The organism is Sulfitobacter dubius, assembly GCF_900113435.1.
GTDB classification, from domain to species: Bacteria; Pseudomonadota; Alphaproteobacteria; order Rhodobacterales; family Rhodobacteraceae; genus Sulfitobacter; species Sulfitobacter dubius.
This window is the reverse complement of the sequence record NZ_FOPG01000001.1, coordinates 1,382,996-1,496,447: the sequence shown is the minus strand read 5'-3', so window position 1 is coordinate 1,496,447 and position 113,452 is coordinate 1,382,996. Positions and strand designations below refer to the sequence as shown.

The window sequence follows — 113,452 nt, the reverse complement described above, 5'->3', positions numbered from 1 at the left end:
ACGCAGTCCGCCGCCGATTCCGCTGCCATCTCGGGCGAGGTCCAGAAATCCGCCATGCTGTGATGCGGCAGCGGGTAGAGGTAGGTATAGCCGCGCACCCGGTCATTGGTGCGCCCGCCGATCAACGCATGCACCGGACGGTCGCGGTCTTTGCCAAGGATGTCCCAACAGGCGATCTCTAGCCCCGAAAATGCGCCCATGACGGTCAGGTCTGGCCGCTGGGTGAAGCCCGCGGAATAGGCGCGGCGGAACATCAGCTCGATGTTCTCGGGGTTTTCGCCCTGCATGTGACGGGCGAAGACATCCTCGATCACCGCGCGCATCGCATCGGGCCCGACGCTGGCGGCATAGCATTCGCCCCAGCCGGTTATGCCGGTGTCGGTGGTCACCTTGACCAATATCCAATAGCGCCCGCCCCAGCCGGGGGCGGGCGGGGCCGTCACGATGATGTCGAGGTCTTGCAGTTTCATGACGGTCCCTTTCGTCTGGTCGCTTAGGTCTCTTTTTTGTCGTCGACGATGGTCATCTGCGCGATGCCGCTTTCGCCCAGATCGACCTTGGCGAAGGGGCCGCCGTGGCACATTTGGCCGGGGTCGGTGATGTCGACGGGGCCTTCTTCGGCCAGCACTTTTTCGGCGAATTGCTCGGCGTTGTCCTTGGGCCGGTAACCGAGGAAGGCGGCCTTGGCATTGTCCACCGGGGCGCGGTCGTTGTTCGATACACCGTAGATGACCGAGAAACCGACCGAGGGGGTGTCGACTGCGCGGGTCACCAGTTGGATCAGATCGTCATAGCTGAGCCACGAGCCAAGCGCGCGAGAGTTGTTGACCTGCGCGGCGCTGAGGATGCGTAGGTGCACGGATTCCAACTGGCGCTTGTCCCAATACATGCTGCCGAGGTCTTCGGTGAAGCATTTGGCGAGGCCGTAGAAAGTGTCGGGTTTGTGGGGGGCGTCAATGCCGATGAAATCGGATTTCTTGTGCATCCCCACGGCGTGGATCGAGGAGGCATAGACGACGCGGCGTGCGCCTGCCTGATAGGCCGCTTCCCACACGTTGTAAGAACCGACGAAGTTCGGGCCGAGCAGTTCCATGAAGGGTTTTTCGTCCACGATGGCACCGAAATGCACGACCATGTCGGCGCCCTCCATCAGCGCCGCGACCTGATCGTATTCCGCCAGATCGGCCTTCTGATAGCGTTCGCCGTCATAGAGTTTGCCGATGTCCTCGGCGATGTCAGAGCTGACCAGTTCTTCGCACATCGCGGCCAGCGGCTCGCGCAGGTATGAGCCAAGCCGACCGGCAGCACCCGTCAGGACCAGTTTCTTAAATTTCATAACATCTTCCTTTCACGTCTCAGAAATCTTGTCGCGCACTTGGGCGCGCAGGGCATCGGCCCCTTTGGCCAAAAGTCCCACATCCGTGCCGCAGGCAACAAAGGTGAAGCCTTCGTTCAGCAGTTCGGCGGCGAAGTCGGGGTCGGTGACCAGAGTGCCCACGGGAATGCCCTTGTCCATCAAGAGTTTGGCGGCGGGGCGGATCACCTCCCAGACCTCGGGGTGCAGGGTCTGACCCAGATGGCCCATATCAGCGGCGATATCAGCGGGGCCAAAGAAGATGCCGTCGATCCCCTCAACCTCGGCAAAGGCGGCGGCGTTTTCAACGGCGGCGCGGGTTTCAAGCTGGATCAGGATGGCGGTCTGGTTCTCGACCTCGGTGTTGTAATCCTCGACCCGGCCAAACTGGTTGGCGCGGTTCAGCCCGGCCACCCCCCGGATACCGCGCGGCGGGTAGCGGCAGGCGGCCACGGCGGCGCGGGCCTCGTCAGGCGTCTGTACCATCGGAAACAGCAGCCCCGGCGCGCCGAGATCCATCAGGCGTTTGACCTTGACCGCGTCGTTCCAATCAGGCCGCACCATCGCCGTGGTGTCACTGCCCGAGAACGCCTGAAGCTGCCCCAGCACCGATTTCATATCGCTCGGCGCGTGCTCCATATCCAGCATCACCCAGTCATAGCCTGCATGGGCAACCACCTCGGCGGCATAGCCATCCGAGAGGGAGACCCAGAGGCCCAACTGCTTTTTCCCGGCGCGGATGGCCGTGAGGAAGGTGTTCTCGGGGTGCTTCATATCACGGCCTTTTCGATGAATTTCTCGGAACGTACGATCCGCGCGTAATCCAGTGGGGTCAGGTCAAGCGAACGATAGGCCCCATGGGTGATCAACTCAGCCGTGCCGCGCCCGATGGCGGGGGCCTGCTGCAACCCGTGGCCGGAAAACCCGTTCATAAAGACGAAGTTTTCGACCTTGTCGTGCCGTCCGACAATTGCGTTTTGATCCACAGTGTTAAAGGCGTAATGCCCGACCCATTCGTTGATCACCTTGACCCGTTCAAAGGCCGGAACGCGCGTGGCGATGATGGGCCAGACTTTTTCCTCCCAGATCGAATGGTCAAAGGTGAAATCATCATAGGCCGCGTCATAGTCATCTTCGGGCGGGCAGCCGGCCATATAATACTTACCCTCTTGGCGCATATGCACGCCGCTGGGGTCGATGGTCAGCGGCAGGTCCATCTCAAGCGGCTCCGCGGCATCAAAGATGAAGGTGTAGCGTTTGCGCGGCACCACGGGCAGGGTGATGCCCGCCATCTGCGCCGTCGCCGCCGCGCGGGGGCCAGAGGCGTTGACCACCGTGCCGCAAGCGACTTTTGCGCCGGACTTCAGCGTTACCGCATCCACCGCGCTGCCTGCGGGGTTCAGGGTCATGCCCGTCACCTCATCATGGATAAAGGTCACGCCCCGACGCTTGGCCATACGTTTGAACCAGTCGAACATCGTGCCGCCGTCGAAGTAGCCCTCGTTCACCGTGTTGTGGTTGCCCGCGATCACATCGTCGAGCATGTAAAATGGATAGCGCGCGGCGATCTCGTCCTTGGTCATATGCTGGGTATGTGCCCCCATGGAGGCCTGAATGCTCTGCGCTTCCCGCAGGGTCTCGGCAAACTCCGGCGTGTCGGCAAGGTAGAGGTAGCCAAAGCTTTGCAGCGCCAGGTCAGGCACCTCGGGATCGTCGTGCATGAAGTGGCGGAAGTTGCGGATGAACTCGGCCCCGAACTGCGAAATCTGGATGTTTACCGGGGCGCTGAACTGCTGGCGGATGCAGGAATTCGTATGGCTGGTTGAGGCGAACTCATAGGTGGGGTCACGCTCCACCACCAGCACTTCGCCGTCAAACCCCGGCGTGTTGGTCAACCACCAAGCCAAGGCCGAGCCGTAGATGGCCCCACCCACAATCACCACGTCATATGACGTCTCAAGCGCGTTTTGCATGCACAGTCTCCCTTTGCGCATTCCCCTCTGAAACTTGGGTAGCCTAAGCATCCAGAGCCTGCAATCTCTGTGAACAGCGTGACGAATTTTCCTTTTCCCGCGATGGGTTGCGCGGATGCCTTAGGATAGGGCAAGGTGCCGTAGAAAGCGTCTGGTGGTAATGCGCCGTTGACTTTTATGGCGGCTGTCGCACCATGAGCGATGTGCCGCGTCCGCGCCGCCAAAGACATGACCGCCCAAAGGAGTGACCCTTGAACAGCGACCGTGAAGAGATCGAGCGTCTGATTGGACAGGTCGCTCTGGGGGACCGTGCGGCATTCGAGACACTTTATGATCGGGTGTCCGCGAAACTATTCGGGGTCTGCCTGCGTGTGTTGGATACACGGGCCGCAGCAGAGGACGCCATGCAGGACAGTTTCGTCAAAATCTGGAATAATTCCGACCGCTATCAGGCCAATGGTCTGTCGCCGATGACGTGGCTGATTACCATTGCGCGCAATACCGCGATTGATCGGCTGCGTGCGACCCGCAAGGGGCATCAGGATATCGACACGCCGGGGCTGGAGCTGGCCGCGCCGGGGCCGAACCCCGAACAGTCCGCCGTTGCCGCATCAGAAGCGAAGCGCCTGACCGGCTGCCTCGACGATTTAGAGGCCGACCGGGGCGCTGCCGTGCGCGGTGCTTATCTTGATGGCGACAGTTACGCCGACCTTGCCCAGCGTTTTAATGTGCCTCTTAATACGATGCGCACATGGCTGCGGCGCGGGTTGATGAGCCTACGGGAGTGTATGAGCGCATGAGTGACACGCCTATCACCCCCCCTGAAGACGACAATCTGCTGGCCGCCGAAGTGGCGTTGGGTCTGCTCGAAGGCGAAGATCGCGTGGCCGCACGCGCCCGCCTTTTGCAAGACCGCGATTTTGCCCGGACCGTGGCCGATTGGCAGGAGCGTTTCGTCGCGCTGACTGATGATATCGCACCTGTCGCCCCGTCCACCAAGACGCGCAAGGCGCTGATGTCGCGGCTCTTCCCCACGCGCCATGTGCCGTTGATGCAGCGCCTCTGGCTCTGGCAGGGCATTTCGGTTGCAGCACTTGCGACCGTGGCCTTCCTTGCTCTGCCCATGTTGCGCGAGGCGCCTACCCAAGTGCCGGGCGAAGTCTATGCCACCCGCATGGCTGCCGAAGACAGTGCGCTGGAAATGCTGGCCGTTATGGATATGTCACGCGGCGATATCGCGCTGCGTCGGGTTTCGGGTAATGCACCTGAGGGCCGTGTGCTGGAGCTTTGGGCCATTCTTCCCGACCGCGCGCCGATCTCTTTGGGCGTTCTGCCTGAAGGCGACGTGAACCGCGTGGCCTTGCCTGCCGAGCTGGCACCCGAAGCGGCGCAGATCACGCTGGCCATCACCGATGAGCCGCCGGGCGGCGCGCCGGAGGGCGCGCCCACTGGCGGCATCATGGCCCTCGGCGCCGTTGCAGAACTGTAAAAAGGTTGAACGCCCTCCCCAGATCGGGGCGGGCGTTTTTCTTTGTTCATATAGAAACAGTATCTTGAAGCTTATTCAGAATTTTTTGAACGTTTCTGAAACTCCTTCACCTCTTGGCCCGTGGGTTCAGCATCGCCGCCCACAACGGGAGGCATCTGAGGAGGACTACCAATGATCAACTTCAAATCTTTCGCCGCCGCCACCGCCACTGCCGCTCTGTTGGCAACCGGTGCCATGGCTGCCAACCCCGAAGTGGGTGGCGCGCCAATGTTTGAAAACAAAAACATCGTCGAGAACGCTGTGAACTCTGCCGATCACACCACGCTGGTCGCCGCTGTGAAAGCTGCCGGTCTGGTCGACACGCTGGCTTCCGAAGGCCCGTTCACCGTTTTCGCCCCGGTCAACTCCGCCTTTGACGCGCTGCCCGCTGGCACCGTCGAGACGCTGCTGAAGCCCGAAAACAAAGAGATGCTGACCAAAGTGCTGACAGCCCACGTTGTTGCAGGCAAATGGTCTGCCGCTGACATCGCCGCCAAAGCGCGCGCTTCCAGCGATGGCTTCTACCACTTTGAAGCGGTATCGGGCGACGCTTTGTCGGCTCAGGTAAAGGGCAAAAACGTCTATATCCTTGACGAAAACGGCAATGCATCGCGTGTAACTATCGCAGATGTGAACCAGTCCAACGGCGTGATCCACGTTGTAAACAGCGTGTTGGTTCCCAAATAATAGGCAACCTACACTGAGATGCCGGGCCAGTACCCCCATGCTGGCCCGGTGCGATCCCAACCCACCGCGAGGAGTAACACCATGAACAGACGTCATTTTCTGACATCGACCTTTCTGGGCGCCACCGCCATCGGGCTGGGCACACGCGGTGCATCGGCAGCCTATGTCGAGGGCGATTTTGAGATTACGCGCAGCGAGGCCGAATGGCGCGCCATGCTGAGCGATACCGAATATGCCGTGATGCGCGAAGGCGATACGGAGCGTGCCTTTACCAGCCCGCTCAACGATGAGACGCGTCCCGGCACCTTTATCTGCAAGGGCTGTGACCAGCCGCTTTATGACGCTGCGACCAAGTTCAAAAGCGGTACCGGCTGGCCGAGCTTCTATCAACCGCTTGAAGATGCGGTCGAGACGATGCCGGACAACAGTTTCTTCATGCGCAGGACTGAGGTGCACTGCGACCGCTGTGGCAGCCACTTGGGCCATATTTTTGACGACGGGCCTGAGCCGACGGGCAAGCGGCATTGCCTGAATGGCGTCTCGCTGAAGTTCGTCGCGGCCTAATCACTACGGTATAACCGACCTGACCGCGCGCCGTTTTCGGCGCGCGTTGCCGTTTTAAGTGCCGCGCGGTTTGGCGCGCAGGGTCGGGTCTGCCACCGTGGGGTCTTCGGGCCAAGGGTGGCGCGGGTAGCGCCCCCGCATGTCTTTGCGCACATCGGCGTAGGAGCTGGCCCAGAACCCCGGAATATCCATCGTGACCTGCACGGGGCGCTGAGCGGGGGAGAGCAGGGTGACCTGTAGCGGTTGCCCGCCCACGGTCGGATGCCGAGTCACGCCGAACATCTCTTGCAGGCGCAGCGAAATGCCGGGCTGTTCGCCGCTATAATCAATCGCCACGCGCCGCCCCAGCGGGGTTTCGAAATGCGCAGGCGCGGCGCGGTCCAACTCTTGCTGCTGTTCCCAAGTCAGCCGCGCTTTCAGCGCCGGGGTGATGTCAAACCCCTTCCAATCGCCGGTGCTGCGTACATCCGTCAGATGCGGTAGCAGCCAATCATCAAGCGTTTCCATCAGATGCGCTTCGCTGAAATCGGGGAAAGGCGCGGACATCAGCCGCGCACGGGCCAGAAACAGCGTTGCGGCCTTGCCGGGTTTCAACCCCAACTGTCGCACACCGTCGAGCATCGCCACGGCCACCGCATCGGCAGGGGCATCGGGCCAAGTGCGGTCTTCCAGAACCAATGCGCCAAAGACTTCTTGCCGCCGGGTCAGCACGCGCCCCTCGCGCCGCGACCAGAGGCAGACGTCCTGCCAGTGGATTTGATCGGCGAATGTGGCGCGTAATTCGGCATCCGTGATCAGCGCCGCCTGCCGGATCCGGGCCTCGCGTGGGTCGCCGTCCAGATCGGTCGCCACAAGCAGCCGTGCGCCCGCCATTGGGTCAGCCTCAGGCAGAACCGCGCCTTTACCGCCCGACAGAACATAGCGCGGCGCGTCACCTTTGCGGCGCAGGCCGACGCGGTCAGGATAGGCGAGCGCGGCGAGAACGCCCAAAGCGTCCGGCCCGTCGCCCTTTGTCATCCGGCCCAGCCGCTTGGCCTCGGCCTTGATCCGCGCCAGCGTCGGGGCATGGGGCGCGGCGGCGGTGCATTTCCCGGCCAGCGCACCCATCCGCAGTGACAGGTCCGCCGGCGCACCGCGCATCGGGTCGCGCTCGGCCAAAAGTGCGGCGAGCAGCGGCGCACGCGGACCGCCACGCGCGACCATATGCGCCAGACGGGGGTGCAGGGGCAGCTTGGCCAATTTGCGGCCATGGTCGGTGATGCGGCCTGTGTCGTCCAACGCACCGAGCATGCGCAAGACCGCCTGTGCTTCGGCCAAACGGCCCGCATGGGGTGGGGTGACAAAGCTTAATTCTTCGGCCTGTGCGCCCCAGAGCGCCAGTTCCAGCGCGAAGCCGGTGAGGTCGCCCGCCTCAATCTCGGCTGGGGGGAAGGCGGCCAGCGCGCCTTCTTCGCCGCGCGTCCAGAGTTTGTAGGCCACGCCCGCCTCAACCCGCCCGGCCCGGCCCGCGCGTTGCGTGGCCTCGGCGCGGGTGACACGTTCGGTCACCAGTCGCGACATGCCCGAGGCGAGATCGAACAGCGCGCGGCGCGAGCGGCCAGCGTCGATGACGATGCGGATGCCTTCGATGGTGAGCGAGGTTTCGGCAATGGAGGTCGCCAGCACGACCTTCCGCCCCGACTGTACAGGCGCGATGGCGGCCTGCTGCGCTTTGAAATCCAGCGCTCCGAAGAGCGGGGTCAAGGTGCAGTCGCTTGGCAGGGCGGAGCTCAGAAGCGCTTCCACCCGCCTGATTTCGCCTTCGCCGGGCAAGAAGACCAGCGCCGAACCGGGGGACTCCGCAAGCGCCTTGAGCGTCAGGTCGGCCACCGCATTCTCCAGCCGCTGCTTGCCCATCGGCTTGTCGAGCCAGCGCGGCACCACCTCAAAACTGCGGCCCTCGGAGGTGACGATGGGGGCCTCCATCAACTCTGCCACCGGCGCGGCATCAAGCGTGGCGGACATGGCGACGAGCAGCAGATCGTCCCGCAAGGCACCCGCGACTTCGAGGCAAAGTGCGAGGCCAAGATCGGCGTTGAGGGAGCGTTCGTGGAATTCGTCGAAGATCACCGCGCCGATGCCGGGCAGGTCGGGGTTGTCCTGCAACATGCGGGTCAAGATTCCCTCGGTGACGACCTCGATGCGGGTATTTTTCGACACCGCCGAAGCGCCGCGCACGCGAAAACCGACGGTTTGTCCGGTTTCCTCGCCAAGGCTTTCGGCCATGCGCGCAGCGGCGGCGCGGGCGGCGAGGCGGCGCGGCTCCAGCATCAGGATGCGGCCATGGGGCAGGCGAGCGTCGAGCATCGCAAGCGGCACCCGCGTCGTCTTGCCCGCGCCCGGCGGCGCTTGCAGCACGACGCGGCCCGTCTCGCGCAGGGCAGAGATGACCTCAGGCAAAACGGCGTCGATGGGCAGGGCGAAATCAGCGTTGGACATAGCGCGGTTATCGGGCATCGCGCGCGCCGCGCCAAGGGTGGGGATGGACAATTCCGCGCCGCCCCCGCAAAAGTTGGTGCATGAATATCGACGATCTGGCCAAGGGCATCATAGCAGGCGAGCGTCGCGCATTGGCGCGGGCGATTACGCTGGTGGAATCGGGCCGTGCGGACCATCGTGCGGCGGCGGCGGACCTGCTGGCGAAGCTGCCCTCCGACCGGCAGGCGCTGCGCATCGGGCTCTCAGGCACGCCGGGGGTGGGTAAATCCACCTTCATCGAAAGCTTTGGCATGATGCTGACCGCGCAGGGCATGCGCGTGGCGGTGCTGGCGGTGGACCCCAGTTCGGCGCGTTCGGGCGGGTCGATCCTGGGTGACAAGACGCGGATGGACCGCCTCAGCCGGGAGCCGCGCGCTTTCATCCGTCCTTCGCCCAGCCAGACCCACCTCGGCGGGGTGGCGCGGCGCTCGCGTGAGGCGGTGCGGCTCTGTGAGGCGGCGGGTTTCGACGTGGTGCTGATTGAGACTGTGGGCGTCGGCCAATCTGAAACCGTGGTGGCCGAGATGTCGGACGCTTTCGTACTGTTGCTGGCTCCGGCGGGCGGCGACGAATTGCAGGGCGTGAAACGCGGTATCATGGAGATTGCCGACCTCATCGTCATTAACAAGGCAGATGGCGATTTGAAATCTACCGCCGCGCGCACCCGCGCCGACTATGCCGGGGCGCTGCGTTTGCTGCGCAAACGCCCGCAAGACCCCGGAGGTTACCCCCGCGCCACCGCTGTGTCGGCGCTTGAGGAAGACGGGCTGGACGAGACTTGGGCCGCGCTGCAGGAGTTAATCGAATGGCGGCGCGCAAAGGGCTTTTGGGACCATACGCGCGCCGCGCAGGCGCGGTATTGGTTCGAGCAGGACGTGAAACAGCGGCTTTTGGCGCAGTTGGAGACACCACAGGCGAAGGACGATCTGGCACGGCTCAGTGACGCCGTGGCCGAGGGCGCGCGCGATCCGGCAGAGGCGGCGGCCGAGTTCGTGAGCCGCCTCCGGGCCGATTAGGACTGGCGGACAGGCTCCGGCACCGGGAAGATCACGTCGTAGACCCAGTTAAAGACGAAGGCGTAGATCAGGTAGAACAGCGCAAAGCTCACGTCGATCAGGAAGGCCTCCATCAGCGAAATACTTAGGTACCACGCGATAAAGGGCATCAGCACAAAAAGCAGGCCGATCTCGAAGGTCACGGCATGGAGCACGCGGATCGGCACAGTCTTGCGGACCGTGCCGCGCAGACGGCGTAGGGCGTGGTCAAACCCGAGGTTGTAGAGGTAGTTCCATCCCGTCGCGATGCTGGCGCTGACGATGGTGACAACGCCGATCTCATGCAATGGCTTGTCAAAAAGCCATGCGCCCATGGGCGTGACGATCAAAAGGGCGAGAACTTCAAAGCTGATGGCGTGGCGGATGCGGTCTGCAGTACTGCGCATGGGGTCGGTCCCGGTATTGGTCGGGTCGTCCCGAGTGTGTTCCCATATGGGGGAGGTCGTCCTCGCTTGGCTCCAATATGGCGATTGGCCCGCAGGGTGCAATAGGGTCAGCGGCCCGCCTTGGGATGGGCGTTGTTATAGACTTCCATCAGCCGCGCGGTATCCACGGCAGTATAGGCCTGCGTGGTCGACAGCGACGCATGGCCCAGCAGTTCCTGAATCGCGCGCAGATCGCCGCCCGCGTCGAGCAGATGCGTGGCAAAGCTGTGGCGCATGGCATGAGGTGTGGCGGTGGCGGGCAGGCCCAATTGCATCCGCGCATCGGCCATCACCTGCGCCACGGCGCGCGCGCCCAAGCCACCGCCGCGAATGGCACGGAACAGCGGCGCATGTGGCTCTTGCGGGTAGGGGCAGAGGGCGAGGTAACCTTCGACGGCAGCGCGGGCAGCGGGCAGCACCGGTACGACCCGTTCCTTGCCGCCTTTGCCGATGATGCGCAGACTATTTGGCAGGGGCGCATCGCCGCCTTTAAGGGCGAGCGCCTCGGAAATCCGCAAGCCGCAGCCCCACAGCATCGTCAGCACAGCGACATCGCGCGCCGCGACCCATGGGGCGCGGGCTTGGGTCTCGACGCAGTCGATCAGCGCGCGGGCAGCGTCTTCGGCCAGCGGGCGGGGCAGCTTCTTTTGGAACTTGGGCGACCGGGCAAGCAGAACGGCAGTGGGCTCGAACCCCTCCCGCTCGGCAAGCCAGCGGTAGAAGGCTTTCACCGCCGAGAGTTTGCGCGCCACGGAGCGCGAGCCGACACCGCCGCTGCGCGTGCTGGCCATCCACGCGCGCATGTCGCTGATGGTGATTTTCGCCAGCGCGCCAAGGCCTTGGGTGTCGCCCTTGTGCAGCGTCATAAAGGTGAGAAACTCGGTCACATCGCCCCTATAGGCGATGATCGTATTCTCAGCCGCGTCCTTCAAGGCGCTCTGGTGCTCCAGCCATGTCTGAAGCGCGTCCCGCGCGGCGGGACTGACCAGCAGCGGATTTGCCTTCTCGCTCAAGACAGCCAGCGGCGCATGGTGCGTTCCAGCACGCCGGTAAAGAAGGTGAGCAGATCAGTGCCTTGCTGCGGGCCAAACATATGCGGGTCTTCGGCCCCCATGACCAGCAAGCCCGGCAGGCGGCCCGCGCCGAAATCGAGTTTTAGGCAGGCCTCAGAACGGATCCAGCCCGCCTTGGTGCCATACAGCGCCTCAGAACCGTCTTGAAGTGCGCGCAGGGTCACTTGCCGCACCAGACCACCGCGGCCCTGGCTGAGGTAATCGTCGATGAAGCCGGGCTCGGCCACGGTCAGCACATCGCCCAAACGTTGTACAGCCGGATCATTGTCGTTCTGGACCGACTCGAGCACCAGTTTCACCGCATCAACGCGCAGGATGTCGGCCACTTCGCCGCCTAGATTGCGCAGAAAGGTCTCAAACTCCACGGGGTCCAGCATTTGCAGGATCGCGCGGTGGATCTGATTGGTCCCGGCGAGGTTCTCATAAGCCGCCGCGATAACGCTGCGGTGGGTATCTTCCAGCCGATCAAGCCGGGTTTCCAAACGCTCCATCGCGATGCCGCGCAGATCGACGATATTGCCGCCCATGGCCTTTTCATTGGCCGCAATCAGCGCCTGCATCACATCGCTGTCGTCAAGGATGACATCGGGCGCGGAGATGATCGCCTCACGCAGGGCGTCGTCAATTTTGGGGCTGCTGCTCATGGGCGTCTCTTTTTGATTTGCGGTGTCATAGCATGGTGGGGCGTCAAGATCTGCCCCCAATTGGTCACGGGTCTTGCCGCCTGCGGTCTTTGTTGCCGCCTTGCGTCAGGCCGGGATGTAGAGCGAAGCCCACGGGAACAAAAGCGGCGCGGGTGTGTTGGCCCCGGTCGACGCGCGGATTTCAGCCGCAAGGCACGCGCGCCTGATCGAAGCCCGCTGCATATCCCCGGATGTGGCGAAATGGCCCTTGCCGGGAGAGGAAATCTTACATGGAACATGTCTCTGTCGATCTTTGGGCCGCCAACCTTCAGGTCACGCCGGATTCGCTGCAAAGCTGGCTTGCCAGTGTGGAACTGCGTCTGCAACAGGCCGCCGCGCGCGAGGCGCAGCTTTTGGTGATGCCAGAGTTTTGCTGCGCACAGTGGCTGAGCTTTGCCCCGGCGGACCTGCCCGCAGAGCAGCAACTGGGCTGGCTCGCGCAGACCGCCGCGCTGGCGCTTGACCCGATGCGCCGCATGGTCGAGCAAACAGGCGTCGCCCTGCTGCCCGGCACATTTCCTGTGGCCTTTCCATCGGTCGACGCGCCCGAGGGGTATCTTAATCAGGCGTGGTTCCTGACCCCGGATGGCGGAATGCAAGTGCAAAACAAACTGAGCCTGACGCCGCTGGAAGCCAATGGCGCCAGCGGTGTGACCATCGCAGGCACCGGGATCAACCTGTTCGATTGGAACGGGCTGCGCTGTGTTATCGCGATCTGCCTTGATGCGGAATATACCGCGCTTTGGTCGAAACTGGGGGAGCTGGACCTTGATCTGGTGATTATCCCCGCAAAGACTGACATGATCACTGGCTACAACCGTGTATTCAGCTGTGCACGGGCGCGGGCGATCGAATTGCAAACCGCAGTGTGCTGTGTCGGCGCAGTGGGCGCGCCGTTGACCCCGTGGCAAGAGGATACCGGCGTGGGCGGGGCGAGCGTCTATCTGCCCTGCGATGTGTCGGTGGCCTTGGACGGGATGCACGCGGCCTTGCCGCCCCAGACGGCGGCGCAGGGCATGGACCTGGTGTTGCAGGCTCCGGCGATTCCCGTGGGGCAGTGCCGTCGCATCCGCGCAGGCGCGGCCGAGGCCGAGGTGCGCCCCGGCCTGTGGTCGGGCGATCACCTGACAGTTGAAGGCAACGCCGCATAGGGCAAAGAAAAACCCCCTCCGCCAAGGGCGGAAGGGGTTTGATGTCTTGGCGCACAGGCCGGATCAGAGGATGTTCTGACCGGTCTTTTTCCAATCGGCCATGAACTGCTCCAGACCTTTGTCGGTCAGCGGGTGGGAGGCCAGTTTCTTGATCACTTCTGGCGGCGCGGTCATCACGTCGGCACCGATGCGCGCGGCGTCGAGGACGTGGTTCACGCTGCGGATGGAGGCCGCGAGGATCTGCGTCTCGAACCCGTAGTTGTCATAGATGGTGCGGATGTCTTGGATCAGGTCCATGCCATCGAGGTTGATGTCGTCCAGACGACCAATGAAGGGCGAGATGAAGGTCGCGCCCGCTTTGGCCGCAATCAGCGCTTGGTTCGCCGAGAAGCAGAGCGTCACGTTGATCATGTGACCCTCGCCCGACAGAACCTTACAGGCTTTCAGCCCGTCCCATGTCAGCGGCAGCTTGATGGTGATGTTGTCGGCGATCTCGGCCAGTTTGCGGCCTTCGGCGATCATCGCGTCGGCTTCCAGCGCCACCACTTCGGCGGAAACGGGGCCGTCGACGAGGTCACAAATCTCTTTGGTGACCTCAAGGATGTTGCGGCCTGATTTCAGGATCAGGGAGGGGTTGGTTGTCACGCCGTCGACCATGCCAAGGTCATTGAGTTCGGCAATGGCGTCGATCTCGGCGGTATCTACGAAGAATTTCATGGGCTTTCCTTCCGGGTTGGAATGTGATCGCTAACAGGTCTATTGCTTGCCTTGGCTTTACCGCATGATCTGCGATGCTTAAAGCCTCAATTCCCCCAAGCGACACGGAGCATGCGGCAGACATGGCTGAATTCTACCATCATGGCGAGTTGCTCTCGGTGATGACCACCCAGCCTTTGGGCCGGGCGTTGGACTATCGTGCGCCCGAGGGCGGCTGCCATGCGGGAGCGTTTGTCGAGGTGCCATTGGGCCCGCGCAAGGTGATGGGTGTGGTCTGGGGGCCGGGGGCCGGGGACTATGACATCAACAAGGTGCGCCATGTGATTCGCGTGCTGGACGCCCCGCCGATGCGCGACGAGATGCGCGAGTTTTTGCTGCGTTCCGCCGCCTACACGCTGACCCCACTGCCCGCAATGCTGCGGCTCGCCACCCGCGCGCCGGGTTTGGGCGATCCGCCGTCGATGCGCAAGATTTACCGGGCGGGCGAGGGCCTGCCGACCCGCATGACCGACGCGCGCCAGCGGGTCATGGCGGTGCTAGAGGAATACGGCGATCTGGCGTTTACCCTGAAGGAACTGTCGGAGATGGCCGGGGTCACGTCTTCGGTGGTGAAGGGGCTGGTGGAGCAGGGGGCCGTGCGCGAAGAGGAAAGCCCCCGCGACCTGCCGTTTCGGCGGCTCGATCCGTCACTGCCCGGCAAGGCGCTCACCGAGGATCAGGCGACAGCGGCGGCGGTTTTGCGCGACGGGATCAAGGCCGAGACCTATGGTACGACCCTTCTGCGTGGCGTTACCGGATCGGGCAAGACCGAGGTTTATCTCGAAGCTGTGGCGGCGGCGATTGAGGCCGGGCGGCAGGCATTGGTGCTGCTGCCTGAGATCGCCCTGACCGAACAGTTCTTGGACCGCGTTGAGGAGCGCTTTGGCGCCAAGCCCGCCGAGTGGCATTCCGGCGTCACCATGACCGAGCGCCGCCGCATCTGGCGCATGGTGGGCGAGGGCAATGCGCAACTGGTGATCGGCGCGCGCTCGGCGCTGTTCCTGCCGTTCCAGAACCTCGGGCTCATCGTTGTCGATGAGGAGCATGACACCTCCTACAAGCAGGAAGACGGTGTCCTGTATAACGCCCGCGACATGGCCGTGCTGCGGGCCTCGATCTGCGGCGCGCAAGTGGTGCTGGCCAGTGCCACGCCCAGCCTTGAGACTTGGGCCAATGCCGAGGCGGGCAAGTATCGGCGGTTGGAGCTGACATCGCGCTTTGGTCCGGCGGTGATGCCGCAGATGGGCGCAATTGACATGCGGCAGGCAGGTTTGCCGGGGGACAAGTGGATTTCGGGCGAGATGAAGCGCGAAGTCGATGCGCGGTTGGAACGCGGCGAGCAGGCGATGCTGTTCATCAACCGTCGCGGCTATGCGCCGATTACGCTTTGTCGTGCCTGTGGCGAGCAGATTGGCTGTGATCAATGTGACGCGCGGATGGTGGAGCATCGGTTTCTCAAGCGCCTCGTCTGCCACCAGTGCGGTGAGACCAAGCCGATGCCCGAAGCCTGTCCGTCTTGTCAGGTCGAAGGCAAGCTTGCGCCCATCGGCCCTGGGGTGGAGCGGTTGGGCGAGGAGGCCACGGCGCTCTGGCCCGAGGCGCGGATCGCGACCTTGAGTTCGGATATGTACGGCTCGGCGCGGGCGCTCAAGGCCGAGATCGCGGGAATTGCCGAAGGGGCGGCGGATATCATCATCGGCACGCAACTGGTCGCCAAGGGACACAACTTTCCAAAGCTGACGCTGGTGGGGGTGATTGATGCTGATCTCGGCCTCACCGGGTCGGATCTGCGCGCGGCGGAGCGGACGTTTCAACTGATGCGGCAGGTGGCAGGGCGTGCGGGGCGGGCCGAAGCGCCGGGGGCGGCGCTTTTGCAGACCTATCAGCCCGAGCATCCGGTGATCCGGGCGATCTTGGCGGGTGAGGAGGAGAAATTCTGGGCCGCCGAGGCAGGCGAGCGGCGGCAGGCCGGGGTGCCGCCTTACGGGCGTATGGCAGGGATCATCCTCAGCGGCAGCGATGCGGCGGCGGTGTTTGATCTGGGCAACCATCTGGCGCGGAATGACGGGCCGTTGCGGGCGGTGGGGGCGCAGGTTTTTGGCCCCGCGCCCGCGCCGATCGCCCGGGTGCGCGGGCGGCATCGGGTGCGATTGTTGGTCAAGGCGGATAAGAGTGTCGCCTTGCAAGAGGCGCTGAGCCGTTGGGTCGGATCGGTGCGGCTGAAAGGCGATTTGCGGCTGGCGGTGGATATCGATCCGCAGAGTTTTTATTGAACTTGGCTTTCACATATCGAGGCCAACGACTGCCCGCGGGTCGGCGATCCGAAGGCGTTCTGTGCCACTTTATGGATCAATCATGATATACGCTCGCGAGGTCGCACTTAACCTCACCAAATCGCCTACCCGGGGGGCGGGCAGGCGATGACCCGGCGCCTGCGGCTTGATTCCGGGCCCGGTGGCAGTTAGCCGCGTTGCGAGCTTGCCTTTTCTCTCGCCATTCCCGCATGCCGGGCGTAATAAATCCGCATGACCCGCTATATCACCCTCGAAGAAGCCAAAGGCCTGCCGTTCTGGCGTCGCCCCGTGGCTCTGCTGTTCCTCATGGCGCTGGCCATGCCCATCGCTTTCAACACATGGTCGGCGCTGCTGAATAATTTCGTCATCGAGGTGGCCGACTTCGACGGGTCCGACATCGGCCTGCTGCACACCGTGCGCGAAATCCCCGGCTTTCTGGCGATCGGCGTCATCGCCATTCTGCTGTTCGTGCGTGAACAAGTGCTGGGATTGGTGTCACTGACCCTTCTGGGGGCAGCCACGGCGATCACCGCCTATTTCCCCTCCATGGGCGGCATCCTTACAATCACCATGCTCAGCTCAATCGGCTTTCACTACTACGAGACGGTGAACCAGTCGCTGCAACTGCAATGGCTGAAAATCGAAGACGCGCCGCGCATGATCGGTTGGCTTATGGCGGCTGGATCGCTGGCGACGCTGGTGGCCTACCTGGCAATCATGGCGCTGTGGGAGACGCTGAACCTCAGCTATAACATCGTCTATATGATTGGCGGCGGGGTGACCGTGCTGGTCGCAATCATCGCCATGCTGGCCTATCCGCAGTTCGAAGCCCCCACGGTGCAGAACAAAAAGATGATCCTGCGTAAACGCTACTGGCTCTATTACGCGCTGCAATTCATGTCAGGCGCGCGGCGGCAGATTTTTGTGGTTTTCGCGGGCTTTATGATGGTCGAACGCTTCGGTTTTGAAGTGCATGAGATCACCATGCTCTACCTCATCAACCTTGTCGCCAATATGCTGTTCGCCCCGCTGATGGGCCGCGCGGTGGGTCATTTCGGCGAACGCCGGACGCTGACGGTCGAATATGTCGGGCTGATCCTCGTCTTCCTTGCCTACGGCGGCGTCTATTACCTCGGCTGGGGCGTGGTGATCGCGGCCACGCTTTATGTGCTGGATCACATGTTCTTTGCCCTCGCATTGGCGCTAAAGACCTATTTCCAAAAGATCGCAGACCCCGCAGATATCGCACCCACGGCGGCGGTGGCCTTTACCATCAACCATATCGCGGCGGTGTTCTTGCCGGTCGGGCTGGGCCTGCTCTGGCTCGTCTCGCCTGCGGCGGTGTTCTTCCTTGCCGCGGGGATGGCAGCAGTCTCGCTGATGCTGTCGCTGCTGATCCCGCGCCACCCGGCACCGGGGCATGAGACGATCTTTCAAACTGCCGTGCCCCAAGCCGCCGAATAGGCCGCGAAACCCAGCATGGCTTGACCCGACACGCGCGCGGCCCTAGGCGAAGCGCAACCGCACCGCAGCAAAGGACCGCGCCATGCCCACTTTCACCGCTCTGACGACTCTCACAGGCCGCGACCCCGCCTATGCCTTGGGCGAGGCGATGGAGCGGCTGACTCCCGAACCCACGGGCGTTGGCGTTTTTGAAATGGAAGACGGCTCGGGCCTGTGGGAAGTCGGCGGTTATTTCGAGGAAAAGCCTGACGCCGCCGCACTGGCGGTGCTGGCCAAGGCGATGGGCGCGAAGGATTTCACCGTCTCTGAACTGCCGGAAACAGATTGGGTCGCCCATGTGCGCCGTGAATTGGCCCCGGTCGAAGCGGGGCGCTTTTTCGTCTACGGCAGCCATGACGCCGACAAGGTGCCCGACGATTGCGAACCGCTATTGATCGAAGCCGCCATGGCCTTCGGCACCGGCCACCACGGCACAACGCTGGGCTGCCTGCGCGCCTTGGACCGTCTGGCTGGCGAGGGGTTCCATGGCAAGAAGGTTGCCGACATCGGCTGCGGCACCGCCGTGCTGGCCATGGCCGCCGCGCGCATCTGGCCCGAGCCGGTATTGGCCAGTGACATTGATGAAGTCGCGGTCGAAGTGGCACAGGCCAATGTCGATGCCAACAATCTGTCGGGCCGCGTGACCTGCGTCGAGGCCGCAGGCTTTGATCATCCCCAATTGGCCGAGGCTGCGCCCTTTGATCTGGTCTTTGCCAATATCCTCAAAGGTCCGCTGGTCGCCTTGGCACCTGACATGGCCGAAGCGTTGCAGCCTGCGGGCTATGCGATTCTCTCCGGTATCCTGAATGAGCAGGCTGACGAGGTGATCGACGTTTATGCACGATCCGGCATCAATCTGATGCATCGTGAGAGCATTGGTGACTGGACGACATTAACGCTGCAAACTAACGCATAATTCGCGCCTCATTTTCGTTGCATTTGGCCTTCTTGCCCCTTTGTTGCCACAATTTGTCTTTATTCAAATTGGCAGCAAACGGTGGGGGCCGAATTGCTACGGAGGCTGTGATGGCTGAAGGACACGCTCAATTCGCGAAACGTATTGAACTTCTGGGGCGCAAGCATCGGAAGATGCAACACGGATATGTCACCCGCGTCGGGCGCGACGGGTTGATCACCGTTTTGCCAAAGCGGGGCAAACGGGGCTTCCCGATGAGGGGGCTTTACCTGATCGTTCTGGTGTTTTTTGGCTTCAAAGCCTTCACCCTCGCCGCGATCGGCCCGGTGACCTACAACGAGCGGCTGTCGCGGATGAACAATGGGTCAAGCCTAGAGCAGGTTGGTGCCAAGATGATGGCCATCGATCCCGTAACAGAGGCTTTGGCAGGGCTGACCGGCCCAATGATGCGCTAAGCACAGCGCCCTATTTCTGAAATAGAAAAAAGCCGTAGCGGGTATATCCGGCTACGGCTTTTGCATTCGGGCAGGGCGCTGCGTCGCGGGGCGCGCGTGCGGCAATCAGCGTACGAAATGGTTTTGCGCCACAAGGTCGATATCGCCGCGGATCAGGCCAATATCCTGCAACTCAAGATCGGTCAGATCCGACAGCGCCTTGCGGGTGGCGCAGCTGTCCTGCCACGCTTCGACTGCTGCAAAGAACGCGTCGAAAAAGCTGAAAATGCGAGAGACGGCCGATGTAGAGCCGTAAGCGGTGCGGGTGGTGTCGAAAGCTGCCATGGTGCCGTCCTATGTCTGATCGTCGGTTGCGTCCTGGGCGGCGCACCGAAAGGCGCCATGTTCAAAACGGGATTTTTGGCAATTATGCCCGAATACAGGATCGCGCAATCCCTCAAAAACGACATGGAGGTCTGCATTTTTTGCATGGGTCAAAATTGGCTCTAACCCTTTGCCTATAAGTGATAAATCTCCTTTATGAGGTGTCGGTTTTGTATCACGAACAGGCGTAATTCGACGCTGCGGTTCAAATGCGACGGCGCGGGTGTCGCAAAGCGCTTGTGACGCATCAGGGCTTTGCGATGTTCGCGTTTCGTGCTAGTGCACCAAAAAAGCAACAAATTTATCGAGGGCAGAGATGATACGGGTGATCGGCATAGATCCGGGGCTGCGCAATTTGGGGTGGGGGGTCATCGACGTCTCTGGCAGCCGAATCGCACATGTCGCCAATGGCATCTGCCACTCCGAAGGTGACGACCTTGCGGCGCGGCTGCTTTCCTTGCACGGGCAGTTAACGCGGGTGCTGGCCACCTACCGCCCCGGTGCTGCAGCGGTTGAGCAGACCTTTGTAAACAAAGACGGGGCTGGCACACTGAAACTGGGGCAGGCGCGGGGCATTGCGATGTTGGTGCCTGCGCAATTTGGCCTCGCGGTGGGTGAATATGCGCCCAACAAGGTCAAGAAAACCGTCGTCGGTGTTGGCCACGCGGATAAAGGACAGGTGGCGCATATGGTGCGGATGCAGATGCCGGGGATCGAGATTGCGGGGCCGGATGCTGCCGACGCCTTGGCCATTGCCATTTGTCACGCACATCACGGCGGGGCCAGCACGCTGGCGCAGGCCGTAGCGAGGGCGCAGGCATGATTGGTAAGCTTTCTGGCCGTATCGATTACCGTGCTGCCGATCATATTTTGATCGACGTACGCGGTGTTGGATACCTCGTTTATGTCTCTGACCGCACCATGGCGGCGCTGCCGGGCGTCGGTGAGGTTGTGGCGCTTTATACCGATTTGGTGGTGCGCGAAGACCTGATGCAATTGTTCGGTTTTCAGACGCTGGTGGAGAAGGAATGGCACCGTTTGCTGACCTCCGTTCAGGGGGTGGGGGCCAAGGCGTCTCTGGCAATCCTCGGAACCCTCGGGCCAGATGGCGTGAGCCGCGCAATCGCGCTTGGTGATTGGAATGCGGTGAAGGCCGCCAAGGGCATTGGCCCCAAAATCGCGCAGCGTGTGGTGCTTGATCTCAAGGATAAGGCCCCCGGCGTGATGGCGATGACCGGCACCGTGGCGGACGCTCTGGGCGAAGCGCAGGCCGCTGCCGATGAGACCGTGATCGAAGCCGCGACCCCACGCCCCGCGCCAAAACCCGCAGCGCCGAATGCAGCGGCTCAGTCCGAGGCGCTTTCGGCGCTTGGCAACCTTGGCTACGGCCCCGGTGATGCGGCGGGCGCCGTGGCGCAGGCGGCGGGCGAGATGTCTGAGGCGGACACGCCGACGCTGATCCGCGCGGCGCTCAAGCTGTTGGCGCCCAAGGGGTGACGCCCCCTCTGGCAGAACCCTCCGCCCTGCGCCATAACGAGGCCCTATGACCGACATTGACCCCACCGTGCGGCCCGAGCCGATGCCCGAAGACTTTGACCGCGCTTTGCGGCCTCAGATGCTGGCGGAATTTGTCGGCCAAGCCGAGGCGCGGGCGAACCTCGCCGTCTTCATTCAATCCGCCCGCCAGCGTGGCGAGGCGATGGATCACACGTTGTTTCACGGGCCTCCGGGTCTGGGCAAGACGACTTTGGCGCAGATCATGGCGCGGGAGTTGGGCGTGGGCTTTCGCATGACCTCTGGCCCGGTGTTGGCCAAGGCGGGCGATCTGGCGGCGATCCTGACCAACCTCGAAGCGCGTGACGTGTTGTTTATCGACGAGATCCACCGTCTGAACCCGGCGGTGGAAGAGGTGCTTTATCCTGCGTTGGAGGATTTTGAGCTTGATCTGGTGATCGGCGAAGGCCCCGCCGCGCGGACCGTTCGGATCGAGTTGCAGCCCTTCACGCTCGTTGGGGCCACCACCCGCATGGGTCTGCTGACCACGCCTCTGCGCGACCGTTTTGGCATCCCGACGCGGTTGCAATTCTATACCGAAGACGAGCTTTACATCATCGTCGACCGCAATGCTCGCAAACTGGGTGCGCCCGCCGACGAAGGCGGTGCGCGCGAGATCGCGAAACGCGCCCGCGGCACGCCGCGCATCGCGGGCCGCTTGCTGCGCCGGGTGGTGGATTTCGCGGTGGTTGAGGGCGATGGCCGGGTGACCCGCGATTTGGCCGACATGGCCCTGACGCGGCTCGGGGTCGATCATCTGGGCCTTGATGGCGCTGACCGCCGTTACCTCAAGTTGATCGCGGAGAACTATCAGGGCGGGCCGGTGGGGATCGAAACCCTCTCCGCCGCGCTGTCGGAAAGCCGTGACGCACTGGAGGAGGTGATCGAGCCGTTCCTGTTGCAGCAAGGGCTGATCCAGCGTACCCCGCGCGGCAGAATGTTGGCGGCCAAGGCTTGGACCCATCTCGGCATGGCCGCGCCCAAAGGGCAGAGCGACCTTTTCGGCTGACGCCCCCGGAGCGAAGGTAAGACAGATGACAATGACCGCAGAGCAAATCGAGACCCTTTTTACCCGGCGCGACGGGCAGTTCGCCTTTGCCCGCTGGGGCCGCCCCATCGCGCCGGTGGCCTTTGGGATCGAAGAGGCGGCGCTGCCGGTGGTGAAAGGCGCGCTTGAGGCTGTCGCCAAACTCGCCGGTCACCACATGGTCGAGACCGATCCCGAACTGGGCAGCAATCTGATGATGTTCTTCTTCGCGGATTGGGCGGAGTTGCTAGACGTGCCGGGGATGGACGGGCTGGTGCCCGATCTAGCCCAACAGGTCGAACGCTTGCAGGCCGCTGGGGCCAATCAGTACCGCTTCTTCCGCTTTGAGGAGAACGGCGCGATCAAGGCGGCTTTCGTGTTCCTGCGCATGGACGACAGCTTGCGCGATATGTCAGCGCAAGTCTTGGCGCTGAGCCAAGCGGTACAGGTCATCCTGCTCTGGTCTGAGGACGCCTTTCAAGAGCAATCGCCGCTGGCACTGGCAGATGAGGCGCTGGTGCTGCGCCCCGAGGTCGCCGATGTGATCCGCGCGGCCTATGACCCCGTGATGCCACCTGCCGCCAATGACCCCAGCCATGCGCTGCGCCTTGCCGCGCGGGTGCAGGTGCCGTCATGAGCCATAGCTTTCCGGTCCGCATCTTTTACGAAGACACCGACATGGCGGGCGTGGTCTATTACGCCAACTACCTGCGCTATATCGAACGGGCGCGGTCGGATATCGTCGAACAGATCGGTCTCGACCAACGGGCCATGCGCGACGAAGGGCTGGTCTTTGTCGTCACGCGAGTTGAGGCAGACTACATCAGCGCTGCGCGGTTCGGGGATCGGCTGGAGGTGCAGACCACCCATCAGGCCGTAGGGCCGGTGCGTTGGGTCTTTGACCAAGACGTGCTGCGCGATGGCAAGGTCATCTTTCGCGCCAAAGTCACCGCCGTTTGCATGACCACGGCCGGGAAACCCACCCGTTTGCCAGCGAAACTCCGCCTGTCAGAAGGGGATCCTGCGGCCTGATACCATAATTCTGGCAATCTCTGTTGCAGTTCGTTAGCTTTGCTCCAAATAGAGGCCGGAAAATAGGGCCCAGAGGCAGAATGCCCCAAAGGGGCGGCAGTAAAAGAGCATAGTTAAATGGAAGCAGAGACGCTGGCATTGGCACAGGGGATTGATTTCTCCCTGTGGGGTCTGTTCGCGAAGGCGACAGTCACGGTCAAACTTGTAATGATCATGCTGATCGGGGCCTCTTTCTGGTCTTGGTCGATCATCGTTCAAAAGACCATCCAGTATCGCAAAGCCCGCGCCGAGGCGGCGCAGTTTGATCAGGCTTTCTGGTCGGGCGAGCCGCTGGACGGGCTCTTTGACACCATCGGCGCGGACCCGGATGGACCGTCGGAAAAGATCTTTGCCGCTGGCATGTCCGAATGGCGCCGCTCGCACCGCGAAGATGGCGCGCTGATCCCCGGCGCCACCGCACGGATTGACCGCTCCATGGATGTGGCAATTTCCAAAGAGGCCGAACGCCTGCAAAAGGGCCTGCCGGTGCTGGCGACCGTGGGCTCCACCGCGCCCTTCGTCGGCCTGTTCGGGACGGTTTTCGGCATCATGAACTCGTTCATCGAGATTGCGGCCCAGCAGAACACCAACCTCGCGGTTGTGGCGCCGGGCATCGCTGAGGCGCTTTTGGCGACCGGCATCGGCCTTCTGGCCGCGATCCCGGCGGTTGTGTTCTATAATAAGCTCAGTGCCGACAGTGACCGCATCCTTGGCAATTACGAGGCCTTCTCGGACGAATTCGCCACCATCCTCAGCCGCCAGTTGGACAGCTAAGCCATGGGCGCAGGTGTCATGAAAAAACAGGGCGGCAAGGGGCGGCGTCGCGGTCGCGCGCAGCCGATGGCCGAGATCAACGTCACGCCCTTCGTCGACGTGATGCTGGTGCTGCTGATCATCTTCATGGTCGCGGCCCCGCTCTTGACTGTTGGCGTGCCGGTGGAGCTGCCCAAGACCGCCGCCACGGCCCTGCCATCCGAGCAGGAGGAGCCGCTGACCGTTACGCTCACCGCCGAGGGGGCGGTGCAGATCCAAACCACCGAGACGCCCCGCGACCAACTCATTACCAAACTGCGGGCGATTGCCTCAGAACGGGCCAGCGACCGGGTGTTCCTGCGCGCGGATGGCAAAGTGTCTTATGCGCAGGTCATGGAAGTCATGGGCGCGCTCAACGCAGGCGGCTTTTCCAACATCGGTCTGGTGACCGACATCGGTGGCCCGGCGTTGGACGGCAGCGACACGTCGGGTGGCTGAGCCGTGCATACCGGGCATTACATATCAGGTGCCGGGCATCTGGGTCTTATTGGTTGGCTTCTCTTTGGTGGGATGTTCACCCCCGAGCCTGACCCCGTTGAGATGACCGAAGTCTCCGTGATCTCTGGCGCTGAATATGACGCGCTGGTGGCCGCGCAGCAGCCGCCGTCTTCGTCTACCGAAGTGGCGCAGCCAGCCCCGCCAGAAGTGAGCGAGCAAACCCCCGAGGTAACAGCAGAGCCCGATACCCAGATAGAACAACCCGAGCCGGTGCAGACCGAGACCCCGCCCGAGGACCTCCCCCCCGAGGTGACGGAGTTGGAGTTGCCACCGCAGACCCAAGTGGATGACACGCCGCCCGAAATGAACGAGCCGGTGGGTGATACCGCCGTGCTGGTGCCTGAGATCGCGCCAGAGGCCCGCCCGCGCGAAGCGCCGCGTGTGGCCCCAGAACCGGTTGAGCAGCCCGACCCCGAACTGCGCCCCGATCTGGATGAGCAACCCGCCGTAGCACCAGATGCCGAGGCCGAAGCCGAAACCGTCGTGGAAGAGCCGCAGGAGGCCCAAACGCCCGAGGACAGCACGACCGAAATCGTGACCGAAGCCGATAAAGCTCCGGCTGCCTCCGCGCGCCCACCCGGCCGCCGTCCAACACCGCCGCCCCCGGCACCTGTCGAAGTGGCCGAAGCACCGGAAGAACCGGCTGAAACGCCGGCGCCTGAGCCTACACCTGAACCAACGCCAGAGCCTGATCCAACACCTGAACCCGCTGAGGAACCAGCGACTTCAAGCTCGACCGAGGACGCCATCGCCGATGCGCTGAGCGAAGTCTTGGGGCAGCCCGAGGCAACCGCGCCCGCGCCAAGCGGCCCGCCGCTGTCCTCGGGTGAGCGCGAATCTCTGCGCGTGGCGGTCTCTGCCTGCTGGAACATCGGCGCGCTCTCGACAGAGGCGTCGCGCACGACGGTCGTGGTGGGCATGCAGATGAACACCGACGGCACGCCAGTGGCCAGTTCGATCCGCTTGCTGAGTTCAAGCGGCGGCAGCGACACCGCTGCGCGACAAGCCTTTGAAGCCGCAAAACGTGCGGTCATTCGTTGCGGCAGCAGTGGTTACAAACTGCCGCAGGAAAAATACAGTCAATGGCAAGACATCGAGATGACATTCGACCCAATGAGGAGCCGATAACATGCTGACTAGACTTCTGGGACTACTGGCGCTCTGCGCCATGGCGGCCACGCTCGCGCTGGCCCCCAACCAGTCGCACGCCCAACCGCTGCGCATCGTAATCGACGATCCCACAATCGAACCCTTGCCCTTTGCCGTGCCTAGCTTTCAGCCGGAGAGCGGCGAAGCAGGGCAGATGGCCGTTGACCTAGCACGTGTGGTGTCCGAAGACCTGACCGGCACAGGCCTTTTCCGTGAGATCCCAGCCAGCGCCTATATCTCGACCGTCAGCGATTTTAACGCACCAGTGGAATATGCCGATTGGAAAGCCATCAACGCCCAAGCGCTGATCACCGGGGCGGTCAATGTCAGCGGCAACAGCGTCAATGTAAAATTCCGCGTCTATGATGTCTTTTCCGGTGAAGAACTGCTTGATGGAAATGGGCAGGGCGGTCTGCACTTTTCCGGCACCGTCGATGGCTGGCGGCGCATGGCGCATAAGGTGGCCGATGCGGTCTACAGCCGGATCACCGGCGAAGGCGGCTATTTCGACAGCCGCGTCGTCTATGTCTCGGAGACCGGTCCCAAGGACGACCGCCAAAAGCGGCTTGCGATCATGGATTACGACGGGGCGAACCTGAAGTACCTGACCGAATCCGGCTCTATCGTATTGGCGCCGCGCTTTTCGCCTGACGGCAATCGGGTGCTTTATACCAGCTATGAGAGCGGTTTTCCGCGCATCTATGTGCTTGATATCGGGTCGGTGCAGCGCCGTGCCTTGGAAAGCGCCGAGGGCAGCATGGCTTTCGCGCCGCGCTTCTCGCCCAGCGGTCAGACGGTTGTCTATTCGCTGAGCCAAGGCGGCAATACCGACATCTTCTCGATGGATATCAACAGCGGCCAATCGGTGCGCCTGACCAACACCCCCGCGATTGAGACCGCGCCCAGCTTCTCTCCCGATGGCAGCAAAATCGTCTTTGAGAGCGACCGCTCGGGCAGTCCGCAGCTTTACGTCATGCCCGCCACCGGCGGAGAGGCGACGCGGATTTCCTTTGGCGAAGGGCGTTATGGCACGCCTGTTTGGTCGCCGCGCGGGGATTTGGTGGCTTTCACCAAACAGAACAAAGGCCGTTTCCACATCGGCGTGATGCGCCTTGATGGCTCCGAAGAGCGTCTGTTGACTGCCTCTTTCCTTGATGAGGGGCCGACTTGGGCCCCCAATGGTCGGGTGATCATGTTCGCCCGTGAGACCCAAGGGGCAGGCGGGTCGTCGTCGCTCTATTCCGTCGATATTTCCGGTCGCAACCTCAAACCGGTGCGCACACCTGAAGGCGGGTCTGACCCATCGTGGTCTCCATTGCAGAAGTAACGTTTACCACACCTACCAAACGGGCGCGGGCAATTCCAATGATGCCGCGCCTGTGTTAACACCAGCAACAACAACGCCACCACAGAGAAGGCAGACCCCGATGAAACGCATTTTGACCAGCACGCTTTTGATTTCCGCATTGGCCGTGTCGGCCTGTACTAACCCCGACCGTTTTGGTGCCGATGGCATGGGCGGCGCCGGGGCGAATGCAGGCGCAGGCGTCAATTCTGGCGTAGTGACGGGCAGCGCGAATGATCCGACCTCGACCGCCTACTTTCAGCAGGCCGTGGGCGATCGGGTGCTGTTCCTTGTCGACCAATCGTCGCTGACGGATGTGGGTCGCGCCACCCTTGATGGGCAGGTTGCTTGGTTGCAGACCAATACAGATTATCAGGCCGTGATCGAAGGTCACGCGGATGAGCAGGGCACCCGTGAGTACAACATCGCGCTTGGCGGTCGTCGTGCCAATGCGGTGCGCGAATATATGATCTCGCGCGGGATCGCGGCTTCGCGTCTTAAGACAATCAGCTACGGCAAAGAGCGCCCGATCGAGATCTGCTCGGAAGAGGCCTGCTATGCCAAGAACCGCCGCGCGGTGACCGTGCTGGCAGGCGGCGCGCTGACCAGCTGATCACGGCTCCCGTGACTCAATGACTCATCCAAGGAGGCCGATGTGCTGAAGCGATATATCTTCGTGGCGGTAATGGGGCTGATGACATTCCCTGCCGCGCTTATGGCGCAGGACAACGATCAAACGCTGGCGGACATCCGCCAGCAGTTGACCGTGCTGAGCGTCGAGGTGCAAAAGCTGCGCCGCGAGTTGTCCACCACGGGCGGCGGCTCGGTCGAGACGGGCGGCAACTCTGTGCTGGAACGTGTCGGCACGATGGAAAGCGAATTGCAGCGCCTGACATCGAAAACCGAGGAGATGGAGAACCGCATCAACCGGGTCGTTTCCGATGGTACGAACCGGATCGGTGATCTGGAATATCGTCTGGTTGAGCTTGAAGGCGGCGATCTGGGCGCGCTTGGTGAGACATCCACCCTGGGTGGCGGCGAAACGCCCGCCGTGGCAGCGCCCGGAACGGACCCGGCCCGCGAAGTGGTCGAGGTGGCCCCCGGTAGCGGTGGCGCGGACACTTCCGGCGGTATCATCACCCCCATCAACGAAGCGGAGCTTGCGGTCAGCGAAAAGACCGATTTCGAGCGGGCGCAGGGGGCGCTCGCATCCGGTGACTTTCGCAGCGCCGCCGATCTCTTTGCGACCTTCAATCAGACCTATCCCGGTGGTCCGCTAGCCGCCGAATCCGAATTGCGCCGCGGCGAGGCGCTGACCGGGCTGGGTGACAACCGCGAAGCAGCGCGTGCCTATCTGGCGGCCTTCAGCACCGATCCCGAAGGGCCAGTGGCCCCGCAATCGCTGTTTGAATTGGGCCGTGCGCTTGGCGTTTTGGAGCAGACCCAAGAGGCCTGCGTGACCCTATCCGAGGTCGCGGTGCGCTTTCCCAATGCGCCGCAGGTGTCCCAAGCCGAAGCGCAGCGTCAGACGCTGGGTTGCTCTTAAATTGCAATGACTGCCCCCGCCGCTTTAGCTGATGCAGCATTGGCCGAGGGGCTGCTGGCAGGGCTGGGCGGCGCGCTGCCGCCTCGCCTTGGCGTTGCCGTTTCGGGTGGGGGCGATTCCATGGCGTTGCTTTCCCTTCTGCACGGGCTCTGCAAGGTTGCGGGCACACATCTCGAAGTTGTGACGGTCGATCATGGACTGCGACCCGAAGCAGCGGCAGAGGCAGATCTTGTCGCACGCTGCGCGGGCGATTTGGGGCTGCACCACGAGACGTTGCAATGGCGCGGGTGGGACGGGCAGGGCAATCTGCAAAACGCCGCGCGTCACGCGCGCTATGCGCTGATGGCCGATTGGGCGGCGCGGCGTGATTTGCCTTGCATTGCCCTTGGCCATACGGCGGATGATCAGGCCGAGACTGTCTTGATGCGATTGGCCCGCCGGGCGGGCGTGGATGGGCTGGCCGCGATGGCCCCGCAAAGCCAGCGGCAGGGTGTCACATGGCTGCGCCCCCTGCTGTCTGCCCGGCGCGAGGCTTTGCGCGATTATCTGCGTCGCGCGGGGCTTGAATGGGTTGATGACCCCAGCAACGATGACCCGCGTTATACACGCATTCAGACCCGCCAAACCCTAGCTGCCCTCGCCCCACTCGGCCTTGATGTTGAAACGCTGGCCGAGGTGGCAAGCAACATGGCCCGCGCCCGTGACGCACTCGACCAGCAAGCCGACCACGCCGCTGGCAATATTCTGCGCATGGAGGCAGGGGCCTGGGTGATCAGGGCCGATGCCTTTTTCGCCGAGCCGGAAGAAATCCGCCGTCGTTTGATGATCCGCGCGCTTGGGCAGATTAGTGGCGGTGCCTATCCTCCGCGTCGCGGGCCGGTGGCGGCGCTGATTGCTGGGCTGGCAAACGGGCAGGGCGCGACTCTGGATGGGTGCCAAACCCTGCTCCGGCGCGGTGAAATCTGGGTGTTTCGCGAATATAACGCGGTACGCAATCTTCATGTGCCTGCGGATCATCTGTGGGACGGGCGTTGGCGCGCGGTGCCGTCAACGGTGTTTCCGATGGGGGCCGAATTGCGTGCATTGGGGCCAGAGGGTCTTGCATATTGTCCTGATTGGCGCAGCTTCGGGCGGCCCCGTGCGATGCTTTTGTCGACCCCGGCGGTCTGGCAGGGGGGGCGGCTGCTTGCAGCGCCCCTTGCTGGTCTGGACGAGAAATGGCATGTGCTGCTGGAACGCGATGCCGGTTGGCCTAAAACCACGCCATTATCGCATTGAACATGAGCGCATCATGTCTATCTTAGTGTGGTGGTTGCCCGGACGGGCGCCCCTTGGGCCGCAGGACTTGCCTGCGGTCGTGTGAATTTAGGAGAATTCCCTTGGGAAATGTTCGTAACCTCGCTTTCTGGGTTGTCCTGATGTTGCTGGTCTTGGCGCTGTTCAACCTGTTCAGCGGGTCCAGGGGATCGTTGCAAAATAACGAGGTCAGCTATTCCGAGTTTGTCACTTCTGTAGAACAGGGTGATGTCCGTAATGTGACATTGGATGGCGAGCAGGTTCGGTTCCGTAAAGCGGACGGGGCCGATTATCTGACGATCAAGCCCGAGGATGCAGAGCTGACACAGCTGTTGATCAACAGCGACATCCCCGTAAAAGCGCGTCCGCAGCAACAATCTGGCTTTCAGACATTCCTGATGTCGCTTCTGCCTATCGCTTTGCTGATCGGTGTGTGGATTTACTTCATGAACCGGATGCAGGGTGGCGGCAAAGGTGGCGCCATGGGCTTTGGTAAATCCAAAGCCAAGATGCTGACCGAGAAGCAAGGCCGCGTGACCTTTGACGATGTTGCGGGCATTGATGAGGCCAAGGAAGAGCTTGAAGAGATCGTCGAGTTCCTGCGCAACCCACAGAAATTCTCCCGCCTTGGCGGTAAAATTCCCAAAGGCGCGCTGCTTGTGGGCCCTCCGGGTACTGGTAAAACGCTGCTGGCCCGTGCGATTGCGGGAGAGGCGGGCGTTCCGTTCTTCACCATCTCCGGCTCCGACTTTGTCGAGATGTTCGTGGGGGTGGGTGCGAGCCGCGTGCGCGACATGTTCGAACAAGCCAAGAAAAACGCGCCTTGTATCGTCTTTATCGACGAGATCGACGCCGTGGGTCGCCACCGTGGCGCAGGCTATGGCGGTGGCAACGACGAGCGTGAGCAAACCCTGAACCAGCTTCTGGTCGAGATGGACGGTTTTGAGAGCAACGAAGGTGTCATCATCCTCGCCGCGACCAACCGCCGTGACGTGCTTGACCCCGCGCTGCTGCGTCCGGGCCGCTTTGACCGTCAGGTCACGGTGCCCAACCCCGACATCAAAGGTCGCGAAAAGATCCTCTCCGTCCACGCCCGCAAGACCCCGCTGGGACCGGACGTCGACCTGCGCATCATCGCTCGCGGCACGCCGGGCTTCTCGGGTGCTGATCTGGCGAACCTGGTGAACGAGGCCGCCCTCATGGCTGCCCGTGTCGGTCGCCGTTTCGTCACCATGGTCGATTTTGAACAGGCCAAGGACAAGGTGATGATGGGGCCAGAGCGCCGCTCGATGGTGATGACCGCCGAGCAGAAGGAGATGACCGCCTATCACGAAGCCGGTCACGCGCTGGTCGGCATGACGTTGCCCAAGTGTGACCCGGTCTACAAGGCCACGATCATCCCGCGTGGCGGTGCGCTTGGCATGGTGATGAGCCTGCCTGAAATTGACCGCCTGAACATGTTCAAGGACGAATGCCACCAACGCCTAGCCATGGCCATGGCGGGCAAGGCGGCTGAAATCCACAAATACGGCCCCGATTCCGTGTCCAACGGCCCTGCTGGCGACATCCAGCAGGCCAGCGCTCTGGCCCGTGCGATGGTGCTGCAATGGGGCATGTCGGATAAGGTCGGCAACATCGACTATTCCGAAGCCGCACAGGGCTATCAGGGCAATACCGGTGGTTTCTCAGTCTCGGCCAATACCAAGGAATTGGTTGAGAAAGAGGTCCAGAAATTCATCCAAGACGGATATGACCGCGCGATGACGATCATCACCGAGAAAGAAGTCGAGTTTGAGCGTCTGGCCCAAGGTCTGCTGGAATATGAAACCCTGACCGGGGATGAGATCAAACGTGTCATGGAGGGCCTGCCGCCTGCGGAAGATTCCGACGACGACAACTCCGACGCGGGCAGTGCGCCCAGCGTCACCGCGATCCCAAAGGCAAAGGGCAAGAAGACCCCGCCGAAGGATGGCGGAATGGAGCCTGAACCCTCGGTCTGATCTGACCCTTCTTAAAAAGTTTCAAAGACCCCGCTTCGGCGGGGTTTTTCTTTGTTGGGCACCATTGGTTCAGGGCCGCCGTGCACAAGGTACGGTCCGGGAATCCACGGTCGCTTATGGGGCCGAGAGCAGATAGACATGGCCACAGGTCTCAACCGACGGATTTTTTATGCTGCGTATACTTTTCTCTATTGCCGCTTTCCTCGCCTTGATCGCAGGTCCGACATGGGCCGAACCGCAAAATTACGCCGTGTCATTGGGCGGGCGTCAATTGGGCACACTGCAGTTCAACGGCCAAAGCCGGAATGCGGCGTTCCTTTTGACTCTGAACAATGCGCCCTTTGGCATTAAAAACGGTACCTTCAATGCAGTAACCGAGACGGAGGGCAACACGACTGACTATCTGGGAACGAACCGGGGCAGTGAGACCCGTGATATCGCGATCACGCGGCGCGCGGATCAGGTGGCCTCGGTTACGATCGCACCGGCTTCTGAAATGACAGAAATGTCGGATGCCGGTATGGTACCTGCGGGTACTGTCTTCCCGCCCGAACTGTTTGCGGCCCTTGCCAAGGCCGAAACATGCCCATCGCCGCTCGCCGTCTATGATGGCCGGCGTGTGGTTCAGATCGCGACCGAAGCTGTGAAACAGGAGGGCGAGACAGTGGTTTGCGATATGTCTTACCGCGTCGTGATGGGACCGGGGTATGTCTCTCCTTTCTATTTCAAGTCGTTCGGGATGCAGTTGATGTATACGGACCGCAAGCTCGCCCGCGCTTCAATGAGCGGCGGTGGCTTCAAGGTACATCTGACCCGTTAGTAAAATTCACGCCTTTCAAACTGCATGTCAAAGGACAGCACCATGCCCGAGCTTCGCACTACAGATTATACTGGTCGCATTACTTGGCTGGGCATGGTCCCGCAGGATCGCAAAAACATCCGTTCAACGCCGCTCAAAGAGGCCTTCGCCAGCTACGCGGGGTTCAAAGGGGACTTCCACGCCGGGCTGACCCGCCCCGCTTGCGTGCGGGTGCGCAATCTACATGCCAAAGGCACGGAAATTCGCAATACGCGGCAACTCTCTATTCTCTCAGCCGAAGAGGTGGCCCAGATCGCCGCGGCCATTGACCTGTCCGAGTTGGACCCGGCACTGCTGGGCACCTCAATCATTATTGAGGGCATCCCCGACTTCACCCTCATCCCACCGGGATCACGGTTGCAGAACGCGCAGGGCACCACGTTGGTGGTGGATATTGAAAACGGCCCCTGCAACCTACCCGCGCGTGAAATCGAAAGTGAAGCCCCCGGCCACGGCAAAGGGTTCAAAACCGCCGCGCAGGGCAAGCGCGGGGTGACTGCTTGGGTAGAGCGGGAAGGACCGCTGGCCTTGGGCGATGAAATGCGGCTGTTTGTGCCAAACCAGCCTGTCTGGCCGCATCTGGGCTGACCACGCGCCGTTTCGCGCCCTTTGAGTGTCGGAAACACGGCCTCCGGTTGAGGGCTTGTGGCTGTATGGCTGGAGGATAATGATCGCCACCAACGGCAACAGGGGATTCTCATGGCTTTTAAAACCGACATTCAAATCGCCCGCGAAGCGGCGAAACGCCCTATTCAGGAAATCGGTGAGAAGCTGGGCATCTCCAGCGATGACCTGCTGCCCTACGGCCATGACAAGGCGAAGGTAAGCCAGAGCTTTATCGACAGCGTCCAAGACCGGCCCGATGGCAAGTTGATCCTTGTCACTGCGATCAATCCCACGCCAGCGGGGGAGGGGAAGACCACCACCACCGTAGGGCTGGGCGACGGGCTTAACCGTATCGGCAAGAAGGCGGCGGTCTGCATCCGCGAAGCCTCGCTCGGGCCGAACTTTGGGATGAAGGGCGGGGCTGCGGGCGGCGGTTATGCGCAGATCGTGCCAATGGAAGAGATGAACCTCCATTTCACCGGAGATTTCCACGCCATCACCAGCGCGCATAACCTGCTGGCCGCGATGATCGACAACCATATCTACTGGGGCAATGAGCTTGAGATCGACACCCGCCGCGTTGTTTGGCGTCGGGTGGTTGATATGAACGACCGCGCCCTTCGGCAAATCACCGCGTCTCTTGGTGGCGTGCCCAACGGTTTCCCGCGTGAGACGGGGTTCGACATCACCGTCGCCTCCGAGGTCATGGCGATCCTCTGCCTCGCCAAAAACCTCAGCGATCTGCAAGAGCGCCTTGGCGCGATGATCGTGGCCTACCGCCGCGACCGCAGCCCGGTCTATGCCCGCGACATCAAGGCGGATGGGGCCATGACGGTGCTTTTGAAAGACGCGATGCAGCCCAACCTCGTCCAAACGCTGGAGAATAACCCGGCCTTCGTACATGGCGGCCCATTTGCCAATATCGCGCACGGCTGCAACTCGGTCATCGCCACGACCACAGCGCTGAAACTGGCGGATTATGTGGTGACGGAGGCGGGCTTTGGCGCCGACCTCGGGGCTGAAAAATTCTTGAACATCAAGTGCCGCAAGGCGGGGCTCGCGCCATCGCTTGTCGTGGTGGTGGCCACGGTGCGCGCGATGAAGATGAACGGCGGCGTTGCGAAAGCGGACCTTGGGGCGGAAAACGTAGAGGCGGTGCAAAAGGGCTGCGCCAACCTTGGCCGCCATATCGAGAACATAAAATCCTTTGGCGTGCCCGTCGTCGTGGCGATTAACCATTTCGTGACCGACACCAACGCCGAAGTCGCCGCGGTTAAGGACTATGTCGCTGCCCAAGGGGCCGAGGCGATCCTGTCGCGCCATTGGGAATTGGGGTCAGAAGGCTCTGCCGATCTAGCAACCCGCGTGGCAGAAATCGCCGATGGTGATCACGCGAATTTCGCCCCCCTTTATGCCGACGAGATGCCACTCCTTCAAAAGATCGAAACCATCGCCAAACGCATCTACCGCGCCGACGAGGTATTGGCCGACCAAAAGGTACGCAATCAGTTGAAAGACTGGGAGGCACAGGGCTATGGAGATCTGCCGGTCTGTATGGCCAAAACCCAGTACAGTTTCTCGACCGATCCCGACCTGCGCGGCGCGCCCACAGGCTTCAGCGTACCCATCCGCGAGGTGCGGCTCTCGGCGGGGGCCGGGTTCGTCGTCGTGATCTGCGGTGAGATCATGACCATGCCGGGCCTGCCTCGGGTGCCTTCTGCGGAGGCAATCAAGCTCAACGCCGACGGCGATGTGGAGGGATTGTTCTAAGGCGGGTTGCAATGCCCCGCCGTCGCGGTGATGTAGAGCGTGTTCAACCTGCAGCGAGCGAAAGTGAGACGGATATGGCAGCGACAATCATCGACGGCAAAGCCTTTGCGGCAACGGTACGCGACAAGGTGGCAGGCCATGTCGACCGGCTGAAGACGGATCACAGCGTCACCCCCGGCCTCGCCGTGGTGCTGGTCGGCGAAGACCCGGCAAGCCAAGTCTATGTCCGCTCCAAGGGCAAGATGACCCGCGAGGTCGGCATGAAGTCGGTCGAACACAAGCTGCCCGCGACCGTCGATCAGGACGACCTGCTCAAACTGATCGACGCGTTGAACAACGACCCCGAGATCCACGGCATCCTCGTGCAACTGCCGCTGCCGGATCATCTGGACGAAAGCCGGGTGGTCAATGCCGTCTCGCCCGCCAAGGACGTGGACGGTTTCCACATCTCCAACGTCGGGCTGCTGGGCACGGGGCAGAAAAGCATGGTGCCCTGCACCCCGCTTGGCTGCCTGATGATGCTGCGGGACCACCATGGGGATCTAACGGGCTTGAACGCGGTGGTTATCGGCCGCTCCAACATCGTCGGCAAACCGATGGCGCAGCTGCTCTTGGGCGATAGCTGCACCGTGACCATCGCGCATAGCCGCACCCGCGATCTGCCCGAAGTGGTGCGCCGCGCCGATATCGTGGTCGCCGCCGTTGGCCGCCCCGAGATGGTGCCGGGCGATTGGATCAAAGAGGGTGCCACGGTGATCGACGTGGGCATCAACCGGATTGAGACTGGCGAAAAGACCAAACTGGTCGGCGACGTGGATTTCGACAGTGCCAGCCAACGCGCCGGGGCCATCACACCCGTGCCGGGCGGCGTCGGGCCAATGACCATCGCTTGCCTGCTGGCCAATACGGTCACCGCCTGCTGCCGCGCCAATGGGTTGGAAGAACCCGAAGGGCTGACCGCTTAAGAGGCAGGCACAGGCACGATGGTGCCCTGCAGGATGGCGATGAGCTTGGCTTCGCCATCCGTTTCCGCATGCACCTCTGCCGTGACCACACAAAGCCGCCGGCCCGGTTTCACAACCCGGCCCGTGGCAATCAGCCGATCCCCGCGGGCGGGGGCCAGCAGGTTGATCTTGATCTCCGAAGTCACGACATCGACCTCCGGCGGCAACATGCTCAAGGCCGCATAGCCCGCCGCGGAATCGCCGATGGAAAAGGTCAGCCCCGCATGGCCAAAACCCTGCTGCTGCATCGCACCGGGCAGGACCGGCGCAGAAACCCTGACCAAACCGGGCTGGACGTCGATGATCTCCGCCCCCAAGGTTTGCATCATGGTCTGCTTGGCAAAGCTCTCCCGCACGCGGCATTCAATCTGATCGTCCATCATCGCTTCTTTCCAGGCATGGGGATCGCCACTGGTTGCGGCCCAGTCAGCACCGCGCGGGCCTCCGGCCCCATCAAATCACAAAGCACCCGCGACTGGCTGCGCAGCCCGCCGGTGTAGGTGCCATATGCAGGCAGGATCAGCCGCTTGCTGTCAAACAGAAAGGCCGGACGCGAGATGCTGCGGCCCCGCGCACGGATTGATGCCTTAGGATGATAATGTCCCGACACCTCGCCCCGGCCCTCGCTCGCGGCGATATGCCGAAAGGTCAGCGGGCCGAGCGTAATCTCTCCTAAATGCGTGCCGCCCAAGCCTACGGGTCCGGGATCGTGATTGCCCTCAATCCAATCCCACCGCCGCCCGGCTTGCAGGCCCAGTATCCACAACCGCTCTTCCTCCGGCAGCGCCTGCGCCGCCCCGAGGTCATCGAAACTATCGCCAAGGCAGATCACATGCCGCGCCTGCGTCGAGGACAGGTCCGCCGCCAGACGGTTCAACGTATCGCGGGTCTCATAAGGCGGCAATGCCGACCCGCCGCGCCGCGCGATCCTTTCCGACTTGCCCAAATGAAGGTCGCTCACGCAAAGCAAATCTCTTTCGCGCCACCAAAGCGCGCCAGAACCAAGCGCAGTCAGCCCCGCCCCGGCGAATGAAAACTCAAGTCCGTTCATCCTTTGTTCATCTGAGATCGTTGCTGATTTGGCAAGGGGTCAAACGCGATTGTCAGAAGACCGGAAACGGCAGCGCAGCGGTATTTAAGAAAGGATGAAAGGTAGAAAACGCGCCCCGCAGCCGGGCGTTAACCTGACCGGAGACGCGCCTTCATCCTTTGCGGTCATCGGCTCCGCAGCCTGTACCGCGGGATCAAGATGCGCGGCCTGGGTTAAAGAACACTTAGTATCTTCATCCTTTTTCAAATACCTTGCAGAACCTCTCGGCCTGCGACACCTCGGTGTTCAACGCCCATCTCGCCAAGGCGGCTGATCCGAGGGCGGCGGGGTGAGCTGCGCGAGGCCGGAGGCTTCCATCAGTCTTTCGGCCTCTTCCGCCAGCATGCGTTCCTGTCCGGCGCCTTCGACAGGCACACGGCCCATTTCCAGAAACAGCGGTGCAGCGAGAGGGCTGACACGGGACAGTTTGCGGTGGGTGATCCGCCCGGCGATCCGTCCCAGCATCTCTTCGATTCTGCCGAAATCCACCAGTCCGCTGAGCGCTTCTTCGCGAGTGATATCGAGCATCAGATGGTCCGGTTCATAGCGGTGCAGCGTGTCATAAAGGATATCGCTGGAAAAGGTCGTTTGTCGTCCGGATTTGCGGGCCTGCAGGGTGTTGCGTTCAATGAGCCCGGCAATGGTCGCAGCGGCGCGGAAGGTGCGTTTCATCACGGCATTGCCCGCAAGCCAACTGTCGAGACCCTCGTGCAGCACGCTGGGGTCGAGCAGCGGCGCGGGGTCGTCGACGGGGGAGAGGCCCCAGATGAGCGTGGCATAGTCTGTTGCTACGAAGCCCAAGGGGCGCAGGCCGAGGTCTTCCATGCGTTTGGTCAGCAATAGGCCCAGCGTTTGCTGGCCGTTGCGACCGGCAAAACCGTAGAAGACCGTTTGTTCGGCCATGTCATGGGGGAAGCTTTCGACCAGCAGGGTGCCGGGCTGCGGCAATTGGCTGACTTCACGTTGTAGGCTGAGCCATTCGGCGGTGTGGCGCGGCAGTTCGGGCCAGCTGTCTTGAGTGAACATCTGTTGGACGCGGGCGGAAAGCTGTGTGGAGGTGGCAAATTTGGTGCCGCCGAAGGTCGCCACTTTGGGCTTTTTGGCGGCGTTGCGGCTGACTTCGACAACGGTTTCGCGCAGCCCTTCGTAGCTTACGATTTGGCCGCCGATCAGAAAGGTGTCGCCTTTGGTGAGCGTAGCGGCAAAGCCTTCTTCGATCTCGCCCAGCGGTTTGCCCCCGCGGTTGCGTTTCATACGGACCTTTAGCTTATCGGTATCTTGGATCGTGCCGATGTTCATGCGGATGCGTTGGGCGGCGCGCGGATCACGCAATTGCCATTGGCCGTCAGGGCGCTGCAGCAGGCGCTGCCAGCGGTCATAGGCGCGCAGGGCGTAGCCGCCGGTGGCGCAGAAGTCGAGGCAGGCGTCGAAGTCGACGCGGGACAGGGCGGCGTAGGCCCCGGCGGAGCGGACCTGCGTGAAGAGGTCGTCAGCATCGAAGGGACCAGCGCAGGCGGTGATGAGTATGTGCTGGCAAAGCACGTCGCGCGGGCCGGGACCGCGCGGATCGCCGTCGAGTGCGCCTTCGAGCACGGCCTCTAGGGCGGCCACGCATTCGACCACCTCAAAGCGGTTCGCTGGTACGAGAAGCGCCTTGGAAGGTGCGTTGTAGCGGTGGTTGGCGCGGCCGATGCGTTGGACCAGCCGCTTTACATTTTTGGGGGCGCCGATCTGAATGATCAGGTCCACATCGCCCCAGTCAATGCCCAGATCCAGCGTGCCGGTGCAAACGATGGCACGCAGATCGCCGCGGACCATGGCGGCTTCGACCTTTTCGCGTTGGGCGTGATCCAAGCTCCCGTGGTGGATGGCGATCGGCAGGGCGTCTTCATTGGCGAGCCAGAGGTTGTGAAAGAAGATTTCGGCCTGCGCGCGGGTGTTGTGGAAGATCAGCGTGGTTTTGTGCCGACGCACCTGTTCCAGCACCGCTGGGATCGAATAGGCCGCGCCGCCTCCGGCCCAAGGCGGGGGCACTTCAGTGTGTAGCATCTGGATATCAGGGGCCGGGCCGGGGTCGGCCAGCAGCACTTCGCAAGGGTCCGGGTGGCGGGCCATGAGGTGGGCGATGGCCGAAGGGTCTTCGACCGTGGCCGAGAGGCCCACCCGTTTGAGGCCGGGGCAGAGGGCTTGAAGACGGGTCAGCGCCAGCATCAACTGGTCGCCGCGTTTGCTTTCGGCGAGGGCATGGATTTCGTCGATCACCACCCGCTTGAGCCCGCGAAAGGTGCGGGCAGCGTCCTCGTAGGAGGTCAGCAGAGCGAGGCTTTCCGGCGTGGTCAGCAGGATATGCGGCGGGTCGGCGCGTTGGCGGCGGCGGCGCGATTGCGAGGTGTCGCCGGTGCGGTCCTCGATGCGAATTGGCAGGCGCATTTCCTCGACCGGGCGGGTGAGGTTGCGCTTGATGTCTGCCGCGAGCGCCTTCAGCGGCGAGATGTAGAGCGTGTGCATCCCCTCGTGATCATGCTCGGCCAGATCGACGAGGGTGGGCAGGAAACCGGCCAGCGTTTTACCCCCGCCCGTGGGGGCGATGAGGAGCAGGGCGGGAGCCTCGGCACGGTCCAGCATCTCTTGCTGGTGCGGGTGCAGGGACCAGCCGTTCTGGGCGAACCAATCGGCGAATTTGGGTGGTAGGGCGCGCATGACACCCAATGTAGTATCGGCAGGGCGCGGTGCCAGCGGCTAGGGCTATTTTACGATCACCTCATCGCGGACGAACATATTGGCCCAAGCGCGGTCCACTAGATCGGGGTTCATTTGATAGGGGATCCCTTCGAAATCGCAGATGGCGATCATCTGGTCGATCAGGAAATTCGGCTGATAGTTCGCATAGACGTTGTCGATCGTTGGATATTTCACCTTCAGCAGATGAATCAGCGTCGCCTCGTCCAGTGGCATGCCGCGTTTGCGGGCGACCATGGCAAAGATCTTGAGGAAGTTCTCTTGGTCCGGGCCGTCGATCTTAATCTTGAAGAAGATACGCCGCAGGGCCGCTTGGTCGAAAATCTCATTTGGGTGGAAGTTGGTGGAGAAGATCACCAGCGTGTCGAAGGGCACCTCGAATTTTTCGCCCGATTGCAGGGCGAGGATGTCTTTGCTTTCCTCAAGCGGCACGATCCAGCGGTTGATGATGCTCTGCGGTGGTTCTTTCTGGCGGCCAAGGTCGTCGACGATGAAAATGCCGCCTGTGGCTTTGAGCTGCAGCGGCGCCTGATAGGTCCGCGCCGTGGGGTTGTACACCAGATCGAGCATGTCGAGCGTCAGCTCGCCGCCGGTGATGACCGTCGGGCGTTCGCAGCAGACATAGCGGGCGTCATAGCGGGTGATCCGGCGCAGGGAGGTGGGGTCTTGCACCTCGGCCTCGGCGGCGGAATGAACGATCGGGTCATAGACGGTGATGACTTGACCTGCGTATTCGATGGCGCGGGGGACATAGACCCGATCGCCGAGGGCATCTCGTATCCCATTGGAAATGCTTGATTTCCCGTTTCCCGGCGGGCCGTACATCAGGATTGACCGCCCGGCAGAGACGGCGGGGCCGAGGTGGTCCAGCAGGCTGTCGGGCAGCACCAGATGGCCCATGGCCCCGGTGAGTTGATCGCGGGTGATTTGCAGATTGCGTACGGATTGGCGTTTGACCTGCTCGCGGTAGACCTCAAGCGGGACGGGCATGGCGCCGAAATATTCGGACTGAGCCAGCGCGTCCAGCGCCCGGGCCTTACCAGCATCGGTGAGTTGATAGCCCATTTCATTGCCGCTGGTTGCGCTGAGCGTGCCTGTCGCCTCTAGCAGGCGCTGGCCGCGGGCTTGATCGACCATTTCTTGCGTGACTTGGATCGGCAGGCAGAGCGCTTGGGCCAGATCGCTGACCATTTCTACGTTCTTGCGGAAGATCGTTTTCAGAAGGATGTCGCGCATCATCACGATGGGCAGTTTCATATCCTCCAGCCGCTTGGGGGGCGGCGGGGCAAGCACTGTGCTGGTCGGGGCGTTCATCAATGGCTTCCTAGAAAGGGCGGCGCGCTGCGGTTCAATTACTGTGCAACGTAATTATTGAATATGGCGTGAATGTGGACGGCCGAAGCGACAATTGGGGCAGCATATCTGGCCCATGTCATCGTTAGACGCCGTAAACAGCCCCTAAGATTAGATAAAGCCCCAGCGTGGTGCCGAGGGCGAGGCCCATGGGGAATTTCTTGGTTTCTTGCCAGCTTTGCCAATCGGGGGCGAGGCGGCGCAGGGGGGTGTATTTCACCCCTCGGTGCGTGGCAGCGGCGGCCAGAAGGGTGGCCATGAAAAGCATCATCAGCAGGCGCAGATCACCCATGGCGATAAAGGGCGCGGCAGCGGCGGCGAATTTGGCGTCTCCGGCCCCCATAACGCCGGCGGCGTTCAGCACGATGCCAATGACCAAGATAATCACGAGGCTCAGCAAGCGCCAGAGGTAGGTCTCAAACGGCAGCAGAAACAGACCCAACACCACGAAGATCGCGGTGAGTACCAAGACCGCCTGATTTGTAATGCGCATCTGCTTCATGTCGGTGAAAGCGACATAGAGGCAGATCGGCAGGACGAAGGGCAGAAACCACAGGGCCGCCGTGGCAGAGATCGCCATGGCTCAGCCGTTTTCCAACGCGCGCAGAGAGCGGACGGCGGCTTCGAAGTGCTGAGGATGTGTGTCGATCGCTTCGCGCAGCAGGCCCTTGCCGGTTTCCACATCGCCGCGTTTGATCGCCGACAGCGCCATCGTGTGCAAAAGCTGTGCGCGCTCGGACTGCTCCATCGGCATGACGGGTAGGGTGTAGTCGCGCTGCGCGGCGCGGGCCATGATGAGGTTGTTCTTGGCGGTGAAAAGCGTGTTGTCCTGACGGATCGCCTCGCCAAAAAGCCTCTCGGCTTCGGGGTAATCACCGCGGGTCAGTTTGGAGTAGCCCCAGTTGTTCATCACGGCGGCGGGGGTGGTGGTGAGCCCAACGGCGATTTCATAGAAACTGTCGGCGCGGCTCCACTGTTCTTTGCTGTCGGCGACCATAGCTTCGAGCCGGTAGCGGGCGAATGTCTCATGGGTGGGGGGGATGCCGTTCAGAACCGTTTCGGCCCGCGCCCAGTTGCCGGAGCGGATCAGCGCATCGGCCAATTGCACGCTATCTTCGGGCGTGGCGCCCTCCATTTTGATGACTTTATCCCATTCGCCCACGGCTTCGGTGGTGCGTTTGGCCCGCACGAGTGATGCGGCAAGCCCGCGCTGGTGGTCGATCCGGTCGGGGCTTTCCTTGACTGACCGCGCGAAGTAACTCACCGCCTCATTGGGATCGGCCACGGTCAGCATCACGTCGGAGAGGTTGGTTTCATCCACCACATTGACGTCCTTGAAGGCCCGCTCAACGGTGGCGTTCGCATCTTTTTCACCGCAGCCAGAAAGGGCGGTGACGCCTGCCATGCAGACGGCCAGAATGATTGGATGGCGCATTTTGCGTCCTTTTACTGCTCTGCCGGATCATGGTGTCGGACGGATCAGGTAATCCCCGCTGCCGCGCCGCACCAATTTGTAATTATCTTCATTGACTTCTGTTATAACATATTTTTCCGTTTTTGCGAGCGCCAAGCGCAGATTGTCCCGGATTGCGTCACTTTCGCCATTATCGAGGGCATAGGCTTTGCGGAAAATCTGCTCGGCCTCGGCGGTTTGACCGCTTTCCATCAGTACGACGCCAAGGTTGTTCCAGACTTCCGGCTCGGCGGCGTCCTTCTCAACCGCGCGGCGCAGCAGGGTCTCGGCTTGCCCCAACCGTCCCAGCCCAAGGTTGGCGCTGCCCAACGCTGAGAGGATTTCGCCTGTCAGCCCGTGATCCAGTGCGGCGCGGTTGAAGGATTTGATGGCCAGTTCATACTGTCCTGCCGCGATAAGCCGATGACCCACTTCGATCCCGTCGACAGCTTCTGCGCGCGGGTTCACGCCGGGGGCATAAAGATCATCGGGTTTCTTTGGCCCGCCGAACGCGGAAAAGCCGCCTGTCGAACAGGCGGCCAAAGCAAGGGCCAAGATCGGCCCGATGAAAACGGCGCGGGCGAGGCTGCGCCGAATTTTCTCCGTCATTAATTTCCTATCTGACCCAGTTTCGAGATGCCATGTGCCGACGGGCCGACCAGAATGATCAACAGCGGCGGTACGGTCAGCCCCATAGTGGCAAGGGTCATCTTGGTTGGCAACTTATTTGCCGCTTCTTCGGCGCGCATCACGCGCTTGTCGCGCATCTCTTCGGCATAGACGCGCAGGGCGTCGGCGACGGATGTACCGAAAGCTGCTGATTGGATCAGCACGGTCACAAAGGAGGACACATCCTGCACACCGCAACGCTCCGCCATATCGTTAAGCACGGTGACCTTGTCCTTACCGGCCTTCATCTCATAGGCGACCATCTCGAACTCTTCGGCCAACGCGAGGTAGGAGGCACGCAACTCCCGGCCGACGCGGACGATACATTGATCCAGCGATTGCCCCGCCTCGACACAGACCAGCATCATATCAAGCGCATCAGGAAAGCCGCGGGTGATCTCTTCTTTGCGGGAATCGACGCGGCGTCTGACCCAATACTTGGGCAAATAGTACCCGATCGCACCGGGACCGATGGCCCACATCATGGTCTGCTGGGTGGTCAGCCCTTCGCCGCCGCCCAAGACATTGGTATAGACCAGACCGCCCACCAGCCCGAGCATCCCAAGGGCAAACTGCGCAAAGTAGTAAAGCCGCACCGCATCGCGCGAGCGATAACCGGCCTGGCGCAACATCAATTGTTTGGCGCTGAGTTCGGCCACGTCCTCGGGCTCAAGAAACTTGGCGAATTTCTGCAACTGTGCGTTCTGGTCGGACTGGCGCAACTTCTCGCGCGCGCTATCGCCCAACGGGGCCGTGCTGGTGCGTTTGAGCTTGGTCAGCGGGTCTTCGGGCTGGCGCAACATCAGCACCAGTGTAATCGCCACCAACGCGACGCCCAATGTGCCGATGATGATAATCAAACCCATCGGCCCCAAGGCTTGGTTGATCTGATCGCTAAGCTGATTGAATGATTCCATCATCGGCCTCTCAGACTTTGATATTGGTAAGGATGCGCATCACGAAAAGGTTCAGCACAAGGAAGATCCCCACAAGAAAACAGGCGGGAATGAAATAGGGATGATCGCGCACCTCGTCATAGTAATGCGGATCGCCGAGGTTGATCACCACCAGCGCGACCAGCGGGAAGGCCGACAGGAACTTGCCCGACCATTTCGCCTCCGCCGTGATCGCTTTGACACGGCGGAACAGGCGGAAGCGGGCGCGGATCACCTTGGCCAGACCAGCGAGGATCTCGGCCAGATTGCCGCCCGATTGTTGCTGGATGGTCACGGCCACGGCGAGGAAGCGCAAATCCTGCATGTCGAGACGCTCGGCCATGTCTTTTAGCGCTTCACCCAGATCGCGGCCATAGGCGGCCTCATCGGCGATCACCCCAAATTCCGAGGCAAGCGGGTCTTGGATTTCTTTGGACACGATCGAGATCGCGTTGGAAAACGGGTGCCCCACACGCAGGCTGCGCACCATCAGCTCCACCGCGTCGGGAAGCTGTTCTTCGATCATCGCCATACGTTTGCCCGCTTTGTGCGAGACCCAAAAGAACACCGCGCCGACACCCATCGCGATGGCCATAAGCGCCCGAACCGACACAGATGCATCGGTGCCAATCGTCAGCCCCAGAAAGGCCAAGGCGGCAAGACCTGCCATAATCATCAAAAGTTGCTGCGGCGTGAAGGCAATCGCGGCCTTCTGCGCACGTTCTGACAGCAGGGAATAGAGCGGGATCGACTTGGCGTTCATATGCTGCTGCATTTCCTTGCGCAGCTTGTCCAAGACTTCCTCACGGCGGGCGCCTTTTTCCAGCATCTCAAGACGGCGGTTCACGCGGCTGTTGAGGCTGATCGATTTGCCGAATGCGACAAGGTATAGGCCTTCGACCAGCACCAGGACGCCGATGAAGATCAGACCATAGATGATTGGTTCGGCACTCATTGCATCAATCCTTACTGGGCCGCCACGGGTTCGTAGATAGAGGCGGGCAGGTCATAGCCCCACATGCGGAACCGCTCAGAGAAGTGACTGCGCACGCCGGTGGCGGTGAAATGGCCGATGATCTTGTTCTCGGGCGTCAGGCCGACACGCTGGAACCGGAAGATTTCCTGCATCGAAATCACCTCGCCTTCCATGCCCGTGATCTCGGTGATCGAGGTCATCCGGCGCGAGCCGTCTTGCAGGCGGCTGGCCTGCACGATCAGATTCACAGCCGAGGAAATCTGGCTGCGCATCGCCTTGAGCGGCATTTCAATCCCGGCCATGGCAATCATGTTTTCCAGACGGCTGATGCCATCACGGGCCGAGTTGGCGTGGATCGTGGTCATGGAACCGTCGTGACCGGTGTTCATCGCCTGCAACATGTCGATCACTTCCTCGCCGCGGGTCTCACCCACGATGATCCGGTCCGGGCGCATCCGCAGGGCGTTTTTCAGACAGTCGCGGGGAGAGACTTCGCCTTTGCCTTCGACGTTTGGCGGGCGGCTTTCCATCCGGCCCACATGGGTCTGCTGGAGCTGAAGTTCGGCGGTGTCTTCGATGGTCAGGATGCGTTCATCATTGGCAATGAACGACGACAGGGCGTTGAGCGTGGTCGTCTTACCCGAGCCCGTACCGCCGGACACGATGATGTTCAGACGCGTCGCCACGGCGGCCTGCAAATAGGCGGCCATCTCCTCCGAGAAAGCCCCGAAATTCACCAGATCGTCGATGCCCAACTTGTCTTTCTTGAACTTACGAATGGACACCAAGGAGCCGTCCACCGCAACGGGGGGCACCATGGCGTTGAAACGCGAGCCGTCTTTGAGCCGCGCATCGACGTAGGGGTTGCTTTCATCCACGCGCCGACCCACGGCCGAAACGATCTTGTCGATGATCCGCAGCAGGTGCTTTTCATCCTTGAACGTCACGTCGGTCAACTGCAGTTTGCCATCTCGCTCGACGAAAATCTGCTGCGGGCCGTTTACCAGAATATCGTTGACCGTGTCGTCTTTCAGCAGCGTCTCCAACGGGCCAAGGCCGGTCACCTCGTCATAGAGTTCGGAGTTCAGCGTCATGCGGTCTTCGCGGTTAAGCACGATGCTTTTTTCCGACAGAATTTCGACGGCAATGTCGTTGATTTCTTGGCGCAAATCAGTTTCGGATGCATGTTCCAGCGCGGCAAGGTTGAGGTTGTCCAACAGTGCGCGGTGCAACTCGAGTTTGATTTCGCTCATCCGCTGCTTGCGCTTGACCTCACGGTCTTCGGGTGCTGCGGCGGCGGGCTTGAGGGCGCGACGCATCGAAGCCGATTTGGCAGCCTCAGCAGGTGCCGGGGCGGCCACTGGAGCAGCTTCGACAACCTTGGCAGGCTTGGCCTGTTTGGCCGGGGCAGGGGCCGCTTTTGGGGCGCCGGGGGCTGGTTTCTTATACTTGGAAAACATCGATACGCTCTTTCGCTAGGGGGCTCAGGCCGCTTTGGCCTGCTCGCCCTTGAGATCGTGGATGGAGCTTGCCAGCTTGGCGATTTCGCGCCGCAGCGGGCTTTTTGGGGCAGAATTAGCAAGGGGGAAACCGTGGTCATTGGCCTGTGTCACCGCTTTGCCGCCATCGGGCATGTGCACGTCAATTGAGATGCTAAGCGATTCGGCCATACGCTTGACCCGGCTTTTGCCACTGAGATCAGTAAACTTTGGGGCGCGGTTCATGACATAGCGCAGCTTCTCAAAGGGGAGCTCTTCGGATTGCAGTGCGCGTTTGAACCGCAGGGCGTTCTGGGCTGAGCGCATGTCGAGTTCCAGCATCGCGAAATAGACATGGGCACTGGTCAACACAGTTTCCGACCATTGCACCAGCGTCGAAGGCATATCGACAATGACATAGTCAAATTGGTTGCGTGCCATGCTGAGGATGCGCTCGACGTCCTCGTTGGTGATGATGTCGAGCGGTAGCATTTCTGCCGGGGCGGTCAACACATGCAGTTTATCGTCGAAGGTTTGCAGGGCTTGGCCAAAGATCTCTTCGTCCATGGATTCTGTGTCGGACATCATCTCATAGACCGCCTCGCGGCGTTGCAGATCAAGGAACGTCGCGACCGAGCCGTATTGCAGATCGAAATCCAACAAGCAGACTGAGGGGGCATTCTTTTTATCAGCGTTGGCAAGTTCCCACGCGAGGTTCACGGCAAGGGTCGTGGCACCTGTGCCGCCGGCCAGCCCGTGTACCACGATCAATGCGCCATCCTTTTGCGCACCAGCTTTAAGCTGCGGTGCGGCTGCTTCTGCGGCGGGGGCAGGGGCGCTGTTCTCTCCGGCGCGCACCCGGGCAATGGCCTGGGCCAACTCACCTTCGGGCAGCGGATAGGGGACGAATTCGTCAGCACCCTGACGCAGCAGTGAATGCAGCGCGGCGGGGGTCATATCTTCGGCGATCAGGATCACGCTGATGTCGCGGGCCTTGGCCTGTGTGATGATTTCGCTCATCAGCACAAGGTTGTCTTCGTCGGTTTCATCCATGGCGAGCGCCACAAATTCCATCGCTTCGGCTTCGGGCTGACCAAAGAATGCCAGCGCTTCAGCGAATCCCAGATCGCCCCAGCTTTCGCCTAGGGTGGCCTCCATGTCTTCGATCAAGAGATCGAAGTTCTGCACATCACGGCTGATTGTGCAGGCAACAATCGGCGCTGCTTCGGGTTGGGGCATACTGCTGCTCATGACCTTTTGTCCTTTACATCAACGGGTTGGCCGGAGATCGGCGATATTCTGTCGCTGCGACCGCTCTGGCGTCTGCCTCATGCGCGGCCTCTAAGCCGGGCACATTTATCCTTCTTGGTCGAATATCACTCCCAACTGGGGCGAGATTGGGGCCAAAAAGCCTCCATTGTTGGGTATCTTGAAACGATCCGCGTTTTAGCGCCCGATTGGACATCTATTAGCGGGTCACGAAAAACCCCCGCGGCCCAAAAGGCGCGGGGGTGAAATTGCGTTGCAAGAGAGGCCCTTGGCCTTACTCTCCGCCGCTGTCGCCGCCACCTGTCGCGGTAGCGCCGGAGCTTAACTGCGAGGGGGGCACTGCGCTGGCCACATACTCGCGGTAAATGATCTGCGCATATTTGCCATCCAGAAGCATTGGATGACCTTTCACAAAGCCGCTCACCTCGGTCACCGTGCGCCGATTCCGACGCTCACGGCCTTGAGTGACGATTAGGGGCTGTGTTTCGCCATAGGAAACAACGGCTTCCAAACGGCTTCGGCTGATTCCAAGGGTGGAAAGATATCCGACCACCGCCTGCGCACGCCGCAATCCGAGTGCCCGGTTATAGCTCTGAGAGCCGACCAGATCGGTGTGGCCATAGACGCGGAAGCGAATCTCGGGGAACTGACGAATCCATCCGGCCTGTTGGCGCAAGACAGCCTGTGCGTTGGCGTCTAGTTGGGCCGAATTAAAGGCGAATGTCACGGTAGAGCCAACTTCGCTGGCGAAACGATTGGCTAAATCAAAAGTGACCTGTTTTTCGCCTGTCATGACCTGCCGATTGTGCAGCGTGGCATTGCCGAACTGTCCGGTATCCACAACCGAACCTGCTTCGCGGTAGAATTGAGTATAAACCGGATCGTTGCTGGGGGCGCAGGCCGTCAGCGCAGTGAGGGCCGCAGTGCCAGCGATCAACGTGATATCTCTGCGTGTCATCGGATCAATCCAGTACATAACCGTAGGAGCCGCGGAAATCCTGCTTGGCCACTTCGCCCGCTGCACCCCGGCTGGGGGTGCGGGTGCCATCAGCAGTGCGCCCGTGCAAGAATAGGTCTTTCTCGGAGGGCGGCTTGATGCGGTCCGTCGGCAGCGCGAGAGCTTCGCCGCGGGTTGGTGTCACCAGATGCGCGGTGACGATGATGACCAATTCAGTCTGGCTGCGCTGATAATCCGCCGACCGGAACAGCGCGCCCAGAACCGGCACATCGCCGATCCACGGCAATTGCCGCGTGCTGTCGGTGAAATCATCGGTCAGCAACCCAGCAATGGCAAAGCTTTCGCCATCGCGCATCTCGACCGTGGTCGATGTCTCGCGGCGGGTGAACGCGGAAATTTCGATGCCGTTGCCCAAGGCAATGCTGTTGCTTGCATCAATGGCTGACACAGCGGCGTTCATTTCGAGGTTGATGATATCCTTGTCGACGACACGCGGGATAAAGGCGAGTTCAACGCCGAAGGGTTTGAATTCAACCGCGATGGTGTCACCTGTTTGGGCGACGGGGACGGGATATTCGCCCCCGGCAAGGAACTTGGCCTCTTGCCCCGAAAGCGCCACGAGGTTTGGCTCTGCCAAGAACCGCACGACGCCTTTTTCCTCAAGTGCTTCCAGCAAGATGCCCACTTGAGTAGAGCCTGCGTTAAAGCCGAATAGAACCGCGCCTGCGTTCTGGTTGGACGAGGGGATCGTGCCGCCAAGCGAAGAAGTAACCCCGCCCGAAGTATTGGTGGTGCCGGTGCCCGCATTAATGCCCGTGCCGCCGATTGCGCCATTAATTGCAAGCGATGACCCAAGCGATTTCGACACGTTGCGCTGCATTTCGGCAAAGCGGACCTTCATCATCACCTGCTGGATGCCGCCAACGCTCATCAGGTTGCTGACCCGTTCGGGGGCATAGCGTTCGGCCAGATCAAGGGCGCGTTGCAAGCGCTGCGTCGAGGACACAATGCCCGAAAGCACGATGCCGTCATTGGCGGTGCGCACCTCAATCTTTTCACCGGGAAGGATTTGGCGCAGCCGTTCTTTAAATTCTGACACATCCGCCGCGACGCGGACATTGACATTGGTAATCAATTGTCCGCCAGCGTCCAGCAGCGTCAGCGTGGTCAGACCAGGCGATTTGCCGAGCACGTAAATCGTGCGGTCCGAAAGGGATGAGATATCTGCGATGCCGGGATTGGCGATGCTGAGTTCCGCGAAGGGGATGTCGCTTTCCACCACCACAGCGCGGTTCATCGGGACATCGAGACTGGAATTGGTGCCACGTTTGACAACGCGCAATGTGTCGGCGCCAGCTGAACTGGGCAGGGTTAATGCCATTGGCATCGCGCCCAGTGTCAGCCCCAGCAGGGCCGCTTTTAGAAATCTATCGATTTTCATGTGACCTGCCTTTTTGATCACGCCTCGGGATGGGTCTTTTCGCCCTCGTTTGGCTGCACTCTGCGGCAATTAGAATTTTATTGCAAGAATCAAGCTCTTCGCGGACGCGCTGCATGTGGGCTATTCGCAACATAACCCAAAATGGAAAAGACGCCGCAGGGGGCTGCGACGTCTTTGCTTAGTATGGCAAGAGGTTGTTATCGGGTCAGTTTGTGCAGGGGATCGGCAGTTCGACGACCTCGGCACCGCGACGCGTGCGGATGGTGCACACTTTCTCTTTGGCGACCTCTGCGATGGTCTCTTGTGCTTCGATGCCGAGAAGCGAACGTTGGTCGACCTCGATGGCTTCGGCGACGGTATCGTCATCGGCTCCCACTAGCGATAGGGACAGGTTGCCGGTCGATTGCGCTTGGGCAAGGGCGGCGACCTGCTGGGGTTTTACAGCCACGGTCACCGTCTTCGCGATAGAGGCTTCCTCCATCACCAACGCATCGGCACTTTGGTCAATAGCGATCAACTGCACCGCCGATTCGATCAGCTTGGTCACATCGCCGTTGCTGGATTGGCTGCCCATGTTCACGCGGCCCGTCCAATAGACATCCACCTTGTCGCCGGGACGCAGGAAGCCCGAGACGCCGCTGGAAACGTCGACTTTGATGGTGAAGGCACGCATGCCGCGCGCAAGGCGAGAGGTCAAACCGGAATCTTCGCCCGGCTCAGTCACCTTCACAGCCATAATCGCTTCATCTTTTTCGATGTTGCGCAGCACGATGCGTTGATCTTTTGTGTTCTCGGGAAACAGGACCGTTTCCTCAAAGAATGTCCCCTCTGGAATGGCGTTCTCAGGCCATTTCACGGCGCGGACGTCTTCGCGGGTGAGGGGCTGCCCGTACTTCAAGGGCTTGTCGGCCACCCAAACGGTTTTGGTTGGCACCACCTGCGCCAGCGCGGCTTGGGCCTGCGCATTGGCGGCTTGATACTGTGAAATCCGGTCTTTCGCCAGATAAACGGCCCCACCGGCAAGTGCGATACCTACCAAAAGAACCAATCCGAATACGGCTCGCATGTCATTACCTCTTTGCTATGGAAGCGAGTCTGAGCCCGCTTTGTCACCTAGGCAGACTAGCTGCCGAATATGGCGAGATTTGGTCTGCACGGCGGCGATGCGGTGAAGCTTGCCGTTGCTCGATTTGCGAAGGTAAAATGATGGCCTTCAGGCAGTCATCTTGACCAAGATATATTCCACCAACCCATCTAGGCTGTCTGAGAAGACGCCCAGCACTAGGATCGCTAAGCCAACCAGCCCTGCAGTCAACACAACCCATTCAACGCTGACCGCGCCACTTTGGTCGTTTGAAAAATTCTTTAAGAAGCTGCGCATTGGTGTCTCCGTTAGAAAGCGGCGTTTGGGCGCGAAAAAGGGCCGCACCCCAGATAGAGAAGCGGCCCCAAGACAGTCGTGTTTTACCACGAATACGGTTGTTAGCGCGTTGCCGAAACGCCATCGATGGCGGTGCCAATCTCGGTGGTCAGATCGGCAGTGTTGTCACCAATCGTGTTGAAAGCAACAACAGCCAGACCAACGATCGCAGCGGTCAGAACGACCCAGTCAACTGTCACGGCACCGTCTTCGTCTTTGCGGAAGTTTTTGATAAAGTTCATCATGTCATGTCCCTCCAAGGATCACTGAGTAAAAGGTTTTAACCTCGCCGTCCGGTTTGCCTCGTTCTCTCATTGAGGCTGTCCGACTTGGTATGACCCTATATAGCCGTCAGATTGGGGCGCGAATTTGGCAGCAAATGTGACTTTTGCAGTTCTGCTAATTTTTTCTTTCGAAATTCTCTTAAGCATCTGAAATTAAATGGTTTAACTCGGCCTAAAGCTCGGGAATCGCGCTATTTCCGAGGATTTTCGCGCCAATTAGGGCGAAAATGCCATGATCCGCGTCTCAATCGCTGGCCCGATTCCCCGATTCATGAGATATTGCCAGCCAAAGGCGCGTCAGACGCAAGGTAGAGCAGGCATGTATCGCATATTGGCATTATCGCTGGTAACAGCCCTTATCGCCCCTGCCACGTCGGCAGAGGGGCCAAAGCCCTTCCCTGAATTCTCGGCCAAACGGATCGCCCCTCCAAAGAAAGGGGCAAAGCGGATCACTGTGCAGATCGATCCCGCGGCCCGCGCTGCCGCGGCTGCCAAGGTTGAGACTGGTCCGGCGGTGGCTGCTACGCCCTCAGGGGCGATAGCACCCTTAAGGGCAGGGCAGTTCGACTGGTTCTGGGATAAGGTCTCTCCCGCAGCTGAAGTCGGTGGGGCGGGGCGGTTGGCCCCGGCAATGGCGGCGCTTTCTACGGGCAAGGTGCCCGCGCCGCGCCTTCAACACTTGCAAGACATCGCCCGCAGCAATGGTGTGGATATCTTGCGCGCCACAGTTGGCACCAAGGTCTCTCCGGCGTTGGTGCTGGCGGTCATCAGTGTCGAATCGTCTGGGCGTAGCGATGCAGTAAGCCGGGCAGGCGCGGCAGGCTTGATGCAACTTATGCCCGATACCGCCGCGCGCTTTGGCGTCAGCGACAGTCTGATCGCAGCCGAGAATATCCTCGGCGGGGTCAAATACCTCGACTGGCTGATGGGAGAGTTCGACCGCGATCCAATTCTCGTGCTTGCCGGATACAATGCGGGGGAAGGATCCGTGCGCAAACACGCGGGCGTGCCGCCCTTTGCCGAAACGCGCGACTACGTGCCTAAAGTTCTGGCCGCGTTTCAGGTCGCGCAGGGGCTTTGCTTAACACCACCTCAACTTATCAGCGATGGCTGCGTCTTTGCGGCGATGAACTAGGGCCGCAGTGGCGCCCCGGCGGATGCCGCCGGGGGCTTTGTTCAAACGATGGTGGCGTCTGTGGCCGCGCGCAGCTCGTCCTCAGTCACACCATCGGCGCATTCGACGATCCGCAAGCCGCCTTCGACCACGTCGAGCACACCGAGGTTCGTGATGATCCGGTCAACCACGCCCTTGCCGGTCAGCGGCAGGGTACATTCCTTCAGCAGCTTCGATTCTCCGGCTTTATTTTGGTGGTCCATCACGACGATGACCCGTTTGACGCCAGCAACGAGGTCCATCGCGCCGCCCATACCTTTGACCAGCTTGCCGGGAATCATCCAGTTCGCCAGATCGCCGTTCTCAGCCACTTCCATGGCCCCGAGAATCGCTGCGGCAATCTTGCCACCACGGATCATGCCAAAAGACATGGCGCTGTCGAAATAGGCCGTGCGGCTGAGCTCGGTGATGGTCTGTTTGCCAGCATTGATAAGGTCGGGGTCTTCTTCGCACTCAAAGGGGAAGGGGCCCATGCCCAGCATGCCGTTTTCTGACTGCAGCGTGATGTCCTTGTCGCCGACGTAGTTCGCCACCAGCGTCGGAATCCCGATGCCGAGGTTCACATACATGCCGTCTTCGAGTTCCTCTGCGGCCCGCGCCGCCATCTGATCTCTATCCCAAGGCATTATGCTTCCTCCCGCTGGCGTGTCGTGACCTTTTCGATGCGCTTCTCATGCTCGCCTTGAATGATGCGATGCACGTAGATGCCCGGCAGGTGGATTTTATCGGGGTCGAGGCTGCCGCGCGGCACGATCTCTTCGACCTCGACGATGCAGACTTTACCGCACATGGCCGCTGGCGGGTTGAAGTTGCGCGCGGTCTTGCGGAACACAAGGTTGCCGGTGTCGTCGGCTTTCCAAGCCTTCACAATCGACAGATCAGCAAAGATGCCCTCTTCGAGGATGTAGTCCTCACCGTGGAACTGTTTCACTTCCTTGCCTTCGGCGATCTGGGTGCCGACGCCGGTCTTGGTATAGAAACCCGGAATGCCCGCACCACCGGCGCGCATACGCTCGGCCAATGTGCCTTGGGGGTTGAACTCAAGCTCCAGCTCACCGCTCAAATACTGGCGCATGAACTCGGCGTTTTCGCCCACGTAGGAAGAGATCATCTTTTTCACCTGCCGCGATTGCAGCAGAATGCCGATGCCGAAATCATCGACGCCCGCATTGTTCGACGCGAAGGTGAGGTCTTTGGCCCCGTTGTCCTTGATCGCCTGCAACAGCAATTCAGGAATGCCGCAAAGGCCAAAGCCCCCTGCGGCGATCAGCATGCCATCCGACAAGACGCCTTCCAGCGCTTCGGCGGCGGATCCATAGATTTTGTTCACGGACGACCTCCCTTGGTTTCGTTGCGCCATATGTGACGCTGCGTTGCCGCAGTGTCAATTACGTGGAGCTACGCAAGGAAGGCCGCTGCGAGAGGTTTAGATCACGCGGACCTGTGTGCCTACGGGGCACATCCCGAAAAGCTCTTCGATCTTCTCGTTATAGAGACCGATACAGCCGTCCGAGGAGCGACGCCCGATCTTGCGCGTGTCATGGGTACCGTGAATGATATAGGCGGGCCAGCTTAGGTACATCGCATGGGTTCCCAGCGGGTTATCGGGGCCGGGCGGCATGTATTTGTAATGCGGGAAACGCTCCATCATCGAGGCGGTTGGGGTCCAGTCCGGCCCCTCTTTCTTGCGCACGATTTCGGTGTAGCCGCGTTTGGTCAACTCTTCGGTGGCAGGCACGGAGGTTGGGTAAACCTTGTAAATCTGGCCGTCGGCGCTCCAATAATGCAAGGCGCGGCTGATGGTATCGGCCACGATGGCACCTTTGCCAAGGCTGTCGAAATGATCCTGCCAGCGCTGCGTGGCAAAGCTCGACGCATTGCGCGACACCGGGGCTTCGTTGGAAAACTCGCGTGCCGCTTGACCCACTTCCTGCGCGCGCAGGATCTGCGGGGTCATCAGTGCCGCACCGCTGGCGGCAATAACGCCGCGTCGGGTGAATTTAATGCCTGACATGTATCTGCCTTTCATACTGGTCGTGCCGTTTGCCCCTGATCCGAAAATCAAAGGGAAATGGCAAATCACATATGCATGATGCTGGATGTGAAGATACGACACAGGCGGAACCGCGCCGATGGCGGCGCGGTCGCTCTGTTCGGGCGCGTGGTTTATGCGCTGTCGGCCTTATTGGCCGCTGGTTTCTTGGCGGCAGGCTTTTTCGCCGCCGGTTTTTTGGCAGGCGCTTTTTTCGCTGCGGGCTTCTTGGCAGCGGCCTTCGCCGCGGGCTTCTTTACTGGCGCTTTCTTCTTGGTCGCCGCCTTGCGCTTGGCCGGAGATTTGGCGAGCTTTTCTTCAATCAACTCCACGGCGCGTTCCATGGTCAGGTCTGCCGGTTCAACCTCTTTCGGGATCGTGGCGTTGACCTTTTCCCACTTTACATAAGGCCCGTATTTGCCCTCCATGATATTGACCGCGCCGCCCATATCGGGGTGTTCGCCCATCTCGCGGATCGGCTTGGCGGCCTTGCCACGCCCACCACGGCTGGCGACTTTTTCGGCCAGCAATTGCACGGCGCGGTTCATGCCCACGGTAAAGACCTCATCGATCCCTTCGAGGTTGGCATTGGTGCCGCCCCGGTCCGAGGTGCTCTCAGCGTGTTTGATATATGGCCCATAGCGCCCGATGTTCGACCAGACCATCACGCCGTCTTCGGGGTGCGGGCCGATCTGACGGGGGAGGGAGAGTAGCATAATACCTTGTTCAAGCGTCACTTCTTCGGCGGGCCAGTCTTTGGGGATCGATTGGCGCGGGGGCTTTTTGTTTTCTTCGGTCACAGGCCCGCGCTGCACATAGGGCCCAAAGCGGCCCTTGAAGACGCGGATTTCGTCGCCCTGATCTTCGCCCAGCAGCTTGCCGTCGGGCGGGATCGCCGAAGCTTCGGCTTCTGGGTCTGGCGGGCCGAAGGGGCGGGTGTAGCGGCATTCGGGGTAGTTCGAGCAACCGATAAACGCCCCGCCCGAGCGCGCGGTTCGCATCGACAGGCGACCAATCTCGCAGTTCGGGCAAAGGCGCGGATCGCTGCCGTCTTCGGTGGGCGGGAAGAGATGCGGTTCCAGCACCTCGTTGATCTTTTCCAGAACTTCCGTGATCCGCAGTTCGGATGTTTCTGCAATCGCCGCCGAGAAGTCACGCCAGAAGCGGCGCAGCACTTCTTTATAGGCCGCGTCGCCCGCACTGACCTTATCAAGTTGGTCTTCTAGGTCGGCGGTGAAATCATACCCGACATAGCGGCGGAAGTAGTTCTCAAGAAAGGCGGTGACCAAACGGCCCTTATCCTCTGGGATCAGGCGGTTGCCATCCTTACGGACATATTCGCGGTCTTGGATCGTGGTGACGATGCTGGCGTAGGTCGAGGGGCGGCCGATGCCAAGCTCTTCCATCCGTTTCACCAATGTCGCTTCTGTATAGCGCGGGGGCGGCTGGGTGAAATGCTGCTCTGGTGTGACGCTGCGCTTGTCCATCGCATCGCCATTGTTGATCTGGGGCAGACGCTTGTCGTCTTCGTCGACCACATCATCGCGCCCCTCTTCGTAGACGCGCAGGAACCCGTCAAACAGCACGACCTGACCGTTGGCGCGCAGACCGACCTGACCGTCATCGCTGCCGACCTCAACCGTGGTGCGTTCCAGCCGGGCGCTTTCCATCTGGCAGGCCAGCGTACGCTTCCAGATCAGATCATAGAGTTTCGCCTGATCGGCATCGAGCTTCAGAGCCTTGGCGTCCTTCGTCATATCCGTCGGGCGGATACATTCGTGCGCTTCTTGGGCGTTCTTGGCCTTGTTCTTATAGATGCGCGGCTCTTTCGGGACGTAGTCCGCGCCAAAGCGGTCTTTGATTGCATCGCGGGCCATGGTCACCGCTTCGGGCGCCATATCGATGCCATCGGTTCGCATATAGGTGATGTGACCGGCCTCATAAAGGCGCTGCGCCGTCGACATCGTCTGCCTGGCGCCCATCGAAAATTTACGACTAGCCTCCTGCTGCAGGGTCGAGGTCATGAAGGGTGCCGATGGGTTGCGGCTGGCCGGTTTGGCCTCAACGTTCATGACTTTCAGCGCGCGGCTGGTGATCGCCTGCACGGCCATCTCGGCCTGCGTGGCATCGGCCAGATCGAAGCGGTCCAGCTTTTTGCCCGCAAGCGAGACAAGACGCGCTTCAAATTCCTGACCGCGCGGGGTGGCGAGCAGGGCTTTGACCGACCAATATTCACGGGCGCGGAAGGCTTCGATCTCCATCTCACGTTCAACGATCAAACGCAGGGTAACCGATTGCACCCGGCCTGCGGATTTTGCGCCCGGCAGCTTGCGCCACAGCACGGGGGAGAGGTTGAAGCCCACCAGATAGTCCAGCGCGCGGCGGGCCAAATAAGCCTCGACCAACGGCATATCGACCTGACGTGGATTTTCCATCGCCTCGGTCACGGCCTTTTTGGTGATCTGGTTGAAAACCACACGGCTGACCGGCGTGTCTTTCTTGATCGATTTGCGCTTGGTCAGCGCTTCTTGCAGGTGCCAACTGATCGCCTCGCCTTCGCGGTCGGGGTCAGTCGCGAGGATCAATGCGTTGTCGTTGGCCAAGGCGTCGGCAATGGCTTTGACGTGTTTTTTGCTGTCGCTGGCCACTTCCCATTTCATGTCGAAATCGGCGTCGGTGTCGACGGATCCGTCTTTGGGCGGCAGGTCTCGGACGTGGCCGTAAGAGGCGAGGACAGTATAATTGTCGCCCAAATATTTGTTGATCGTTTTGGCCTTGGCTGGGGATTCGACAACGACGACGGGCATAAATACAGGCACCTTAGATCATAAATGAGGGCAGCTTTGCGCTGTCTCATGTGGGATGGCGGGGGTGTTTGTCAATGCGGCTGCTGCTTATGACGGTTTTGCGAAACTGCGGTTTTGCGTCCCGAATGGTGTAGGAAAGCGTTGCCGCTGGGATGCTTTGAATTGGTTCTTTCGCCGGGATGAGGCGCGTCAAGACCTCGGCGGTCCGCCGTTATTTGCCCGGCATAAACTGCCGCCGCTTTGCTCCTGTGACGCTAGACCGTGCGACTTAGCAACCCGCCGGGCTGCCTTTCGATTTGTCCTTCCAACTCAAGATCAAGAAGCGCCGGGGCCACGGTGGTGCTGGGCACTTGCAGGTCGCGGATCAGTTGATCCTCCGCAATCGGAGCATGGCCGAGACGGGACAAGATGCGCGCATGCAGTTTTGCGATTGACCCCGTATTGCTACGGGCTTGCGTTGCGCGAAACGGCCGTGCGGATGTTTGACGCGAGGCAGGTTTTGCAGGGGTAGGCGTGTTCGCCGTTGGCCTATGCATATCCGGCAAAACCTCCAACACATCGGCGGCGGAGCGTATCAGCACAGCGCCGTCACGGATCAGCATGTTGCCCCCTGCCGCGCGCGCGTCCATCGGGTGCCCCGGCACCGCGAGCACTTCGCGCCCTTGATCCAGCGCATCACGTGCGGTGATCAAGCTGCCGGAGCGGGCCGCCGCCTCAACCACCACGGTTGCACGGCTTAATCCGGAAATGATGCGATTGCGGCGCGGGAAATGCCGCGCCATCGGTTGTAGGCCCATCGGTTGCTCTGACAGGCGCAGCCCTTGCGCTGCGATCTGATCCGCCAGCGCGGCATTTTCACTGGGATAGATGATGTCGACCCCACCTGCTTGAACCGCGATCGTACCGTGCGCAAGGGCCGCTTCATGCACGGCCGCGTCGATTCCGCGTGCGAGGCCGGAGACGACGACAAAACCAGCCTCCCCCAGCTCTGCCGCGAGGGTGCGAGCCATGCGCAGGCCGAGTGAGGAGGCATTTCGTGCACCGACCAATGAAATCATCGGGCGGGTCAGCAGTGCGGGATCACCGATCAGCCACAGAAAGGGGGGGGCATCGGGCAGGTCGCTTAGCAGATCAGGGTAGGGCGCTTGGCCCTCCACCAGCAGCCGTGCCCCGGCGGCGCGGGCGGCGTTAAGTTCGGCCTGAACAACCCCTTCGGGGCAGATGCGATAGTCAGAAATGCCAGCGGCATGGGCAACTTCTGGTAGAGCTGCCAGTGCATTAATCGCCGAGCCATGTTCATCCAGCAACCGTCGGTAGGTCGAAATGCCGACACGGCGAGAGCGCAACAGACGAAGCCGGGCAAACTGTTCATCTTCCTGGGTGGGTGGGAGTGGGGGGTGAGTGGAAGAAGGATGTAGGTCCTTGTCAGTCATCCCGAAACTCCGTCCGTTGCAGAATCAGGTATAGAATTTGTTGCTTAACAACTCATGAATCTTTTCCCGACCATTTGCATTAACTCGGCCTCTTCGGCTTAGGTCGCCGCGCCGCCCACGGTTAGCCCGCCGATCATCAATGTCGGTTGACCCACGCCCACCGGCACCCATTGCCCCTGCTTGCCACAGTTGCCCATGCCCGGATCCAGCGCCGGATCATTGCCGATAGCGCGGATCTGTTGCAGTGCCGTGGCCCCGTCACCGATCAGCGTGGCCCCTTTGACCGGTGCGCCGACCTTACCGTTCTGCACGCGATACGCTTCGGTGCAGGAAAACACGAATTTACCGTTGGTAATATCGACCTGCCCACCGCCAAAGCCGACGGCATAGATCCCATCTTTGAGGTCGGCCACGATATCGCCCGGTGCCACGTCCCCGCCCAGCATATATGTGTTGGTCATACGCGGCATCGGAATGTGCGCGTAGGACTGCCGCCGTCCGTTGCCGGTTGAGGCGCCGCCCATCAGCCGCCCATTCTGACGATCCTGCATATAGCCTACCAAGACCCCATCTTCGATCAGCACATTACGCGCCGAAGAGGTGCCTTCGTCATCGACAGAGATAGAGCCGCGGCGGTCCGGGATCGTGCCATCGTCCAAAACGGTCACGCCCTTTGCGGCGATCTGTTGGCCCATCAGCCCGGCAAAGGCGCTGGAGCCCTTGCGGTTGAAGTCGCCCTCAAGCCCGTGGCCAATGGCCTCATGCAGCAGGATGCCGGGCCAGCCGGGGCCAAGCACCACATCCATCACGCCCGCCGGGGCAGGGACCGCATCAAGGTTCACGCAAGCAATACGCAGCGCCTCGCGCACCTTCGATTGCCAATCTTCTGGGGCCAGCATTCCGTCGAGACCAATCCGCCCGCCACCGCCGACGCCGCCGCTCTCACGGCGGCCGTTTTGTTCCACGATAACCGAGACGTTGACCCGCGTCATGGGGCGCACGTCGCGCACCGAATGTCCCTCGGGGCGGAGAATTTCGACCTCTTGAATGCTTGCGGCAATCGTAGCGCTTACCTGTACCACGCGGGAATCAAGGCCGCGGGCATAGGCGTCGATCTCGCGCAGCGTGTCGACTTTTACCGGAAAAGCATGGCCGGCAATCGGGTCTTCATCAGTGTAAAGCCGTGCGTTGCTCGCTTGGGGCGCGTCGGCCCATGTGCCACCGCCATCCCCCACCGCCAGCCGCGCCGTTTCCGCCGCACGACGCAGCGACGCTTCGCTGAGTTCGGTTGAATGCGCATAGCCCGCCACCTCACCGCGTACCGCACGCAGGCCAAACCCCTCGGCGGCGTCATAGCTTGCGGTTTTGAGACGCCCATCATCAAAGACCAGCGCCTCGGAACGGCGACGTTCTAGGAATAATTCGCCGTCATCCGCACCGGCCACAGCTTCGCGAAGGACGCTCAGAGCGGTTTCTCGGTCCAGATCGGCCTCAAACGGGGTGAATTGCGCGCTGCTCATTGGGGGTATCCTTGCTTGCTGTCACAAAACTGTCTCGCGCGGCTCTATGACGCAAGCATGTGACTTTATCTTGTAGGCAGAATATGATTGTAAGCACCCAGGATTACAACGGCACCGGATCGCAGCAGTGGTTCAGGTGTCTAATCGGCTTCTTAATGGTCACAAGATCAGGACGACATATGAAACATCTACTCCCCCTTTCCGGTCTTTTGACCAGCCTTGCCGCCCTGCCTGCATTGGCACAGGACAGCCTGCGCATTGACGGGCTTGATGTCATCGGCAGACCTGTTGACGGCGAGACAGGCTTTCAACCCGCTGTGACGCGGTTGGCGCAGGATATCCACGATTTGGATCACCTGATTCTCGTGATCATCACGCTCATCACGATTTTTGTGACGGGCCTGATCATCTGGGTCATGATCCGCTACAACAAAAAGCGGAACCCGACACCGTCGTCCTTTACCCACCACACGCCGATTGAGATCGCATGGACCATCCTACCGATTCTGGTCCTCGTGCTGATTGGGGCCTATTCGCTGCCGATCCTGTTCCGCCAGCAGGAAATCCCTGAGGCAGACATCACGATCAAAGCGACAGGCAACCAGTGGTATTGGACCTATGAGTATGTCGACGAAGAGATCGCTTTTGACAGCTACATGATCGGCGCCCCGGCCACCTTGGGTGACGGCGACGAAGACGTGACCCCCTTCGTGTTGAATGACGCAATGGTCGCCAAGCTCGAAGACGAAGGCTATGCCCGCGAAGACTTTTTGCTGGCCACCGATACTTCTGTCGTGATCCCCGTGGGTCAGACGATCGTGGTGCAGGTTACCGCAAGCGACGTGATCCATTCGTGGACCATTCCCGCCTTTGGCGTGAAACAGGATGGCGTACCGGGACGTTTGGCTGAACTGTGGTTCACCGCCGAGCAGGAAGGCGTCTATTACGGTCAGTGTTCCGAGCTTTGCGGGCAGGCCCACGCCTATATGCCGATCACCGTCAAAGTCGTTTCGGAAGAGGCCTATGCCGAGTGGCTCGGCAACGCCAAGGCGGAATATGCGGGCATCGAACAGCCGCTGACCGTCGCTTCTAAATAAGCCAGTTCCACGGGGTAGGGCCTAGGCCTTCGCCCCGTGTTTACCCTGGGAAGGTTCGGGATGACTGACATCACCAATACGCCAACAAGTGAATACGACGCTCAGCTGGGGGATTACTTTGCCCTGTTGAAACCGCGTGTTATGTCGTTGGTCGTCTTCACGGCTTTCGTGGGTCTGTTGGCCGCGCCGGTGTCCGTGAACCCAATCGTTGGCTTATGCGCGATCTTGTTCATCGCCATTGGTGGGGGGGCTTCTGGTGCGCTGAACATGTGGTGGGATGCTGATATCGACGCCGTGATGCGCCGCACGCGCGGGCGTCCGATCCCCTCGGGCCGTGTCCAGCCCGGAGAGGCGCTGACGCTTGGCGTGGCTTTGTCGGGTCTGTCGGTGATGATGCTGGGGCTGGCGACCAATCTGCTGGCCGCGGGCATGTTGCTTTTTACCATCCTGTTCTACGCCGTCTTCTATACTATGTGGCTGAAACGTCTGACGCCGCAAAACATCGTCATCGGCGGTGCCGCCGGGGCCTTCCCGCCGGTGATCGGCTGGGTCGCCGCGACGGGCAGCTTCTCGGTCGAGGCGTGGCTGATGTTCGCGCTGATCTTCATGTGGACACCACCACACTTCTGGGCATTGGCCCTGTTCATGCGCTCTGACTACGACGATGCCAAAGTGCCGATGCTGACCGTGACCCACGGTCGCCCGGCGACGCGGATGCATATCCTGATCTACACCGTTCTGTTGGCCGCTTTGGCGATTGGAACGGCCTTTACCGCAATCGGCGGCATCTTTTACTTCGCCGTGGCGCTGGTGCTGAACCTAGCCTTCCTGCTGGGGGCATGGCGCATCTGGAAACGGGATGAGGTCATGGCTGAAGCCGATGATTACGCCGAAGAGCGCAAGTTCTTCCGTCTGTCGCTGGCCTATTTGTTCCTGCACTTCGGCGCGATCTTGGGCGAAGCCGCCCTGCGTACCTTTGGTTTGGGGGGCTGGTGATGAGCTTTCGTCCTGAGCATGAACTGCACAAGCGCCGCCGGGGCCGCAATATTGGTGTCGGTCTGATGCTGGGGGCTTTTGTGGTGCTGATCATGGCGCTGACCTACGTCAAGATCACGCAAACCGACTTTGAACTGCCTGCTAACCAACGCGAGGTGACCCAGTAATGCCGATCTCCGGTCCTCAGAAAACAGTTATGCAAACCGTCAGCGTCGTGGTGCTGATGGGCGGTTTGGCTTGGGCCTCCGTCCCGTTCTACGATTGGTTCTGCCGTGTCACAGGTTTCGGCGGGACGCCGGGGCAGGTGACGGCGGGCAGCGCGGATGTGCTGGATCAAACCGTCAAGGTTCGCTTTGACGGATCGCTCAACGACGGTATGCCGTGGGAGTTCAAGCCCGTGGTCCGCGAAATGGAGGTCCGCATCGGGGAAACCGGGCTGGCGTTTTATGAAGCCTACAACCCCACCGACCATGCGGTCGCAGGGCAGGCGAGCTATAACGTGACCCCCTATACCGCAGGGCCGTTCTTTGAAAAGATCGACTGCTTTTGCTTCACCGAACAGGTGCTGGCCCCCGGTGAACGTGTGCAGATGCCGGTAAGCTTCTTTGTTGACCCCGAAATGGTCGAAGACCGCGATGGGAAGTTTGTACATACCATCACACTATCTTATACATTCTATGAAATTGACCTGCCCGAAGGCTATGCCGCCCTCGATCAGGCCAGCGCCACAGCAACGAATTAACGACCTGATTAAACAAAGGTGAGGGACCCGAAACCATGGCCCATGCAAAGAACCACGACTATCACATTCTACCCCCCTCTTCTTGGCCACTGCTCGGCTCGCTTGGTGGGTTTGTCATGCTGGCCGGTGCCGTGCTCTGGATGCACGGTGTAACGCCTTTTGTCTTCCTCGGCGGTCTGGTCGCCACGCTCTATGTCATGTTCGCATGGTGGGCCGAAGTCGTAACCGAAAGCGAAGTCGGGGATCACACCGGCGTTGTGCGGATCGGCCTGCGCTATGGCTTTATCCTCTTCATCATGTCCGAAGTGATGTTCTTCGTCGCTTGGTTCTGGTCTTTCTTCAAGCAAGCCCTGTACCCGATGTATGAATATGCGGGCACTGAATACGTGCAACCTGAGATTCACGCAGTAGACGCCTTCCACTTGCCGCTGATCAACACGCTGGTCTTGCTGCTCTCGGGCTGTGCCGTGACTTGGGCACACCATGCACTGGCCCATGAGAATAACCGCAAAGACCTGATTTCGGGCCTGACCATTGCGGTGATCCTTGGTGTTCTCTTCACCGCGCTTCAGGCTTACGAATACTACGAGCTGCTGGTCCATGACGATTGGACCTTCGGCGGCGACATGTATTTCTCCAGCTTCTTCATGGCGACAGGCTTTCACGGCTTCCACGTTGTGATCGGTACGATCTTCCTCTTCGTTTGCCTGCTGCGTGCGATGCGGGGCCACTTCACCCCCGAGCGCCACGTTGGCTTTGAAGCAGCGGCTTGGTACTGGCACTTCGTCGATGTGGTCTGGCTGTTCCTCTTCTTCGCCGTCTACATGTGGGGCCAGCCCTGAACATAGGGCGGGGTTGCATCCGCGCCCCACACCCGTAAAACCCAAACGCGCGAAGCCTTCTTCGCGCGTTTGTCGTTTCAGCCTGAGAGATTCGTATGCGGCGCAGCCTGTTCTTCATCATCGTCGGTCTTGGCGGGGCGGCCATCCTCGTGGCGCTTGGGGTATGGCAGGTGCAGCGGCTGGCATGGAAAGAAGCAATTGTCGCCGACATCGACGCCCGCATCACTGCCGCGCCTGCTGAGTTGCCCGCCCAACCTGACCCTGAGGCCGACGCCTACCTGCCCGTGATGGTGGAGGGAGAGATCGGTGCGGACGCGCTACATGTACTCGTCAGCCAAAAGCAAAAGGGCGCGGGCTATCGTATCATCGCGCCGCTGACGCTGGACGCTGGTCGCCGCATCCTCGTCGATCTGGGTTTCACCGCGACCGAGAATAAAGACGCGGTAAAACCTGCTGGCCCCGCCCGCATCATCGGCAATCTGCAATGGCCCCAAGAGGTCGACAGTTTCACGCCCGAGGTTGATACCGCCCGCAATATTTGGTTCGCCCGCGACGTGCCTTTGATGGCCGAAACGCTTGGCACGGAACCACTCCTCGTCGTCGCCCGTGAGACCGAGGGAGGTGACCCCAAGATCGCCCCGCTGCCCGTCGATACCGCCCGCATCCCCAACGATCACTTGCAATATGCGATCACCTGGTTTTCCCTCGCCGCCATCTGGCTGGCGATGACCGTTCTTTTCCTGCGCCGCCGCCGCGCCCCTGCAACGCCGAAAGTCGACTGACCCTATGCGCTATATCTCTACCCGTGGCTCCGCCCCCTTTCTGTCCTTCGAAGAGGCGATGCTGACCGGCCTTGCCCGTGACGGCGGCCTCTATGTGCCAGAAACGATCCCGACACTCAGCGCGGACCAGATCACCGCCATGCAGGGCCAAAGCTACGAAGAGGTCGCCTTTACCGTCATGCGCCCATTCATCGGTGACACTTTCACTGACGACGAATTCCGCACCATTATCGCCCGCGCCTACGAAGGCTTCGGCCACACCGCCCGCGCGCCGATGGTGCAGCTTGCGCCGAACCACTTCCTGCTGGAACTGTTCCACGGCCCCACGCTGGCGTTCAAAGACTTCGCCATGCAACTCATCGGCCAGATGTTCCAAGCCGCACTGGGCCGCAAGGGCGAACGCGTCACCATCGTCGGCGCCACCTCGGGTGACACCGGCTCCGCCGCGATCGAAGCCTTCAAAGGCTTGGATAACGTCGACGTCTTCATCCTCTACCCGCATGGTCGGGTTTCTGACGTGCAGCGCCGCCAGATGACCACGCCTGCGGAAACCAACGTGCACGCGCTGGCCATCGACGGCGATTTTGACGATTGCCAAGCGCGCCTCAAGGACATGTTCAACGATTTTGACTTCCGCGATTCCGTGCGGCTGGCGGGTGTGAACTCGATCAACTGGGGCCGGGTGCTGGCGCAGGTGGTCTATTACTTCACCGCCGCCACTAGCCTCGGCGCGCCCCTGCGTGAGATCAGCTTCACCGTGCCCACCGGCAACTTCGGTGACATCTTCGCGGGCTACATCGCCAAACGCATGGGGCTGCCCATCGCCGATCTGGTGGTCGCCACCAACCAGAACGACATCTTGCACCGCTGCCTCTCAGGCCAAGGCTACCACAAAGGCGGCGTGACCCCCTCGATCAGCCCCTCGATGGACATCCAAGTCTCGTCCAATTTCGAGCGCGCCCTCTTCGACGCATACGACCGCGACGCCGGGGCAGTAGCCCAACTGATGGATGAATTGGGGCAGGGCGGTTTCGATGTCTCCCAAGGCGCCATGCAGGCGCTGCAAGACATCTACCGCTCGGGCCGCGCCTCAGAAGAGGAAACCAGTGCCACCATTACCGACCGCCGCACCACCACGGGTGAGCTGCTCTGCCCACATTCTGCCGTCGGCGTGAAAGTCGCGGATGAGCTGCGCGATCCGGCCACCCCGATGGTCACGCTGGCCACCGCCCATCCGGCCAAATTTCCCGACGCGGTCGAAGCCGCCACCGGCATTCGCCCCCCGCTGCCGCCCCGCATGGCGGACCTTTTCGACCGGGAAGAACGTTTCACCCGGCTGCCCAATGACCTCGACGCGCTGAAAGCGCATATCAAAGGAAACCTCCCCGCGTGAGCCTTCAACAGACCACATTGCCCAACGGCTTTCGCATCGTCACCGAACATATGGAGGGGCTCGCCTCCTCCGCCATCGGCGTCTGGGTCAACGCAGGCGCACGGCACGAAACGCCCCAACAAAACGGCATCGCGCATTTCCTCGAACATATGGCGTTCAAAGGCACCGCGACCCGCTCATCGCTGCAAATCGCCGAAGCGATCGAAGACGTCGGCGGCTATATCAACGCCTATACGTCACGCGAAGTCACCGCCTATTACGCCCGCGTGCTGGAAAACGACGTGGCGCTTGGCCTTGACGTGATCGCCGACATCCTGCGCAACCCGGTGCTGGACCCCTCCGAAGTTGAGGTCGAACGCGGCGTGATCCTGCAAGAGATCGGCCAAGCGCTCGACACGCCCGACGATGTGATTTTCGACTGGCTGCAAGAGCAGGCCTATCCAGATCAACCCATCGGGCGCACCATCCTCGGTCCGTCCGAACGTGTCTCGGCCTTCTCGCGCGACGATCTGCAACGCTTCATCGCGGACCACTACGGCCCCGAGCAAATGATCCTCTCGGCTGCCGGTGCCGTGGACCACGACAAGATCGTAAAACTGGCCGAAAGCCTCTTTGGCGACATGCCCTCGAAAAAGCTCTACCAGATCGACAGCGCCCGTTTCGGCGGCGGCGAGTTCCGACAGGTCAAACAGCTTGAACAGGCCCATTTCGCCCTTGGCTTTGAAAGCCCCGGCTACCGCTCGGATGACATCTACATCGCCCAAATCTACGCCTCTGCCATGGGCGGCGGCATGTCTTCGCGCCTGTTTCAAGAGATCCGCGAAAACCGCGGCCTCTGCTACACGATCTTTGCCCAAGCAGGCGCCTATGCCGATACCGGGATGACCACGATTTACGCCGGCACTAGTGCCGAGCAATTGCCCGAACTGGCAAACATCACCATTGACGAGATGAAGCGCGCGGCCTCTGACATGTCCCCCGCCGAAGTCGCCCGCGCCCGCGCGCAGATGAAGGCCGGGCTGCTTATGGGGCTGGAAAGCCCCTCCAACCGCGCCGAACGTCTGGCCCGTCTGATCCAAATCTGGGACCGCGTTCCGCCCCTCGAAGAGACCGTGGCCCAGATCGACGCCGTCACCACAGGCGATGTGCGCGATTTCGCCGAGCGCATGGCGACCCAAGCGCCGGCGGCATTGGCCCTCTACGGCCCGGTCGACAGCGCACCAACGCTCGACGAGCTTCACAACAGACGCGCCGCCTGATGCTGCTGGGGCGACGCAAACTGCGTATCGAAACGGAACGGCTGACCCTGCGTCCGCCGATCCATGCCGATTTCCGCGCCTGGTCCGCCCTGCGCCGCGCCAGCAACGACTACCTGCGCCCGTGGGAGCCGACATGGGCCGAGGATCACCTCACCCGCAAGGCTTTCACCAACCGCGTCTACTGGGCGCAGCGCTCGGTGTCTTCGGGCAACGCCATGCCGCTCTTCTTGATCCGCCGCAGCGATCAAAACCTCGTCGGTGCGATCACCCTCGACAATATCCGCCGTGGCCCCGCGCAATCCGGCACGTTAGGCTATTGGACGGGCGAGCCCTTTGCGCGCCAAGGCTACATGCGCGAGGCGATCGAAGCGACGGTGCATCAGGCCTTCACGCGGTTTGACCTGTCGCGCATCGAAGCCGCCTGCCTGCCGGAAAACCAAGCCTCCCGCGGCCTGCTAGAAAAGGCGGGCTTTAAATACGAAGGCGTCGCGCAGAGCTATTTGCAAATCGATGGCCGCTGGCGAACCCATGTGCTCTACGCCTCCCTGCGCAAGGATCGGCGCGGGCGCACGGACGTAGGCTAAGCCTCAGCGCGGAGCGCTTCGCTGCTGATACAAGCATCGCCGGGGCATTATTGCCCCGCCTCACGCCCCGCATTCTCCCAGCCGTTCCGGCGCTTTGCTCTTGCATCCGCGCGCCCCGCGCAGGATCAAAGGGCCATGACACTGAACCCAGCCGACACCGCCTTCACCGACACCCTGCGCGCGCGACTGCCCGACGACGTGCTGCGCGAACCCGCGCAGCGCTACCTTGAAGAACCCCGCGGCCGTTATGCAGGGCAGGGTGGCGTCTTGGCCTTGCCGCGCAATACGGAAGAGGTCGCCACCCTGATCCGCGCCGCCCATGCCGCCCGCGTGCCGGTCGTGCCTTATGGCGGCGGCACCGGGCTTGTTGGCGGGCAGATCAGTAGCGATGGCCCGGCACCGCTGATCCTCTCCCTTGAGCGCATGAACCGCATCCGCGCCGTGCTGCCCGAAGAGAACGTACTCGTCGCCGAAGCGGGCACGATCCTCGCCGATGTCCAAGCCGCCGCCGAAGAGGTAAACCGCCTCTACCCCCTGTCCCTCGCCGCCGAGGGCACCGCGCGGATCGGTGGCACGCTCTCGACCAACGCAGGCGGCACTGACGTACTGCGCTACGGCAATGCCCGCGACCTCTGCCTCGGCCTCGAAGCCGTCCTGCCCGACGGCCAAATCTGGCACGGCCTGACCCGCCTGCGCAAAAACAACACCGGCTACGATCTGCGCAACCTGCTGATCGGCGCCGAAGGCACGCTCGGCGTGATCACCGCCGCGGCCCTCAAGCTCTTCGCGCGCCCGGTCCGCAGTGGCACCGCGTTCATGGTGGTCGAGAGCCCGGCCGCCGCATTGGCGCTCCTCTCCCTCGCGCGCGACCACTTGGGCGAAATGATCAGCGCTTTCGAATTGATGCACCGCAGAGGATTCGATTTCCTTAACGAAACTTTGCCCAACATCCGCCAACCCTTCGCCGAAACGCCCGAATGGTGCGTCTTGCTCGATATCGGCACCCCCGGTGAGATCGACACCGGCGCCGCGCTAGAGGCGCTCTTCGCCGCAGCCCTCGACGCGGGCCTCGTTTCAGACGGTCTCATCGCGCAGAACGCCCAGCAGGCCCAAGACTTCTGGACCATCCGCGAAACCATTCCCGAGGCCAACCGCCTGATCGGGTCGGTATCCAGCCACGACATCTCAGTGCCTCTTGGCGCGATTCCCGAATTCATCACCCGCGCCACGGAGGCGCTGGACGCCCTCGGCGACTTCCGCATCAACTGTTTTGGCCATGTCGGGGACGGCAACCTGCACTACAACGTCTTCCCCGCAAAGGGCAAAAGCCGCGCCGATTACGAAGGCCAGCGCGACGACGTGAAGCGTCTGGTCCACGATCTCGTACATGAATTGGGCGGTTCATTCAGCGCGGAACATGGCGTGGGCCGCATCAAGGTCGACGACCTCGAACGCTATGGCGACCCCGCCAAACTTACCGCCATGCACGCCATCAAAACGGCGCTGGACCCCGAAGGCATCATGAACCCCGGCGCCGTCCTAAGGGCTTAAAGCCCGTCAAAAGCGCAGAGCGCATGGACCTCTTTGCCAAGCGCTTCCAACCGCTTGCGCCCGCCCAATTCGGGCAGGTCGATGATAAAGGCGCAGGAAACGATCTCGCCGCCCAAACGCTCGATCAGTTTGATCCCGGCCTCCGCGGTGCCGCCGGTGGCCAAGAGATCATCCACAACCAAAACCTTCTCACCCGGCTTGATCGCATCGTCATGCAACTCGACAATGGCCTCGCCATATTCAAGCTTATATTCCTGACTGATCACCGTGCCGGGCAGCTTGCCCTTCTTGCGGATCGGCACGAAACCCACGCTCAACTGATGCGCAATCGCCCCGCCCAGAATAAAGCCACGCGCTTCGAGCCCCACCACCTTGTCGATATTGATCCCCGCATAGGGGTGCAGCATCTGGTCGATCGCCATGCGAAACCCGCGCGGATCGGCAAAAAGCGTTGTCACGTCACGAAACATGATCCCCTCATGGGGGAAATCTACGATCGTGCGAATATAGTCCTGAACCTGTTTCATGCCGCCCTTCCGCGTGTTTGACCGGACCCGTCTTAGCGCAACGCGCCGCCCGGGCGAACCCCCCATCTGCGCCCGCCGCACAACATCCGAAAAGGGGCGCCAAACCCCCTCCCTTCATCCTTTCTTAAATACCGTCCGCACTCTGCTCCAAACGCCGCCGCCCGCGGTCAAAGCATCCGCCCCGCCACCGCATCCAGCTTGGCCAGCAATTCCGGATCCCGCGCATCCGGCTGGGTCAGGATCGCAAATTCCAGCGCCCGGTCACAGCCATGCGGGCAGGGCGCACGCTCGGCACCCAAAAGCGCGGGCAGTCGCGAGACCATGGCCCGGCCCTTGTCGGCATTGCCTATCAAGGTGGCGATGATCTGCGTTACATCCACCTCACCGTGATCCGGATGCCAGCTGTCATAGTCGGTGATCATTGCGACAGAGGCATAGCAAAGCTCTGCTTCGCGGGCCAATTTCGCCTCGGGCATATTGGTCATGCCGATCACATCCGCGCCCCAGCTTTCGCGGTACATTTTCGATTCCGCCAATGTCGAGAACTGCGGCCCCTCCATTGCCAGATAGGTGCCGCCACGGTGCACGTTGATGCCCGCCTCCCGTGCGGCAGTCTCGCAAGCGTCGCTCAGGCGCGGGCAGGTGGGGTGGGCCACACTCACATGCGCGACGCATCCGGGGCCGAAAAAGCTCTTCTCGCGGGCCATGGTCCGGTCGATGAATTGATCGACGATGACAAAATCGCCCGGTGCCATTTCCTCGCGGAACGATCCGCAGGCTGACACGCTGATCACATCGGTACAGCCCAGCCGTTTGAGCGCGTCGATATTGGCGCGGTAGGGCACGGAGGTTGGCGTATGCACATGCCCACGCCCATGGCGCGGCAGAAAGACCATGGCCACCCCATCCAGAGTCCCGGTCAGTACCTGATCCGACGGCGCCCCCCATGGGGTTTCTACCGTGACCCAATCGGCATCCTTCAGACCGTCGATGTCATAGATGCCTGAGCCGCCGATCACGGCGATTTTTGTGTCTGTCATGGGGGAGCCTGTGCCTCGGATGTTTGCCAGTGAAGCTTAAAGAACCTCACAGATTTCAGTGGGGTTCAAGTGTTTTTGCCACCGTGGAAGACACGTCTTAGTCAGGAATTGCCAGAGCTCATCGAGAGCTGGTCCTTGCATAGATGTGTTTCTGCATTGCAGCAGCCTTAGTTTGATCGTCGCCAAGATGCTTTTCATCGTGGTAAAACTACTCTAGGTGCAGCCAAAAGCGCCCCGCATCCGCGGTCAGGGCGCTATATCCGTTTTCCGAAAGTCAAAGGACGCCCCTATGCGCGCCACGCTGCACAATTTTACCAAGAACCTTGATGTGACCGATCTGCGTTGGATGCCGGACGATGGTTTTTCTATCGGGCGGTTGCGCATCGAACTGCTGTCGGGGCTGACGGTTGCATTGGCGCTGGTGCCCGAAGCGGTGGCCTTTGCTTTCGTTGCTGGGGTGCATCCTTTGGTTGGTCTTTACGCCGCCTTCCTTGTCGGTCTCATCACCGCCTTGATCGGCGGGCGGCCCGGCATGATTTCGGGCGCGACGGGCGCGCTGGCGGTTGTCATGGTGGCTTTGGTCGCACAGCACGGGGTTGAATACCTCTTTGCTACTGTCGTTCTGATGGGCCTGTTGCAGATCTTCGCAGGGGTCATGCAGTGGGGCAAGTTCATCCGGCTGGTGCCGCATCCGGTGATGCTGGGCTTCGTCAACGGTCTGGCGATTGTAATTTTCTTGGCCCAGATGAGCCAGTTTAAAGTGCCCGGCACCATGGTCGACACGGGCCACGGCATGGGCGGTGGCGAATGGCTTTCGGGCCAGCCGCTCTATCTCATGCTGGCTCTGGTGGCGGCGACCATGGCGATCATCTGGATCACCCCGCGCATAACCAAACTGATCCCCGCGCCGCTTGCGGGCATCGGGATCATCGCCGCTTTGGTGATTGGTTTCGGCCTCGACGTGCCGCGGGTGGGTGATCTGGCTTCGATCCAAGGCGGATTGCCGAGCTTGCACATCCCCATGGTGCCGCTGACGTGGGAGACCTTTGAGATCATCCTGCCTTACGCCGTCATCCTCGCCGCCATTGGCCTGATCGAAAGCTTGTTGACACTGAACCTTGTGGGCGATCTTACCGGCAAGCGCGGCGGTGCCAGCCAAGAGTGTATCGCCCAAGGTGTGGCCAATACGGTTACCGGTTTTTTCGGTGGCATGGGCGGCTGTGCGATGATCGGTCAGTCGATGATTAACGTGAAATCCGGTGGCCGCACCCGCGTTGCCGGAATCGCGGCGGCGGTATTCTTGCTGCTCTTCATCCTCATCGGCTCTTCGGTCATTGAACTTATCCCGCTTGCCGCCCTCGTTGGCGTGATGTTCATGGTGGTGATCGGCACCTTTGCATGGAACTCGCTCACCATCCTGCGCAAGGTGCCGTTGATGGACGCTTTCGTCATCATCCTGGTGACGGTAGTCACCGTGATGGAAGACCTCGCCGTGGCGGTGGTCGTGGGCGTGATCGTCTCGGCGCTGGCCTATGCGTGGAACAACGCCCGCCGCATCCACGCGACCACGCGCGAGTCGGTGACCGAGAAGGGCGCCAAGGTCTATGAAGTCCACGGGCCGCTGTTCTTCGGCTCCTCAGACGGCTTCGTTGAGCTCTTCGACGTGGAGAACGACCCCGAGGTGGTGATCGTCGATTTCGCTGACAGCCGGGTGGTGGATCAATCCGCGCTACAGGCGATCGAGGCGATGGCCGCGAAATACGAGGCGGCGGGCAAACGTCTGCAGCTGCGCCACCTGAGCCGCGACTGCCACCGTCTGCTGAACAAAGCGGGGCATTTGATGGTCGATAGCGATGACGACCCCGATTATGAATTGGCCGTGGATTACGACGTGCGCACCGGGGTTCTGGGCGGACACTAAGTTGAAAGCCCGGCGCCAGAAGGTGCCGGGTTTTGTTTTTTTGTTCGAGGTTACCACCGGCACGGAATCAAGCCGCAGGCGCCGGGCCATCGCCTACCCGCCCCACCGGGTAGGCGATTGAGAGGGGCTGTGCGCGACATTGAGAACACACATCACGGCTGAGCCATAAAGTGGCCCGACCCTAGCGTCGCATCGCCGACCCGCGGGCAGGCGATACCCCTCGTCATTCAATCATCCGGCCGCTTCAACTCAAACACATCCCGCACCACCGTGTAATCGCGATACCCCAGCCGCGAGAGCGGCTGGAACTGCGTCACGTCAAACCGTCCGTCCACCACACAATCGTCGCGCATATGCACGCCCACGACCTCTCCGAAGACCGCGAAGTTCGCCTCTCCCGGCAGTTGCACGATCTGCGTCAGCTTGCATTCGAGGCTGGCTGGCGCATTGGCGACCCGCGCGCAGGCGATCTGTTCGCATTGGGCCTTGTCGATCCCGGCGCGGGCGAATTCGTCCTCGCCATGGGGCAGGGTGGCCGAGGTCACGTTCATCACATCGCGCGCCGCATATTCCACCACGTTCACGCAAAACACCCCGGTTTCGCGGATGTTGGCGACCGAATCCTTGGTGCCGTCCACATCATCCTTGGCGCTGGTCGAGGCGAACATCACCTGCGGCGGCACATAGGCCACAGCGTTAAAGAAAGAATAGGGCGCGAGGTTGTCGCGGCCCTGACCGTCACGGCTGGAGATCCAGCCGATGGGGCGGGGGCTGACGATGGCGTTGAATGGGTTATGCGGCAGACCATGGCCGTCTTCGGGACGATAGAACATGAACACTCCTTGATGGTTTGCACCCATGGCTAGCCTCATGCTACGTCCAGCGCCACCCGCAATTGCTCCTGAAAGCCTCCGGCCTTGCATCAGACGCCCTACAAGATGACCCCGGAGGTGCCCGCCGACCATTGGGAGGTCGAATCGCTCTATGACACCTGTTTTGCGCCGGGGCGCGAGGCGCTGTCGTCTTACCGGCTGCGCGACGGCGTGCCGCCGGTGGCGGGGCTGAGCCATGTAGCGCGCGACAGTGCAGGCATTTTGGCGGGCGCGATCCGCTATTGGCCGGTGCGCATTGACGCGACGCCGGCGCTGTTGCTGGGCCCCGTTGCCGTCCACCCCACACGGCAGGGAGAAGGACTGGGCGCGGGCTTGATTGAGACCTCACTGGCGCAGGCGGCCCCGCTGGGGTGGGAACGTGTGATGCTGGTGGGCGATGCGCCTTACTACAACCGCTTCGGCTTTACCCTGCTGCAAGATGTCGAGATGCCCCCGCCCACGAACCCCGCGCGCATCTTGGGCCGCGCCTTGGCCGAGGGGGCTTGGGCCGGGGTCACCGGCAAGGTTCGCCGCTGGCACGATTGATTTTACCCCAGACCCGACCCACATTGAGCCTAAGCTCAAAGAGGGACGCCCATGCAGATCGAAAGCAACCTGCCCAGTACCATCGACGTCGATGCACGACTGGATGAGATCGCCCGCCGCTACAAGCAGGCCGGGGGCGTTGGCATCCATGTGCTCAACCTCATCGGCGGCAGCGCGGATGGGTTGATCGACCGTTTGCCGGGGGCGGTGCGCCGCAACCTCGAAGGGGCGACGATGAAGGCGCTCGGCCATGCCATGCAGGCCGCCCATTCCAGCCGCAGCTATGTGAAGGACCAACAGGGCTGGCTGAACCAAGCGGTCTCAACCGCCATGGGGGCCGCTGGCGGGGCCGGGGGGCTGCCCACGGCGCTGGCAGAGCTGCCCGTGACCACAACGCTGCTTTTGCGGGTCATCCAAGGGGTGGCGGCGGAACATGGGTTCGATCCGGCGGCTGAGAATGTGCAGTTCGACTGCGTGCATGTCTTTACCGCCGCCGGGCCACTGGCGGATGACGATAGCGCCGATCTGGGGTTTCTCACCGTGCGCATGGCGCTGACGGGCCGCGCGATGAACGCGGTGATCGCCCGCGTTGCGCCTCGGCTGGCACTGGTGCTGGGGCAAAAGCTCGCCGCGCAGGCGGTGCCGGTGCTGGGCGCAGTGGCTGGGGCGGCGACGAACTATGCCTATACCAGCTATTACCAAGACATGGCCCATGTGCATTTCGGCCTGCGCAAACTGGCGATAGAGGCGGATATCCCGCAAGAGGAACTGGTCGCCCGACTGCGACAGAAAATGGGTCGGACGCCGCCCAAGATCTGATCAGCGCCCGATACTGCCCGGCGCTACGGTGGTGGCCTTGATGATGGCGTAGCACCCCATCCCCTCGCGCAGATCAAGATCGCGCACTGCCCGCGCCGTAACGCGGGCGAGCAGGCGGTCACCGCCCGCGTCCAGCGCAATGGCGGCGCCCGGCCCGTCACCGGGGTGCACCGCATCCACCCGCACGGGCAGAATGTTGACCGAAGACAGCCCCTCGGGCCGCTGGCGCGACAAGATCACATCCTGCGCCAAGACCCGCAGCCGCACCCGCGTGCCAACTGGCGCTTGCACCCCCGGCAGTTCCAGCTGCCCCGCCCGCACGGCGAGGGTCGAAAGCCCATCCTCCGCATGGGCGATTACATCGGCCTCCAACACCGCGCCCGCTTCGCGCACGCCGAGCAGCGGCACGGCTGCCGGGTCGGCCATCACGTCGAACAGCGCACCTTGGGCCTTCAACCGTCCGTTTTGCAACAGCACCAAGCGATCTGCGAGGCGGGCGATTTCGTCCACCGCATGGCTGACGTAGAGGATCGGCAGGCCCAATCCCCCGTCGCGCAGGCGTTCGAGATAGGGCAGGATCTCTTGCTTGCGCGGGCCATCAAGGCTTGCCAATGGTTCGTCCATCAGCAGCAGGCGCGGATGGCAAAGCAGGGCGCGACCAAGGGCAACACGCTGTTTTTCTCCGCCCGACAGGGTCGCCGGGGCGCGGTCGAGCAGGGGTTCTAGCCCCAGAAGCGCGACGGTATCCTCAAAACCCGCCCCTTGGCTGCCACGCGGGGCATAGCGCGCGCCGAAGGTCAGGTTCCGGCGCACATCAAGATGCGGAAAAAGCCGCGCATCCTGAAAGACATAGCCCAGCCTGCGGCGATGTGGCGGCACCCAGATGCCGCGCTGCGTATCCAAGAGCACCTCGCCGTCCAGCACCACGCGCCCGACATCGGGGCGCAGCAATCCGGCAAGCGCATTGATCACCGTCGTCTTGCCCGCGCCGGAGCGGCCAAAAAGCGCGGTGATGCCCCCTTCGGTGGTGAATGACAGGTCCAGATCGAAGCCGTCGAACCGATGGCGCAGCGTGACCTCCAGCATCAGCGCGCCCCCGAAATGCGTTTCGCGACACGCCGCGCCAAGGCTTCGGACAGCAGCACGGCGGCCAGCGCCACCAGCCCGGCCAGCGCGGCCATGACCAGGGCACGGTTCTCACCGCCCGGCACCTGCAAGGCCGTCCAGATCGCGCTCGGCAGGGTCTGGGTCTGGCCGGGGATATTGGCGACGAAGGTGATCGTGGCGCCGAATTCACCCATCGCTTTGGCAAAGCCCATTACCGCTCCGGCGAGGATGCCGGGAAAGATCAGCGGCAGGGTGACGCGGCGAAATACGCTCAGGCGCGGCGCGCCGAGGGTGGCGGCGGCGTCCTCGATCCGGGGGTCGACGGCTTCGATCGCCAGGCGCATGGCGCGGACCATCAGCGGGAAGCCCATGATCAGCGCGGCCAGCACCGCGCCCGTCCAGTGAAAGGCAAGACCAATGCCGAGGCTCTCTAACAGGCGGCCCAAAGGGGCGTTGCGGCCAAAGCTGAGCAGCAGCAGATAGCCCGTCACCACTGGCGGCAGCACCAGTGGCAGATGGACCAGCGCACTCAGCAAACCCTTGCCGCGAAACTCCTTGCGGGCAAGAATCCACGCGACCCAAAGCGCCAGCGGCAGAGAGCAGAGCATCGCCACGCTGGCCACCCGCAGCGACAGCACCAGCGCAGCCCAAGCGGCGGCGTCAAGATCCATGATCGGCCCGAAGGAAACCATGATCCTCAAGGATCGTCTGCGCCTTTTGTGTGATCAGGAAATCGACCAGCGCGATGCCTTCCGGCGTCAGGGCGGCGGCGGGATAGGTGATGGGGGCATGGGTGTCGGCGGGCACCTCATAGACGATCTGCACGTCATCCTCGGCATGGGCGTCGCTGGCATAGACCACACCAAAGGGCGTATCGCCGCGCGCGACCAAGGCCAGCGCGGCGCGGACATTGTCCGTTTCGGCCAATTGGCTTTGCAACCCCTCCCACATCCCATCATGCGTCAGCCAGTCGCGGGCATAGCTGCCTGCGGGCACCGCGTCGCGCTGGCCCATGGTCAGCCGGCCCGTGGGGCCAAGCCGGGCGGGCAGGTCGGCAGATTGGGATAGGGGGGCGGTGCCGGCGGGAGCAATCAAAACCAAGTGGTTGCGGGCGATGATCTGCGCCTCCTCAGCGGCAGTGATCCCCTGATCCGCCAACCAATCCATCCAGTCGCTATTCGCCAGCAGAACGACATCCGCAGGCGCACCGGCTGCGACCTGTCGTGCCATCGTGCCCGACCCGCCATAGGCCAAGATCAAGGGCGCGGGAAACGCCGCCGCGATCTCCTCCAACGCGCCACGCAGGCTGGCGGCGGCAAAGACCGTCAGCGGTGCCTCGGCCCGAAGGGGCAGGGCAAGGCTGCAGAACACGGTCAGAAGGGCGCAAAATCTTATCATTCTGGTAGTATCTTTGATGCATTGAGGGGGGGCAAGTGCATATGGTCAGACTGGGATCGCCACGTTAGTGTAAAGAGAAGCCAATAACCACAGGACGCGGCCGCGACGGATGACGACACAGGCACCGATATCCTTGAACGGCGGACAGAAAGACGATCTGCGCATACAGTTTGCCGCACTTTGCTGGCGGCGCAAACGTGGCAAGTTGCAGGTTCTGTTGATTACATCGCGCGGCAGCAAACGCTGGATCATCCCCAAAGGCTGGCCGATGGAGGGGAAAACCCCCGCGGCCTCGGCCTTGGTAGAGGCGTGGGAAGAAGGCGGCGTAGTGGGCCAAGCGCGGGGCCAATGTTTGGGCGTTTATAGCTATGCGAAGGTCGCAGCGGACGGGACATTACCCTGTTTAGCCATGCTCTATCCAGTGAAGGTCAAAGCGCTGGCCAAGCATTTCCCCGAAAAGGGGCAGCGCAAACGGATGTGGTGTTCTCGCCGAAAGGCCGCCCGCCTGGTCGAAGCGCCCGATCTGGCGCGGTTAATCCGTGATTTCGACCCGCGCAGCGGCGGCCTAACGCGATAACCACGCGGAGATGTTATGCATGGGCCGATCCCATCTGTCTTGACCTCTCTCGCGCCGCGGCCCATCTAATGCATAGAGTTTAAGGACCGGGCGAATGATCCGTTATGCGTTAAAATGTGAGGCCGGGCATGGTTTCGACAGTTGGTTCCAATCGGCGGCAGCCTTTGACAGCCTCGCCCGCGCCGGTCATCTAAGCTGTGCCGTCTGCGGATCGGGCGAGGTGAGAAAATCGCTGATGGCCCCGCGCGTGACGTCGAGCGATAGCGCGGCCGAGGCCCCCAAAGCGGCTGAAAAATCCGTACCCGTCTTGTCCAACCCTCCGAGCGATGTTGAAAAAGCCCTGACCGCGCTGCGTAAAAAGGTAGAATCCACATCGGATTACGTCGGCAAGAACTTTGTTCGCGAAGCGCGTGACATGCACGCAGGGCGCATTCCTGAGCGTGCGATCTATGGCGAGGCGCGGCTGGATCAGGCGCGGGCCTTGGTTGAGGAAGGCGTGCCCCTAATGCCGCTGCCGTTCAAACCCAAACGCCAACTTTCCTGAAATCTCATTCCTGTAAAGGCCCATTCTTTGTAAAGGATCGCCCATGACCATCGTTATCACCGGCGCAAGCCGGGGCATAGGCGCGGCGCTGGCTGCACAGTATAAAGATGCGGGCGAAGAGGTGATCGGCACCGCGCGCGGCGCAAAGGCGGAGGCCGTGCTAGATGTGACTGACCCGGCAAGCCACGCCGCCTTTGCTAACCAGCTGAAAGATCGTCCTCTGGACCTGCTGATCTGCAATGCTGGCGTCTACCTTGATAAGGGTGATGATCTGGAAACCGGCTTCGGTGCCGATCTCTGGGCGCAGAGTTTCGCGACCAATGTGACCGGGGTTTTTCTCACGGTGCAATCGCTCCTGCCGAACCTGCGTTGTGCTTCGGGCGCGAAAATCGCGATCATTGCTTCGCAGATGGGGTCTTCGACGCGGGCACCGGGCGGCAGCTATATCTACCGTGCCTCCAAGGCGGCGGCGATCAATCTGGGGCGCAATCTGGCGGTCGACCTCAGACCTAAGGGCATCGCGGTGGGCATCTACCATCCCGGCTGGGTGCGCACGGATATGGGCGGCGATCAGGGCGAGATCAGCGTCGCGGAGTCTGCGCAAGGCCTCGTGCAACGGATTGCCGCGCTAGACCTTGCTCAGACCGGCGCGTTTGAGACATGGGATGGCCGGGCGCATCCGTTCTAAGCGGCAGAACATAACCTCATGTTAAATAGGCTTGCCCTTGCCGTGCCGTGGGCTTAGACCGCGCTGGACTGTTGCGCGGGGGACAATATGCCTGTTCTGGTTATGAAATTCGGTGGGACTTCGGTCGCCACTTTGGACCGTATCCGCCGCGCGGCAAAGCGCGTCGGCGTCGAGGTTGCCAAAGGCTATGACGTGATCGTCATCGTTTCGGCCATGTCGGGCGAGACGAATAAGCTGGTGGGCTTTGTTAATGAGACCTCGCCGCTCTATGATGCGCGCGAATATGACGCCATCGTGTCGAGCGGGGAGAATGTCACCGCGGGCCTGATGGCGCTGACTTTGCAGGAAATGGACGTGCCCGCGCGGTCTTGGCAAGGCTGGCAGGTGCCGGTGCGCACCACCGATGCCCATTCCGCCGCGCGGATCGAAGAGATCCCCACCGACAACATCAACGCCAAGTTCGGCGAAGGCATGAAGGTGGCCGTGGTCGCAGGCTTTCAAGGGATCAGCCCGCAGGGCCGGATCACCACGTTGGGCCGGGGCGGGTCAGACACGACCGCCGTGGCCTTTGCCGCCGCTTTCGATGCGGAGCGCTGCGATATCTACACCGATGTGGACGGTGTTTACACCACCGACCCACGGGTCGAATCCAAGGCCCGCAAACTTGACAAGATCTCCTTTGAAGAGATGCTGGAACTGGCCTCTCTCGGGGCGAAGGTTTTGCAGACCCGGTCGGTCGAACTGGCGATGCGCTACAAGGTTAAACTGCGGGTGCTGAGCAGTTTCGAAGAACAATCTGACGATGCCGGGACGCTCGTCTGCGATGAGGAGGAAATCATGGAAAGCAATGTGGTGGCCGGGGTCGCGTTTTCCCGTGATGAGGCAAAGATGACTTTGGTGTCCGTGGCAGACCGCCCCGGCATCGCGGCGACGATCTTTACCGCGCTCAGCGAAGGTGGCGTGAACGTCGACATGATCGTCCAAAACATCGCCGAAGAAGGCCGCACTGATATGACGTGGTCCTGCCCCGTCGATCAGGTGATCCGCGCCGAAAAGGCCATGGAAAAGGCCCATGAAGAGGGCATCATCAACTACCAAGAGTTGATCGCCGATAAGGGTGTGGCCAAGGTTTCCGTGGTCGGCATCGGCATGCGCAGCCACACCGGCGTGGCCGCCAAGATGTTCAAGGTGCTCTCGGATGAGGGGATCAACATCAAGGTGATCACCACCTCTGAGATCAAGATCAGCGTGTTGATTGACCGCAAGTATATGGAGCTGGCCGTCCAGGCACTTCATGACGCTTTCGAATTGGATAAAGCGGCCTAAGCGACTGCGATGACAGAAGTTTTACGCAAAGAAAGGTTTTGCGTAAAACTGCAGCATCTCGCCGATATGCTGGTTCCCAATGCAGGGTATGGCGCGAATGGCATTTCTATCCTTGCGCGAGTGCGCTAAACCCTGATCCAGAGGGACAGGGACCAGATCATATGGCCGAACGGGTTGAGACAGAGAGCCGCAAGCTGCTGGGGCGGCTGCGCGATGCGATGGCCAGTGATGTGGCGGGCCAAGCGCGGCTGGATAAGATCACCCAGTTAATCGCCAACTCGATGGGCTGCGAAGTTTGCTCGATCTATCTGTTCCGTGATGAAGACACGCTTGAGCTTTGTGCGACCGAAGGTCTGAACGAGGCGGCGGTGCATGAAACCCGTATGAAATTGGGCGAAGGTCTGGTGGGGCGCGTGGCTAAGCGCCGCACGGTGATCAACACGCCCGATGCGCCGCAGGCTGCCGGTTTCCGTTTCATGCCAGAGACGGGGGAGGAGATTTATTCTTCGTTCCTCGGCGTGCCGATCCAGCGGTTGGGCGAGACGCTGGGCGTGCTGGTCGTGCAGTCCAAACAGGCGCGGGAATTTTCGGCGGATGAGGTTTACGCGCTTGAGGTCGTGGCCATGGTGCTGGCCGAAATGGCCGAGCTTGGTGCCTTTGTCGGCGAGGGGGCAGCGATGTCGGCGCGGCACAGCCAGCCGGTGCTGCTGCGCGGCACCGTGGGGCAGGAGGGCGTGGCCGAGGGCCATGTCTGGCTGCATGAGCCACGCGTCGTGGTTTCCAACCCCATCGCCGATGACCCGGAACGCGAGACTGAGCGTCTGACCGAGGCGGTCGAGCAATTGCGCGTCAGCGTTGACCAATTGTTAAGCCTTACCGCCGACAAAGAGCAGCAACAGGTGCTCGAAGCCTACCGCATGTTCGCCAATTCCAAAGGCTGGATGCGGCGCATGGTGGAGGATATTCAAAGCGGGCTGAGCGCCGAGGCTGCGGTCGAGAAAGAACAATCCATGGCCCGCGCCCGATTGGGGCAGGTCAATGACGCTTATCTGCGGGAGCGGTTATCGGATCTGGACGATCTGTCGAACCGTTTGCTGCGTCATCTGACGGGGCAGGGCAGTGACACGGGCGCAGAGATGCCCGTCGATCCGATCCTTGTGGCGCGCAACATCGGCCCGGCCGAGCTGCTGGATTACGGGCGGTCGCTGCGCGGTATTGTATTGGAGGGCGGCTCCGTCGGGTCGCACGCGGCTATTGTGGCGCGGGCGTTGGCGATTCCGCTGATTGTCCACGCGAGCCGCATCACCAACGACGCGCTGAATGGCGACCATATCATGGTGGATGGGGAACAGGGTGTTGTTCATCTGCGCCCCGACGATACCGTGGCCACGGCCTTTCGTGACAAAATCGCGATGCAGGCGGCGGCCCAGGAGCGCTATGCCTCGATCCGCGACAAACCTGCTGAAACGAAATGCGGGCGGATCATCAGCCTGCAGATGAATGCGGGCTTGATGGCTGATCTGCCGTCCCTCGAAGGGTCGGGGGCTGAAGGGGTTGGGCTGTTCCGCACCGAGTTGCAGTTCCTTGTGCGCAACCAGATGCCGCGCCGGACCGAATTAGCCGCGCTTTATGCCCGCGTGCTGGATGCTGCACATGGCCGCCGGGTGGTGTTTCGCACGCTCGATATCGGATCGGACAAGGTGCTGCCCTATATGAAGCCAAACGATGAGCCGAACCCGGCTTTGGGTTGGCGCGCGATTCGTGTGGGCTTGGACAAGCCGGGTGTCATGCGGATGCAGCTGCAGGCTCTGATCCGCGCTGCTGCGGGGCGGCCCCTTGCGGTGATGTTCCCTTTCGTTGCGCAATTCGAAGAATTCCGCGCCGCCCGCGCCGAGGTTGACAAGGCAATGGAGCGCGAACGTATTCTGGGCCATCAACTACCCGAAAAGTTGGAAATCGGCGCCATGCTTGAGACTCCCAGCCTCGCTTTCGCGCCGAAGAAGTTCTTTGAAGAAGTTGAGTTTCTGTCCATCGGGGGCAACGATCTGAAACAGTTCTTCTTTGCCGCCGACCGCGAAAATGAGCGGGTGCGCAAGCGCTATGACACACTGAACGTTTCGTTCCTGACGTTCCTCGAAGGTATCGTGGAACGCTGCGCCGAAACCGATACGGCGCTGTCGTTCTGCGGAGAGGACGCGGGCCGCCCCGTTGAAGCGCTGTGTTTCGCGGCCATCGGGCTCAAAACGCTTTCAATGCGCCCTGCTTCGATCGGGCCCGTCAAAAGTCTGCTGCGACGGTGCAATCTTGATGATGTGCGCGAGGTAATCCATGCGGCGCGCGAACGGGGCGAAATGTCGGTCCGAGGTGCGGTGATGGATTACGTGCGTCAACAGCACCAACACTGAGAACTGCGGTTTTGCGTTGAGATCATCGCGAAACCATGGGGCGAAACGGGCAACGACTGCTTTATTCTGAGAATGAATTTAAAGGCGGTCTGTGCGGCAGTTCGGATTGCGGCGACCGGTTCGACGGTGTCCTAGGTGACGGCGGGGCTGTGCGGTATGGACGCATAGAGAAAAACCGCCACCACCCGTCCGGACACGCGACCGTTCGGTCGCAAACGTCGTTCTCTATGGGGGTATTGGAGGCGAGTACCGGAATCGAACCGGTGTACACGGATTTGCAATCCGCTGCGTAACCACTCCGCCAACTCGCCATTCCGTGGTTGGCGCACTGCTATCGGATCACGAAGAGGGCCGCAAGACCCATATGCGTGTGAAAATGCGGTCAGGGCGTTGCCGCTGGCCCGGCAATGTGGCACATCACTCTTCAGACACCCTGAACGAATGAGTTTAGCTGATGAGTGATTTCGCCGCCCGCCGCGTAACCATGGTAGATACGCAGGTTCGTCCTTCGGATGTGACCAAGTTCCCGATCATCGACGCGATGTTGACCGTGCAGCGCGAAGACTTCGTGCCGGCGGCGCAGCGTGAGGCCGCTTATCTGGGTGAAAACCTTGATCTGGGCCAAGATCGTGTGCTGCTCGACCCGCGGACATTGGCCAAAATGCTCGATCACCTCGACATCACCAACAACGAACTGGTGCTCGATATCGGCTGCGCCATGGGGTATTCCAGCGCCGTGATCGCCCATATGGCCGAAGCCGTTGTCGCCGTTGAAGAAGACGAAGCCATGGCCGCCGAGGCGCAGGAGGCGCTGGCGCAGGCTGGTGCGGATAACGTGATTGTTCATGTCGCGCCGTTGACTGATGGGGCGCCGCAGCATGGACCCTATGACGTGGTGATCGTGCAGGGCGCTGTTGGGGAACTGCCCAAGGCGCTGCTTGAACAGGTGAAAGAAGGCGGGCGCATCGCGTGCCTCTTTATGGAGCGTGGTCTGGGCGAGGTGCGCGTGGGCTATAAACGGGGCGGGCAAGTCTCTTGGCGGCCCGAATTTAACGCCGGTGCACCGGTGCTGCGTGGCTTTGAACGTCAGGCAGAATTTCAACTGTAAACGGGGGTGGCGGATTCTCGAAGTGAATCGGGTGCCGCAACACCGTTTACAAGGTAGGGGCACCTGTCCCGGTCGGCCAATGGGTCGGTCTAAGAAGGTCTATATAAAGCCAATCAGGGGCATCGAGCCATGAGTGCGATCAGTATCCGAAAATCCCTTAAACGTTTTGCCCTTGTGGTGCCGGTAAGCCTTGCCCTAGCGGGTGCAGTGGCGCTGCCGCGTCCGGCCTCAGCCGAGACGCTGGCCGATGCTTTGGTCGGGGCCTATGAGTATTCCGGGCTTCTTGAGCAGAACCGGGCGCTGCTGCGCGCAGCCGACGAAGATGTTGCAACTGCCAAATCAGCGCTCAAGCCGGTTTTGCAGTGGGCCGCCGGCCTCACGCAGAGCTTTGGCACCACCCGCACCTCTTCATTGCTGGCAGCACAATCAACGGAAAGCTTGAAGGCGTCGATCAGTCTGATCGGTCAGCTGCTAATCTATGATTTCGGGGCCAGTGCCTATCGCATTGAAGCCGCCAAGGAAACTGTGCTGGCCACCCGCCAGACGCTCGTGAACCTTGAGCAGCAAGTGCTGTTGCGTGCGGTAGCGGCCTATATGGGGGTGATCGAGGCCTCGGAAACAGTGGAGCTGCGCAACAACAACCTACGTCTGTTGACCCAAGAATTGCGCGCCGCGCGGGATCGTTTTGACGTGGGCGAAGTGACCCGTACCGACGTGGCCTTGGCCGAAGCACAACTGGCCGATGCCCGCAGCGGTCTGGCCGGTGCCGAAGGGGATCTGCTACGTGCTGTCGAAGAGTACCGCAACGCTGTTGGCCGCCAGCCCGGTAACCTTAGCCAGCCGCCAAGCCTGCCCGATGTCGGGGGCAACCTTGCGGCGGCCAAAGGTCTGGCCGTGCGTCAGCACCCGTCGATCATCTCGGCTCAGCATCAGGTGGCTGCCGCCGATCTTGGGGTCGAAGCCAATGAAGCGGCGATGGCGCCGCGTGTCACGTTGAATGGCCAATACGGTTTGAATGAGACGTTCGACAGCGATTCCTATACCCGCAGTGGCAGTGTCGGCGTTGAAGTGGGGCAGACCATCTATCAGGGCGGTGCGCTGTCTTCGGCTGTGCGCAGTTCCATGGCCCAGCGTGATGCGCAGCGGGCAAACCTGCATGTGGTGCGCCGGAACGTAGAGCAGGAAGTGGGCAACGCCTATGCCGCGCTGTCTTCGGCTCGTGCACAATTGGAGGCCTCCGAGCGGCAAATTCGCGCCGCGCGTATCGCCTTCCGCGGGGTCCGAGAGGAAGCCACACTCGGCGCGCGTACCACGCTGGACGTGTTAGATGCGGAACAGTCCCTGCTGGATGCGGAATCGACCCGCGTGTCAGCCCGTGCGAACCTATATGTTGCCGCCTATTCGGTGTTGGCGGCGACCGGGCAATTGACCGCACGTGACCTGAAATTGCCAGTGCAGATCTATGATGCAGGGGCCTATTACAACCTTGTTAAGGATGGGCCTGCTAAATACTCGAAAGAGGGGCAAGCACTTGATCGGGTGCTGCGTGCACTGCAAAAAGACTGACGGGTCACACCGACCGGACATTTTGCACCGCCCCATTGTGAGAATCCCCCCGCGCGGTTAAGCTATCCGCGAGGAAAGAGTGGTAGAGAAACATGTCCGAACCCGTCACAAATGCGGAGGTGGAAGACGTTTTGTCGTCAATCCGCCGATTGGTGTCCGAAAACAAGCGCCCCTTGCAAGCCTCTGGCCCTGCAGGGGAAAACGCACCCAAAGCTACTGCGCCCCAATCAGAGGGGCAGACAATTCAGGAAGGTGAGTTCAAAAGCGCGCGTGTAACGCCTTCGGAGACGGACGCTTCCGAGGCCGCGTCTTCTGATGACTTCACCCCGCATCTATCCCTTAGATCGGCGTCCAATGGTGTGACGCGCCCGCTGAGCTTGACCCAAGCTATGCAGACCGAAGATGACCGAAGCGGTGGTACTGCCGACAGTCCCTTTGTCTCGGCGCGCCGCCCCTCTACGCCGCCCCCTGCCAAAGCACCCGATCCATCAAGCGAGCGTTTGGTGTTGACCCCGGCGTTGCGGGTTGCCACGTCGGACGGCAAAGATCGCCCGAAGCCCGCTGCAATTGAGCCGGCCAAGGTCACCCCCTTGGATTACGATATGCTGCATGATGATCCCAGTGATTTACATGCAGAAGATTTCAGCAGCCCACCGCAGGACGCTGCAGCCGAAGTGAAAGCTCCAGCAGAACCCGTTGCTGAAAAACAAATAGAGACCCCGACCAAACCTGTATCCGAGGTGGCGGCCCAAGCGAGCAGTGGTTTGCGCAGTGACAAGCTGGCAGCGTTGGAGACGGCCATTGGCAAGATTACTGACGATTGGGACCCCGACAGCCCCGGCGATAATGACTATTCCGGTACGGAACCTCCGGCGATGGAATGGAAAGACGATGTTGAACTGGACACGCCAGAGCCACCGATCGCCGATACCGCGACTGTAGAAGCCGCCGATACCGCGCCGCGCGCGCGCTCCACGCAACCGTCCACGCCGCAGGTCGAGGAACAAGTGCGTCGCTTTGCCGACAGCGGCCCCCGTATTGCCGATCCCGCAGCGACAGCGCCGGAATTTGGCTATGCTGCCCCTGCGGAAGATGAAGGCATAGGGGGCGAAGACCAATTCCTCGACGAAGAGGCGCTGCGCGATCTGGTGACCGAAATCGTCCGAGCCGAGTTGCAGGGTGCCTTGGGAGAGCGGATCACCCGCAATGTCCGTAAACTGGTGCGCCGTGAAATTCACCGTGCCATGACGGCGCAAGACCTCGAATAGTCTTCGGCGCGACCGCAGTTGTCCTTTTCTTTATTTGCATGACGCTGCGCGACTTGCTTCGCGCGGTCTTGCGGCCTGTTCTTGCGTGGCTACATTATATGCAACAGGGCAGAAGGATCACCAATGGAATTGACCGTTAACGGCACGGTCCACGACATGGACGTGGAAGACGATATGCCGCTTCTGTGGGTCCTGCGCGATGAGTTGGGCATCACCGGTCCGAAATACGGCTGCGGCATCGCGCAATGCGGTGCTTGTACCGTGCACGTCGATGGGCTGGCCGTGCGGTCTTGCCAATTGCGGGCGGCGGATGTGAACGGCAATGTCACCACTATCGAAGGCTTGGGCACGCCCGAGGCGCTCCATGTGGTGCAGGCGGCATGGGTGGAGCATCAGGTCGCGCAATGCGGCTACTGCCAATCGGGGCAAATCATGCAAGCGGCCTCTTTTCTTGAGCTTAACCCCGAGCCGACCGACGATCAGATCGACGCGGCGATGAGCGGGAACCTCTGCCGTTGTGGCACCTACCCGCGCATCCGCGCCGCTGTCCACAGCGCCGCCGCCCGACTGCGGGGGGCCTGAGCATGTCGCGTTTGCGCACCATCACCCGCCGCAGTTTCATCGTCGGTTCTGCAGCCATCGTCGGGGGCGTCGCCTTTGGCACCTACCTCTATAAACGTGACCTGAAAAACCCGCTGCTAGAAGGGCTGCCACCCGGCGCGGCGGCGATCACGCCCTATGTTAAGATCGATGCCAGTGGCGTCACCCTAATTACCCCGCGCGCTGATGTAGGGCAGGGAGCATACTCTATCCAAGCCCATATGATCGCTGAAGAATTGGATGTCGATCTCGACACAGTTCAGATCACGCCCGGCCCCCCTTCGCCAGTCTATTACAACGGCGTGGTGGGGGTTGAGGCGATGCCGATTGCCGCGACCTCCGAAACACTGCTGGCGCGCACCGGGCGCGGGGCGTCGGATGTGGCGGGGAAACTTCTGGGGCTGCAACTGACCGGCGGCAGCTCTACCGTGCCGGATATGTATGACCGCCTGCGCATGGCCGGGGCTGTGGCACGTGAAACGCTGCTGGCCGCCGCCGTGGCGCAGACCGGGCTGGATCGTGATCAGCTCAAGACCGAAGCGGGCGCCGTGGTGCTGCCCGATGGCATGCGACTGGCCTATCAAGACCTTGCCGCCGCCGCGGCAGAGATGGATCCAGTTACTGAGGTGACACTGCGCGATCCCAGCGAATGGCGGCATCTGGGCAAGACGCAGATGCGCACCGATATCCTGCCCAAATCCACCGGCACCCAGACCTATGGCATCGACATGGCGATGGAGGGGATGGTCTACGCCACCACCCGCACCAATCCGGCGCAGGGTGGGGATATTATGGGGTTCGACGCAGGCCGCGCCGAAAAGATGCGTGGCGTGCAGGCCGTGCTGCCGATCACCGGCGGGGTGGCCGTGGTGGCGGACAATACGTGGCGCGCCTTTCAGGCCGTGCAGGCGGTCGACTGTGACTGGGGGCCGTCGCCCTATATCGGCGATACGGCGGCTCAGTTCGAGGCTGTGGCCGAGTCCTTCACCGATGACCGACAAGACAGCCGGTTTCGCGATGACGGCGATGTCAGCGCGGCGCTTTCTGATGGTGAGGTTTTGCAGGCCGAATACCGCATTCCCTATCTTGCCCACGCCCCGCTTGAGCCGATGAGCGTGGTGGTGAAGCTTGAGAAGGGCCGCGTCGATATCTGGACCGGCACGCAGATCCCGCGTTTCATGCAGGCCAATGTGGCCGCGCTCACCGGCATCGACGCCGAGAACGTGCATATTCACGTGCTGATGTCGGGCGGCAGTTTCGGGCGGCGGCTGGAGGATGACTATACCCTGCGTGCCGTCGAAGTGGCGCAGCAGATGCCGGGCACTCCGATCAAGATGGTCTGGTCGCGCGATGAAGATTTTACCCATGACTTCCCCCGCCCGCTGGCCATGGCGCGGGCGCGTGGCAAGGTCTCGGAGGGGCAGATCGCGGCCTATGATCTGGCCATCGCGGCACCTTCGACGGCGGAATCGCAGATGGCGCGGTTGAACCAACCGGTCTTCGGCCCCGACATCGCCATCGTGGCGGGCGCGTGGGATCAGCCCTTCGCGATCCCCGACTATCGCGTCACCGGCCATCGGGTGCCTGCGATGGTGCCGGTCAGTTCATGGCGCTCGGTCGGGGCGTCGGGCAACGGCTTCCTGCACGAGAGCTTCATGGATGAGATGTGCCATGCCGCGGGCGTAGATCCTTTGGAGGAACGGCTCAGGCTTTGCACCCACGCACCCTCGCGCAAGGTGCTTGAGGCCGTGGGCGAGATGGCGGATTGGGGCGCAGACCTTGCACCGGCGCAGGGCCGGGGGCTGGCGTTTTGCCTGTCCTTCGGCGTGCCGGTGGCCGAGGTGGTCGAGGTCAGCCAGACCGACGCGGGCCTTAAGATCGACCGCGTTTTCGTTGCCGCCGAAGTGGGCCGCGTGTTGGACCCGGTGAACTTCGAGGCGCAACTCTCTGGGGCGGTGATTTGGGGCTTGGGCCATGCGATGAATTGCGAGCTTACCTATCGCGACGGGGTGCCGCAGCAGGACAACTATCACCTCTACGAAGGGCTGCGGCTGTATCAGACGCCCAAGATCGAGGTGCGCGGGCTAGAGAATGGCGGCAAGTTGCGCGGCATTGGTGAGCCGGGCGTGCCGCCCGCCGCGCCGGCGCTGGCCAATGCGATTTTTGCCGCCACAGGGCAGCGTATCCGTGAACTCCCCCTCTCCAAATCCGTGGATTTCGCATGAAATACCTCTCCATCTGTGCCGGGCTGATGCTGGCCGCCCCTGCAATCGCGCAGGACGATCCCAATCGCGTCGAGGGGCTGGCGGCTTGGGACCGGATCTTTACCGTCACCGCGCACCCGCGCTGCACCAACTGCCATGTAGGCGAAGAGGGCCAGCCGATGTGGCAGGCGTTGGGCTATGGGCCGGACGCGGTGCACGGCATGAATGTGCGCGCGGGCGAGAGCCAGATCGGAGCCGAAAGCATTCCCTGCGACGCCTGTCACGTCACCTCTGCCGCCGCCAATACCGTGCCCCACGCCCCGCCGCATATCGACGATGCGTGGCGGCTGCCTCCGGTGGAATTGGCGTGGCTCGGTAAGACCTCGGCAGAGGTCTGCACCCAGTTGCGCGACCCTGAGACCAATGACGGCCATGACATCGCCTCACTGGTCGATCACCTGCAAAACTCTGCCTTTGTAAACTGGGGTTTCGCCCCCGGTGCGGGGCGGTCAGTGCCCGAAGGATCGCTTGATGCGCTGGTGCATGATGTGACGGTCTGGGGCGCTGCGGGCACGCCTTGTGAAGGGGATTGAGGGTCAATCGCTCATCGCGCGGGCCAGTCTGCGAATGCGCAGCGCGCGGTTTAACTCGCCGCCAAAGATCAGCACCAGTGCGGCGAGATACATGAAATACAGCGCCGCGATGATTCCGGCCATCCCTGCGTAATAGCTGGAATAGGTGGCAAAGCTCCGCAGATAGGACGAAAAGAGCACGGCAAGCAGGGTCCAAGCGACGGCGGTTACCACCACGCCGGGCCAGATGTTGTTAAACTTGGTGCGACGGGCGGGCAGGATCACATGGGCCGCGAAGAGGGCGACCAGCAGGATCGTGGCCGAGGCGGGAAAGCGGACCAGCCCCACGGTGACCGAACGCGGATCAAATCCCGGCATCAACATATGCAGCCAAGACCCGGCCCGAGGGGCCAGCACCAGCAGGTAGCCCACGATCACGAGGATCAGGCTCGCCAGCAGCACCATGGCCACCTGCACCGCGTAGATGGTGAAGACCGACCGCGTCTCTCGAAGCCCATAGGCGCGGTTCAGCCCGACGCGCACCCCGTCGACCCCGCCCACGGCGAACCAGACGGTCAACAGGATACCCACGCTCAGCAGATCGCCGCGCGGCACGGTCATGACCTTTTCCACCTCCGACACGATCGGTTCAATCAGGGCAGGGGGGACGATGGCGATCAGGAAATGGATCAGGTCATCGGCCATCGACCGGTCACCGACAAAGGCGGTCAGCGAACTGGTGAAGATCAGGAAGGGAAAGATCGCCAGCAGCGCGCGAAAGGCCACGTTTCCAGCCATGCCAAAGGCATCATCGCTCCACAGACGCAGCACCGCTTCGTGAAGCACTGCGCGCCCGACCCGCCAGCCACGGCCATGAAAAAGATCCTCGGGGTTCTCACTCAGAACACCGTGGGTCATCACGACTTCGCGCTTTTGGTCCTGAGCCGGTCTGGCGTCCATTTCCGTGCCTCATCTTGGTTCGTGAGGCATAAGCTAGTGCCCCTTGGCGTTGGCGACCACCTTGATGAAGGGCGGTTGGCAAAAGCAGGCTTGTTCGATTGATCGCGCCAAAGGGCATGGCTCCATCTGAGGTATGATATTGCGCCCGACAAAATCCCGAAACTGACTGATACCTATGTAAAGAAGTTTCCCGCTGCTGAAGGCGGCACCAAAAAGTTCTGGAACAATGAGATCAGAGGCTTGGTCCCCTTAGTCGCAAAGCGTTCGAAAACCAGGTGCTTCCAATAGGATGTTGGTGGGCAAACAAAACGGATCTTGATCGGTTATTATCCGTCATTTTGAGATTGTCATATTATCGAGGTTCTTTTGAGTGCCAGCCAACCTCTCGCGCCATAAAACGAAGAAATCTAGGGATGCCCGTACGCGTTACACTCGGCCAAATCACTTTGTAACTTCTCTGATGCGTCCTGCAATCATGGGCAACACGGCAACAAGCTGAGATGGCAATCTTCGGATACATCAACGGCTTCTATAATCCACCTCGCCGCCACTCAGCATTGGGCTGGAAAAGCCCCGTCGGTTTCGAAAGGAACGTGGCTTAAACGAGCACCTGGGGCGGCATCAAACCGCGACAGGTCCTTTCCGGGGCTGCGCTTAGCCGTGATGGAGGCTTCGTGCGAATTTCAAATCCGTAGGGCTGTAAATTCCGACGATCCGGAAACCGTTCCTCGTCAGGGTGATTGAACCCCACCTTTGCTGAGCACGCTTACGCTCGCCCTTCCAGTCTCGTAAGAAGTCGCGAACGTTCAAGGAACCGTCAAGGCGAAGCTGCATCAGACCCATCTACATCTGCTTGACGTCCCGTAACGAAATCTTCACTGAACCTTCGCTTGGTCAACATGTAACAGCCGCAAAGAAAGGGGCAGATTCTTAATAACAGGACAGAATATGACCCCTCCCGTCATCGGCGCGGCGCTTGGCACCGCAGACCTTGAAACATACCGCGATTGGATACTTGAAAAGCAGCGCGATCTCGAACTCCAATCCTTTCACGCGCCTGACGTGCTGGGGGGGGATTGGCAGCCCGAAGCAGACCGGATCAACACACTTTTGGATGGCTATACCGGGCGTTTGGGTATCCACGGACCCTTTTGGGGCTTCACCATCCATTCAAATGACCCGGAAGTTCGCGCGGTGGTGACCAAACGGGTTAACCAAGGGTTAGATGTTTGCCAGGCTGTCGGGGCAACGCAGATGGTGCTTCACTCGCCTTATACTGCTTGGGACTACAATAACTTCGACAACCTTGAGAATGCCCGCGACATGGTGGTTCAAAACACCCATGCGACGCTTTCAGGTGCCGTGAAGCGTGCGGAAGATCAGGGTGTGACGCTGGTCATTGAAAACATTGAAGACATTGCCCCGCGTGACCGTCGGCTATTGGTGGAAAGTTTTGACTCTCCCGCGGTGCGCCTGTCGATCGACACGGGCCACGCCCACTATGCCCATGGCACCAATGGCGGGCCGCCGGTGGATTATTACGTGCGCGCCGCAGCGGGCTTGCTGGACCATGTTCATTTACAAGACGCTGATGGTTATGCTGACCGGCATTGGGCGATTGGCGAAGGAACGATCCGCTGGCATGCCGTCTTCCGCGCGCTTGCCAAACTGGAAGAACAACCACGCCTGATCATGGAGCTCCGCAACAAAGCTGGCATTCCAGCATCGATTGGTTACCTGACACGTGAGGGGCTTGGCCAATGACACTCAAGATCGTTGTACTAAGCGACTTACACATCGTACGCGAAGGGGAGACAACCCACACGCTTGATACTGCAGACCGGTTGGCACGCGGCGTGGCGGCCATTAATGCGCGCCATGCGGATGCGGACTTTTGCGTTTTGGCGGGGGATTTGGCCGATCTGGGGGAGGCGGAAGCCTATGTCCGGTTGCAGTCGATCCTTTCGGAACTAACCGTTCCTTGCCATATCACCCTAGGCAATCATGATAATCGGCCTGTTTTTCTGGAAGTCTTCGGTAAAGACTATGAAGCAGAGACCGGCTGCATTGATAAGGTGATAGATCACAAGGGTTACCGGACCATCTTGCTCGACTCTTCGGAGCCTGGAATCCATCCGGGCGTGCTCACCGATGCGCAATATGACTGGCTGGAAGAAAGGTTGCTGGAGGCTGCGGACAAGCCCGTCATCGTCATCTTGCACCACCACGCAAACCCGCTCTTCACGCGGGTCGACCGCATTATCCTGCGCGACGGCGCGCGATTGGCCAACCTTCTCGCAACACACGGCGACATTCGGCAGGTGATTGCCGGCCATGTACATTATAATTCTACTGCGCTGTGGAGGGGCATTCCCTTCACCACCCTGTCAGGGAACCATTACAACGTAACTGTCAATCTTGATGGCGGTACGTTCGAAGAACTTGATGGCCCGGCACAGATGGCAGTGATCCTTGCCGATGCGGATCAGACCTTGGTGCATTTTGACAACTATATCGATAGCAGCGCTGTGATCGTTACGCGTTAACCACAAAGGGCGGCCAGCAGGCCGCCCTTTTTTTTACCACCGTAACCGCGGCACCTCCCAAACCTTGGTTCCATTTCTAGAGTGTTGGGTCCAGACGGTCCCGCAGCCAGTCGCCGGCCAATGAAATAGCTAATGTTGTCAGCACGATGACAACGGCAGGTGACAGCATGATCCATGGTGCCGTGGTGAGATATTCCCGCCCAAAGCCGACCATATTGCCAAGGCTTGTATCGGGCGGCTGCACCCCAAGACCTAGGAACGAAAGGCTGGACTCCATCAAGATAATTTCAGGGAAAGTGAGTGTCATGGAGACGATCAACGTCGATGCAACATTGGGAAGAATGTGGCGTAGATAGACCCGCGATGGCTTTGCACCAAGTTGAACCACAGCAGCGGCGTATCCTTGAGCACTTGCTGAAATGGCAAGCCCGCGGGTGATCCGAGCATAACGTTCCCATCCGTAAAAACCCATTAGGCACACAAGCAACAGCATAGATGATCCGAAGAACGCGAGGACCGCCAGCGACATAATCAGGAAGGGCAGTGCGGCTTGAAAATCCGCCAACATCACGACCACATGCTCCACCACGCCGCGGAACTTGGCCGCCATGAAGCCCAGCAATGTGCCAAAGAAGGCCGAAAGTAGGGTCGCCCCAAAAGCGATAACCAGTGAGGACCGGACCGACTGGATCAGTCGCGATAGCACGTCGCGGCCCAATTCATCTGTACCCAACCAATGCCCCGGCGTGCCCGGGGGAGCGAGCCGTGTGCTGAGGTTCATCTGGGTGATCGGATAGGGCCGCAGCAGATCTACAAAAAGCGCGCAAATGACCATCGCCAAAAGCCAAAATAACGCCAGTTGCACGGTGAAGGGTAACCGCGCGCGGCGGCGTTTGGCAAAACGCGGGGGATTGACGGTAGTGACAGTCATGTCAGTTCCTTAATGTGCGGAGGTTGTCTGGCGCAGGCGCGGGTCAAGCCAGCCGTAAAGGAGGTCAACTGTTAAGTTTGACACCACCATAACGGCGGCGACCAGCAGCAAGATACATTGCACCACCGCCAGGTCCCGATTGGTGACGGACACAATCAGCAACCGCCCCATGCCCGGCCAGCTAAATATTGTTTCAACGATGATGGCACCAGCAATTAACGAGCCCACCATGAAGCCTACGATTGTCACGATCGGCACCGCTGCATTTGGTAGCGCGTGGTTGCGGACAACATCGCTCCAGCTGACCCCTTTGGCAGAGGCTGTGCGAATATAGGGCGCGCCCATCACCTCAATCATCGCGGAGCGCGAAAAGCGGGCCAGAACGCCGATGCCGCCGATGCTCATGGTAAGCACAGGTAGAATCGCATGTTGCCAACTGCTCGCCCCGCCGGAGGGCAAAGCTCCTAAGGTGACGGCGAAGATCAAAACCAGCAGCAAACCCATTACGAAGGAAGGGACGGTGAACCCGACGATCGCCGCGACAATCACACTCCGATCTGCCAGTGTGCCCTGCTTTAGGGCGGCGTAGATACCTGCCGGGATGCCGAAGGCCAGTTGCAGGATCAGCGCAGGGATCGTCAATTGTAACGTGGCCGGAATACGCTGCATCACAAGGTCAATGGCGGGTGAACGGTCGCGCATCGACAGGCCAAAGTCGCCTTGCATCATAGCTTGAAGGTAAGAGAGATACTGGCGCCAGATCGGGTCATCGAGCCCCCAGCGGTCGCGGAAATCCTGCACCACATTCTGCGGCACATCCGGTCCCAACAACACCTGTGCAGGGTCTCCCGACATGCGTAGCACCACAAAGGCAAATGTCATCACCGACAAGACCGTCAGCCCGGCCCGGAAGAGGCGGGAGGTTACGAAACGTATCACTTATGGCTCCTGTTCAAGCCAGTTCACGCAGCGATGCGTGGCCAGCGAAATGGCAAGCCGCGCGGCACTCGACGCCGGCACTTCGGGTTTCGGGAACGGTGTGGCGGCAGATGTCCTCAGCCTTATGGCAGCGCGGATGAAAGGCGCAGCCGGGCGGGCGGTTGCCGGGGTTTGGCGGTTCACCCTGAAGTATGATGCGGCTTTTAAGCGCACGGCCGGGTTGTGGCACTGAAGAGACCAAAGCCTGAGTATAGGGATGCTGCGGGTCACTGAATATCGTATCGGCGGGGCCCTCCTCAACGATGCGGCCCAGATACATCACCGCGACCCGATCACAAAGGTTACGGACGACCTTTAGATCATGGCTGATAAAGACCATGCCAAGGCCCCGGTCGTGCTGCAGGTCAGCCAGCAGGTTCACCACCTGCGCCTGAATGGATACGTCAAGCGCCGAAACAGGCTCGTCACAGACCAGCAGCTCGGGTTCGGTCATAAGGGCCCGCGCAATAACGACACGCTGCCGTTGCCCCCCTGAGAGTTCATGAGGAAACTTATCGGCTTGGTCGAGGCGCAGACCGACCGACAGCATCACTTCGTGGACGCGCGCCATGCGGCTTTCGGAATCACCAATTCGGTGAATATCCAGTGGTTCACGCAGTTGTTCTGCCACGCTAATTCGCCGGTCCAACGCGGCCAGGGGGTCTTGATAGATCATTTGAATACGTGCCCGCAGGGAGCGCCACTCGGGGGAACCAAAAACAGGCATAGCCTTCCCGTTGGTATAGACAGCGCCACCCTGCGCCGTATCAATTCCCAAAAGCATGCGTCCTAGAGAGGATTTGCCCGAGCCGCTCTCGCCCACCACCCCCAACGTTTCACCGCGTCTGACCTTAAGGCTGACCCCATCCACAGCCCGTACATTTGAGGGGCGCCCCAGCAAACCACGGCGGGTTTGATAGATACGCACCAAGTCGCGGGCCTCTAGCAGAGGGCTCATTGATATTCCTCCTCTGGCTGCACAGCGTCCTGCGCGACTGGCACGGGATAGGCGCATGCCAACTGGCGGCCTTCCGGCTGGGGCAGCAGTTCTGGGCGATGCTGCGTGCAAAACGTGCGTGCGCGTGCGCAACGGGGCTCAAACGCGCAGCCTGTCGGCAAGTGGCGCGGATCTGGTACGGTCCCGGGGATCGGCACCAATCGCCGCCGCGGCCCAGAGAGTGAAGGTATCGCGTCGAACAACCCCTGAGTGTAAGGGTGGCGCGGTGTGTCAAAAAGTTGTGCGACAGGGCCTTCTTCGACGATCTTGCCCGCATACATCACGCAGACGCGTTCGCAGACCTGGGCCACAGCCGCGAGGTCATGGCTGATAAAAACTGTCGCCATCGACATCTCATGACGTAAAGTGATCAACAGGTCGAGAATCTGTGCCTGTATTGTGGCGTCGAGCGCAGTTGTGGGCTCATCGGCGATAAGCAGGTCAGGCTCGCCCGCAAGCGCCATCGCGATCATCAAACGTTGTGCTTGTCCGCCGGAGAATTCATGGGTGTAAAGATTGAATCGGTTGCGCGCGTCGGGAATGCCGACAAGGTCCATCAATCGCAACGCTTCGGTCTTCGCTGCAGTCCCTGCAAGTCCACGATGTAACCGCAGTGCTTCGATGATTTGCCGGCCTACCCGGATCACGGGGTTAAGCGCGCTCGAGGGGTCTTGAAAAATCATGGCAACGCGTTTCCCGCGCACCCGCTCCAACGCTTGGCGCGGCGCGCCTGTCAAATCCTGCCCTTGCAGGTAGACCGAACCGCTTACGCTGGCTTTACCCGGCAATAGACCAAGCGCGGCGAGCCACGTCACAGACTTGCCGCAGCCACTTTCTCCGACCAGCCCTAAGGCTTCTCCGGGAGCCACATCAAGATCGATGCCATGCAGTACCGGTACGCCATCAAAGGCAACCCGCAGGTTTCTGATCTCGACCAGATTGTTCATGATAAGAAAATCCCTAGCGAAAAGCATAGGGCGCGTGCCGAGTTGGGCACGCGCCGCCATAGATTAGGATTGGCCGGGCCAGTTCGAAGCGCGGAAATCCATTGCAAAGGCGGGAGCCGCCTTCCAATTTAGGTTCGACCGCATGCCTGTGAAGACCGCGTTCTGGTGCAGGATATTGTAAGCCGGGTCTTCGCGCTCGGCGATTGTCAGCATCCGCGCGATGGCTTGTTTGCGCTTGGCGCGGTCTGTCGAAGTCTCCATCACCTGACAGAGATCGTTGAACTCTACATTCGTCCACTCGCGGTTCTGCTGGGCTGAACCATTCGGCCCAAATTGCACCACCATCGGCGAAATCGGATCGTTGATCGTGTTGGAAGCAGACCAGTCGCGTACCCCTCGCGGACTGTCTTGAGCAAGAATCTGACCCCAGTTCTCCTTCATCTTGATCTCGACGTTCAGGCCGACTTGGTTCCACATCTCAGTGAGGATCTGTCCGTTCGGCACCTGATTGATGTAATAATTGTTCAGGAGACGGAATGGGATCGGATCGCCTTTGTAACCCGCCTCCTGAAGCATCTGGCGCGCCAGCTCTGGGTTATATTCGGGCGCTTCCCAACCTTCGATGAACATGTCAGAGGTCCGGAAACTGTCGAACTGAAGGCCTGCAGGTACTTCTGTTAGATTGGCCCACAGGGCCTCAACGATGGCCTTGCGGTCAATCGCATGGGTCATTGCGCGGCGCACAAGCGGGTTTTGCAGCTGCTCATGGTCTTGCGTGAAGACATTGACGCGGTGGTTCCAGATGGTGGAGTTTTGAACTTCCAGACCCGGTGCATCCATCACGGTTCCAATCTGGTCGGGCGGCAAGTCGCAGGCGAAGTCGTATTCGCCAGACAAGAGACCATTTACGCGGCTTGCGACCTCGGGCACCTCCACGAAGGTAATTGTTTCCAAGGGAGGACGACCACCCCAATAGTCTTCATGCGCACGCAAGGTGAGCGAGACATCTGGCTGAAAATCGTCGACGTAATAGGGGCCTGTGGTGACCGGTTGCTTTGCCCAAGCATCATAGGATTCTGCTTCGTCCCACGCGCGACGGCTGGCCACGATGCTGCCGCCAGCATAAAGGCGCCCTTCCATTGTCACATCAGGCGTCGCGTTATGAAAGCGCACGGTATATTTATCGACGGCTTCAACCCCGGCCAGCGAGGGCCATTTGCGCCGCGCGATACCCGGCATAGCGGCAGGGATGTCCTTGCCTGTGGAGCGGGAAAAGTTCTCTGCGTAAATGGTTTCGCCGCCCGCCGGTTGAGTGTCTCCAAATAGCCGCTCGGGGGAGAGTGAAAAGACCACGTCTTCGGCAGTCATCTCATCGCCATTGTGGAACTTTACACCTTCCCGGAGCTTCAACTCGACAGTCTTTTCGTCTAGGCGCTTCCACTCAGTCGCCAGACCCGGCACAGGGCCTTGGTTGCCCATCCAGTCGCGCAGGAGCAGCCCTTCCCAAAGGTTAGGGTAGAGCGCGCGTTCGCCCACATTCGACTGTTCGTTCCAAGGGTCCAGCGTGTTGTTGATGACGACTTGCTGTACGGCAATTCTAATCGAGGGGCGGCTTTGCTGGGCCCGCAGATGGCCCGGCAGGAAAAGCCCAGAGGCGGTCGCCCCCATCAAGCCCATGACGTGACGTCGGTTCATATTCATTGTGCAGCTCTCCAGTGGGTTCGCGGTTTGCGAGGCATGTATTGGTCCGGCGGATAACGCGTCTGCGCCCCGCGGTCCGCTCTCGTAGAGCACCCGACTGCTACAGCTATGTGATGTTCCTACGACACCTATATGAAAGGGCGGATCCCGGTCATTCGCCGCGGGTGCAAAGGCATCCATGCCAGGATGTGAAAGCGGAAATTTCGCCCAAATCCCGCCGCCGGACCCAGCGTGACCTAAAAACCCGGCAGAAAACTGACCTTCGCTGCGCCCTGAAGAGCGGTGCCTCTGCAGGGAGGGCATTTTGGGCCGCGGCGTCAGACAGTGCATTCGTAAATCACTGCGCAAGAGCGGTTGGGTGGGCATGCAGGGCCCCCCCGCCCGCAAGGCGGCGCAATGGTCATGTTGCCCCGCACTCTTCGGGCGAGTTTCCGCGCGCACAGGCATTGACGCCTCGGGAAGGGCTGCGGGCTTATCATCGCGCGCCTTGAGGAGCACGCTATCCGACGGGCGACTTTGTTTCTTATCGCCGCCGGAAATGGGCGTGAACGTCAGGCCAGCGGTGCTTGGAGTGATTTTGTCGCTCCACCCCTGTGGCGTCGCTATGGTCGCCTCAGTCGCCCAGCAGGACCTGCAATTCCATCTCGACCAGCAGACCTGGACCGGCCAGTGCGGCCACACCGACACCTGTGAGCGACGGCGTGGCGCCGTTGCAGAAAGCGTTGAACTGCGCAACGCAGATGCCCAGCCGGACCTCGTCCAGACCGACAACGTAGACGCGTGCCAAAACAATATCTTCGGGCGTGGTCTCCAGCGCGAAGAGCGCAGCATGAGCCTTTAGTATCACGTCGGCGACCTGCGCCTCAAAGCCCTTTGCCACGGCCTCTGCACCAGCCACTTGTCCAGAGACGAAGGCCATGCGCCCCGGGTGTGCGATAGAAATCTGCGCGTAGCCAGCGGCGCTGGTGTCGGGCAGCGAGCTGGGGTTGAGGCGGGTGATCATGGCGGTCATCTGATGTCCTTTCCGTCGGGACGGCTAAAGAGCTGCAGTTATTGTTCATAGGATTGAGGTACGGTTCTTTCATTCGCGCCAGAAGTCCGTCATTTCTCTGGGGTCAATGAAATGGAGTCATGAATGGCGCGTAACCGCCTCGATACCCTTGCCGCGTTGCGCGTGGTGGCCGAGCACGGAAGCTTTACCCGCGCGGCCGCCGATCTGGGCGTGACGCAATCGGCACTTAGCCATGCCATCAGGCGACTGGAGCACGATATCGGCCAGAGGCTGTTGTCGCGCACCACGCGCTCTGTCGCGCCGACGGCGGTCGGGGCGGCCCTGCTGACGCGCCTCGGCCCGGCGCTCGACGAGATCAGTGCGGCGCTTTCGCAAGTAGCGGCCGGGGCGGATCAGCCCTCTGGGCTATTGCGCCTGACTATGGGGCGCGACGCGGCTAAACTGCTTGTCCTGCCAATGCTCCCCGCTTTTCGCGCCGCGCACCCGAGGATCCAGATCGAGATCGCCGCAACCGATGCGCTGGAAGACCTGGTGCAGGGTCGGTTCGATGGCGGTATCCGTATGGGGGACCGGTTGGAGCAAGACATGATCGCGCGGCGCTTGACCAAAGAGACGAGGCCGGTGGTTGTCGCAACGCCCGACTACCTTGATCAGGCCGGACGGCCGGCCCGGCCGGAGGACCTGGCGGGGCATGCTTGCCTGGGCTACCGGATGCATTCGGCGGGCCGCGTGATGCCTTGGCGGTTCGTCGGGCGGACGGGTGAGGTGACGTTTCGGGATGCTACCACGATGGTGTTCAACGACGGGGCGTTGCTGCGGCAGGGCGCGATCCGGGGGCTGGGGCTGGCCTGCCTGTGGCACCACATGGTGGCGGAGGACCTCCAAGCGGGGCGGCTGGAGAGCGTGCTAGACGACCACATCGGATTGTTGCCAGGGTTTTATCTTTACTACCCGTCGCGCGAGGTGTCGCCGGCAATGTCCCTCTTCGCCGAGGCGCTGGTCGCTTGGTGCCGTCGCCCCCGCAGCCCGTGACCGCGAGCAACATGTGAAGCCCGCATCCGGTTTCGTCAGCCGCTCTGAATGGCATCGAACCGCTCCATAATCTCAGAAATCGGTCATCAGACGCGAAGGTGATGGATGTGGAGAGAGGGCCCTCTCGGTAGGGCGAGCGGGCCGCTGCCTGCACCGAGCCCAGATTCAACACGGCTCAAGGGTAAGTGACGCAGGGCGGTGGACGGGGGGCCTCGGTTCTAACCACCGCCCTTGTTCGCAAACGCGCCACCTGACAGGCCCTCGTGTCGGACAAATGCCAATCCGAATGCGCTTACGGACCCGTAGCCGACCTTCTGAACGATCTGGGCTTTGGTCAGCCCGCCCTGCCGCAGCAAGGTCTTGGCCGCGGCCATGCGCCACTTGGTGGCGTATTCCATCGGTGCGCGACCAGCCTGCCTTCTAAACCGCTCGAAAAAGTCGGAGCGCGACAGGCCCGCTGCCTTTACTATTGCCGAAGCGACGGATCTTGCCATCAGCCTTGATGTCGAAAAAGTTGCCCGGCTAGAGGCCCAAATTCGCATATGAGTAATCCATGCAGTCGAGTTTGGTGGCTGACCGTCCGATAAAGGTTGGGCTTGCTGACCGTCGGCTTCGGCTCGCGCTGGTTTCTGCGCCTGCACGGCTTCCCGAAAACGACCGTTTGTGATACATTGTGCAGATACGGATAATGCCTTCATCGAGCCCCTATTGACCGATGCTGCAGACAGCACGAACGTCGGCTTCGACGCGCGTGCCGGTGGCTGGTCGGGTTTCGCACTTGGCTGTGCGAACTCATTTTTTGTCAACGATGGAGAAATTGATATGTGGAAACTCAAAGTAGTCGTGCTCACGATGCTAAATCCCACAATCGCGATGTCTGATGGAATTGCCGTAGAACCAGACTATTTCGCAGAATGCAGCGTTCCGGGAAGTGGCCCAAAAGAAATCAATGAATGTTATTTTGCGGTTGGTGATGAGGTCGAACGTGAGATGGTTCAGGCTTACCGTCTTGCAGATGCAAATTTGCAAGCCTTTGATCTTGAAAATTCTCTGGAAAGCGATCGCTCAACAAGCGCACTTCTTCAAGAGGTCCAAATCGCGTTTGAAAACTATCGCAAACTCCACTGTGAATTTCCGGAGCGGGAAGCTCTTGGCGGAAGTGCATCAATAAACGCTACCACTGTCTGCAGGGTAGAGTTGACGCTTTCCCGCATTGAACAGCTTACCGAGTATGCCAGCATACGTTGACGCTGCCAATGTTTGGTTGGCCACACAAACCAGTCACCAAAATAGTTGCAGAGCTTCGCATTTTGTCCTCAAAACAGCTGTCTGACACCGTGTCAAAACGAGCCTTTATGATGCATTACCTTTGCATTTCGAGCTTAGTTCTAAGAGAACTTACCGTAACGCAGTCTTGGCTATGATTATCGTACCTGTGAGTATAGATGCTCCCAAAGAACCCCATCTTATGACCGTCAGGATATCGTGCCTTACCGGATGGAGATTGCGGTAATATGCCCATGAATCTGCAAACGGCAGGCTCTCAAACCAGCTATGCAATAAAAAGTGCCCTTGGGCGAGCAGGCAAACCACAACTGATCCAATGAACAGCTTGAACATGTTCTCGATCCTGTAAGCTTCTAGAGTATGACCTGTAAAATTAAGGAGGGCCCAATGCCTACCATAGAAAAAGTAGCCACGGTGGGCCTTTTCGTCATTTTTGCCTCTATTTTCAGCACGGCTGGGGCACAGAATCCAAAGACATGTGAGAGCGCAGATGACTTTTTGTTCTCCTGCACATTTGATGGCGGCGCTCGTAAAGTAGGGTTATGCCATAACAATGGCAACATTACATATGAGTTCGGCCCGGCGCAGGGTGCGGCTGATCTATCGATGACACGGAACCTTGAAGACGCTGACTACACACCCTTCGCATGGGCGAGTCGGAACATCTTCGAAAGTATAGCCCTATTCAATGGTGACACCCGTTATGAGGTTTTTTCATCAACAGAACGAGGGCCTTATAACGGCAGAACTAAAGGTGGAATCGTCGTTACAATCCCCAACAATGCAACAATTACGCTCGCGTGCGACGCTGGAAGTGTGTGGCCCTTAGACCCTCTCGAAGGAATAGGTCAGATTAATTCTCTCATGCACGGACAAAATACTGATATTCTCTCACACTGTCTACGCGCCCTTCCTTATGATGGTGCAGGAAGTTCTCAGTGTATCGGAACCTACCGCGAAAGTCAGATTATTAACGGATCTTGCGACGTAAGCTCGGACAAAACGCAGTGTTGGCAAAGAGAAAGCGATCAATGGTCAGACCTTGTGGAAGTTGTTTACACGCAGGCGCTTGCGGCACTCGAAAACAATGGTGATGCACAATGGTTATCAGGTCTGGAGGCGTCACAGAGAAGCTGGGCGCAAACGCGTGATCTCGACTGCAAAATGAAAGGGGTATTACCGTTCTCGCCAGATGGGGGAGCTGCAATGTGTCATGCAGAATATGCAGCTGATCGCATGATGTTTCTTAACGCAGTCGTAAGCTTTAGTGAATTTGAGGGTTAGATTTTCACAAACCACCGTTTATCGAACAGTTCGCCGAAGCGGAAATCTGTGTGACCGCAGCGAAAGCTCGTTTCGTCCGCTCTGCGCCGAAGGTTACTCTTCGATTTGCAACCTAACAATCGCTGGCAGCTGTACTTGACGCTTCCATAGGTATGAAATACTAACTGATCTCGTTGAGCGGGCGTTGTGTAATGGTAAGACCTCAGCCTTCCAAGCTGATGATACGGGTTCGATTCCCGTCGCCCGCTCCAAAAACTTTCCCGACATGATACCTGCAAAGCCAGCCATCGTGGTGACGTAAATATTTGTTAACATAGCTAGAATTGCCGCTTGATCTCTTGTCTTCCAAGCAGATGATAGGGTTCGGTTCCCGCCGCCCGATCCACTCTCCGCGATATGCTTGATCCTTTGGGCCGGTCCTACCCAAGGCGTGCTGGTCGCTTGGTTTCCCTTGCGTCAACGTCTATAGCTGCGCCATCCGCGCGCTGCGTGCGGGCGACACTCCTAAAGGACACATCATGCCAAAACATTCCACACCGGGCCTTGCCGCTCTGGCCCTTTCCACATTCGCCATGCCGCTGGCAGCGCAAGAGCCGATGCCCGTCAAAGTGTTCATTGGCGCGATGTTTGAGATTGGCGAAAACACCGGCGACCGGGCGGGCGAATTGCAGCATTGGTATGAGAGATATTGGTCCGAGACTGAAGCGCAGGACGTGCCGGGGGCATTCTCTTCGATGTATTGCAACGACGACGGCGTTTGCGGCGCGGTATTGGGCATGGGCAAGGTGAACTCTTCGGCTTCCATGCAGGCGATTCTGTTGAACCCGGCTTACGATTTTTCGCAGACCTATTTCATGTTGTCTGGCGTGGCGGGCACACCCCCATCGCGGGGCACAATCGGTGATGTGGTCTGGGGCAGTTGGTTGGTGGATTATGATCTTGGTCACCGCTGGGCGCCTGAAGAAGGGGAGCCTGACGCACCGGTTTTCATGCCGCGCGCAGGTTATGAGGATTACCGCCGCTTTGAGCTGAATGCGCAGCTGGTTTCATGGGGTGTTGAGCTTTCCCAAGATGTCGAGATGCAGGATTCCGATTCCGCGCGCCAATACCGCCAGCGCTATCCAGATGATGCCGCGCAGGCCGCGCCGAGCGTTAAGGTCGGCACGCATATGACAGGCGATACTTTCTTTCACGGGCCGGGCTTGTCGGAAGAAGCGCAGTATATGGCCGAGCTATATGGGGCTGACGACTATATGATTACAGAGATGGAAGCGGCGGCAATCGCGCTGGTTATCAAACGTCTGCACGGCACAGACCGGATCGCCAGCCTGCGCGGCGCGGTGAACTTTGATCAAGGCCACCCGGATGAGACCACGCTTGAGCACCTTGACCCGGCACCGGGTGAGACGGCCGGTGGCTTTGCCGAAACGGTAGAGAATATCACCCTCGTCGGTGCGCCGCTTGTCGATCAAATCGTCGCCAACTGGGGCGACTGGAAAGACGGTGTGCCCGCACACTCTGGCGAGTAAACTTGCACACCAACACCCTGTGGCGTCTTGTTTTGCGCCCCAGGGGCAGGGGTGGCAGATTGTCCCGTTGGGGCGGTCTTACTTGACCCCGCTCAGTCCCCGCGCCATGACCATGTCGTAAGACAAAGGAATGCCCATGGCCCGCACGCCCACCCCCGCACCGACCGCCAAAGATGAACGCGAAAAGTCACGGCGGATCGGAGCATTGGTGGCGTTGACGCCCTTCCTCGGTCCCTATCGATGGTTGATGGTTGCCGCCGGGGCTGCTTTGGTCATGACGGCGATGATCTCGCTCACTTTGCCCTTGGCTGTGCGTCGGGTGATCGACAATTTCGGCACCGGCGAGACGGAGTTGTTGGACCAGTATTTCATCGCAGCATTGATCATTGCCGGGTTGCTCGCTGTGGGCACCGGCCTGCGCTATGCGCTGGTTACACGGCTGGGCGAAAGGGTCGTGGCCGATATCCGGCGCGCGGTGTTTGACCGGGTGATCGGGATGAGCCCGTCGTTCTATGAGCGCATCATGACGGGCGAAGTCCTAAGCCGCATCACCACCGACACCACGCTGATCCTGTCGGTAATCGGCTCTTCGGTGTCCATCGCGCTGCGCAACCTGTTAATCTTTGTGGGCGGGCTGGGGCTAATGCTGCTGACCTCTGCCAAGTTGACGGGTCTGGTGCTGCTGATCGTGCCTGCAGTGGTGATCCCCATTTTGACGCTGGGCCGCCGTCTGCGTGTGCTGAGCCGTGAGAACCAAGATTGGATCGCCGCCAGTTCGGGCAATGCATCAGAGACATTAGGCGCGGTACAAACCGTGCAAGCCTTTACCCATGAGACGGCCAGCCGAGGCCAATTTGCGCAGATGACCGAAGCCTCTTTTGATGCGGCGCAACGCCGGATCAAGACCCGCGCGGCAATGACGATGATCGTTATCTTTCTGGTATTTTCCGGCGTGGTCGGCGTGCTTTGGATCGGGGCGCGGGACGTGCGCGCCGATGTGATGAGCGCGGGCGCGCTGGTGCAATTCGTGATCTATGCGGTCATGGTCGCAGGTGCCGTCGCTGCCCTGTCAGAGATCTGGGGTGAGTTGCAGCGCGCGGCAGGTGCCACGGAACGGCTGGTTGATCTGCTGCAAACCGAAGACAGCGTGAAAGACCCATCCGCCGACGCGCAAGCCCGTCTGCCGGACCCCGTCGCGGGCAAGATCACGTTTGAGAACGTACAATTCACCTATCCGGCACGGCCTGATGTGGCGGCATTGGACGGAATTAATCTGGTGATCAACCCCGGTGAAACGGTGGCTTTCGTCGGACCGTCAGGCGCGGGGAAGACGACAATCATTCAAATGATCCTACGGTTCTATGATCCGCAAACCGGCCGCATCACGCTTGATGGTGTGGACCTTCGGGATGTGGCACGGGATCATTTCCGCCGGGCCGTAGCCTTGGTGCCGCAAGACCCGGTAATCTTTGCCGCGACCGCTGCTGAGAACATCCGCTTTGGCCGGCCCGACGCCAGCGATGCCGAGGTAGAGCAAGCCGCGCGTGCCGCCGCCGCGCATGGTTTCATCGCCGCACTGCCTGAAGGGTATGACAGCTATCTGGGCGAACGCGGCGTGATGTTGTCAGGCGGGCAAAAGCAGCGGATCGCCATCGCCCGCGCCATTCTGCGCGATGCGCCGGTGTTGCTGCTGGACGAGGCGACAAGTGCGCTGGATTCCGAAAGCGAAGGGCTGGTGCAGGCCGCTGTGGACCGCCTGAGTGCCGACCGCACGACGCTCATCGTCGCGCATCGTTTGGCCACGGTGAAAAAGGCCGACCGCATCGTGGTGATGGAAGCCGGGCGGATTGCCGCCATCGGCACACATGATGAATTGGTCGCCAGTGATGGGCTTTATGCGCGTTTGGCGCGTTTGCAATTTACTGATGGGGCCGCTGCCGCCTGATCTGCTCTTGAACCGCGCCACTCCGGTGTTACGTCAACTTGGTGTGACGTTGCGTCTGTTGCCGCCGATTGCTTGCGAAATGGCGCGTTTCGCCGCAATCTGAGCACGGAGAACAAGCCGGAACACCGGCATAGGGGAGTAGACACCATGACATTCGCCGGGATCGAAGACCGCAATGCCATCGCCGCGGAAATGCCGTGGGAAGACCGAGACGTGGCCAAGACGCTCTATGGGATGCTAAGCAATACGACCGCGAAATTCCCCAACCACAACGCCGTCAGCTATCAGATTTTCTCGGGCCCCAAGGACAAGGCGGAAACGCTGACTTGGAAAGAGTTGCATGGCCGTGTGACGCAGGCTGCGAACCTGTTCCGCAGCCTGGGCGTTGGCGAAAAAGACGTTGTGGCCTATGTGCTGCCGAACTGTAACGAGACGACCATCACCCTGCTGGGCGGAGCCGTGGCCGGGATCGTCAGCCCGATCAACCCGCTGCTGGATGCCGAACAAATCGGCGCGATCCTGCGCGAAGTTGGCGCATCGGTCGTCGTCACTCTGCGGCCTTTCCCGAAGACGGATGTGGCCCAAAAGACTGCCGAGGCGGTGCGGCTTGCGCCCAAGGTGCATACGGTACTCGAAGTTGATCTGGTCCGCTATCTCACCCCACCGAAAAGCTGGATCGTCCCGCTGGTTCGGCCCAAGGGGATGGTGAACAATCAGGCGAAGTACCTGAGCTTTAACGCCGAGATCGCCAAACAAAACACCTCGCTCAACTTTGAGGATGTGCAAGAAGACCGCGTTGCCTGCTATTTCCACACCGGTGGCACCACCGGGATGCCGAAAGTGGCGCAGCACAAATATTCCGGGCTGATCTATAACGGTTGGCTGGGGCACCGCCTGCTGTTCTCGGAAGAGGACAATATCATGTGTCCGCTGCCGCTGTTCCACGTCTTTGCCTGCCATGTGATCCTGATGGCCGCCGTGGCATCAGGCGCGCATGTGGTCTTTCCCACGCCGCAGGGCTATCGCGGCGACGGGGTGTTCGACAACTTCTGGAAGCTGATTGAACGGTGGAAAATCACCTTTATCATCACCGTGCCCACCGCCATTTCGGCCAAGATGCAGCGCCCAATTGATGCGGATGTCAGTACTGTGAAGACCGCCTTCTCCGGCTCGGCCCCGCTGCCGCTGGAACTCTTCCGCCGCTTTGAAAAGGCCACAGGCATCACGTTGATTGAGGGCTATGGCCTGACAGAGGCGACGTGCCTTGTGTCCTGTAACCCACCGGATGGTGTCAAAAAGGTTGGCTCTATCGGCGTCGCCTTTCCCTATTCGGATGTGCGGATCATCAAGGGCACGGCGGACGGACCGGTTGACGCGGATGTCGATGAGATCGGCGAGATCTGCGTGTCGAACCCCGGTGTCTTTGCGGGCCATACTTATGTCGAAGAAGAAAAGAACAAAGACCTCTTCTATCATGGGAAGTACCTGCGCACCGGTGATTTGGGCCGGATCGACAACGACGGCTACATCTGGATCACCGGGCGTGCCAAAGACCTGATCATTCGTGGCGGGCACAACATCGACCCTGCTGAGATTGAAGAGGCGCTGTTGGGCCATGAGGCCGTCGCCTTTGCCGGGGCCATCGGCCAACCCGACGCCCATGCGGGCGAGGTGCCCTGCGCCTTCGTCGAACTGGTGGACGGTGCCAATGTGACCGAGGAAGAGCTGCTCGCCTTTGCGCGGGAGAAGGTTGCCGAACGTGCGGCGCAGCCAAAGCACCTCAAGATCATGGATGAGTTGCCGAAGACCGCCGTTGGCAAGATCTTTAAGCCCGACCTGCGTAAAGATGCGATCACGCGGGTTTACAATGGCAGCCTAGAGAAAGCCGGCTGCGCCGCGCGGGTAACTGAGATTGAGGACAACAAGAAGCGCGGTTTGGTGGCCAAGGTGACGATGAACGGTGCATCGCACGATGACGTCGGTAAAGTGCTTAGCGCCTATACGCGCCCTTGGGAACCCGTGAGCTAAACGACTCAGCTTCGGGGGCGGCTGATCCGCCCTCTTACCACTCAAATCCCTGTTTGCAGCCCTGCTGCGTTGCGCCGATGCACAATTCCTGTGGATCGGCGCAAAAAATTTAGGCTTTTTTGCACATAGTTAGGGGTGGGCCTTTCGCGTCAGGCATAGCGCCTATGCAAATTCTGCGGGTTCAAACTAGGGTCAGAGCGTACTACTTCTGCATTGCAGCATTTAACAATGCACTTGCAGCATTCTGAAAGGAGTTGCGCTTATGACGATGGCAATCTCACGTGGCACTACCCTGAGCTCCGCGCTCGATGGGCTTCAGCACACTTTTGACGGCATGCGTCGTCGTGTGGCCCAGATCAAGGCCCGGCGCGCAGCTTACGACCGAACTTTCACAGAACTTAACGTACTGAGCGATCGCGAACTGTCCGATATCGGCATCGCGCGGTGCGACATCCGGCGTGTGGCGTCGGAAGAACTTTCAAAGGAGCAGACCTATGAAGTATAACAACACCCTTAGCGCCCCCCACGGCTTTTCTTTCCGCGACGCGACAGCGCCTGTTGTTGGTGCCCTCGGCACCGCAGCTGGCAAAGTCGGCAGCTTGCTGGCACGCGGCGTGACCCAGATGCAGATTTCGCGGATGCAGTCCGTCCTCAACAGCATGAGCGACGCTCAGCTAGAGCGCGCGGGCATCGACCGGAACCAGATCCCGCAGCACGCCGAAGCACTGGTTACCGAAGAATACGACGGTTTGTAAGCCTTAGGGCTTTCGACCTTCAGAGATCAATGTCGCGCAATAGCGCTGCATTGTCAGGTGCCGGACCCCGCTCCTTCCCGGGATGATCTGACACCGCATTTTAACGGTCCTCCTCCTCCCGGACCCGTTATACCGGCCGGCAAGCTTACCTCCTCCCAAGCTTGCCGGCCCATGCTTTCCCCGCGTTAGATCAAGGTGCCGCGCTGTCGAGCCATAGGGTCACTGGCCCGTCATTGACCAGCGCCACTGACATATCCGCGCCGAACCGTCCCGTCTGAACTGGAATATCCAAGGTGGTGAGACTGCGGGCGAAATGCGTATAAAGCGCTTCGGCCATGTCGGGCTTTGCCGCGCAGGAAAAGCCGGGGCGGTTGCCGCGGGATGTATCTGCGGCAAGGGTGAATTGGCTCACCACCAAGGCCGCGCCGCCGGTTTGAGCGAGGCTCAGGTTCATCTTGCCGCCTTCGTCCTTGAAAAGCCGCAGTTTCGAGATTTTCAGCGCCAGCTTCTCAGCCGTTTCTTCCGTGTCCTCGGGCATGGCGCAAACGAGGATCAGCAGGCCGGGGCCGATCTCTCCGATGATCTCACCTTCGACCGTGACTGACGCCTCGGTCACCCGTTGCAGCAATGCGCGCATGTTAGTCTTTCCAGTCAATAATGTCTGAGGGGGCCGCCCGTTCGGTACGAAAGGCATTGGCCGGGTGATCTGGGTCTGCATATCCGAATGATATGGCGCAGAGCACCAGCCGATCTTCGGGCAGGTCAAGCACTTCACGCACCAAGGGCGCATAGGCAGCAATGGCAGCCTGCGGGATGCTGGCCACGCCAAGCGCGGTCGCCGCAAGGGTAAAGGCGGTGACAAAGCCGCCGCAATCCATCGCGCCATAGGGGCCAAGCTCGGCAGGGGAGCTCACGATGGCCACATGTGGCGCGTCAAAGAGCGCGTAGTTGCGCAGCATCTGCGCCTTGCGTGCATCGTGGTCAGACTTAGCGATGCCCACCGCATCATAGAGCTGGAACCCGCAGGTGCGACGCCGCTCGGCATAGGCGCCGGAGTAGCCTGTGGGCCATGGTAGATCGGGTTCAACCGGGGCGCCCTCGCTCGCAGCTTTGAGGAGTGCGGCGGGGATCGCCTCGGTGCCAGCGCCCCGCGTCACGGTCACTTGCCATGGCTGGGCGTTGCACCACGAGGGCACATGGCGCGCGGCGCTGACGATCTGGGTGATGGTTGCCTCCGGCAGCGGGTCGGGCCGAAAGGCGCGGCAGGAATAGCGGGCCTGCAAGAGATCGGAAAACTGGTCGTAGCTCTGGGTCATTGCTGTGCCATGAAATAGCCGACGATGGCGGCGGCGATCAGCCCCAGCACCACGGCGAAAGTGATCTTGATCGCGGAATAGGGGCGTTCGCCCCGCACCTTGCCGGAATGGCCGTTGACCACGAAACGATAGGTCTTGCCGCGGTATTTATAGGCGGCAAGCCAGACCGGTAGCAGGATATGTTTGAAGGTCACGTCACTGATCTGCGTGTTGATATCATGCACGCGCTGACGGTCCCCGCCAATGTCGAACTTCACGTCCCGCTCGATGACCCGGTCCATATGGGCGCGCGCCTGAACGAAGCCTTCCTCCAGCGTGATGCCATAAGCCTCGGCCCGGAAACCGGCGAGATACTCAGGCGCATAGGGCTCCAGCGCCGAGAGGTCCCAAGGGTGCAGCGCATCGGTGTGTTTCTTGGGCAGAGACCGGGAGGCCAGCACCAGCACGTCGTCAAAGAAGCGTGCCACCCGGCCCGAAGCGGCCCGCCAGCGGATTTTCGGCACCTGCTGCTGCACCCGCTTGCCATCGCGCATGACGGTGCGGGTGACGTAATAGACCGTGCCACGTTCCCCGCGATAGCTTGATGCCGTCTGCGCGTCATAGGTCCAAAAGGGCACATAGATGCCCTGCATCCGGCGGCCCTTACGCGCGTATTGCTGCAAGCCGTTGGGGGCGAACCACAGGCTGCCGAGCCAATCTTTCATGGCATTGCGGGCGCGTTCTTCGGACAGGGCAAAGGGCAGCACGGCGCGGGGTTTGATATGGCGGTTGGTGCCGGTATCAATCACGATGGGCGTGGCGCAGAAGGGGCATTCACGGGCGTGTTTACCGGGGGCGAACTCTACCTCGGCTGCGCAATTGGGGCAGGTGGTGACGCGGGTCTCTTCCATTTCGGCAGCGGGCAGGGCGGATTGCAAGCCTGCGCGGAAATCTTGCTCGGCGATGGCATGGGCGTGGCGGCCTGTGCCGTCGATCGGTTCGACATTGCCGCAATGATCGCAGAT

At 60.9% G+C, this 113,452-nt stretch carries 111 protein-coding genes, 2 tRNA genes and 1 pseudogene (2 of these 114 cut by a window edge); 64 read left to right on the top strand and 50 right to left on the bottom strand.

The annotated features are described in order from the left end of the window. The 4 genes in view from BM229_RS07285 to BM229_RS07270 are tightly spaced (at most 23 nt apart) and all read right to left on the bottom strand, a layout consistent with a single transcriptional unit that may run on beyond the window. Positions 1–470, bottom strand: partial view of a mandelate racemase/muconate lactonizing enzyme family protein gene (locus BM229_RS07285; protein ID WP_093926934.1) — the 5' end (the start) only. 763 nt of this gene lie to the left of the window's left edge; 470 of the gene's 1,233 nt are visible here — the first part of the coding sequence; it begins with the start codon at positions 468–470; the stop codon falls past the left edge of the window. A gap of 23 nt (positions 471–493) precedes the next feature. Further along, positions 494–1,336, bottom strand: coding sequence for an NAD-dependent epimerase/dehydratase family protein (locus BM229_RS07280; protein ID WP_093926933.1), 843 nt, complete (start codon positions 1,334–1,336; stop codon positions 494–496). Between the two features lie 12 nt (positions 1,337–1,348). Continuing rightward, positions 1,349–2,128, bottom strand: coding sequence for an HpcH/HpaI aldolase family protein (locus BM229_RS07275; protein WP_093926932.1), 780 nt, complete (start codon positions 2,126–2,128; stop codon positions 1,349–1,351). Further along, on the bottom strand, positions 2,125–3,327 hold the full coding sequence (locus tag BM229_RS07270) for an NAD(P)/FAD-dependent oxidoreductase (protein WP_093926931.1): 1,203 nt from the start codon (positions 3,325–3,327) through the stop codon (positions 2,125–2,127). The genes BM229_RS07275 and BM229_RS07270 overlap by 4 nt, the downstream gene beginning before the upstream one ends. Positions 3,328–3,578: 251 nt before the next feature. Here BM229_RS07270 and BM229_RS07265 point away from each other — a divergent pair, with 251 nt between their 5' ends. The 4 genes from BM229_RS07265 to msrB all read left to right on the top strand — a co-directional run bounded on the left by BM229_RS07265 (position 3,579) and on the right by msrB (position 6,106). Further along, the gene (locus tag BM229_RS07265; RefSeq protein ID WP_093926930.1) at positions 3,579–4,127 is read left to right on the top strand and encodes a sigma-70 family RNA polymerase sigma factor; all 549 of its coding nucleotides are present in this window, start codon (positions 3,579–3,581) and stop codon (positions 4,125–4,127) included. Next, a complete protein-coding gene (locus tag BM229_RS07260) occupies positions 4,124–4,816 on the top strand; it encodes an anti-sigma factor (protein ID WP_093926929.1) in 693 nt (230 codons plus the stop codon). Before BM229_RS07265 ends, BM229_RS07260 begins: the two co-directional genes overlap by 4 nt. 171 nt (positions 4,817–4,987) lie before the next feature. Beyond that, positions 4,988–5,542: a fasciclin domain-containing protein gene (locus BM229_RS07255; RefSeq protein ID WP_093926928.1), complete on the top strand. Its 555-nt coding sequence runs from the start codon at positions 4,988–4,990 to the stop codon at positions 5,540–5,542. Positions 5,543–5,623: 81 nt separating this feature from the next. After that, on the top strand, positions 5,624–6,106 hold the full coding sequence (msrB, locus tag BM229_RS07250) for a peptide-methionine (R)-S-oxide reductase MsrB (RefSeq protein WP_093926927.1): 483 nt from the start codon (positions 5,624–5,626) through the stop codon (positions 6,104–6,106). Positions 6,107–6,160: 54 nt separating this feature from the next. Here the strand turns inward: msrB and hrpB are convergent, their stop codons facing one another. Beyond that, positions 6,161–8,602, bottom strand: a complete 2,442-nt coding sequence (hrpB, locus tag BM229_RS07245; RefSeq protein WP_208604047.1) for an ATP-dependent helicase HrpB — start codon at positions 8,600–8,602, stop codon at positions 6,161–6,163. Between the two features lie 62 nt (positions 8,603–8,664). Here hrpB and meaB point away from each other — a divergent pair, with 62 nt between their 5' ends. Beyond that, positions 8,665–9,639 carry a methylmalonyl Co-A mutase-associated GTPase MeaB gene (gene meaB / locus BM229_RS07240; protein WP_093926926.1) on the top strand — a complete coding sequence of 325 codons (975 nt, stop codon included), beginning with the start codon at positions 8,665–8,667 and terminating at the stop codon, positions 9,637–9,639. Here meaB and BM229_RS07235 read toward each other — a convergent pair. The 3 genes from BM229_RS07235 to BM229_RS07225 form a co-directional block, all read right to left on the bottom strand. Next, positions 9,636–10,064: a PACE efflux transporter gene (locus BM229_RS07235; protein WP_093926925.1), complete on the bottom strand. Its 429-nt coding sequence runs from the start codon at positions 10,062–10,064 to the stop codon at positions 9,636–9,638. The genes meaB and BM229_RS07235 overlap by 4 nt on opposite strands. Positions 10,065–10,171: 107 nt before the next feature. Continuing rightward, positions 10,172–11,116, bottom strand: a complete 945-nt coding sequence (locus tag BM229_RS07230; protein WP_208604032.1) for a tyrosine recombinase XerC — start codon at positions 11,114–11,116, stop codon at positions 10,172–10,174. Continuing rightward, positions 11,113–11,820: a DUF484 family protein gene (locus tag BM229_RS07225; RefSeq protein ID WP_093926924.1), complete on the bottom strand. Its 708-nt coding sequence runs from the start codon at positions 11,818–11,820 to the stop codon at positions 11,113–11,115. The genes BM229_RS07230 and BM229_RS07225 overlap by 4 nt, the downstream gene beginning before the upstream one ends. 269 nt (positions 11,821–12,089) lie before the next feature. Here BM229_RS07225 and BM229_RS07220 point away from each other — a divergent pair, with 269 nt between their 5' ends. Then, positions 12,090–13,010, top strand: a complete 921-nt coding sequence (locus tag BM229_RS07220) for a nitrilase-related carbon-nitrogen hydrolase (RefSeq protein WP_162931871.1) — start codon at positions 12,090–12,092, stop codon at positions 13,008–13,010. A gap of 63 nt (positions 13,011–13,073) precedes the next feature. On the opposite strand, the gene fsa is transcribed toward BM229_RS07220, so the two are convergent. Next, entirely contained in the window at positions 13,074–13,727 is a 654-nt protein-coding gene (gene fsa, locus BM229_RS07215) for a fructose-6-phosphate aldolase (RefSeq protein ID WP_067623130.1), read from the bottom strand. Positions 13,728–13,849: 122 nt separating this feature from the next. Here fsa and BM229_RS07210 point away from each other — a divergent pair, with 122 nt between their 5' ends. The 4 genes from BM229_RS07210 to BM229_RS07195 all read left to right on the top strand — a co-directional run bounded on the left by BM229_RS07210 (position 13,850) and on the right by BM229_RS07195 (position 18,934). Then, positions 13,850–16,039 carry a primosomal protein N' gene (locus BM229_RS07210; RefSeq protein WP_093927259.1) on the top strand — a complete coding sequence of 730 codons (2,190 nt, stop codon included), beginning with the start codon at positions 13,850–13,852 and terminating at the stop codon, positions 16,037–16,039. Between the two features lie 252 nt (positions 16,040–16,291). Next, positions 16,292–17,524, top strand: coding sequence for an MFS transporter (locus BM229_RS07205; RefSeq protein ID WP_093926922.1), 1,233 nt, complete (start codon positions 16,292–16,294; stop codon positions 17,522–17,524). Positions 17,525–17,606: 82 nt separating this feature from the next. After that, positions 17,607–18,479 (top strand): 50S ribosomal protein L11 methyltransferase, encoded by an 873-nt coding sequence (locus tag BM229_RS07200; RefSeq protein WP_093926921.1) that lies wholly within the window; start codon positions 17,607–17,609, stop codon positions 18,477–18,479. Positions 18,480–18,589: 110 nt separating this feature from the next. Continuing rightward, complete coding sequence (locus BM229_RS07195; RefSeq protein WP_093926920.1) at positions 18,590–18,934, top strand: hypothetical protein; 345 nt, start codon at positions 18,590–18,592, stop codon at positions 18,932–18,934. 105 nt (positions 18,935–19,039) lie between these two features. Here the strand turns inward: BM229_RS07195 and BM229_RS07190 are convergent, their stop codons facing one another. Beyond that, positions 19,040–19,258 carry a DUF1127 domain-containing protein gene (locus BM229_RS07190; protein ID WP_093926919.1) on the bottom strand — a complete coding sequence of 73 codons (219 nt, stop codon included), beginning with the start codon at positions 19,256–19,258 and terminating at the stop codon, positions 19,040–19,042. A 355-nt stretch (positions 19,259–19,613) separates the two neighbouring features. Between BM229_RS07190 and ruvC the strand changes: the two genes are divergently transcribed. From ruvC to folD, 17 genes are all read left to right on the top strand, one after another. Next, the gene (gene ruvC / locus BM229_RS07185; RefSeq protein WP_093926918.1) at positions 19,614–20,120 is read left to right on the top strand and encodes a crossover junction endodeoxyribonuclease RuvC; all 507 of its coding nucleotides are present in this window, start codon (positions 19,614–19,616) and stop codon (positions 20,118–20,120) included. Continuing rightward, a complete protein-coding gene (ruvA, locus tag BM229_RS07180) occupies positions 20,117–20,794 on the top strand; it encodes a Holliday junction branch migration protein RuvA (protein WP_093926917.1) in 678 nt (225 codons plus the stop codon). The genes ruvC and ruvA overlap by 4 nt, the downstream gene beginning before the upstream one ends. Before the next feature lie 46 nt (positions 20,795–20,840). Next, on the top strand, positions 20,841–21,860 hold the full coding sequence (ruvB, locus tag BM229_RS07175; protein WP_093926916.1) for a Holliday junction branch migration DNA helicase RuvB: 1,020 nt from the start codon (positions 20,841–20,843) through the stop codon (positions 21,858–21,860). 31 nt (positions 21,861–21,891) lie between these two features. Further along, positions 21,892–22,515: a hypothetical protein gene (locus tag BM229_RS07170; protein ID WP_093927258.1), complete on the top strand. Its 624-nt coding sequence runs from the start codon at positions 21,892–21,894 to the stop codon at positions 22,513–22,515. Next, a complete protein-coding gene (locus BM229_RS07165; RefSeq protein WP_093926915.1) occupies positions 22,512–22,910 on the top strand; it encodes a YbgC/FadM family acyl-CoA thioesterase in 399 nt (132 codons plus the stop codon). The genes BM229_RS07170 and BM229_RS07165 overlap by 4 nt, the downstream gene beginning before the upstream one ends. A 117-nt stretch (positions 22,911–23,027) precedes the next feature. Then, on the top strand, positions 23,028–23,723 hold the full coding sequence (gene tolQ / locus BM229_RS07160) for a protein TolQ (RefSeq protein WP_067942529.1): 696 nt from the start codon (positions 23,028–23,030) through the stop codon (positions 23,721–23,723). 3 nt (positions 23,724–23,726) lie between these two features. After that, on the top strand, positions 23,727–24,200 hold the full coding sequence (gene tolR / locus BM229_RS07155) for a protein TolR (RefSeq protein ID WP_093926914.1): 474 nt from the start codon (positions 23,727–23,729) through the stop codon (positions 24,198–24,200). A gap of 102 nt (positions 24,201–24,302) precedes the next feature. Then, a complete protein-coding gene (locus BM229_RS07150) occupies positions 24,303–25,388 on the top strand; it encodes an energy transducer TonB (protein ID WP_420855243.1) in 1,086 nt (361 codons plus the stop codon). 40 nt (positions 25,389–25,428) lie between these two features. After that, entirely contained in the window at positions 25,429–26,736 is a 1,308-nt protein-coding gene (gene tolB, locus BM229_RS07145; protein WP_244152152.1) for a Tol-Pal system beta propeller repeat protein TolB, read from the top strand. Between the two features lie 100 nt (positions 26,737–26,836). Then, complete coding sequence (gene pal, locus BM229_RS07140) at positions 26,837–27,367, top strand: peptidoglycan-associated lipoprotein Pal (RefSeq protein WP_093926911.1); 531 nt, start codon at positions 26,837–26,839, stop codon at positions 27,365–27,367. 72 nt (positions 27,368–27,439) lie between these two features. Continuing rightward, positions 27,440–28,300: a tol-pal system protein YbgF gene (gene ybgF / locus BM229_RS07135; RefSeq protein WP_093927257.1), complete on the top strand. Its 861-nt coding sequence runs from the start codon at positions 27,440–27,442 to the stop codon at positions 28,298–28,300. Between the two features lie 6 nt (positions 28,301–28,306). Continuing rightward, the gene (tilS, locus tag BM229_RS07130; RefSeq protein WP_093926910.1) at positions 28,307–29,578 is read left to right on the top strand and encodes a tRNA lysidine(34) synthetase TilS; all 1,272 of its coding nucleotides are present in this window, start codon (positions 28,307–28,309) and stop codon (positions 29,576–29,578) included. A gap of 101 nt (positions 29,579–29,679) precedes the next feature. Continuing rightward, a complete protein-coding gene (gene ftsH / locus BM229_RS07125; protein WP_093926909.1) occupies positions 29,680–31,596 on the top strand; it encodes an ATP-dependent zinc metalloprotease FtsH in 1,917 nt (638 codons plus the stop codon). Between the two features lie 169 nt (positions 31,597–31,765). Next, a complete protein-coding gene (locus BM229_RS07120) occupies positions 31,766–32,416 on the top strand; it encodes a hypothetical protein (RefSeq protein ID WP_093926908.1) in 651 nt (216 codons plus the stop codon). A gap of 42 nt (positions 32,417–32,458) precedes the next feature. Beyond that, positions 32,459–33,043, top strand: coding sequence for an MOSC domain-containing protein (locus BM229_RS07115; RefSeq protein WP_093926907.1), 585 nt, complete (start codon positions 32,459–32,461; stop codon positions 33,041–33,043). Between the two features lie 111 nt (positions 33,044–33,154). Next, a complete protein-coding gene (locus BM229_RS07110; protein WP_093926906.1) occupies positions 33,155–34,831 on the top strand; it encodes a formate--tetrahydrofolate ligase in 1,677 nt (558 codons plus the stop codon). Positions 34,832–34,905: 74 nt separating this feature from the next. After that, on the top strand, positions 34,906–35,796 hold the full coding sequence (gene folD / locus BM229_RS07105; protein ID WP_093927256.1) for a bifunctional methylenetetrahydrofolate dehydrogenase/methenyltetrahydrofolate cyclohydrolase FolD: 891 nt from the start codon (positions 34,906–34,908) through the stop codon (positions 35,794–35,796). On the opposite strand, the gene BM229_RS07100 is transcribed toward folD, so the two are convergent. From BM229_RS07100 to BM229_RS07030, 16 genes are all read right to left on the bottom strand, one after another. Continuing rightward, entirely contained in the window at positions 35,793–36,215 is a 423-nt protein-coding gene (locus BM229_RS07100; RefSeq protein WP_093926905.1) for a PaaI family thioesterase, read from the bottom strand. The two genes, folD and BM229_RS07100, sit on opposite strands and share 4 nt — an antisense overlap. Continuing rightward, positions 36,215–36,886 carry a ligase-associated DNA damage response endonuclease PdeM gene (pdeM, locus tag BM229_RS07095; RefSeq protein ID WP_093926904.1) on the bottom strand — a complete coding sequence of 224 codons (672 nt, stop codon included), beginning with the start codon at positions 36,884–36,886 and terminating at the stop codon, positions 36,215–36,217. The genes BM229_RS07100 and pdeM overlap by 1 nt, the downstream gene beginning before the upstream one ends. Positions 36,887–37,171: 285 nt before the next feature. Next, positions 37,172–39,625 (bottom strand): ligase-associated DNA damage response DEXH box helicase, encoded by a 2,454-nt coding sequence (locus BM229_RS07090; RefSeq protein ID WP_093926903.1) that lies wholly within the window; start codon positions 39,623–39,625, stop codon positions 37,172–37,174. A gap of 45 nt (positions 39,626–39,670) precedes the next feature. Then, on the bottom strand, positions 39,671–40,978 hold the full coding sequence (locus BM229_RS07085; protein WP_093926902.1) for an ATPase: 1,308 nt from the start codon (positions 40,976–40,978) through the stop codon (positions 39,671–39,673). A 124-nt stretch (positions 40,979–41,102) separates the two neighbouring features. Then, positions 41,103–41,597 carry a prepilin peptidase gene (locus BM229_RS07080; protein ID WP_093926901.1) on the bottom strand — a complete coding sequence of 165 codons (495 nt, stop codon included), beginning with the start codon at positions 41,595–41,597 and terminating at the stop codon, positions 41,103–41,105. Between the two features lie 3 nt (positions 41,598–41,600). After that, positions 41,601–42,452, bottom strand: coding sequence for a tetratricopeptide repeat protein (locus tag BM229_RS07075; RefSeq protein ID WP_093926900.1), 852 nt, complete (start codon positions 42,450–42,452; stop codon positions 41,601–41,603). A gap of 27 nt (positions 42,453–42,479) precedes the next feature. Continuing rightward, positions 42,480–43,079 carry a tetratricopeptide repeat protein gene (locus BM229_RS07070; RefSeq protein WP_208604031.1) on the bottom strand — a complete coding sequence of 200 codons (600 nt, stop codon included), beginning with the start codon at positions 43,077–43,079 and terminating at the stop codon, positions 42,480–42,482. Continuing rightward, a complete protein-coding gene (locus tag BM229_RS07065) occupies positions 43,079–44,056 on the bottom strand; it encodes a type II secretion system F family protein (RefSeq protein WP_167360204.1) in 978 nt (325 codons plus the stop codon). The genes BM229_RS07070 and BM229_RS07065 overlap by 1 nt, the downstream gene beginning before the upstream one ends. A 10-nt stretch (positions 44,057–44,066) precedes the next feature. Next, positions 44,067–45,029, bottom strand: coding sequence for a type II secretion system F family protein (locus BM229_RS07060; protein WP_093926899.1), 963 nt, complete (start codon positions 45,027–45,029; stop codon positions 44,067–44,069). 11 nt (positions 45,030–45,040) lie between these two features. After that, positions 45,041–46,510 (bottom strand): TadA family conjugal transfer-associated ATPase, encoded by a 1,470-nt coding sequence (locus tag BM229_RS07055; RefSeq protein ID WP_093926898.1) that lies wholly within the window; start codon positions 46,508–46,510, stop codon positions 45,041–45,043. A 24-nt stretch (positions 46,511–46,534) separates the two neighbouring features. Beyond that, the gene (locus BM229_RS07050; protein WP_093926897.1) at positions 46,535–47,779 is read right to left on the bottom strand and encodes a CpaE/TadZ family protein; all 1,245 of its coding nucleotides are present in this window, start codon (positions 47,777–47,779) and stop codon (positions 46,535–46,537) included. Between the two features lie 292 nt (positions 47,780–48,071). Continuing rightward, positions 48,072–48,773 carry an OmpA family protein gene (locus BM229_RS07045; RefSeq protein WP_093926896.1) on the bottom strand — a complete coding sequence of 234 codons (702 nt, stop codon included), beginning with the start codon at positions 48,771–48,773 and terminating at the stop codon, positions 48,072–48,074. Next, positions 48,760–50,196: a type II and III secretion system protein family protein gene (locus BM229_RS07040; RefSeq protein WP_093926895.1), complete on the bottom strand. Its 1,437-nt coding sequence runs from the start codon at positions 50,194–50,196 to the stop codon at positions 48,760–48,762. The genes BM229_RS07045 and BM229_RS07040 overlap by 14 nt, the downstream gene beginning before the upstream one ends. Before the next feature lie 205 nt (positions 50,197–50,401). Next, on the bottom strand, positions 50,402–51,262 hold the full coding sequence (cpaB, locus tag BM229_RS07035; protein ID WP_093926894.1) for a Flp pilus assembly protein CpaB: 861 nt from the start codon (positions 51,260–51,262) through the stop codon (positions 50,402–50,404). A 147-nt stretch (positions 51,263–51,409) separates the two neighbouring features. Continuing rightward, positions 51,410–51,577, bottom strand: a complete 168-nt coding sequence (locus BM229_RS18215) for a Flp family type IVb pilin (protein ID WP_167360165.1) — start codon at positions 51,575–51,577, stop codon at positions 51,410–51,412. Between the two features lie 101 nt (positions 51,578–51,678). After that, complete coding sequence (locus tag BM229_RS07030) at positions 51,679–51,861, bottom strand: Flp family type IVb pilin (protein ID WP_093926893.1); 183 nt, start codon at positions 51,859–51,861, stop codon at positions 51,679–51,681. 358 nt (positions 51,862–52,219) lie between these two features. Here BM229_RS07030 and BM229_RS07025 point away from each other — a divergent pair, with 358 nt between their 5' ends. Next, positions 52,220–53,035 carry a lytic transglycosylase domain-containing protein gene (locus tag BM229_RS07025; RefSeq protein WP_208604030.1) on the top strand — a complete coding sequence of 272 codons (816 nt, stop codon included), beginning with the start codon at positions 52,220–52,222 and terminating at the stop codon, positions 53,033–53,035. 41 nt (positions 53,036–53,076) lie between these two features. Here the strand turns inward: BM229_RS07025 and BM229_RS07020 are convergent, their stop codons facing one another. The 6 genes from BM229_RS07020 to tldD form a co-directional block, all read right to left on the bottom strand. After that, the gene (locus tag BM229_RS07020; RefSeq protein ID WP_093926892.1) at positions 53,077–53,700 is read right to left on the bottom strand and encodes a CoA transferase subunit B; all 624 of its coding nucleotides are present in this window, start codon (positions 53,698–53,700) and stop codon (positions 53,077–53,079) included. Continuing rightward, complete coding sequence (locus tag BM229_RS07015) at positions 53,700–54,404, bottom strand: CoA transferase subunit A (protein WP_093926891.1); 705 nt, start codon at positions 54,402–54,404, stop codon at positions 53,700–53,702. Before BM229_RS07015 ends, BM229_RS07020 begins: the two co-directional genes overlap by 1 nt. A 96-nt stretch (positions 54,405–54,500) precedes the next feature. Continuing rightward, complete coding sequence (locus tag BM229_RS07010) at positions 54,501–55,088, bottom strand: L,D-transpeptidase (protein ID WP_093926890.1); 588 nt, start codon at positions 55,086–55,088, stop codon at positions 54,501–54,503. Positions 55,089–55,240: 152 nt separating this feature from the next. After that, complete coding sequence (topA, locus tag BM229_RS07005) at positions 55,241–57,913, bottom strand: type I DNA topoisomerase (RefSeq protein ID WP_093926889.1); 2,673 nt, start codon at positions 57,911–57,913, stop codon at positions 55,241–55,243. A gap of 254 nt (positions 57,914–58,167) precedes the next feature. Continuing rightward, positions 58,168–59,346 carry a DNA-processing protein DprA gene (gene dprA / locus BM229_RS07000; RefSeq protein ID WP_093926888.1) on the bottom strand — a complete coding sequence of 393 codons (1,179 nt, stop codon included), beginning with the start codon at positions 59,344–59,346 and terminating at the stop codon, positions 58,168–58,170. A 98-nt stretch (positions 59,347–59,444) separates the two neighbouring features. Continuing rightward, on the bottom strand, positions 59,445–60,866 hold the full coding sequence (gene tldD, locus BM229_RS06995) for a metalloprotease TldD (protein ID WP_093926887.1): 1,422 nt from the start codon (positions 60,864–60,866) through the stop codon (positions 59,445–59,447). Positions 60,867–61,045: 179 nt separating this feature from the next. On the opposite strand from tldD, the gene coxB reads away from it, so the two are divergent. The 10 genes from coxB to BM229_RS06945 all read left to right on the top strand — a co-directional run bounded on the left by coxB (position 61,046) and on the right by BM229_RS06945 (position 70,112). Next, a complete protein-coding gene (gene coxB, locus BM229_RS06990) occupies positions 61,046–61,963 on the top strand; it encodes a cytochrome c oxidase subunit II (protein WP_093926886.1) in 918 nt (305 codons plus the stop codon). 60 nt (positions 61,964–62,023) lie between these two features. Continuing rightward, complete coding sequence (cyoE, locus tag BM229_RS06985; RefSeq protein WP_093926885.1) at positions 62,024–62,959, top strand: heme o synthase; 936 nt, start codon at positions 62,024–62,026, stop codon at positions 62,957–62,959. Further along, complete coding sequence (locus BM229_RS06980) at positions 62,959–63,126, top strand: cytochrome C oxidase assembly protein (protein ID WP_067621905.1); 168 nt, start codon at positions 62,959–62,961, stop codon at positions 63,124–63,126. The genes cyoE and BM229_RS06980 overlap by 1 nt, the downstream gene beginning before the upstream one ends. Next, positions 63,126–63,701 (top strand): cytochrome c oxidase assembly protein, encoded by a 576-nt coding sequence (locus BM229_RS06975; protein WP_093926884.1) that lies wholly within the window; start codon positions 63,126–63,128, stop codon positions 63,699–63,701. Before BM229_RS06980 ends, BM229_RS06975 begins: the two co-directional genes overlap by 1 nt. Positions 63,702–63,736: 35 nt before the next feature. Then, positions 63,737–64,543: a cytochrome c oxidase subunit 3 gene (locus BM229_RS06970; protein ID WP_093926883.1), complete on the top strand. Its 807-nt coding sequence runs from the start codon at positions 63,737–63,739 to the stop codon at positions 64,541–64,543. A gap of 95 nt (positions 64,544–64,638) precedes the next feature. Next, the gene (locus tag BM229_RS06965; RefSeq protein ID WP_093926882.1) at positions 64,639–65,325 is read left to right on the top strand and encodes an SURF1 family protein; all 687 of its coding nucleotides are present in this window, start codon (positions 64,639–64,641) and stop codon (positions 65,323–65,325) included. 4 nt (positions 65,326–65,329) lie between these two features. Beyond that, the gene (gene thrC / locus BM229_RS06960) at positions 65,330–66,718 is read left to right on the top strand and encodes a threonine synthase (RefSeq protein WP_093926881.1); all 1,389 of its coding nucleotides are present in this window, start codon (positions 65,330–65,332) and stop codon (positions 66,716–66,718) included. Then, positions 66,715–67,977, top strand: a complete 1,263-nt coding sequence (locus tag BM229_RS06955; protein WP_093926880.1) for a M16 family metallopeptidase — start codon at positions 66,715–66,717, stop codon at positions 67,975–67,977. Before thrC ends, BM229_RS06955 begins: the two co-directional genes overlap by 4 nt. Next, entirely contained in the window at positions 67,977–68,561 is a 585-nt protein-coding gene (locus BM229_RS06950; protein WP_093926879.1) for a GNAT family N-acetyltransferase, read from the top strand. The genes BM229_RS06955 and BM229_RS06950 overlap by 1 nt, the downstream gene beginning before the upstream one ends. A gap of 135 nt (positions 68,562–68,696) precedes the next feature. After that, positions 68,697–70,112, top strand: a complete 1,416-nt coding sequence (locus BM229_RS06945) for an FAD-binding oxidoreductase (RefSeq protein WP_093926878.1) — start codon at positions 68,697–68,699, stop codon at positions 70,110–70,112. Here the strand turns inward: BM229_RS06945 and BM229_RS06940 are convergent. Both BM229_RS06940 and BM229_RS06935 read right to left on the bottom strand, forming a co-directional pair. Continuing rightward, complete coding sequence (locus tag BM229_RS06940) at positions 70,109–70,639, bottom strand: adenine phosphoribosyltransferase (RefSeq protein WP_067939895.1); 531 nt, start codon at positions 70,637–70,639, stop codon at positions 70,109–70,111. The two genes, BM229_RS06945 and BM229_RS06940, sit on opposite strands and share 4 nt — an antisense overlap. A gap of 167 nt (positions 70,640–70,806) precedes the next feature. Further along, a complete protein-coding gene (locus tag BM229_RS06935; protein ID WP_093926877.1) occupies positions 70,807–71,679 on the bottom strand; it encodes an S-methyl-5'-thioadenosine phosphorylase in 873 nt (290 codons plus the stop codon). 289 nt (positions 71,680–71,968) lie between these two features. Here BM229_RS06935 and BM229_RS06930 point away from each other — a divergent pair, with 289 nt between their 5' ends. Continuing rightward, positions 71,969–73,600: a SulP family inorganic anion transporter gene (locus BM229_RS06930; RefSeq protein WP_093926876.1), complete on the top strand. Its 1,632-nt coding sequence runs from the start codon at positions 71,969–71,971 to the stop codon at positions 73,598–73,600. 227 nt (positions 73,601–73,827) lie between these two features. Here the strand turns inward: BM229_RS06930 and BM229_RS06925 are convergent, their stop codons facing one another. After that, positions 73,828–74,433, bottom strand: coding sequence for a flavin reductase family protein (locus tag BM229_RS06925; RefSeq protein ID WP_093926875.1), 606 nt, complete (start codon positions 74,431–74,433; stop codon positions 73,828–73,830). 105 nt (positions 74,434–74,538) lie between these two features. Between BM229_RS06925 and BM229_RS06920 the strand changes: the two genes are divergently transcribed. Further along, positions 74,539–75,018 (top strand): GNAT family N-acetyltransferase, encoded by a 480-nt coding sequence (locus BM229_RS06920; protein WP_093927252.1) that lies wholly within the window; start codon positions 74,539–74,541, stop codon positions 75,016–75,018. A 51-nt stretch (positions 75,019–75,069) separates the two neighbouring features. Continuing rightward, positions 75,070–75,837, top strand: coding sequence for an EcsC family protein (locus BM229_RS06915; RefSeq protein WP_093926874.1), 768 nt, complete (start codon positions 75,070–75,072; stop codon positions 75,835–75,837). Here BM229_RS06915 and modC read toward each other — a convergent pair whose 3' ends face one another. From modC to modA, 3 genes are read right to left on the bottom strand one after another with little or no spacing between them, the layout of a single operon-like run. After that, positions 75,838–76,923: a molybdenum ABC transporter ATP-binding protein gene (modC, locus tag BM229_RS06910; protein ID WP_420855242.1), complete on the bottom strand. Its 1,086-nt coding sequence runs from the start codon at positions 76,921–76,923 to the stop codon at positions 75,838–75,840. Beyond that, entirely contained in the window at positions 76,923–77,615 is a 693-nt protein-coding gene (gene modB / locus BM229_RS06905; RefSeq protein ID WP_093927251.1) for a molybdate ABC transporter permease subunit, read from the bottom strand. The genes modC and modB overlap by 1 nt, the downstream gene beginning before the upstream one ends. Next, entirely contained in the window at positions 77,605–78,342 is a 738-nt protein-coding gene (gene modA / locus BM229_RS06900) for a molybdate ABC transporter substrate-binding protein (RefSeq protein ID WP_093926872.1), read from the bottom strand. The genes modB and modA overlap by 11 nt, the downstream gene beginning before the upstream one ends. Positions 78,343–78,451: 109 nt before the next feature. Between modA and BM229_RS06895 the strand changes: the two genes are divergently transcribed. From BM229_RS06895 to ptsP, 5 genes are all read left to right on the top strand, one after another. After that, entirely contained in the window at positions 78,452–78,919 is a 468-nt protein-coding gene (locus BM229_RS06895) for an NUDIX hydrolase (RefSeq protein ID WP_093926871.1), read from the top strand. A gap of 94 nt (positions 78,920–79,013) precedes the next feature. Further along, complete coding sequence (locus BM229_RS06890) at positions 79,014–79,463, top strand: DUF1178 family protein (protein WP_093926870.1); 450 nt, start codon at positions 79,014–79,016, stop codon at positions 79,461–79,463. A gap of 43 nt (positions 79,464–79,506) precedes the next feature. Beyond that, a complete protein-coding gene (locus BM229_RS06885) occupies positions 79,507–80,151 on the top strand; it encodes an SDR family oxidoreductase (RefSeq protein ID WP_093926869.1) in 645 nt (214 codons plus the stop codon). A gap of 87 nt (positions 80,152–80,238) precedes the next feature. Then, on the top strand, positions 80,239–81,477 hold the full coding sequence (locus tag BM229_RS06880) for an aspartate kinase (protein ID WP_093926868.1): 1,239 nt from the start codon (positions 80,239–80,241) through the stop codon (positions 81,475–81,477). Positions 81,478–81,638: 161 nt separating this feature from the next. Then, on the top strand, positions 81,639–83,882 hold the full coding sequence (ptsP, locus tag BM229_RS06875; RefSeq protein ID WP_093926867.1) for a phosphoenolpyruvate--protein phosphotransferase: 2,244 nt from the start codon (positions 81,639–81,641) through the stop codon (positions 83,880–83,882). Between the two features lie 237 nt (positions 83,883–84,119). Here the strand turns inward: ptsP and BM229_RS06870 are convergent. Then, positions 84,120–84,193, bottom strand: a tRNA-Cys gene (locus BM229_RS06870). A gap of 143 nt (positions 84,194–84,336) precedes the next feature. On the opposite strand from BM229_RS06870, the gene BM229_RS06865 reads away from it, so the two are divergent. The 6 genes from BM229_RS06865 to BM229_RS06840 all read left to right on the top strand — a co-directional run bounded on the left by BM229_RS06865 (position 84,337) and on the right by BM229_RS06840 (position 91,221). Then, positions 84,337–84,990 (top strand): protein-L-isoaspartate O-methyltransferase family protein, encoded by a 654-nt coding sequence (locus BM229_RS06865; protein ID WP_093926866.1) that lies wholly within the window; start codon positions 84,337–84,339, stop codon positions 84,988–84,990. 129 nt (positions 84,991–85,119) lie between these two features. Continuing rightward, the gene (locus tag BM229_RS06860) at positions 85,120–86,556 is read left to right on the top strand and encodes a TolC family outer membrane protein (protein ID WP_093926865.1); all 1,437 of its coding nucleotides are present in this window, start codon (positions 85,120–85,122) and stop codon (positions 86,554–86,556) included. A gap of 92 nt (positions 86,557–86,648) precedes the next feature. Next, positions 86,649–87,824 (top strand): hypothetical protein, encoded by a 1,176-nt coding sequence (locus BM229_RS06855; protein ID WP_093926864.1) that lies wholly within the window; start codon positions 86,649–86,651, stop codon positions 87,822–87,824. Between the two features lie 123 nt (positions 87,825–87,947). After that, a complete protein-coding gene (locus BM229_RS06850; protein WP_093926863.1) occupies positions 87,948–88,406 on the top strand; it encodes a (2Fe-2S)-binding protein in 459 nt (152 codons plus the stop codon). Between the two features lie 2 nt (positions 88,407–88,408). Then, the gene (locus BM229_RS06845; protein WP_093926862.1) at positions 88,409–90,649 is read left to right on the top strand and encodes a xanthine dehydrogenase family protein molybdopterin-binding subunit; all 2,241 of its coding nucleotides are present in this window, start codon (positions 88,409–88,411) and stop codon (positions 90,647–90,649) included. Then, complete coding sequence (locus BM229_RS06840) at positions 90,646–91,221, top strand: hypothetical protein (protein ID WP_093926861.1); 576 nt, start codon at positions 90,646–90,648, stop codon at positions 91,219–91,221. The genes BM229_RS06845 and BM229_RS06840 overlap by 4 nt, the downstream gene beginning before the upstream one ends. Before the next feature lie 3 nt (positions 91,222–91,224). On the opposite strand, the gene BM229_RS06835 is transcribed toward BM229_RS06840, so the two are convergent. After that, the gene (locus BM229_RS06835; RefSeq protein WP_093926860.1) at positions 91,225–92,160 is read right to left on the bottom strand and encodes a YihY/virulence factor BrkB family protein; all 936 of its coding nucleotides are present in this window, start codon (positions 92,158–92,160) and stop codon (positions 91,225–91,227) included. A gap of 476 nt (positions 92,161–92,636) precedes the next feature. On the opposite strand from BM229_RS06835, the pseudogene BM229_RS18210 reads away from it, so the two are divergent. From BM229_RS18210 to BM229_RS06820, 3 genes and pseudogenes are all read left to right on the top strand, one after another. After that, positions 92,637–92,762, top strand: a pseudogene (locus BM229_RS18210) (IS3 family transposase); the annotation flags it as partial. A 346-nt stretch (positions 92,763–93,108) separates the two neighbouring features. After that, positions 93,109–93,924 (top strand): sugar phosphate isomerase/epimerase family protein, encoded by an 816-nt coding sequence (locus BM229_RS06825; protein WP_093926858.1) that lies wholly within the window; start codon positions 93,109–93,111, stop codon positions 93,922–93,924. Next, on the top strand, positions 93,921–94,706 hold the full coding sequence (locus BM229_RS06820; protein ID WP_093926857.1) for a phosphodiesterase: 786 nt from the start codon (positions 93,921–93,923) through the stop codon (positions 94,704–94,706). The genes BM229_RS06825 and BM229_RS06820 overlap by 4 nt, the downstream gene beginning before the upstream one ends. Positions 94,707–94,782: 76 nt before the next feature. Here BM229_RS06820 and BM229_RS06815 read toward each other — a convergent pair whose 3' ends face one another. The 6 genes from BM229_RS06815 to BM229_RS06790 form a co-directional block, all read right to left on the bottom strand. Then, positions 94,783–95,637, bottom strand: a complete 855-nt coding sequence (locus tag BM229_RS06815; protein WP_093926856.1) for an ABC transporter permease — start codon at positions 95,635–95,637, stop codon at positions 94,783–94,785. 9 nt (positions 95,638–95,646) lie between these two features. Next, positions 95,647–96,576, bottom strand: a complete 930-nt coding sequence (locus tag BM229_RS06810) for an ABC transporter permease (RefSeq protein ID WP_093926855.1) — start codon at positions 96,574–96,576, stop codon at positions 95,647–95,649. Positions 96,577–96,589: 13 nt separating this feature from the next. Next, positions 96,590–97,573 carry an ABC transporter ATP-binding protein gene (locus tag BM229_RS06805; protein ID WP_093926854.1) on the bottom strand — a complete coding sequence of 328 codons (984 nt, stop codon included), beginning with the start codon at positions 97,571–97,573 and terminating at the stop codon, positions 96,590–96,592. Then, positions 97,570–98,559: an ABC transporter ATP-binding protein gene (locus tag BM229_RS06800; protein WP_093927250.1), complete on the bottom strand. Its 990-nt coding sequence runs from the start codon at positions 98,557–98,559 to the stop codon at positions 97,570–97,572. The genes BM229_RS06805 and BM229_RS06800 overlap by 4 nt, the downstream gene beginning before the upstream one ends. A gap of 63 nt (positions 98,560–98,622) precedes the next feature. Next, entirely contained in the window at positions 98,623–100,260 is a 1,638-nt protein-coding gene (locus BM229_RS06795; protein WP_093926853.1) for an ABC transporter substrate-binding protein, read from the bottom strand. A 613-nt stretch (positions 100,261–100,873) separates the two neighbouring features. Beyond that, positions 100,874–101,272: a RidA family protein gene (locus BM229_RS06790; protein ID WP_093926852.1), complete on the bottom strand. Its 399-nt coding sequence runs from the start codon at positions 101,270–101,272 to the stop codon at positions 100,874–100,876. A 123-nt stretch (positions 101,273–101,395) separates the two neighbouring features. On the opposite strand from BM229_RS06790, the gene BM229_RS06785 reads away from it, so the two are divergent. Beyond that, entirely contained in the window at positions 101,396–102,304 is a 909-nt protein-coding gene (locus BM229_RS06785) for a LysR family transcriptional regulator (RefSeq protein ID WP_093926851.1), read from the top strand. Positions 102,305–102,522: 218 nt separating this feature from the next. On the opposite strand, the gene BM229_RS18350 is transcribed toward BM229_RS06785, so the two are convergent. Continuing rightward, the gene (locus tag BM229_RS18350; protein WP_244152129.1) at positions 102,523–102,798 is read right to left on the bottom strand and encodes a helix-turn-helix transcriptional regulator; all 276 of its coding nucleotides are present in this window, start codon (positions 102,796–102,798) and stop codon (positions 102,523–102,525) included. Positions 102,799–103,012: 214 nt separating this feature from the next. On the opposite strand from BM229_RS18350, the gene BM229_RS06775 reads away from it, so the two are divergent. The 8 genes from BM229_RS06775 (at position 103,013) to BM229_RS06735 (ending at position 111,132) form a co-directional block, all read left to right on the top strand. Then, on the top strand, positions 103,013–103,552 hold the full coding sequence (locus BM229_RS06775; RefSeq protein ID WP_093926849.1) for a lysozyme inhibitor LprI family protein: 540 nt from the start codon (positions 103,013–103,015) through the stop codon (positions 103,550–103,552). 426 nt (positions 103,553–103,978) lie between these two features. After that, positions 103,979–104,875: a lysozyme inhibitor LprI family protein gene (locus BM229_RS06765; protein ID WP_167360202.1), complete on the top strand. Its 897-nt coding sequence runs from the start codon at positions 103,979–103,981 to the stop codon at positions 104,873–104,875. Between the two features lie 177 nt (positions 104,876–105,052). After that, a tRNA-Gly gene (locus BM229_RS06760) sits at positions 105,053–105,126 on the top strand. A 267-nt stretch (positions 105,127–105,393) separates the two neighbouring features. Further along, positions 105,394–106,404 carry a purine-nucleoside phosphorylase gene (locus BM229_RS06755; RefSeq protein ID WP_093926846.1) on the top strand — a complete coding sequence of 337 codons (1,011 nt, stop codon included), beginning with the start codon at positions 105,394–105,396 and terminating at the stop codon, positions 106,402–106,404. Between the two features lie 136 nt (positions 106,405–106,540). Continuing rightward, positions 106,541–108,349 (top strand): ABC transporter transmembrane domain-containing protein, encoded by a 1,809-nt coding sequence (locus BM229_RS06750; protein WP_093926845.1) that lies wholly within the window; start codon positions 106,541–106,543, stop codon positions 108,347–108,349. Positions 108,350–108,496: 147 nt separating this feature from the next. Beyond that, positions 108,497–110,377: an acyl-CoA synthetase gene (locus tag BM229_RS06745; protein ID WP_093926844.1), complete on the top strand. Its 1,881-nt coding sequence runs from the start codon at positions 108,497–108,499 to the stop codon at positions 110,375–110,377. 262 nt (positions 110,378–110,639) lie between these two features. Further along, positions 110,640–110,882, top strand: coding sequence for a DUF1127 domain-containing protein (locus tag BM229_RS06740; RefSeq protein ID WP_093926843.1), 243 nt, complete (start codon positions 110,640–110,642; stop codon positions 110,880–110,882). Continuing rightward, positions 110,872–111,132 (top strand): hypothetical protein, encoded by a 261-nt coding sequence (locus BM229_RS06735; protein ID WP_093926842.1) that lies wholly within the window; start codon positions 110,872–110,874, stop codon positions 111,130–111,132. The genes BM229_RS06740 and BM229_RS06735 overlap by 11 nt, the downstream gene beginning before the upstream one ends. A 190-nt stretch (positions 111,133–111,322) precedes the next feature. Here the strand turns inward: BM229_RS06735 and dtd are convergent, their stop codons facing one another. The 3 genes in view from dtd to BM229_RS06720 are tightly spaced (at most 1 nt apart) and all read right to left on the bottom strand, a layout consistent with a single transcriptional unit that may run on beyond the window. Then, positions 111,323–111,769 carry a D-aminoacyl-tRNA deacylase gene (gene dtd, locus BM229_RS06730; protein ID WP_093926841.1) on the bottom strand — a complete coding sequence of 149 codons (447 nt, stop codon included), beginning with the start codon at positions 111,767–111,769 and terminating at the stop codon, positions 111,323–111,325. 1 nt (position 111,770) lies between these two features. Further along, positions 111,771–112,448 carry a nitroreductase gene (locus tag BM229_RS06725; protein ID WP_093926840.1) on the bottom strand — a complete coding sequence of 226 codons (678 nt, stop codon included), beginning with the start codon at positions 112,446–112,448 and terminating at the stop codon, positions 111,771–111,773. Next, positions 112,445–113,452, bottom strand: partial view of a TFIIB-type zinc finger domain-containing protein gene (locus BM229_RS06720; protein WP_093926839.1) — the 3' portion only. 105 nt of this gene lie beyond the right edge of the window; 1,008 of the gene's 1,113 nt are visible here — the last part of the coding sequence; the start codon falls outside the window, past its right edge; its stop codon occupies positions 112,445–112,447. The genes BM229_RS06725 and BM229_RS06720 overlap by 4 nt, the downstream gene beginning before the upstream one ends.

Bases quoted from the DNA above. Each gene is read 5' to 3' on its own strand.
- BM229_RS07170 (WP_093927258.1), top strand. From the start codon at position 21,892: ATGACCGCAGAGCAAATCGAGACCCTTTTTACCCGGCGCGACGGGCAG.
- coxB (WP_093926886.1), top strand. From the start codon at position 61,046: ATGAAACATCTACTCCCCCTTTCCGGTCTTTTGACCAGCCTTGCCGCC.
- BM229_RS06735 (WP_093926842.1), top strand. From the start codon at position 110,872: ATGAAGTATAACAACACCCTTAGCGCCCCCCACGGCTTTTCTTTCCGC.
- BM229_RS07225 (WP_093926924.1), bottom strand. From the start codon at position 11,820: ATGAGCAGCAGCCCCAAAATTGACGACGCCCTGCGTGAGGCGATCATC.
- BM229_RS06745 (WP_093926844.1), top strand. From the start codon at position 108,497: ATGACATTCGCCGGGATCGAAGACCGCAATGCCATCGCCGCGGAAATG.
- BM229_RS06950 (WP_093926879.1), top strand. From the start codon at position 67,977: ATGCTGCTGGGGCGACGCAAACTGCGTATCGAAACGGAACGGCTGACC.
- BM229_RS06885 (WP_093926869.1), top strand. From the start codon at position 79,507: ATGACCATCGTTATCACCGGCGCAAGCCGGGGCATAGGCGCGGCGCTG.
- BM229_RS06895 (WP_093926871.1), top strand. From the start codon at position 78,452: ATGACGACACAGGCACCGATATCCTTGAACGGCGGACAGAAAGACGAT.
- BM229_RS06805 (WP_093926854.1), bottom strand. From the start codon at position 97,573: ATGAGCCCTCTGCTAGAGGCCCGCGACTTGGTGCGTATCTATCAAACC.
- BM229_RS06890 (WP_093926870.1), top strand. From the start codon at position 79,014: ATGATCCGTTATGCGTTAAAATGTGAGGCCGGGCATGGTTTCGACAGT.
- ruvB (WP_093926916.1), top strand. From the start codon at position 20,841: ATGACCGACATTGACCCCACCGTGCGGCCCGAGCCGATGCCCGAAGAC.
- BM229_RS07195 (WP_093926920.1), top strand. From the start codon at position 18,590: ATGGCTGAAGGACACGCTCAATTCGCGAAACGTATTGAACTTCTGGGG.
- BM229_RS06920 (WP_093927252.1), top strand. From the start codon at position 74,539: ATGACCCCGGAGGTGCCCGCCGACCATTGGGAGGTCGAATCGCTCTAT.
- BM229_RS06850 (WP_093926863.1), top strand. From the start codon at position 87,948: ATGGAATTGACCGTTAACGGCACGGTCCACGACATGGACGTGGAAGAC.
- BM229_RS07065 (WP_167360204.1), bottom strand. From the start codon at position 44,056: ATGGAATCATTCAATCAGCTTAGCGATCAGATCAACCAAGCCTTGGGG.
- BM229_RS07255 (WP_093926928.1), top strand. From the start codon at position 4,988: ATGATCAACTTCAAATCTTTCGCCGCCGCCACCGCCACTGCCGCTCTG.
- BM229_RS06980 (WP_067621905.1), top strand. From the start codon at position 62,959: ATGAGCTTTCGTCCTGAGCATGAACTGCACAAGCGCCGCCGGGGCCGC.
- BM229_RS07020 (WP_093926892.1), bottom strand. From the start codon at position 53,700: ATGCCTTGGGATAGAGATCAGATGGCGGCGCGGGCCGCAGAGGAACTC.
- BM229_RS06835 (WP_093926860.1), bottom strand. From the start codon at position 92,160: ATGGACGCCAGACCGGCTCAGGACCAAAAGCGCGAAGTCGTGATGACC.
- BM229_RS18215 (WP_167360165.1), bottom strand. From the start codon at position 51,577: ATGCGCAGCTTCTTAAAGAATTTTTCAAACGACCAAAGTGGCGCGGTC.
- BM229_RS07205 (WP_093926922.1), top strand. From the start codon at position 16,292: ATGACCCGCTATATCACCCTCGAAGAAGCCAAAGGCCTGCCGTTCTGG.
- ruvC (WP_093926918.1), top strand. From the start codon at position 19,614: ATGATACGGGTGATCGGCATAGATCCGGGGCTGCGCAATTTGGGGTGG.
- topA (WP_093926889.1), bottom strand. From the start codon at position 57,913: ATGCCCGTCGTCGTTGTCGAATCCCCAGCCAAGGCCAAAACGATCAAC.
- BM229_RS07090 (WP_093926903.1), bottom strand. From the start codon at position 39,625: ATGCGCGCCCTACCACCCAAATTCGCCGATTGGTTCGCCCAGAACGGC.
- cyoE (WP_093926885.1), top strand. From the start codon at position 62,024: ATGACTGACATCACCAATACGCCAACAAGTGAATACGACGCTCAGCTG.
- BM229_RS06725 (WP_093926840.1), bottom strand. From the start codon at position 112,448: ATGACCCAGAGCTACGACCAGTTTTCCGATCTCTTGCAGGCCCGCTAT.
- BM229_RS06855 (WP_093926864.1), top strand. From the start codon at position 86,649: ATGTCCGAACCCGTCACAAATGCGGAGGTGGAAGACGTTTTGTCGTCA.
- modB (WP_093927251.1), bottom strand. From the start codon at position 77,615: ATGGATCTTGACGCCGCCGCTTGGGCTGCGCTGGTGCTGTCGCTGCGG.
- modC (WP_420855242.1), bottom strand. From the start codon at position 76,923: ATGCTGGAGGTCACGCTGCGCCATCGGTTCGACGGCTTCGATCTGGAC.
- BM229_RS06795 (WP_093926853.1), bottom strand. From the start codon at position 100,260: ATGAATATGAACCGACGTCACGTCATGGGCTTGATGGGGGCGACCGCC.
- BM229_RS07150 (WP_420855243.1), top strand. From the start codon at position 24,303: ATGACCGAAGTCTCCGTGATCTCTGGCGCTGAATATGACGCGCTGGTG.
- BM229_RS06860 (WP_093926865.1), top strand. From the start codon at position 85,120: ATGAGTGCGATCAGTATCCGAAAATCCCTTAAACGTTTTGCCCTTGTG.
- BM229_RS07200 (WP_093926921.1), top strand. From the start codon at position 17,607: ATGCCCACTTTCACCGCTCTGACGACTCTCACAGGCCGCGACCCCGCC.
- pdeM (WP_093926904.1), bottom strand. From the start codon at position 36,886: ATGAACGGACTTGAGTTTTCATTCGCCGGGGCGGGGCTGACTGCGCTT.
- BM229_RS18350 (WP_244152129.1), bottom strand. From the start codon at position 102,798: ATGGCAAGATCCGTCGCTTCGGCAATAGTAAAGGCAGCGGGCCTGTCG.
- BM229_RS06945 (WP_093926878.1), top strand. From the start codon at position 68,697: ATGACACTGAACCCAGCCGACACCGCCTTCACCGACACCCTGCGCGCG.
- BM229_RS07085 (WP_093926902.1), bottom strand. From the start codon at position 40,978: ATGAACGCCCCGACCAGCACAGTGCTTGCCCCGCCGCCCCCCAAGCGG.
- BM229_RS06755 (WP_093926846.1), top strand. From the start codon at position 105,394: ATGCCAAAACATTCCACACCGGGCCTTGCCGCTCTGGCCCTTTCCACA.
- BM229_RS07190 (WP_093926919.1), bottom strand. From the start codon at position 19,258: ATGGCAGCTTTCGACACCACCCGCACCGCTTACGGCTCTACATCGGCC.
- BM229_RS06840 (WP_093926861.1), top strand. From the start codon at position 90,646: ATGAAATACCTCTCCATCTGTGCCGGGCTGATGCTGGCCGCCCCTGCA.
- BM229_RS06925 (WP_093926875.1), bottom strand. From the start codon at position 74,433: ATGTTCTATCGTCCCGAAGACGGCCATGGTCTGCCGCATAACCCATTC.
- BM229_RS07060 (WP_093926899.1), bottom strand. From the start codon at position 45,029: ATGAGTGCCGAACCAATCATCTATGGTCTGATCTTCATCGGCGTCCTG.
- tilS (WP_093926910.1), top strand. From the start codon at position 28,307: ATGACTGCCCCCGCCGCTTTAGCTGATGCAGCATTGGCCGAGGGGCTG.
- dtd (WP_093926841.1), bottom strand. From the start codon at position 111,769: ATGCGCGCATTGCTGCAACGGGTGACCGAGGCGTCAGTCACGGTCGAA.
- BM229_RS06915 (WP_093926874.1), top strand. From the start codon at position 75,070: ATGCAGATCGAAAGCAACCTGCCCAGTACCATCGACGTCGATGCACGA.
- BM229_RS06935 (WP_093926877.1), bottom strand. From the start codon at position 71,679: ATGACAGACACAAAAATCGCCGTGATCGGCGGCTCAGGCATCTATGAC.
- BM229_RS07030 (WP_093926893.1), bottom strand. From the start codon at position 51,861: ATGATGAACTTTATCAAAAACTTCCGCAAAGACGAAGACGGTGCCGTG.
- BM229_RS07100 (WP_093926905.1), bottom strand. From the start codon at position 36,215: ATGGACGATCAGATTGAATGCCGCGTGCGGGAGAGCTTTGCCAAGCAG.
- tolQ (WP_067942529.1), top strand. From the start codon at position 23,028: ATGGAAGCAGAGACGCTGGCATTGGCACAGGGGATTGATTTCTCCCTG.
- BM229_RS06975 (WP_093926884.1), top strand. From the start codon at position 63,126: ATGCCGATCTCCGGTCCTCAGAAAACAGTTATGCAAACCGTCAGCGTC.
- ybgF (WP_093927257.1), top strand. From the start codon at position 27,440: ATGGGGCTGATGACATTCCCTGCCGCGCTTATGGCGCAGGACAACGAT.
- tolR (WP_093926914.1), top strand. From the start codon at position 23,727: ATGGGCGCAGGTGTCATGAAAAAACAGGGCGGCAAGGGGCGGCGTCGC.
- BM229_RS07235 (WP_093926925.1), bottom strand. From the start codon at position 10,064: ATGCGCAGTACTGCAGACCGCATCCGCCACGCCATCAGCTTTGAAGTT.
- BM229_RS07025 (WP_208604030.1), top strand. From the start codon at position 52,220: ATGTATCGCATATTGGCATTATCGCTGGTAACAGCCCTTATCGCCCCT.
- tolB (WP_244152152.1), top strand. From the start codon at position 25,429: ATGGCGGCCACGCTCGCGCTGGCCCCCAACCAGTCGCACGCCCAACCG.
- BM229_RS07045 (WP_093926896.1), bottom strand. From the start codon at position 48,773: ATGTACTGGATTGATCCGATGACACGCAGAGATATCACGTTGATCGCT.
- BM229_RS06785 (WP_093926851.1), top strand. From the start codon at position 101,396: ATGGCGCGTAACCGCCTCGATACCCTTGCCGCGTTGCGCGTGGTGGCC.
- BM229_RS06740 (WP_093926843.1), top strand. From the start codon at position 110,640: ATGACGATGGCAATCTCACGTGGCACTACCCTGAGCTCCGCGCTCGAT.
- fsa (WP_067623130.1), bottom strand. From the start codon at position 13,727: ATGAAATTCTTCGTAGATACCGCCGAGATCGACGCCATTGCCGAACTC.
- BM229_RS06880 (WP_093926868.1), top strand. From the start codon at position 80,239: ATGCCTGTTCTGGTTATGAAATTCGGTGGGACTTCGGTCGCCACTTTG.
- pal (WP_093926911.1), top strand. From the start codon at position 26,837: ATGAAACGCATTTTGACCAGCACGCTTTTGATTTCCGCATTGGCCGTG.
- msrB (WP_093926927.1), top strand. From the start codon at position 5,624: ATGAACAGACGTCATTTTCTGACATCGACCTTTCTGGGCGCCACCGCC.
- BM229_RS06865 (WP_093926866.1), top strand. From the start codon at position 84,337: ATGAGTGATTTCGCCGCCCGCCGCGTAACCATGGTAGATACGCAGGTT.
- BM229_RS07075 (WP_093926900.1), bottom strand. From the start codon at position 42,452: ATGCGCCATCCAATCATTCTGGCCGTCTGCATGGCAGGCGTCACCGCC.
- BM229_RS06970 (WP_093926883.1), top strand. From the start codon at position 63,737: ATGGCCCATGCAAAGAACCACGACTATCACATTCTACCCCCCTCTTCT.
- BM229_RS07055 (WP_093926898.1), bottom strand. From the start codon at position 46,510: ATGTTTTCCAAGTATAAGAAACCAGCCCCCGGCGCCCCAAAAGCGGCC.
- BM229_RS06750 (WP_093926845.1), top strand. From the start codon at position 106,541: ATGGCCCGCACGCCCACCCCCGCACCGACCGCCAAAGATGAACGCGAA.
- BM229_RS06820 (WP_093926857.1), top strand. From the start codon at position 93,921: ATGACACTCAAGATCGTTGTACTAAGCGACTTACACATCGTACGCGAA.
- dprA (WP_093926888.1), bottom strand. From the start codon at position 59,346: ATGACTGACAAGGACCTACATCCTTCTTCCACTCACCCCCCACTCCCA.
- BM229_RS07010 (WP_093926890.1), bottom strand. From the start codon at position 55,088: ATGTCAGGCATTAAATTCACCCGACGCGGCGTTATTGCCGCCAGCGGT.
- BM229_RS07080 (WP_093926901.1), bottom strand. From the start codon at position 41,597: ATGGCGATCTCTGCCACGGCGGCCCTGTGGTTTCTGCCCTTCGTCCTG.
- BM229_RS07275 (WP_093926932.1), bottom strand. From the start codon at position 2,128: ATGAAGCACCCCGAGAACACCTTCCTCACGGCCATCCGCGCCGGGAAA.
- BM229_RS07220 (WP_162931871.1), top strand. From the start codon at position 12,090: ATGGAACATGTCTCTGTCGATCTTTGGGCCGCCAACCTTCAGGTCACG.
- folD (WP_093927256.1), top strand. From the start codon at position 34,906: ATGGCAGCGACAATCATCGACGGCAAAGCCTTTGCGGCAACGGTACGC.
- BM229_RS07110 (WP_093926906.1), top strand. From the start codon at position 33,155: ATGGCTTTTAAAACCGACATTCAAATCGCCCGCGAAGCGGCGAAACGC.
- BM229_RS06965 (WP_093926882.1), top strand. From the start codon at position 64,639: ATGCGGCGCAGCCTGTTCTTCATCATCGTCGGTCTTGGCGGGGCGGCC.
- BM229_RS06825 (WP_093926858.1), top strand. From the start codon at position 93,109: ATGACCCCTCCCGTCATCGGCGCGGCGCTTGGCACCGCAGACCTTGAA.
- cpaB (WP_093926894.1), bottom strand. From the start codon at position 51,262: ATGCGAGCCGTATTCGGATTGGTTCTTTTGGTAGGTATCGCACTTGCC.
- meaB (WP_093926926.1), top strand. From the start codon at position 8,665: ATGAATATCGACGATCTGGCCAAGGGCATCATAGCAGGCGAGCGTCGC.
- BM229_RS06930 (WP_093926876.1), top strand. From the start codon at position 71,969: ATGCGCGCCACGCTGCACAATTTTACCAAGAACCTTGATGTGACCGAT.
- BM229_RS07280 (WP_093926933.1), bottom strand. From the start codon at position 1,336: ATGAAATTTAAGAAACTGGTCCTGACGGGTGCTGCCGGTCGGCTTGGC.
- BM229_RS07165 (WP_093926915.1), top strand. From the start codon at position 22,512: ATGAGCCATAGCTTTCCGGTCCGCATCTTTTACGAAGACACCGACATG.
- ruvA (WP_093926917.1), top strand. From the start codon at position 20,117: ATGATTGGTAAGCTTTCTGGCCGTATCGATTACCGTGCTGCCGATCAT.
- BM229_RS07210 (WP_093927259.1), top strand. From the start codon at position 13,850: ATGGCTGAATTCTACCATCATGGCGAGTTGCTCTCGGTGATGACCACC.
- BM229_RS07120 (WP_093926908.1), top strand. From the start codon at position 31,766: ATGCTGCGTATACTTTTCTCTATTGCCGCTTTCCTCGCCTTGATCGCA.
- tldD (WP_093926887.1), bottom strand. From the start codon at position 60,866: ATGAGCAGCGCGCAATTCACCCCGTTTGAGGCCGATCTGGACCGAGAA.
- ptsP (WP_093926867.1), top strand. From the start codon at position 81,639: ATGGCCGAACGGGTTGAGACAGAGAGCCGCAAGCTGCTGGGGCGGCTG.
- BM229_RS06800 (WP_093927250.1), bottom strand. From the start codon at position 98,559: ATGAACAATCTGGTCGAGATCAGAAACCTGCGGGTTGCCTTTGATGGC.
- BM229_RS06815 (WP_093926856.1), bottom strand. From the start codon at position 95,637: ATGACTGTCACTACCGTCAATCCCCCGCGTTTTGCCAAACGCCGCCGC.
- BM229_RS07070 (WP_208604031.1), bottom strand. From the start codon at position 43,079: ATGACGGAGAAAATTCGGCGCAGCCTCGCCCGCGCCGTTTTCATCGGG.
- BM229_RS07260 (WP_093926929.1), top strand. From the start codon at position 4,124: ATGAGTGACACGCCTATCACCCCCCCTGAAGACGACAATCTGCTGGCC.
- BM229_RS06790 (WP_093926852.1), bottom strand. From the start codon at position 101,272: ATGACCGCCATGATCACCCGCCTCAACCCCAGCTCGCTGCCCGACACC.
- BM229_RS06845 (WP_093926862.1), top strand. From the start codon at position 88,409: ATGTCGCGTTTGCGCACCATCACCCGCCGCAGTTTCATCGTCGGTTCT.
- BM229_RS07040 (WP_093926895.1), bottom strand. From the start codon at position 50,196: ATGAAAATCGATAGATTTCTAAAAGCGGCCCTGCTGGGGCTGACACTG.
- modA (WP_093926872.1), bottom strand. From the start codon at position 78,342: ATGATAAGATTTTGCGCCCTTCTGACCGTGTTCTGCAGCCTTGCCCTG.
- BM229_RS06765 (WP_167360202.1), top strand. From the start codon at position 103,979: ATGCCTACCATAGAAAAAGTAGCCACGGTGGGCCTTTTCGTCATTTTT.
- hrpB (WP_208604047.1), bottom strand. From the start codon at position 8,602: ATGCCCGATAACCGCGCTATGTCCAACGCTGATTTCGCCCTGCCCATC.
- BM229_RS07270 (WP_093926931.1), bottom strand. From the start codon at position 3,327: ATGCAAAACGCGCTTGAGACGTCATATGACGTGGTGATTGTGGGTGGG.
- BM229_RS07050 (WP_093926897.1), bottom strand. From the start codon at position 47,779: ATGAGCAGCAGTATGCCCCAACCCGAAGCAGCGCCGATTGTTGCCTGC.
- thrC (WP_093926881.1), top strand. From the start codon at position 65,330: ATGCGCTATATCTCTACCCGTGGCTCCGCCCCCTTTCTGTCCTTCGAA.
- BM229_RS06940 (WP_067939895.1), bottom strand. From the start codon at position 70,639: ATGAAACAGGTTCAGGACTATATTCGCACGATCGTAGATTTCCCCCAT.
- BM229_RS07115 (WP_093926907.1), top strand. From the start codon at position 32,459: ATGCCCGAGCTTCGCACTACAGATTATACTGGTCGCATTACTTGGCTG.